101 protein-coding genes, 1 other RNA gene and 2 pseudogenes (2 of these 104 running past the window's edge) are annotated in these 115,343 nt (G+C 43.3%); 57 read left to right on the top strand and 47 right to left on the bottom strand.

Going from position 1 to position 115,343, the window contains the following annotated elements; translation table 11 throughout:
• On the top strand, positions 1–206 hold the end of the coding sequence (gene tsaE, locus H8S64_RS05830; protein WP_099292386.1) for a tRNA (adenosine(37)-N6)-threonylcarbamoyltransferase complex ATPase subunit type 1 TsaE. The gene continues 208 nt to the left of window position 1, outside the view; the window shows 206 of its 414 coding nt (coding positions 209–414); its start codon lies beyond the left edge, outside the window; its stop codon occupies positions 204–206.
• Between the two features lie 26 nt (positions 207–232).
• On the top strand, positions 233–1,453 hold the full coding sequence (locus tag H8S64_RS05835) for an alanine dehydrogenase (RefSeq protein ID WP_186975331.1): 1,221 nt from the start codon (positions 233–235) through the stop codon (positions 1,451–1,453).
• On the opposite strand, the gene H8S64_RS05840 is transcribed toward H8S64_RS05835, so the two are convergent.
• From H8S64_RS05840 to H8S64_RS05850, 3 genes are all read right to left on the bottom strand, one after another.
• A complete protein-coding gene (locus H8S64_RS05840) occupies positions 1,450–1,989 on the bottom strand; it encodes a D-glycero-alpha-D-manno-heptose-1,7-bisphosphate 7-phosphatase (protein ID WP_186975332.1) in 540 nt (179 codons plus the stop codon). The two genes, H8S64_RS05835 and H8S64_RS05840, sit on opposite strands and share 4 nt — an antisense overlap.
• A gap of 2 nt (positions 1,990–1,991) precedes the next feature.
• On the bottom strand, positions 1,992–3,002 hold the full coding sequence (holA, locus tag H8S64_RS05845; protein WP_186975333.1) for a DNA polymerase III subunit delta: 1,011 nt from the start codon (positions 3,000–3,002) through the stop codon (positions 1,992–1,994).
• A 180-nt stretch (positions 3,003–3,182) separates the two neighbouring features.
• The gene (locus tag H8S64_RS05850; protein ID WP_186975334.1) at positions 3,183–3,758 is read right to left on the bottom strand and encodes a DUF4294 domain-containing protein; all 576 of its coding nucleotides are present in this window, start codon (positions 3,756–3,758) and stop codon (positions 3,183–3,185) included.
• 72 nt (positions 3,759–3,830) lie between these two features.
• Between H8S64_RS05850 and H8S64_RS05855 the strand changes: the two genes are divergently transcribed.
• From H8S64_RS05855 to H8S64_RS05895, 9 genes are all read left to right on the top strand, one after another.
• A complete protein-coding gene (locus H8S64_RS05855; RefSeq protein WP_099292391.1) occupies positions 3,831–4,421 on the top strand; it encodes a YqgE/AlgH family protein in 591 nt (196 codons plus the stop codon).
• Between the two features lie 129 nt (positions 4,422–4,550).
• Positions 4,551–4,898, top strand: an RNA gene (gene rnpB / locus H8S64_RS05860) — RNase P RNA component class A.
• 124 nt (positions 4,899–5,022) lie between these two features.
• Entirely contained in the window at positions 5,023–6,231 is a 1,209-nt protein-coding gene (locus H8S64_RS05865) for an L-serine ammonia-lyase (protein ID WP_099292392.1), read from the top strand.
• A gap of 65 nt (positions 6,232–6,296) precedes the next feature.
• Positions 6,297–6,884, top strand: a complete 588-nt coding sequence (locus H8S64_RS05870; RefSeq protein WP_099292393.1) for a bifunctional nuclease family protein — start codon at positions 6,297–6,299, stop codon at positions 6,882–6,884.
• Between the two features lie 15 nt (positions 6,885–6,899).
• Positions 6,900–8,195 (top strand): glucose-6-phosphate isomerase, encoded by a 1,296-nt coding sequence (locus H8S64_RS05875; RefSeq protein WP_099292394.1) that lies wholly within the window; start codon positions 6,900–6,902, stop codon positions 8,193–8,195.
• Positions 8,196–8,354: 159 nt separating this feature from the next.
• Complete coding sequence (locus tag H8S64_RS05880; RefSeq protein WP_186975335.1) at positions 8,355–9,521, top strand: hypothetical protein; 1,167 nt, start codon at positions 8,355–8,357, stop codon at positions 9,519–9,521.
• A complete protein-coding gene (locus H8S64_RS05885) occupies positions 9,514–9,999 on the top strand; it encodes an RNA polymerase sigma factor (protein ID WP_099292396.1) in 486 nt (161 codons plus the stop codon). The genes H8S64_RS05880 and H8S64_RS05885 overlap by 8 nt, the downstream gene beginning before the upstream one ends.
• A 12-nt stretch (positions 10,000–10,011) precedes the next feature.
• The gene (locus tag H8S64_RS05890) at positions 10,012–10,926 is read left to right on the top strand and encodes a hypothetical protein (protein WP_186975336.1); all 915 of its coding nucleotides are present in this window, start codon (positions 10,012–10,014) and stop codon (positions 10,924–10,926) included.
• A gap of 57 nt (positions 10,927–10,983) precedes the next feature.
• The gene (locus tag H8S64_RS05895; RefSeq protein WP_186975337.1) at positions 10,984–11,880 is read left to right on the top strand and encodes an outer membrane beta-barrel protein; all 897 of its coding nucleotides are present in this window, start codon (positions 10,984–10,986) and stop codon (positions 11,878–11,880) included.
• 97 nt (positions 11,881–11,977) lie between these two features.
• Here H8S64_RS05895 and H8S64_RS05900 read toward each other — a convergent pair whose 3' ends face one another.
• A complete protein-coding gene (locus tag H8S64_RS05900) occupies positions 11,978–12,652 on the bottom strand; it encodes a hypothetical protein (protein ID WP_186975338.1) in 675 nt (224 codons plus the stop codon).
• 415 nt (positions 12,653–13,067) lie between these two features.
• Here H8S64_RS05900 and H8S64_RS05905 point away from each other — a divergent pair, with 415 nt between their 5' ends.
• A complete protein-coding gene (locus H8S64_RS05905; RefSeq protein ID WP_186975339.1) occupies positions 13,068–14,117 on the top strand; it encodes a hypothetical protein in 1,050 nt (349 codons plus the stop codon).
• 44 nt (positions 14,118–14,161) lie between these two features.
• Here the strand turns inward: H8S64_RS05905 and hydF are convergent, their stop codons facing one another.
• Together hydF and H8S64_RS05915 are read right to left on the bottom strand one after the other, a co-directional pair.
• Positions 14,162–15,358: a [FeFe] hydrogenase H-cluster maturation GTPase HydF gene (hydF, locus tag H8S64_RS05910; protein ID WP_186975340.1), complete on the bottom strand. Its 1,197-nt coding sequence runs from the start codon at positions 15,356–15,358 to the stop codon at positions 14,162–14,164.
• A gap of 181 nt (positions 15,359–15,539) precedes the next feature.
• The gene (locus H8S64_RS05915; protein WP_186975341.1) at positions 15,540–16,691 is read right to left on the bottom strand and encodes a sigma-54-dependent transcriptional regulator; all 1,152 of its coding nucleotides are present in this window, start codon (positions 16,689–16,691) and stop codon (positions 15,540–15,542) included.
• Positions 16,692–16,905: 214 nt separating this feature from the next.
• Here H8S64_RS05915 and H8S64_RS05920 point away from each other — a divergent pair, with 214 nt between their 5' ends.
• The 4 genes from H8S64_RS05920 to H8S64_RS05935 all read left to right on the top strand — a co-directional run bounded on the left by H8S64_RS05920 (position 16,906) and on the right by H8S64_RS05935 (position 23,243).
• Positions 16,906–19,095 carry a patatin-like phospholipase family protein gene (locus tag H8S64_RS05920; protein ID WP_186975342.1) on the top strand — a complete coding sequence of 730 codons (2,190 nt, stop codon included), beginning with the start codon at positions 16,906–16,908 and terminating at the stop codon, positions 19,093–19,095.
• A gap of 6 nt (positions 19,096–19,101) precedes the next feature.
• Positions 19,102–20,091 carry an FAD:protein FMN transferase gene (locus tag H8S64_RS05925; RefSeq protein WP_255469443.1) on the top strand — a complete coding sequence of 330 codons (990 nt, stop codon included), beginning with the start codon at positions 19,102–19,104 and terminating at the stop codon, positions 20,089–20,091.
• A gap of 18 nt (positions 20,092–20,109) precedes the next feature.
• Positions 20,110–22,008, top strand: coding sequence for a BamA/TamA family outer membrane protein (locus tag H8S64_RS05930; RefSeq protein WP_186975500.1), 1,899 nt, complete (start codon positions 20,110–20,112; stop codon positions 22,006–22,008).
• 101 nt (positions 22,009–22,109) lie between these two features.
• Positions 22,110–23,243 (top strand): cation:proton antiporter domain-containing protein, encoded by a 1,134-nt coding sequence (locus H8S64_RS05935; protein WP_099292405.1) that lies wholly within the window; start codon positions 22,110–22,112, stop codon positions 23,241–23,243.
• A 134-nt stretch (positions 23,244–23,377) separates the two neighbouring features.
• On the opposite strand, the gene H8S64_RS05940 is transcribed toward H8S64_RS05935, so the two are convergent.
• Together H8S64_RS05940 and H8S64_RS05945 are read right to left on the bottom strand one after the other, a co-directional pair.
• A complete protein-coding gene (locus tag H8S64_RS05940; protein ID WP_186975343.1) occupies positions 23,378–23,644 on the bottom strand; it encodes a hypothetical protein in 267 nt (88 codons plus the stop codon).
• Between the two features lie 6 nt (positions 23,645–23,650).
• Positions 23,651–26,008 (bottom strand): penicillin-binding protein 1A, encoded by a 2,358-nt coding sequence (locus H8S64_RS05945; RefSeq protein ID WP_186975344.1) that lies wholly within the window; start codon positions 26,006–26,008, stop codon positions 23,651–23,653.
• Positions 26,009–26,179: 171 nt separating this feature from the next.
• Between H8S64_RS05945 and H8S64_RS05950 the strand changes: the two genes are divergently transcribed.
• The gene (locus tag H8S64_RS05950; RefSeq protein WP_099292408.1) at positions 26,180–26,752 is read left to right on the top strand and encodes an adenylate kinase; all 573 of its coding nucleotides are present in this window, start codon (positions 26,180–26,182) and stop codon (positions 26,750–26,752) included.
• A 57-nt stretch (positions 26,753–26,809) separates the two neighbouring features.
• On the opposite strand, the gene H8S64_RS05955 is transcribed toward H8S64_RS05950, so the two are convergent.
• Positions 26,810–27,922, bottom strand: a complete 1,113-nt coding sequence (locus tag H8S64_RS05955) for an MFS transporter (protein ID WP_186975501.1) — start codon at positions 27,920–27,922, stop codon at positions 26,810–26,812.
• Between the two features lie 293 nt (positions 27,923–28,215).
• Here H8S64_RS05955 and H8S64_RS05960 point away from each other — a divergent pair, with 293 nt between their 5' ends.
• The 3 genes from H8S64_RS05960 (at position 28,216) to H8S64_RS05970 (ending at position 32,414) form a co-directional block, all read left to right on the top strand.
• A complete protein-coding gene (locus H8S64_RS05960) occupies positions 28,216–29,124 on the top strand; it encodes a bifunctional enoyl-CoA hydratase/phosphate acetyltransferase (protein ID WP_099292410.1) in 909 nt (302 codons plus the stop codon).
• 159 nt (positions 29,125–29,283) lie between these two features.
• A complete protein-coding gene (locus H8S64_RS05965; protein WP_176555067.1) occupies positions 29,284–29,859 on the top strand; it encodes an AraC family transcriptional regulator in 576 nt (191 codons plus the stop codon).
• 74 nt (positions 29,860–29,933) lie between these two features.
• Positions 29,934–32,414: a heavy metal translocating P-type ATPase gene (locus H8S64_RS05970; protein WP_186975345.1), complete on the top strand. Its 2,481-nt coding sequence runs from the start codon at positions 29,934–29,936 to the stop codon at positions 32,412–32,414.
• 61 nt (positions 32,415–32,475) lie between these two features.
• Here H8S64_RS05970 and H8S64_RS05975 read toward each other — a convergent pair whose 3' ends face one another.
• The 3 genes from H8S64_RS05975 to H8S64_RS05985 all read right to left on the bottom strand — a co-directional run bounded on the left by H8S64_RS05975 (position 32,476) and on the right by H8S64_RS05985 (position 34,186).
• Entirely contained in the window at positions 32,476–32,913 is a 438-nt protein-coding gene (locus tag H8S64_RS05975) for a peptidylprolyl isomerase (RefSeq protein ID WP_018336301.1), read from the bottom strand.
• Positions 32,914–33,167: 254 nt separating this feature from the next.
• On the bottom strand, positions 33,168–33,530 hold the full coding sequence (locus H8S64_RS05980; RefSeq protein WP_099292412.1) for a hypothetical protein: 363 nt from the start codon (positions 33,528–33,530) through the stop codon (positions 33,168–33,170).
• A gap of 5 nt (positions 33,531–33,535) precedes the next feature.
• Positions 33,536–34,186 (bottom strand): hypothetical protein, encoded by a 651-nt coding sequence (locus tag H8S64_RS05985; protein WP_186975346.1) that lies wholly within the window; start codon positions 34,184–34,186, stop codon positions 33,536–33,538.
• 191 nt (positions 34,187–34,377) lie between these two features.
• On the opposite strand from H8S64_RS05985, the gene H8S64_RS05990 reads away from it, so the two are divergent.
• The 3 genes from H8S64_RS05990 (at position 34,378) to thiE (ending at position 37,115) form a co-directional block, all read left to right on the top strand.
• Entirely contained in the window at positions 34,378–35,562 is a 1,185-nt protein-coding gene (locus tag H8S64_RS05990) for a carboxypeptidase-like regulatory domain-containing protein (RefSeq protein WP_099292414.1), read from the top strand.
• 142 nt (positions 35,563–35,704) lie between these two features.
• Positions 35,705–36,499 (top strand): hydroxyethylthiazole kinase, encoded by a 795-nt coding sequence (gene thiM / locus H8S64_RS05995; RefSeq protein ID WP_186975347.1) that lies wholly within the window; start codon positions 35,705–35,707, stop codon positions 36,497–36,499.
• A 1-nt stretch (position 36,500) separates the two neighbouring features.
• Entirely contained in the window at positions 36,501–37,115 is a 615-nt protein-coding gene (gene thiE / locus H8S64_RS06000; RefSeq protein WP_186975348.1) for a thiamine phosphate synthase, read from the top strand.
• Positions 37,116–37,227: 112 nt separating this feature from the next.
• On the opposite strand, the gene H8S64_RS06005 is transcribed toward thiE, so the two are convergent.
• Positions 37,228–38,574 carry a sodium-dependent transporter gene (locus H8S64_RS06005; protein ID WP_099292417.1) on the bottom strand — a complete coding sequence of 449 codons (1,347 nt, stop codon included), beginning with the start codon at positions 38,572–38,574 and terminating at the stop codon, positions 37,228–37,230.
• 106 nt (positions 38,575–38,680) lie between these two features.
• Between H8S64_RS06005 and guaA the strand changes: the two genes are divergently transcribed.
• The 9 genes and pseudogenes from guaA to H8S64_RS06050 form a co-directional block, all read left to right on the top strand.
• A complete protein-coding gene (gene guaA, locus H8S64_RS06010; protein WP_186975349.1) occupies positions 38,681–40,210 on the top strand; it encodes a glutamine-hydrolyzing GMP synthase in 1,530 nt (509 codons plus the stop codon).
• Positions 40,211–40,557: 347 nt separating this feature from the next.
• Entirely contained in the window at positions 40,558–41,730 is a 1,173-nt protein-coding gene (locus H8S64_RS06015; RefSeq protein WP_186975350.1) for a FecR family protein, read from the top strand.
• Between the two features lie 82 nt (positions 41,731–41,812).
• Positions 41,813–45,406, top strand: coding sequence for a SusC/RagA family TonB-linked outer membrane protein (locus H8S64_RS06020; protein WP_255469444.1), 3,594 nt, complete (start codon positions 41,813–41,815; stop codon positions 45,404–45,406).
• 12 nt (positions 45,407–45,418) lie between these two features.
• Positions 45,419–46,981 carry a RagB/SusD family nutrient uptake outer membrane protein gene (locus tag H8S64_RS06025; RefSeq protein WP_186975352.1) on the top strand — a complete coding sequence of 521 codons (1,563 nt, stop codon included), beginning with the start codon at positions 45,419–45,421 and terminating at the stop codon, positions 46,979–46,981.
• A gap of 28 nt (positions 46,982–47,009) precedes the next feature.
• Positions 47,010–48,038, top strand: coding sequence for a hypothetical protein (locus H8S64_RS06030; protein WP_186975353.1), 1,029 nt, complete (start codon positions 47,010–47,012; stop codon positions 48,036–48,038).
• Between the two features lie 12 nt (positions 48,039–48,050).
• The gene (locus H8S64_RS06035; protein WP_186975354.1) at positions 48,051–49,010 is read left to right on the top strand and encodes a fibrobacter succinogenes major paralogous domain-containing protein; all 960 of its coding nucleotides are present in this window, start codon (positions 48,051–48,053) and stop codon (positions 49,008–49,010) included.
• Positions 49,011–49,025: 15 nt separating this feature from the next.
• Positions 49,026–50,483, top strand: a complete 1,458-nt coding sequence (locus tag H8S64_RS06040) for a thioredoxin family protein (RefSeq protein ID WP_186975355.1) — start codon at positions 49,026–49,028, stop codon at positions 50,481–50,483.
• Between the two features lie 306 nt (positions 50,484–50,789).
• Positions 50,790–51,485: a hypothetical protein gene (locus tag H8S64_RS06045; protein ID WP_186975356.1), complete on the top strand. Its 696-nt coding sequence runs from the start codon at positions 50,790–50,792 to the stop codon at positions 51,483–51,485.
• Positions 51,486–51,596: 111 nt separating this feature from the next.
• Positions 51,597–51,764 (top strand): annotated as a pseudogene (locus H8S64_RS06050) (ATP-binding protein); the annotation flags it as partial.
• Between the two features lie 6 nt (positions 51,765–51,770).
• On the opposite strand, the gene H8S64_RS06055 reads toward H8S64_RS06050, so the two are convergent.
• A complete protein-coding gene (locus H8S64_RS06055; RefSeq protein ID WP_186975357.1) occupies positions 51,771–52,316 on the bottom strand; it encodes an RNA polymerase sigma factor in 546 nt (181 codons plus the stop codon).
• A gap of 435 nt (positions 52,317–52,751) precedes the next feature.
• Here H8S64_RS06055 and H8S64_RS06060 point away from each other — a divergent pair, with 435 nt between their 5' ends.
• From H8S64_RS06060 to H8S64_RS06090, 7 genes are all read left to right on the top strand, one after another.
• Positions 52,752–53,771 carry a DHH family phosphoesterase gene (locus H8S64_RS06060; protein ID WP_099292426.1) on the top strand — a complete coding sequence of 340 codons (1,020 nt, stop codon included), beginning with the start codon at positions 52,752–52,754 and terminating at the stop codon, positions 53,769–53,771.
• 122 nt (positions 53,772–53,893) lie between these two features.
• Positions 53,894–54,223, top strand: a complete 330-nt coding sequence (locus H8S64_RS06065) for a DUF1904 family protein (RefSeq protein WP_099292427.1) — start codon at positions 53,894–53,896, stop codon at positions 54,221–54,223.
• Between the two features lie 83 nt (positions 54,224–54,306).
• A complete protein-coding gene (locus tag H8S64_RS06070) occupies positions 54,307–54,723 on the top strand; it encodes a MarR family winged helix-turn-helix transcriptional regulator (RefSeq protein WP_099292428.1) in 417 nt (138 codons plus the stop codon).
• 89 nt (positions 54,724–54,812) lie between these two features.
• A complete protein-coding gene (locus tag H8S64_RS06075) occupies positions 54,813–56,264 on the top strand; it encodes an aminoacyl-histidine dipeptidase (RefSeq protein ID WP_186975358.1) in 1,452 nt (483 codons plus the stop codon).
• Positions 56,265–56,353: 89 nt separating this feature from the next.
• Positions 56,354–56,827 (top strand): GAF domain-containing protein, encoded by a 474-nt coding sequence (locus H8S64_RS06080; protein ID WP_099292430.1) that lies wholly within the window; start codon positions 56,354–56,356, stop codon positions 56,825–56,827.
• A 112-nt stretch (positions 56,828–56,939) separates the two neighbouring features.
• The gene (locus tag H8S64_RS06085; protein ID WP_186975359.1) at positions 56,940–57,707 is read left to right on the top strand and encodes a tetratricopeptide repeat protein; all 768 of its coding nucleotides are present in this window, start codon (positions 56,940–56,942) and stop codon (positions 57,705–57,707) included.
• Positions 57,708–57,819: 112 nt separating this feature from the next.
• Positions 57,820–58,965, top strand: a complete 1,146-nt coding sequence (locus H8S64_RS06090) for a hypothetical protein (protein ID WP_186975360.1) — start codon at positions 57,820–57,822, stop codon at positions 58,963–58,965.
• Here H8S64_RS06090 and H8S64_RS06095 read toward each other — a convergent pair.
• From H8S64_RS06095 to H8S64_RS06110, 4 genes are all read right to left on the bottom strand, one after another.
• On the bottom strand, positions 58,956–59,576 hold the full coding sequence (locus tag H8S64_RS06095) for a tetratricopeptide repeat protein (RefSeq protein WP_186975361.1): 621 nt from the start codon (positions 59,574–59,576) through the stop codon (positions 58,956–58,958). The two genes, H8S64_RS06090 and H8S64_RS06095, sit on opposite strands and share 10 nt — an antisense overlap.
• A gap of 142 nt (positions 59,577–59,718) precedes the next feature.
• The gene (locus tag H8S64_RS06100) at positions 59,719–61,554 is read right to left on the bottom strand and encodes a YgiQ family radical SAM protein (RefSeq protein WP_186975362.1); all 1,836 of its coding nucleotides are present in this window, start codon (positions 61,552–61,554) and stop codon (positions 59,719–59,721) included.
• Positions 61,555–61,654: 100 nt separating this feature from the next.
• Positions 61,655–62,323 carry an HAD family hydrolase gene (locus H8S64_RS06105; RefSeq protein ID WP_186975363.1) on the bottom strand — a complete coding sequence of 223 codons (669 nt, stop codon included), beginning with the start codon at positions 62,321–62,323 and terminating at the stop codon, positions 61,655–61,657.
• 82 nt (positions 62,324–62,405) lie between these two features.
• Positions 62,406–62,966 (bottom strand): Crp/Fnr family transcriptional regulator, encoded by a 561-nt coding sequence (locus tag H8S64_RS06110; protein ID WP_099292434.1) that lies wholly within the window; start codon positions 62,964–62,966, stop codon positions 62,406–62,408.
• Positions 62,967–63,084: 118 nt separating this feature from the next.
• Here H8S64_RS06110 and rimO point away from each other — a divergent pair, with 118 nt between their 5' ends.
• The 10 genes and pseudogenes from rimO to H8S64_RS06155 all read left to right on the top strand — a co-directional run bounded on the left by rimO (position 63,085) and on the right by H8S64_RS06155 (position 74,240).
• Positions 63,085–64,371 carry a 30S ribosomal protein S12 methylthiotransferase RimO gene (rimO, locus tag H8S64_RS06115; RefSeq protein ID WP_186975364.1) on the top strand — a complete coding sequence of 429 codons (1,287 nt, stop codon included), beginning with the start codon at positions 63,085–63,087 and terminating at the stop codon, positions 64,369–64,371.
• Positions 64,372–64,502: 131 nt separating this feature from the next.
• Complete coding sequence (locus H8S64_RS06120) at positions 64,503–66,686, top strand: sodium-translocating pyrophosphatase (RefSeq protein ID WP_099292436.1); 2,184 nt, start codon at positions 64,503–64,505, stop codon at positions 66,684–66,686.
• Between the two features lie 162 nt (positions 66,687–66,848).
• Positions 66,849–67,448, top strand: coding sequence for a nitroreductase family protein (locus H8S64_RS06125; RefSeq protein ID WP_099292437.1), 600 nt, complete (start codon positions 66,849–66,851; stop codon positions 67,446–67,448).
• Positions 67,449–67,570: 122 nt separating this feature from the next.
• Positions 67,571–69,952: a TonB-dependent receptor gene (locus H8S64_RS06130; protein WP_186975365.1), complete on the top strand. Its 2,382-nt coding sequence runs from the start codon at positions 67,571–67,573 to the stop codon at positions 69,950–69,952.
• A 34-nt stretch (positions 69,953–69,986) separates the two neighbouring features.
• Entirely contained in the window at positions 69,987–71,066 is a 1,080-nt protein-coding gene (locus H8S64_RS22750; RefSeq protein ID WP_222621146.1) for a sensor histidine kinase, read from the top strand.
• Positions 71,063–72,121: a sensor histidine kinase gene (locus H8S64_RS06140; protein ID WP_186975367.1), complete on the top strand. Its 1,059-nt coding sequence runs from the start codon at positions 71,063–71,065 to the stop codon at positions 72,119–72,121. Before H8S64_RS22750 ends, H8S64_RS06140 begins: the two co-directional genes overlap by 4 nt.
• Positions 72,118–72,825: a LytR/AlgR family response regulator transcription factor gene (locus H8S64_RS06145; protein ID WP_099292441.1), complete on the top strand. Its 708-nt coding sequence runs from the start codon at positions 72,118–72,120 to the stop codon at positions 72,823–72,825. The genes H8S64_RS06140 and H8S64_RS06145 overlap by 4 nt, the downstream gene beginning before the upstream one ends.
• A gap of 314 nt (positions 72,826–73,139) precedes the next feature.
• On the top strand, positions 73,140–73,454 hold the full coding sequence (locus H8S64_RS06150; protein WP_186975368.1) for an ArsR/SmtB family transcription factor: 315 nt from the start codon (positions 73,140–73,142) through the stop codon (positions 73,452–73,454).
• Positions 73,439–73,567, top strand: a pseudogene (locus tag H8S64_RS22890) (arsenical-resistance protein); the annotation flags it as partial. The gene H8S64_RS06150 and the pseudogene H8S64_RS22890, both read left to right, overlap by 16 nt.
• Positions 73,568–73,772: 205 nt before the next feature.
• A complete protein-coding gene (locus H8S64_RS06155) occupies positions 73,773–74,240 on the top strand; it encodes a thioredoxin family protein (protein WP_186975369.1) in 468 nt (155 codons plus the stop codon).
• A gap of 129 nt (positions 74,241–74,369) precedes the next feature.
• On the opposite strand, the gene ftcD is transcribed toward H8S64_RS06155, so the two are convergent.
• The 8 genes from ftcD to purH all read right to left on the bottom strand — a co-directional run bounded on the left by ftcD (position 74,370) and on the right by purH (position 84,735).
• Positions 74,370–76,070: a glutamate formimidoyltransferase gene (ftcD, locus tag H8S64_RS06160; protein WP_099292445.1), complete on the bottom strand. Its 1,701-nt coding sequence runs from the start codon at positions 76,068–76,070 to the stop codon at positions 74,370–74,372.
• Between the two features lie 148 nt (positions 76,071–76,218).
• A complete protein-coding gene (gene hutI, locus H8S64_RS06165; protein ID WP_186975370.1) occupies positions 76,219–77,472 on the bottom strand; it encodes an imidazolonepropionase in 1,254 nt (417 codons plus the stop codon).
• Positions 77,473–77,535: 63 nt separating this feature from the next.
• Positions 77,536–78,960, bottom strand: a complete 1,425-nt coding sequence (rodA, locus tag H8S64_RS06170) for a rod shape-determining protein RodA (RefSeq protein ID WP_099292447.1) — start codon at positions 78,958–78,960, stop codon at positions 77,536–77,538.
• Positions 78,953–80,794 (bottom strand): penicillin-binding protein 2, encoded by a 1,842-nt coding sequence (gene mrdA / locus H8S64_RS06175; RefSeq protein WP_186975371.1) that lies wholly within the window; start codon positions 80,792–80,794, stop codon positions 78,953–78,955. The genes rodA and mrdA overlap by 8 nt, the downstream gene beginning before the upstream one ends.
• 41 nt (positions 80,795–80,835) lie before the next feature.
• Positions 80,836–81,342 carry a rod shape-determining protein MreD gene (locus H8S64_RS06180; protein ID WP_099292449.1) on the bottom strand — a complete coding sequence of 169 codons (507 nt, stop codon included), beginning with the start codon at positions 81,340–81,342 and terminating at the stop codon, positions 80,836–80,838.
• Entirely contained in the window at positions 81,335–82,162 is an 828-nt protein-coding gene (mreC, locus tag H8S64_RS06185) for a rod shape-determining protein MreC (protein WP_186975372.1), read from the bottom strand. The genes H8S64_RS06180 and mreC overlap by 8 nt, the downstream gene beginning before the upstream one ends.
• Positions 82,163–82,166: 4 nt before the next feature.
• A complete protein-coding gene (locus H8S64_RS06190) occupies positions 82,167–83,189 on the bottom strand; it encodes a rod shape-determining protein (RefSeq protein WP_018336345.1) in 1,023 nt (340 codons plus the stop codon).
• 7 nt (positions 83,190–83,196) lie between these two features.
• Positions 83,197–84,735: a bifunctional phosphoribosylaminoimidazolecarboxamide formyltransferase/IMP cyclohydrolase gene (gene purH, locus H8S64_RS06195; RefSeq protein ID WP_186975373.1), complete on the bottom strand. Its 1,539-nt coding sequence runs from the start codon at positions 84,733–84,735 to the stop codon at positions 83,197–83,199.
• A 199-nt stretch (positions 84,736–84,934) separates the two neighbouring features.
• Here purH and H8S64_RS06200 point away from each other — a divergent pair, with 199 nt between their 5' ends.
• Entirely contained in the window at positions 84,935–85,420 is a 486-nt protein-coding gene (locus H8S64_RS06200; protein WP_186975374.1) for a hypothetical protein, read from the top strand.
• On the opposite strand, the gene H8S64_RS06205 is transcribed toward H8S64_RS06200, so the two are convergent.
• Positions 85,417–86,706, bottom strand: a complete 1,290-nt coding sequence (locus H8S64_RS06205; RefSeq protein ID WP_186975375.1) for a porin family protein — start codon at positions 86,704–86,706, stop codon at positions 85,417–85,419. The genes H8S64_RS06200 and H8S64_RS06205 overlap by 4 nt on opposite strands.
• Positions 86,699–87,232, bottom strand: a complete 534-nt coding sequence (locus H8S64_RS06210) for an RNA polymerase sigma factor (protein ID WP_099292454.1) — start codon at positions 87,230–87,232, stop codon at positions 86,699–86,701. Before H8S64_RS06210 ends, H8S64_RS06205 begins: the two co-directional genes overlap by 8 nt.
• Positions 87,233–87,424: 192 nt before the next feature.
• Between H8S64_RS06210 and H8S64_RS06215 the strand changes: the two genes are divergently transcribed.
• Complete coding sequence (locus H8S64_RS06215; protein ID WP_186975376.1) at positions 87,425–88,174, top strand: hypothetical protein; 750 nt, start codon at positions 87,425–87,427, stop codon at positions 88,172–88,174.
• 52 nt (positions 88,175–88,226) lie between these two features.
• Here the strand turns inward: H8S64_RS06215 and H8S64_RS06220 are convergent, their stop codons facing one another.
• Positions 88,227–90,005: an aminopeptidase P family protein gene (locus H8S64_RS06220; RefSeq protein ID WP_186975377.1), complete on the bottom strand. Its 1,779-nt coding sequence runs from the start codon at positions 90,003–90,005 to the stop codon at positions 88,227–88,229.
• A gap of 649 nt (positions 90,006–90,654) precedes the next feature.
• On the opposite strand from H8S64_RS06220, the gene H8S64_RS06225 reads away from it, so the two are divergent.
• Positions 90,655–91,077: a helix-turn-helix domain-containing protein gene (locus H8S64_RS06225; protein ID WP_099292457.1), complete on the top strand. Its 423-nt coding sequence runs from the start codon at positions 90,655–90,657 to the stop codon at positions 91,075–91,077.
• 56 nt (positions 91,078–91,133) lie between these two features.
• Here H8S64_RS06225 and H8S64_RS06230 read toward each other — a convergent pair whose 3' ends face one another.
• The 13 genes from H8S64_RS06230 to H8S64_RS06290 form a co-directional block, all read right to left on the bottom strand.
• Entirely contained in the window at positions 91,134–92,039 is a 906-nt protein-coding gene (locus H8S64_RS06230) for a dihydroorotate dehydrogenase (RefSeq protein WP_099292458.1), read from the bottom strand.
• Complete coding sequence (locus H8S64_RS06235) at positions 92,027–92,788, bottom strand: dihydroorotate dehydrogenase electron transfer subunit (protein ID WP_186975378.1); 762 nt, start codon at positions 92,786–92,788, stop codon at positions 92,027–92,029. Before H8S64_RS06235 ends, H8S64_RS06230 begins: the two co-directional genes overlap by 13 nt.
• A 34-nt stretch (positions 92,789–92,822) precedes the next feature.
• Complete coding sequence (gene uvrA / locus H8S64_RS06240) at positions 92,823–95,582, bottom strand: excinuclease ABC subunit UvrA (RefSeq protein ID WP_186975379.1); 2,760 nt, start codon at positions 95,580–95,582, stop codon at positions 92,823–92,825.
• A 128-nt stretch (positions 95,583–95,710) separates the two neighbouring features.
• A complete protein-coding gene (gene rplI, locus H8S64_RS06245; RefSeq protein WP_186975380.1) occupies positions 95,711–96,151 on the bottom strand; it encodes a 50S ribosomal protein L9 in 441 nt (146 codons plus the stop codon).
• A gap of 21 nt (positions 96,152–96,172) precedes the next feature.
• A complete protein-coding gene (gene rpsR / locus H8S64_RS06250; protein WP_018336357.1) occupies positions 96,173–96,442 on the bottom strand; it encodes a 30S ribosomal protein S18 in 270 nt (89 codons plus the stop codon).
• 3 nt (positions 96,443–96,445) lie between these two features.
• Positions 96,446–96,793, bottom strand: a complete 348-nt coding sequence (rpsF, locus tag H8S64_RS06255) for a 30S ribosomal protein S6 (RefSeq protein ID WP_199691956.1) — start codon at positions 96,791–96,793, stop codon at positions 96,446–96,448.
• Between the two features lie 111 nt (positions 96,794–96,904).
• A complete protein-coding gene (gene mltG / locus H8S64_RS06260; protein WP_186975381.1) occupies positions 96,905–97,939 on the bottom strand; it encodes an endolytic transglycosylase MltG in 1,035 nt (344 codons plus the stop codon).
• 2 nt (positions 97,940–97,941) lie between these two features.
• Positions 97,942–98,988, bottom strand: coding sequence for a nucleoid-associated protein (locus H8S64_RS06265; protein ID WP_186975382.1), 1,047 nt, complete (start codon positions 98,986–98,988; stop codon positions 97,942–97,944).
• A gap of 4 nt (positions 98,989–98,992) precedes the next feature.
• Positions 98,993–100,435, bottom strand: coding sequence for a DUF3078 domain-containing protein (locus tag H8S64_RS06270; protein ID WP_255469446.1), 1,443 nt, complete (start codon positions 100,433–100,435; stop codon positions 98,993–98,995).
• 195 nt (positions 100,436–100,630) lie between these two features.
• On the bottom strand, positions 100,631–101,440 hold the full coding sequence (locus H8S64_RS06275; RefSeq protein WP_186975383.1) for an SDR family oxidoreductase: 810 nt from the start codon (positions 101,438–101,440) through the stop codon (positions 100,631–100,633).
• Between the two features lie 188 nt (positions 101,441–101,628).
• Entirely contained in the window at positions 101,629–102,873 is a 1,245-nt protein-coding gene (locus H8S64_RS06280; protein WP_222621148.1) for a tetratricopeptide repeat protein, read from the bottom strand.
• A gap of 43 nt (positions 102,874–102,916) precedes the next feature.
• Positions 102,917–105,433: a DNA gyrase subunit A gene (gyrA, locus tag H8S64_RS06285; protein ID WP_186975384.1), complete on the bottom strand. Its 2,517-nt coding sequence runs from the start codon at positions 105,431–105,433 to the stop codon at positions 102,917–102,919.
• Positions 105,434–105,528: 95 nt separating this feature from the next.
• A complete protein-coding gene (locus tag H8S64_RS06290) occupies positions 105,529–106,290 on the bottom strand; it encodes an MBL fold metallo-hydrolase (protein ID WP_186975385.1) in 762 nt (253 codons plus the stop codon).
• A gap of 74 nt (positions 106,291–106,364) precedes the next feature.
• On the opposite strand from H8S64_RS06290, the gene H8S64_RS06295 reads away from it, so the two are divergent.
• Together H8S64_RS06295 and thiD are read left to right on the top strand one after the other, a co-directional pair.
• Positions 106,365–107,072, top strand: coding sequence for an SAM-dependent methyltransferase (locus tag H8S64_RS06295; protein ID WP_186975386.1), 708 nt, complete (start codon positions 106,365–106,367; stop codon positions 107,070–107,072).
• A gap of 14 nt (positions 107,073–107,086) precedes the next feature.
• A complete protein-coding gene (thiD, locus tag H8S64_RS06300) occupies positions 107,087–107,896 on the top strand; it encodes a bifunctional hydroxymethylpyrimidine kinase/phosphomethylpyrimidine kinase (protein ID WP_099292469.1) in 810 nt (269 codons plus the stop codon).
• A 47-nt stretch (positions 107,897–107,943) separates the two neighbouring features.
• Here thiD and H8S64_RS06305 read toward each other — a convergent pair whose 3' ends face one another.
• The 3 genes from H8S64_RS06305 to H8S64_RS06315 all read right to left on the bottom strand — a co-directional run bounded on the left by H8S64_RS06305 (position 107,944) and on the right by H8S64_RS06315 (position 109,736).
• Positions 107,944–108,528 carry an alpha/beta hydrolase gene (locus H8S64_RS06305; protein ID WP_099292470.1) on the bottom strand — a complete coding sequence of 195 codons (585 nt, stop codon included), beginning with the start codon at positions 108,526–108,528 and terminating at the stop codon, positions 107,944–107,946.
• A gap of 203 nt (positions 108,529–108,731) precedes the next feature.
• Positions 108,732–109,280: an NADH peroxidase gene (locus H8S64_RS06310; protein WP_027202454.1), complete on the bottom strand. Its 549-nt coding sequence runs from the start codon at positions 109,278–109,280 to the stop codon at positions 108,732–108,734.
• A 24-nt stretch (positions 109,281–109,304) separates the two neighbouring features.
• On the bottom strand, positions 109,305–109,736 hold the full coding sequence (locus tag H8S64_RS06315; RefSeq protein WP_099292471.1) for a Fur family transcriptional regulator: 432 nt from the start codon (positions 109,734–109,736) through the stop codon (positions 109,305–109,307).
• A gap of 807 nt (positions 109,737–110,543) precedes the next feature.
• Between H8S64_RS06315 and H8S64_RS06320 the strand changes: the two genes are divergently transcribed.
• The 3 genes from H8S64_RS06320 to H8S64_RS06330 all read left to right on the top strand — a co-directional run bounded on the left by H8S64_RS06320 (position 110,544) and on the right by H8S64_RS06330 (position 114,324).
• Positions 110,544–112,679, top strand: a complete 2,136-nt coding sequence (locus H8S64_RS06320) for a TonB-dependent receptor (RefSeq protein WP_255469447.1) — start codon at positions 110,544–110,546, stop codon at positions 112,677–112,679.
• Positions 112,680–112,705: 26 nt separating this feature from the next.
• The gene (locus tag H8S64_RS06325; RefSeq protein WP_141560962.1) at positions 112,706–113,395 is read left to right on the top strand and encodes a hypothetical protein; all 690 of its coding nucleotides are present in this window, start codon (positions 112,706–112,708) and stop codon (positions 113,393–113,395) included.
• A gap of 320 nt (positions 113,396–113,715) precedes the next feature.
• Positions 113,716–114,324 (top strand): superoxide dismutase, encoded by a 609-nt coding sequence (locus H8S64_RS06330; RefSeq protein WP_099294551.1) that lies wholly within the window; start codon positions 113,716–113,718, stop codon positions 114,322–114,324.
• A gap of 13 nt (positions 114,325–114,337) precedes the next feature.
• Here the strand turns inward: H8S64_RS06330 and H8S64_RS06335 are convergent, their stop codons facing one another.
• Both H8S64_RS06335 and H8S64_RS06340 read right to left on the bottom strand, forming a co-directional pair.
• Positions 114,338–114,937: a GNAT family N-acetyltransferase gene (locus H8S64_RS06335; RefSeq protein ID WP_186975387.1), complete on the bottom strand. Its 600-nt coding sequence runs from the start codon at positions 114,935–114,937 to the stop codon at positions 114,338–114,340.
• A gap of 207 nt (positions 114,938–115,144) precedes the next feature.
• Positions 115,145–115,343: the 3' end of a S46 family peptidase gene (locus H8S64_RS06340; protein WP_186975388.1), read on the bottom strand. It continues 1,961 nt past the right edge of the window; 199 of the gene's 2,160 nt are visible here — the last part of the coding sequence; the start codon falls outside the window, past its right edge; the stop codon is at positions 115,145–115,147.

The following is a 115,343-nucleotide window of genomic DNA, read 5'->3' on the forward strand; positions in this document are numbered from 1 at the left end:
GGGGGGATTCGGTTTTCCATTTTGACTTCTATCGGGTGAAGAACGTGGAGGAGGCGATGGATTTCGGGTACGAGGAGTATTTTTATAGCGGGAACCGTTGTTTTATCGAGTGGCCGGAGATGATTGAATCGTTATTGCCGGAGAACACGTTAATTTGCCGTTTTACCGAATTGGAAGACGGGCGGAGAGAATTGACGATAGATTAAAATTATAAATACTAAATCAGAATCGCATGGATAATTCGGGTAAAATGTTAGGTGCGCAGATAAACAGGGAATGGTTTTTGTACCAAGAGAAGGAAGTCTTCGGGGAACGCCGTCATAAGCGAATGACTATCGGGTTGCCGGATGAAACGGGGCGTCGGGAGAACCGGATTTGCCTGACACCCGAAGCCGTAGGAGTCTTGGTAGACTTCGGGCATTCTATTCTTATCCAGCGGGGTGCGGGGGAGCAGGCGCATTATCATGACAGGGACTACGCGGATGCCGGGGCGCAAATGGTAGATACCTGCGAGGAGGTTTACACGTCTGATGTTATTTTGAAACCGACACCCGTGATGCAAGAGGATGTGGAGGTGATGCGTGACCGTCAGGTGATTCTGTCCCCGATAGAACTGTTCGAGTTACGGAAAGAAGCTATCGTGGAGATGATGCAGAAGAAAGTTACCGCTATCGGTTTTGATATATTGAAAGGGGAGAACGGGACTTATCCGGTGGTGGAGATGATGAGCGAGATTTCGGGAAACTCGGCGATCATGATTGCCAGCGAGTACCTAAGTAATTCCCGCGAGGGGAAAGGTATCCTGTTGGGAGGGATTACCGGGGTGACGCCTGCCGAGGTGGTTATTCTTGGAGCCGGAACTCTTGGCGAGTACGCTGCTCGGACGGCTTTGGCTCTGGGGGCGGAGGTGAAAGTGTTCGATCATTCTCTGGATAGGTTGCGACGTCTGAATCATTGCTTGGGACAACGGGTGTACACCTCCGTGTTCCATACACCGGTGTTGGAACGGGCATTATTGTCTGCCGACGTGTTGATTGGGGCTTTGCGTTTCTTTGACGATGATTTGGGAATCACGGTTTCCGAGGAACAGGTAAAGTTGATGAAACAGGGGGCAGTGATCGTGGATATGTCCATCGAACATGGCGGATGTATAGAAACTTCCGGTCCCACGACTCACGATAATCCCACGTACATGTACAACGGCGTGATTCATTATTGTGTGCCGAACGTGCCTTCACGGGTTGCTCGGACGGCATCTATCGCTTACAGTAACTTGTTTATCCCGCTATTCGAGAAGATTGCCCGCGGTGGGGGATTCAATCCCGCTATCAAGAGTGATGCCGGGTTACGACACGGGGTATATATATATAACGGTGTACTGACCAAAAAGATTATTGCCGATAAATACGGTTTGGTTTCCAGAGATATAGATCTGTTGCTGGCGGCATTTTAGAGTGATTCTTTTAAAATATGATCGATTACGGGGGTTAAATCACTGTTTTTCTTGATCTTGATACCTCGTATTCCGGCAGCTTCCGCGGCTTCGATATCCCGTCCGCCATCGCCGATCAACAGGGAAGCGGATTTGTCGATATCAAATTCCCGTATGGCTTGCTCGATCATGCCGGGGGCGGGTTTTCGGCAGGAGCAGGGAGCCACGCTGTCATGGTGATGGCAATAGTATATTTTGTCGATACGTGCCCCGTGCTTTTTAAGTTCTGCGCACATGTAGGCGTGTACCGCCTCGACGTCTTCAATGGTATATTCTCCTTTGGCCACGCCGCCTTGGTTGGTTACTACGATAACCAGATAACCCGCTTCGTTCAATCGGCGGATGCCGTCTATGACACCGGGGTTGAAAACGAAATCTTCTTTTTTATAAATGTAATAGTGACCTTCATCGGAGTTTATCGTACCGTCTCGGTCTAGGAATATGGCCCGTGATTTATGTTCGCCTTTGGCGGGTTGCAGGGTTGTAATCTTTTCCATTCTCAATGCATTATTTTGAATATCAATTCTCTTAATAATTGACCGTCGGAGATGTTAGCGTTACCGACACCTTTGGATTTGAGGTCATATTCTCTTAGCCATGATATAATGTTGGCACATTTCATGGCGTTGTATCTTTTGGCGCCTTCCGTGTAATCTTTCATGAAGTAGGGGTTTATTCCCAGAATCTTTGCCATTTCCTGTGGGCTTGGAGTACTCTTCTTCTGGTAATGGTACGTGAGCAGGTTCAGAAAATAGCGGAACAGCATGGTGATCGTGAGAATCAAGGGATTGTTCTTGGGGTTTGCCTCGAAGTAGTTCACGATACGGTTGGCTTTCAGGTGATCCATGGCAACGATAGCTGCGGTGAGTTCGAACGTGTTGAACTCTTTGCTGATACCCGTGTGTTCTTCGACAAGGTTTTCCTTGATCTCTCCGCCGCCGGGAAGTAGCAGCATGAGTTTATCCAGTTCATTCGCTACTTTGCTAAGGTCATTGCCCAGACTATCCGCCAATATATTCGCAGCTTTCGGGGAGATCATGCATTTCTTCTCTTTGCAATATGACACGATCCAGTCGGGAATCTTGTTGTCGTAAAGTTTTGCCGAGTCAAAATAGACACAGTTGGGAGAAGAAGCCAATTTCTTGAACACCCCTTTGCGTTTGTCCGGCTTTTTGTTTTTATATAAAAATACCAGTATCGTGGTCGGTTGGAAATGGTCGACATAAGGAAGCAGATTCTCGAAATCCCGGATATTCTGGGCTTCCTTTACGATAACGACTTGTCTTTGTGCCATCATCGGGAAACGTCGGGCAGTATCGGTCACGGCGGTCATGGATACGTCATTCCCGTATAAAATAGTTTGGTTGAACGCCTTTTCATCTTCCGTGAGCGCACTCTTCTCTATTTTATTCGCTATTTCATCCAAGAAATAGGGCTCTTCGCCTGATAAAAAGTAAATTGGGAAATATTTCCCTTTCTTTATATCCGCAATAATCTCTTCGTATTTCATAAAGGCAAAGATACTATTTTAGTTTATAAAGTTTGTAAGGTTTATAAAGTTTATAAGGTTCATGTACTCTTGCGAGGCACTTTGTCCACGGTAGCATAGCTGCCGATAAATCTTGTCCGAAAGCCTCCCGTGACCTTATAGACTTTACAAACTTTATAAACCTTATGAACTTTATAAACTTTACAAACCCTTTTCTATCTGTCGTACCACCTCCTCTATCTCCTTGTCCCTTCCTTCCGGTTCGTAATCGGCTTTGAGGTTATTGCCGAAGAGGAGGGCAAGAGATTGCCAGAAATAGGCGTTCACGCTTCCCTTGTATTCCTTGATATGATGAAACGAAGAGTTATTTGTTTCCCGGTAGATCAGACGCACGAGTATTTTCCCTTGCGTGACGGTCAGGCTCATGAGAGGTTTTTTGAATGTCTTCATGAGTTGCTTGTATTCTTCTTTGATAATTCGCTCTTTTTCCCGTTTCGAGTGCGCTTGCGCGAGCAGTGCTTCAATCTCGTTAATCTTTGCGGCGGCTATTTTTGCGTAAGGGAGAGCCTTGCGGACGTTGTGTACCAGTCGATGATTGCGTTTTTGCTGGCGGGCGTATTTGCGTGCGTTGATCCTTTTCGCGAACACATTGACCTCATCCAGAGTGACATGAGGCAACGTATCCCTGCCGATAACGATGGAGGGTACGATACTTTGTGCCTTCGCGAAGGTGTTAATAAATAAAGATAGGAGTAATATGATGAATGTTTTGTACATTTTTTTATCTTTGCATTAACGCTTTATTGATACAAATTTAGTGATATATTTGACTTGTAAAAACGAAAACTAGTGGAAAAGGAATTTCAGGATCTGTTTCAGATACGTCATAATAATGACCGTGTTGAAGTTGGAAAGGTATTGATTGCCGAACCTTTTCTGGAGGGGAAGTATTTTAACCGTTCCGTGGTCTATATAGTGGAGCATGATGATTCGGGAAGCGTGGGGTTTGTTTTGAACAAGCCGTTACCTTACACGGCGTCCGAATTGGTGAAGGAATTGGACGGGGTGTATTTCCCGGTGTATATCGGGGGACCGGTAGAACGTAACCAATTGTATTACATTCACCGGAGAAACGATATCCCCGATTCGGTACGGATAGCGGACGGGATATACTGGGGCGGAGATTTTAAGGCAGTGACGGAGATGTTACAAGCCGGAAAGATATTGCAAGAGGAAATTCGTTTCTTTGCCGGTTATAGCGGCTGGACGGAAACGCAATTAGACAATGAACTGAAAGAAAACTCGTGGATGGTGGGTACGATTTCCGCGGACGTGTTGTTTACCGTTCCGAATAGCGGACTATGGGAACAGGTCATGAGTTCTTTGGGTGGCAAGCACAAATTGTGGGCGAATTTCCCGGAAGACCCGATTCTTAACTAATTGAAAATGGAGAATTGAAAATTGAAAATTGAAAATTGAAAATAAAAAAGGTTTGATGGTTAGATTTTTCGAGAGGGAGAGCACGAGCGGGGGAATCATAAATCTAAAATCATAAATCATAAATATAAAAAGGCAGTTCGTTCTATCGCTGTCCCGCGAGGGAGAGAGGAAAGTCCGGGCAACGAAGGGCATCGTGCTTCCTAACGGGAAGGTATTCGAAAGGATACAGTAGTGTAACAGAAAACAACCGTTCCGTTCGCGGAACAAGGGTGAAAAGGTGGGGTAAGAGCCCACCGGTATCCCGGGTGACCGGGATAGCCGTACGCCTCACGAGTTGCAAGACCATGTATACCGGCAATTAAGGTTTGCCCGATCGATGCCGGGGGGTAGGTCGCTAGAGCCGCGAAGTGATTCGCGGAGTAGATAAATGATAGAAACCGAAAGGTACAGAACCCGGCTTATAGAACTGCCTTTTTTTATTTAAAACTTATTAATTTACGATTTATGAATTACGATTTACGATTAAAAGAGCATAGGCATTTCGGTTAAATCATAAGTCATAAATCAAGAAATCATAAATCAAGAAATTAAAATAGAGGACGTGAAATCAATCAGAGAAATATTTAGAATAGGGTATGGACCTTCATCCAGCCATACAATGGGACCGGGACGTGCGGCACTTTTCTTCAAGGAGAGAAATCCCGACGCGGAGCGTTATCGGGTGACTTTATTCGGCAGCTTGGCTCTCACGGGCGTGGGGCATGGTACGGACGTGGCAATTCAGAAAATGATAGATCGTCCCGACGACACGGAAATCGTGTGGGAATCCGATAAGTCCTTGCCGCATCATCCGAACGGGATGCTGTTCGAGGCGTTGAACAACGGGGAGGTTGCGGATCGTTGGGAGGTATATAGTGTCGGGGGCGGAGCCTTATGGGATGAACAGGGGACTTTCAACTCGGACGACATATACCCGGACACGAAGATGACCGATATCTTGGATTGGTGCAAGTCCGAGGGGCGTTCTTTCGTGGAATACGTGGAATTGCACGAGGGACAGGAAATATTCGATTACCTCGAGGAAGTGTGGCGGGTAATGGTGGACAGTATCCACAACGGGTTGGAGAATGAGGGCGTGTTGCCCGGCAATTTGCGGTTAGCCCGCAAGGCTTGCTCGTATCACGTGCGGGCTCAACAATCCGCGGGAACCTTGCGCCACATGGGAATGGTGTTTGCTGCGGCTTTGGCAGTGGCGGAGGAGAACGCTGCCGGGGGCAAGATCGTGACGGCTCCCACTTGCGGTTCCGCGGGAGTGGTTCCGTCCGTGCTGTATTTCTTGAAACATGACCAGAACATAAGTGACAAACGAATCATAAAAGGATTGGCAACAGCCGGGTTGATCGGTAACATCGTGAAGACCAACGGTTCTATTTCCGGTGCGGAAGTAGGGTGTCAAGGCGAACTGGGAACGGCTTGCGCGATGGCGGCAGGTGCCGCCGCCCAGATTCTCGGCGGTTCCCCGATGCAGATAGAGTACGCGGCTGAAATGGGATTCGAGCATAACTTGGGATTGACCTGTGACCCGGTAGGCGGTTACGTGCAAATCCCTTGTATCGAGCGTAACGCGTTCATTTCCCAGAAAGCGCGGGAGTGTGCCATTTACTCGTTGTTCTCCGACGGGCGGCACAAAGTGTCGTTTGACGACGTTGTCGAAACGATGATGCAAACGGGCTGCGACATGCAGGCAAAATACAGGGAAACAAGCCTTGGAGGATTGGCACGTATATACAGGGCGCCGTTGAAGAAGTGATTTCGCGGGGGAAACCATGCCGGGTTTAAACTCGTAGATCAAGAATCTAAAATGATACAGGTTTTATGGATAGAATCAGATTAAAAGTTTTCGGGCTGTCATACCAGAGTATGTCGACCACGGGGGCATACGCGTTAGTACTCGCGGAAGAACACGACGCCTTCCGTATTCCCATTATTATCGGGATAGCAGAGGCGCAGTCGATCGCCATACAGTTGGAACACCTCGATTCGCAACGCCCCCTCACGCATGATCTGGTAAAGAATCTGGCAGATAGTCTGGGAGCTACCTTGGAAGAAGTTTCTATTTATCACTGGGAAGCGGGTATCTTTTATTCGGAATTGCGTTTCCGTCGCGGGGAGGAGATACTGAAGATAGATTCGAGGACTTCGGATGCCGTGGCCCTTGCGTTGCGCTACAATTGCCCGATTTACATCACGAGGGAGGTGATTATCCAAACGGCAATACCTATAGCCGACACGAGTATTATAAAAGAACACTTGGAAAAAGTACAGGCGGAGATAGCAAAAGTGAAAGAATCGGAATTAACAGAGGAAGATTTGCAACGTTTGTTGGAAGAAGCCGTAAAGAATGAAGATTACGAGAATGCGTCCCGGTACAGGGATTTGTTGAAATCTCGAAAAGGCGAATAATAAAATACAGAAACAATGAATCGCGTTAAACTTGACTACTCGAAAGTATTGCCGTTCGTGGGAGAGAAAGAGATCTCCGCGCGAAGGGAAAAAGCATCACAGGCATTGAAAGGCTTGGAAAACGGAACGTGTAAAGGAAGTGAATTTCTTGGATGGTTGGATCTTCCGGCACGGATCACGAGTGAAGAACTGGATCGGATAGAGGCGTGTGCCGCGCGACTGAGGGCAGAAACGGACGTGGTGGTCATTGTCGGCATCGGCGGCTCGTACTTAGGTGCCAAGGCGGTGATCGAGTCGATGGCGGGCAGTTTCGACGCCTTCTCCGGTACAAAGGTCGTTTTTGCCGGGCATAACGTCAGCGAGGATTACTTGTACGAGTTGCAGGAGTTTTTGAAAGACAAGAAATTCGGGATATGCGTCATATCCAAATCGGGAACCACCACCGAGCCGGCAGTTGCTTTCCGTTTGTTGAAAGAACAATTAATCGGGCAGGAAGGGGTGCAGGTTTCCCGTCAGCGTATCGTGGCGATCACGGACGAGCGGAAAGGGGCTTTGCGCGCTCTGGCGGACAAGGAAGGATACCAAACGTTTGTTATCCCGGATAATGTCGGGGGACGTTACTCCGTGCTGACTCCCGTGGGATTACTGCCTGTTGCCATTGCCGGGCATGATATCCGGGCGTTGGTGAAAGGTGCCGCCGACATGAGAACGTACGGCAAAGAGAACGGGGCTGAACTGTCCGCCACCTATGCCGCCGTGCGCAATGCTTTGTACGAGAAAGGGTACACGATTGAGATCACTGTCAACTTCAACCCGAAACTGCATTACGTGGCGGAATGGTGGAAACAGTTGTACGGGGAAAGCGAGGGAAAAGAACACAAAGGCATATTCCCCGCTAGCGTGGATTTCACGACAGACCTGCATTCCATGGGACAATATATTCAAGAAGGACGCCGGGATTTGTTTGAAACGGTGCTCTCTGTCGAGAAGACGAAACACCAGTTGCTGGTGCCTTGTGACGCCCACGATTTGGATAAATTGAACTATCTGGCGGGCAAACGCATCGACGAAGTGAACAAGATGGCGGAACTAGGAACCCAACTGGCTCACGTGGACGGGGGCGTGCCTAATATCCGTGTTGTGATACCCGAATTGACGGAATATTACTTGGGACAACTGTTCTACTTCTACGAGCTGGCTTGCGGCATATCCGGCGGCATCCTCGGCGTGAACACCTTCGACCAGCCGGGCGTGGAAGCGTACAAGAATAATATGTTCATGCTTCTGGGAAAACCGGGGTACGGGAAGTAATCACCTTCGGCGAGTTGAGAAACTACCACCCCTAGCCCCTCCTTACACCGAAGGGGCTAGGGGTGGTAGTTTTTCATTTTCAATTTTCCATTTTCAACTTTCAATTATTTTGTAACTTTTCACTATACTTGTTCGTCATATCGATAAACAAGATTCTGTATGTTGAAAAAGTTACTGATAGCGTGCGTCGTATTTTGTACCGGGGTGGCGGAAACCCGGGCACAGGCGAAGGATTACCGGATTCACGGGGAGATACATACCGTGATGAACACGACGGTAAGCGGTTATATTTACTGGGGAAGGAATTTATACTGGACGGATATATTCTCCGCGTCCAAGCCGGAAAATCCTTATACCCATTACGTGAACGAAGTTGTACCTGTCGCCCATCAGTTTGCCTGTCGCTTCGGGAACATCAAGCGGATTCGCGTGATCGGGGATAACCGGATCGAGTTGGAGATACGCGACGGGCATATCATCGAACTGGAGGATTGGTTGCCATCCGGCAACAGGGGCAGCTTGAGGATAGAGGCGGACAAGGAAACCGCTATCGCGTGGGATCTTATCAGCGAGATCGTTTTTAGCGCGGCCCCCGACACGGCGAGGGAACCCGCCGATACGCCTATCACGGGTACGGTGGAAACACCTCACGGGCGGTACACGGGCATCGTGCAATGGGACAGGGACGAAAATTCGTTGTCCCACGTGTTGGACGGGCGTTCGGGAACGAGCGGTATCACTATCGCTTTCAAGAATATACGAAGCATCGCGTCGTCGGGAAATTCATGTCAGGTGGTGTTGAACAGCGGACGGGAGTTCGTCCTGTGGGGCGAGAATGACGTGGACGAGAGAAACCGGGGAATCGTGGTGAATATGCCGTCCGTGGGGCAGGTCGTCGTGGGATGGGCGGATTTCAAGACGTTCAAAAGCATCCCGTTGAATCAGGTAAACCTGCTGAAGTATAGCGATTTCATGTCGCCCCGGCGGATACGGGGCACGGTGGAGCTGAAACGGGGCGAGGTACTGGAAGGCGTGCTGGCGTACGATCTGGACGAGGCGATGGATTTCGAGCTGTTGGACGGGCGGAACGGTAACGTGGCGTATCGTATTCCTTTCCGGAATATCCGGGTTATAGAGCCGAAGAATCACAAGTACACGTGGCTGCAACTCGGCAACGGCGGCGAGCTGGTGTTGGGTGAAGAGCGCGACGTGACCTTTGACAACGACGGCATACTCGTGTTCGACGCGAAAGGCGCAGCGAGGTACGTCCGTTGGCGCGACGTGAAGCGGGTTTCCTTGCCGGCAAAAGAGGAGGGTAATGAATAGGGTGGAATATAACCGGGCGGTGGATGCGTTCTCCGATGACGTGTATCGTTTTATACACAAGATGTGCAGGTCGAGGGAAATGGCGGAAGACATCGTGCAGGACAGTTACCTGAAACTGTGGGAGGAGGTCGCCCGCGTCGATTACGGGAAAGCCAAGGCTTTCCTCTTCAGCACGTCCTATCACCGGATGATCGATATCCTGCGGCGCGAGAACAAGTTCGGGGACATCGAGTCCGTCGGCGACCGGGTGGAGGACACCTCGCCCGCTTACACGGGATTGCGGGAGGTGCTGGAATCGGCTTTGGCGAAATTGCCGCCGGTACAGAAAACCGTCGTTCTGCTGCGGGATTACGAGGCGTATTCCTATCAAGAGATAGCGGAGATCACGGGACTGAACGAATCGCAAGTGAAAGTGTACATCTTTCGGGCGAGGGCATTTATGAAGGAGTTTATCCGTCGACCGGACGTGGTCGTTTAAGCGGGAGAAGATATGATAACGAGAGAGAATTACGAGATTTATTTCATGGATTACCTCGACGGTGTGCTGCCGGGGGAGTGCCGCGAGGAGTTGCGGGCGTTTCTGCTGGCGAATCCCGATCTGGAGGAGTTGTTGGACGGGATGGACGGCGTGCGCCTGCAACCGGAACGGGATGTGTTCGGGAAAAAGGAAGAATTGAAGCGGCACGCATCCGCGAGGGAACTTGCCTACCATGCCATAGCTGAGGCGGAAGGCGTGATAACCGAGGAAGAGCGGCAATGGGTACGCGATAACGCGGGGGAGGATGAATTCGGGAGGGAAGTGGCGGCGTACCGTGCGACACGGGTGCAACCTGACCGCGGGCAGGTGTTCGGGAGGAAAGACGCGACGCGTCGTTACCCGGCGGTGATCGTCTGGATGAAGCGTTACGCGGGAGTCGCCGCGGTTGCCATTTTTGCAGTGGTACTTGTTTTGTATATCACGAGGGAGCGGGAATTTTCCTCGGACAGCCTGCCGCGGCTTACGGCGCGAACCGAACCGGTTTCCTTGCCGGAACTCCCCGCGCGGGTGACGGAACCGGAGAAGATGGAACCCCGGCAAGAGGATAAGCCGCGAGTTGATATCGTTCCCGTCACGACGCCCACCGTGCCGACGGAACGGGTGGAACCCGTCAACTTGATCGAGAGTGCGAAAAACATCGTCGTTCACGCCGAGATACTGCCGCCGCGACCGAATGAAATGCTGGTTTCCCCCTACGAGGGCGTGCGGGTAAGGCTGGAAGTGAAGGAACAGCGTCCCCGCCCGCTCCGCGTCATCGCTCCCGATCTCGAGAGTTCGGACAATATTCTCAGCTCGATCGTCAACGCGGGAAGAAACGTGGTGAGCCGATTCAGGAACAGGGAGGAAAAAGATGAAGATCGCCTGTAACAATCGGGGGTGTTCAACCGTCATGTGATAAAAGAAAATAATCTAAAGAAAAAGAATATGAAAAAGGTGGTTGTATATGTAATGTTTATGGTGTGCGTGCTGCCCGTGTCGGCACGGAGAGATACTGTCGTTATCCGCGACAACTGGCGCGTGGACACGATCCGGCAGAAAAGCGAAAAGGTCGATACCGTCGTCCGGGAATCGGAAATGATTATCTGGGACAACACGGTGAGAGAGTCGGGGAGAAGACCGAGGCGCTATTCCGAGGTTCCCTTGAAAACGGTAAGGGAGGAGAACCGACGTGCTCTACGGCACCTCTTCCGGGGACACTGGAGCGGTTTCTATCTCGGGTTCGTGAATTTTGCCAACACGGACTATTCCAAGTACGGGGGGGACGATTTCATGGAATTGGACTGGGGAAATTCGTTCGCCATGCAGTTCAATCTCTTCTCCCACGGCATGGGGTTGAACGAGCGGCGGACTCTCGGCGTGGTGACGGGAATCGGGTTCGAGTATCAACGGCTTTGTTTCGACCGGGATATCACGATACGTAAAGACGAACACGGTATGCTGCGCCCTCTTCCCTTGGACGAACTGGGAATCGGCAACACAAAAAGAAGCACTTTCAAGACGCTCTACATGACGATACCGCTTCTCGTGGAATGGCAATTCCCCGCGTCCGTGCGCCGGAGAGCTTACCTGTCTACCGGGGTTGTCGGCGGCGTGCGGCTTCACTCGAAGACGAAAATCGTGTACAAGGACGAGAACGGCGACAAGCACCGGAAGAAAAACTCGGACAGCTACGGCATGATTCCCTTGAAAGCCGATTGGACGGTACATGTCGGGTATCACGGCGTGTGCCTCTGGGGAAACTACACGTTGACCAACATGTTTAAAAAGAGCAAATCCCCTGAATTGCACCCGTACACGATCGGGGTAGGGTTCACGTTTTAATTTATGATTTATGATTTACGATTTATGATTGAAGGATTGCCGAAGCGAAGTAGTACTCCAATCATAAATCAAGAAATCGTAAATCATAAATCGTGAATCACGGGATCACCAGATCGATAACTTCTGCTTTCACGTACCTGCTATCGGAGTACGCGCTCCAGTCGGGCGACGTGAAGAACGGGTAGAGATGCACGGTTTCCGTTTCCGGGTGGGCGGAGTCGGGGAGGGCGATTCGCGCGAAACATTCGCCGCGGGTGAAGGATGTCATGATGAATTGCGGCGAATCGGGGCGCGAGTCATAGAAAAATCCCAGTGCCAGAGAGTCATTCGGGTTCGCCCGCCCGTACTCGCGGGCGGGCGCGTTCCAGTAGAGAAAAAACGTCCACCCCTCGCGGTTCACCCGCGTATCCCTCGGCGGCACGAGATCGCCCTTGCAGAAGTGGAAATCGGGAAAGTAATCCACGCCCTGCAACTTCAAGTCGAGCACGGGATAATTGAGCTTCCTGAAAATATCCAAGTAGGTTAGGCTGAAACACTCCCCGTACATGTTCCACGCGAAGTAGAGCACCGGGGAGAGCCGGAAAAAGTTGACAGGAAACGTTCCCGTTATCTCCATGGCGTCCCTCGCCATTTGTTGTTTCTCCGTGGCGGGTCGCTCCACTTTCTCCCGCTTGGCTGGCATGGCGCATAGTTTATCGTTCCGGTAATAATATCTTATCCCGTTCAGGATAAAACTCTTGCGCGTCGGGTCGGATTGATTTTTTCTTCCCATGGCTATCGAATTAAACGGTTACACTAATCCCCTCTTTATCCCGTACCATGTAAAAATAAACAATTATTTTGAATTAACAAAGTACTTATCAGAAAATGTTATCAACTTGTTAATAAGTTCTGCATGAGTTCTGCATAAGTAAGCCACGCGGGATACGACTGGTTTTAGGCTGTATATTGTTGTACACGTGTTGTTTACATGGTGTTTGATATAGTCGTGTAAAAGAGTGGTATTAAGAATTAAAAAATATTAATATTTAACATCAAATTCCATTGGAAATGAAAATAATAGTTCTAACTTGTGATTGGAAAAGAACATAAATCTTCCCTGTAAATCGCGGAAAGATGCGCGTGCACTTCCTGTCCTGCCGGACGGTTAGTGCCGGACTTTTATTAACTGTTTAAAATTAAAAACTATGAGAAAGAGAATTGTAGGATGCTCAAGCGTGCGAGGCACGTTGCTTGACCAAGTACATTACCCCCACCCGTTTGAACCGGGTGTGACCGTGGTGCGCCTCTTGTCGAACAAGAAAGTGAAGCTGAACGAAACCGTGGCGAAGAACGATGCCGCCTTCGGCGGGTTGGGCAGGGAAGGCGGTTACCTGTTGCCGGGGGCGAAAGTGGGTTTCCCGTACACCGGGCGGGAGGCTTCCGGGCATTCCCGTTTCGTGGGCGTGAACGCCGTGACGGGCGTGTCAACGGCGGTAAAGATAGACCCGGAAACCCCGTACGATCCCGAGCAGAGCGTGTCGAAACAATACACTTACCTGATCGATTACCCGAACCTGATTCTTGCCGCGGGCAAAGTGCCGCCGATTGCCGTGACCGTGACGCTCGACAGGGAAGCGCGCAAAATTTCCTGCGTGCAGGCAGCGGACACGACGTTGGGAACAAACCGTAACCCGGACGACGTGGGGTATTGCGTGTTATACGACCCGACGAGCAAAACGTGCATCGTGCAGCGATTGCGCGCGCGGTCGGAGGAAGGATCGACCTCGACGGCAATTCCCGCGAACGTCAATCTCGACACGCTTTTCGCTTACGTTTTCACCGCTCGCGCCAACGGGAAACCGACGTCCGATTCCGAGTGCAAGCTGCAAGGTGATTCCAACCTCGTGGCAATCAATCGTATCGCTAAAGATATGAAGTTGAAGTTCCCGCTTGCCGGGGCGATTGATAAACTGAATGCCGCCGTCGACATGGAACTGGCAAGACGGGCAACCGAACGCGAGCGACTCCGGGAGGCGGAGGAAGAAAAACGAGAAGAGGAGAAAGCGAGAAGGATAGCGAGCGGGGAGAACGCGGCGGTTGCCGCGGAGGAAAGGGATGCGCTTCTTGATAGTATCCTCGACGACGTGTCCGGTGTCGAGGACGCCCCCGGCGAACACGCCCGGCAATTCGACGAGAGAATGCAGGTACTCGCCGACACGATCTTCACCTTGAAGAAAAAGCACGAGAGCGGTTGAAATGTAACTTTTCAAACGTGATAAAGGTATGCCCCGGCATACCTTTATTTCGTTTGGAAAACCTCCGTTGCCCGGTGGAATATCCCGTGCAGGTAGGCGATGGTCATTCCGTAGTTGCTGACGGGGATGCCGGCTTCGATGGCGGGTTGGAGGCGGTTTTTAAGTTGTTTGCCCGTGATCATGCAACCGCCGCACTGGATGACCATGGCGTAGTCGGTGATGGGGCGGGTGATGGCGTCCAGTCCCGCGATGAAATCGAATTGAAAGTTTTTGCCCGTGTAATCCTGTAACCAACGGGGGATTTTATGCCGCCCGATGTCCTCGCATGACACGTGGTGGGAGCAGGATTCGAGCATGAGCACGCGATCGCCCTCTTGCAGTCGTTCTATCCGGGGAGTACCTTTCATGTAAGCGTCGAAGTTCCCCTTGTGGCGTGCCAGCACGATGCTGAAACTTGTCAGCGGTATTTCGGGCGGAACGAGTGCCGCTACTTTTTTAAATACTTGACTATCCGTGATCGCGAGGCGGGGACGTATCCCGGTATTCGCGAGGAAACAGGTGATCTCTTCCGGTTGCAGGACGATGGCGGTGGCGTGGTTGTCGAGTATGTCGCGGAGCATTTGTACTTGTGGAAGGATCATGCGTCCGGCGGGAGCCTCGGAGTCGATCGGGGTGACGAGCAACACGATGTCACCCGGGGCAATCAAGTCGCCGACGAGCGATCGCGGGCTGTCGTTTTCCGCGTGCCACACGCTTTTCAAGGCATCCAGAACGGGAGTGGTATCCATGTCGCGGGTCGAGAAGTCGATGACCGGACAACTGTATTCCCGCGTGAGGCGTTCCTTCAATGCCGGCGAGAGGGGAGCTTCGTCCTTTTTGTTGTGAATGATAAGGAAGGGGAGTTCCTGTTTCTTGAAACGCCCGGCGAGTTGCCGCTCGTGTTCCTCGAATTGATTGCCCGCGATGACAAGGATGGCGATGTCGGCTAGCGAGATGGCGTCACGTGTTTTCGCTACGCGTGCTTCACCCAGCGCGCCGGAGTCGTCGACGCCTGCCGTGTCGATAAATATGACCGACGCGAAGCCGGGAATCTCGTAGCTTCTTTTCACGAGGTCGGTAGTCGTTCCGGCAACGTCCGAAACGATAGCTATATTCTGGCCTGTCAAGGTGTTGATCAAGGAACTTTTTCCACTGTTGCGGCGACCTAACAGGATGATGTGTAGTTTGTTGTCTTTGCCCATGAGAGGGGAGTTTATAAGGTTTGTAAAGTTTATAAAGTTTGTAAGGTTCATAAAGTTCATAAAGTAACGGGAGTTCTTCGGACAGTGTTTATCGGCAGCTCAAGCTGCCGTGGACAAAACGCCCCGCGGGGGTCTATAAACCTTATAAACTTTATGAACTTTATAAACTTTATGAACTGTTTTATCTGTACATTTTCACGTCTTCCCGGGTGATGGTGTTCCCGCCGAGAATGACCAAGCGTTCCACGACGTTGCGTAGTTCACGAATATTACCCGTCCATTCGCACTCTTTGAGGGCATCAATAGCGTCCGCGGTGATGTTTTTCGGGGCGATGCCCATTTCGGTGCAGATGTCTGTCAGGAAATGGGGAACCAGTATCTCGATATCTTCCAACCGTTGATTTAATGGCGGGACGTCGATGATGATGACGCTTAGGCGGTGGTAGAGGTCTTCCCGGAAATTACCCCGTTTGATTTCTTCTTTCAGGTTTTTGTTCGTGGCCGCGATTACGCGTACGTCAACGTTGATGTCCGCGTCACCGCCCACGCGGGTTATTTTCTGCTCCTGCAAGGCGCGTAACACTTTTGCTTGCGCGCTGAGGCTCATGTCGCCGATCTCGTCCAGAAAGAGGGTGCCGCCGGTGGCTAACTCGAACTTTCCTTTCTTTTGTTTGATGGCGGAGGTGAAAGAACCTTTCTCGTGCCCGAACAATTCGCTCTCGATCAGTTCGGAGGGGATAGCGGCACAGTTTACTTCCACGAAAGTGCTTTCTTTCCGGTGACTGAGCTCGTGCAGCTGGTGGGCTACCAGTTCTTTGCCGCAGCCGTTAGGTCCCGTGACAAGCACGCGGGCATCGGAGGCTGCCACTTTCTCGATTATGGAGCGCACGCGGTTGAGTGCGTCGGATTGACCGATCATCTCGTATCGCTTGCTGACTTTGTTTTTCAGTGTTTTGGTTTCGTGTATCAGCAAGTGTTTGTCTGTCGCATTCTTTATGGTGATCAACAGCCGGTTCAAGTCCAGCGGTTTCTCGATAAAGTCGTAGGCTCCTTTCTTAATGGCCTCGATTGCCGTGTCTATCGTTCCGTGTCCCGATATCATGATAACCGGGGTGTCGGCGGAAAACTCTTTGATACGTTCCAGTACTTCGATGCCCTCCATTTTGGGCATTTTTATATCGCAAAATACAATATCCGGTTTCTCCGATTTCACTGCCACGAGTCCTTCCATGCCGTTCTCGGCAAGCACGATTTCGTGTCCCTCGTACTGGAGAATATCTTTCATGGAATTGCGGATACTCCTCTCGTCGTCAATCACAAGTATTTTTGTCATAGTACATCTTTTTTGTCTCACGGCAAATTTAGTATTTATTTTTGGATATGGGAAGGGGTGAGATAAAAGTTGCAAGTTACATTCGCCTTCGGCGAGTTGCAGGTTACAACTAAAATAAAGTTTTACCCGCGGCGAAACTTTATTTTGATTATTCCCGGGAAATAAGTATTTTTGAGTGATTTTATAACTTGCCTTCGGCAAAACTTAATAAACTATGAAGCGGTCTTTGGTTTTTCTTCTTGTATTGTTTCTTGTATTGGATGTTCAGGCGCAGCGCAAAAAGGTGGGGTTGGTGTTAAGTGGCGGCGGGGCGAAAGGAGTGGCGCATATCGGTGTGTTGAAGGTGCTGGAAGAGGCGGGTATCCCGATAGATTATATCGCGGGCACGAGTATGGGGGCTCTCGTGGGGGCTTTGTACTCGATCGGTTATGACGCGCGCACGATGGATAGTCTGGTGAGGGCGCAGGACTGGATGTTTTTGTTGAGTGATAAAGTGTATCGTTATAACCTGCCTTTCTCGGAGAAAGAGGAAACGGAGAAATATCTTGTTTCCGTGCCGATTAAGAACAATCGCGAGCTGAAGATCCCGTCGGGGTTTATCAGCGGACAGAATATATTCAACCTGTTTTCCGATTTGACGATAGGGTATCACGATTCGCTTGATTTCCACCGGTTGCCGATCCCGTTCGCTTGCGTGGCAAGTAATCTGGTGGACGGCAAGGAGGTGGTGCAGGATCGCGGGACTTTGCCGCTTGCCATGCGTGCGAGTATGGCTATCCCGGGGGTGTTCGCCCCGGTGAGAAGGGACGGGATGGTGCTGGTAGACGGGGGAATATCGAATAATTTCCCGGTGGATATAGCGAAAGAAATGGGTGCTGATATTATCATCGGGGTGGACGTGCAGGCGGAATTGAAAGACGCTTCCGGTCTGGAGTCGGTGACGGGAATTATCGACCAGATGACCTCGTTTCTGGGAATCCAGAAGTACGAGGAAAACAAGAAGATGGTAAACGTGTATATAAAACCGGACGTGTACCCGTACTCTGCCGCCAGTTTCTCTACCCGGGCAGTCGATACGTTGATTATGCGGGGGGAAGAAGTTGCCCGTGCCCAATGGGACGAGTTGATGAAGCTGAAACGCGAGCTGGGAATACCGGAGGGTAAGAATGCCGCGGATACGGAGGATAAAGTGGTGCTTCTGAACGATACGCTCACGATAGATGAAGTACACTTGACGGGGATTGACGCGCGGGACGAGAAATGGTTGAGAAAGAAGATACGGATCAAGAATTATAGCCGCATCACGTTGAATGACCTGCATCACGCGATAGCCGAGTTGTACGGTATCGGGGCTTTCTCCAGCGTGAGCTACAAGTTGAGCGGGGGACCGGTGTATGACTTGGAACTGATTCTGAAACAGAAGCCCATGAGTTCGTTGAATCTCGGGTTCCGTTTCGACTCGGAGGAGATGGCGGCGATATTGTTGAACACGACGATATCGCACAAGGAGTTGCGGGGTTCCCGCCTTTCGCTGACCGGGCGATTGAGCATGAATCCTTACGTGAAGTTGAATTATTCCCTCGGGAATACTTTCCTACGGAGGTTCGAGCTGGGGTACACGTTCAAGTATAATAATCTGGATATTTACCACAAGGGGAAAAAGCAGGATAATATAGAGTACGCTTACCACAAGGTGGAGTTGGGCGGTTCGGATATTTATTTCCGGAATTTCAAGATGCAGATCGGGGCGCGTTACGAGTATTTCAATTACGAGTCGTTCCTGTTCTCGGATCGGGATCATAATATTAGGGTAAAACCGGAAGGGTTTTTCAGCTACTACGGGTTGGCGCATCTGGAAACATTCGACAAGCGTTATTACCCCACGAGAGGGATCTCGTTGAAAGTCGATTATTCGCTTTACACGGATAATTTCCTGACGTACAATGACGGCGCGCCATTTTCGGCGATAGGTTTGGATTTCGAGAGCGTGTTGTCCATTACCCGGCGCGTGAAGTTTATTCCCTCGATATACGGTCGGGTGCTGATCGGGAATAATATCCCCTATCCTTATTTGAATTGCATGGGAGGTGACGTTGCCGGACGGTATGTTGACCAGCAGTTGCCGTTCCTCGGTATCCAGCATCTGGAGATATTCGACAATTCGCTGGTGGTGGCTAAAATCATGTTGCGCTATAATCTCGGGCGGAATCATTATATATCTTTGTCCGGGAATTACGCCAAGCAGGATGCCAATTTCTTTGACGTGTTCGGGGGCGATGATATTATTGGCGGGGGCGTGGGATACTCGTACGATAGTTTCGTGGGACCGATTGACGTCACTTTCTCGCTGTCGGATTGGTCGAAGAAACTAGGGTTCTACTTTAATTTGGGATATTACTTTTAAGGTTTTATGAAGAGATTGGGGATTATTATTTGCATGTTAATAGCATGCGCGGGATGTCAACGGAACATGTACCGGTTTACCGAGGGAACGGTGTACGGTACTACCTATCATATATCTTACAAGAGTGACAAGGATTACGCGGCGGAGATACGCCGGGAGATGGAGCGCGTGAACGAATCGCTTTCCATGTTTAACAAGAAATCGACGATAGCCCGCTTGAACCGGGGGGTGACAGACCGGACGGATTCGCTGTTCGTGAGATTGTTCACGAAGGCGGCAGAGATACACGCGAAGACAGGGGGTGCGTTCGATATCACCGTGGCACCGCTGGTGAACGCATGGGGGTTCGGTTACAAGAACGAGCGGTTGCCGTCGGCGGAGAAAGTGGACTCGTTGCTGCAATACGTGGGGATGGAGAAGTTGAAAATAGAGGACGGCCGGCTTGTCAAGGCGGTCGAGGGAATCCAGATGGATGCCAGTTCGATAGCCAAAGGGTTGGGCGTGGATCTGGTAGCGGAATTTCTCGAGGGGCAGGGTGTACGGGATTACATGGTGGAGATTGGCGGGGAAGTTCGGGTGAAGGGACAAAGTAATAAATCCCGCCCGTGGCATATCGGTATCGACAAACCGATAGATGACGAGGCGGCTTCTCGTAGGGAGTTGCAATTCGTGCTGGAAATGGGAGAGGGTGCGTTGGCGACATCGGGTAATTATCGCAGGTTTTACGTTGTGGACGGGAAAAAATATTCCCACACGATAAACCCTAAGACGGGTTTTCCTGTCCAACAGGATATACTGGGGGCTTCCGTGTACGCTCCCACGTGTATGGAAGCGGATGCTTACGCCACGGCTTTTATGGTGCTGGGTATGGAGAAAGCGAAGGAAATAGTGGAGGCCAATCCTAGCGTGGAGGCTTGTTTTATATATCAAAATGAACAGGGAGAGCGTGAAGTGTGGGTGTCTGAAAAGTTGAAAACATTGATATTGAAAGATTAGTTCTGTCAGGTGAAAGTAATGATTCGTTTATTGATATTGGTTCTAGCATGGGTTTTACTCGTGGAAAGTCGCGCCGGAGCGAGACCTTTATCAGGAAACGCATGCTTGTCGCTATTGCGGGACACTGTGAAACAAAACAGTAAAATCTTCCTGCCCGATAGTCTGATTCAAGACACACTCCGGTACGAGTATTCCAAGATTAAAAAGGTGGCTTACCGTCGTAAATGGACGAAGGAGCTTTACAAGATGATATTCGTTAATCCCCGGAAATATAATATCGATATTGTTGAAACGGAGAATAGTGAAGACCGTTATAAGCCGTACCGGGGAAAAATGATCCGGGAGATTCGTGTCAAAGTGTTGCCTCCTTTCGGGACGAGCGTCAATGACACGATTACTTACGGGCAGGATAGCTTGCAGTGGATTCTTGCCCTCGCCAATTCCATTCACCAGAAGTCCGCCGAGCGGGTGATTAAAAAGCAAATGACGGTGAAGCCGGGGATGTATATCGATCCCTTCGAGTTGGTTCAGAACGAGCAATTGCTGAAGGAAATGTCCAATGTCGATGATGCCTTGATAGGGATCGAGCGAGTGGCGGGCGACACGACGATGGTCGATCTGGTGGTGGTGTGCAAGGACGAGTTCTCGTGGACGGGGGAAGTGTGGAGTAATTTCTTGAATTCCGTGGACATGGGTATCGAAACCAAGAACTTGTTCAAGTTGGGGCATATGGTACATTACGAGGCCAGTTACCGCGGGCGTAAAGACCAGAAGTGGGGAAATCTGATCGAGTACAAGGCGGCGAATGTCGTGGGAACGCACATGGATTTCTACGGGATGTACGAGAATACCTTTAATCAAGAAGTCTTGCGCGTGCAAATGGATAAACGATTCCTGACATACAAGACGAAATGGGCGGGGGGAGCTGCTTTTAGCCGGGTGTACTCGTCCAAAACGTTGGTGGACAGGGATATCACGAAGCCGATAGAGTCGTTTAATTACCAGTTATGGGATTTTTGGGGAGGGACATCTTTTTACTTGAACGAGAAATTCAGCTATAACCGGATATTTTACCTGACGGGACGTTACACGGGTACCAACTTCGTGGATCGTCCGCTGGTGACGAGTGATTCGAATCATTTTTATTACGACCGTAACCGGATCATGGGGGCTTTGACATTCACGAAAATAAAGTATTTTAAAGCGAATTTGATCTATGATTTCGGGCGCACGGAGGATATCCCTTCCGGTTTGTCCGGCACGTTGCTTTTCGGTTACGAGAAAAGTGATTTCACGGAGTACGGTTATCTCGGCACGGAATGGCATTACTCGTGGTTTGACAAATACAAGGATAACTTTTACTCGTGGTACGCGGCATTGGGTTCTTTCTGGAACGGCTACACGGCGGAAAGCGGCGTGTTTAAAGCCGGGGCGCAGTTTATCAGCCCGCTGTACGAGTTGTCCCGGTATCGGTTACGTTTTTACAGTAACATGGATTACGTGCTGGGATTCAAGCGGAATCCCGACGATTATATCTATTTCGAAGATGCGAATATACGGGGTTTCGATACCGACACTATACGGGGTAAACAACGTCTTTCCGGTTCCGTGTCGACAACACTTTTCCTACCGTATATCAAGCGGGGATTCCGGGCATCCGTGACTACTTTCGTGGATTGGGGGGTGCTTGCCAGAGAGGATAAATCGATATTTAAAAGTCAGTCGTACTGGGGGATAGGGTTCAGCCTGAATTTGCGTAATGATAATTTGATTCTAAAGAATTTAAGCATACGTTTCGCTTTTTACCCGAAGGTTCCACCCGACGCCCACTTGATCGAGGTGGATGCCTCGAGCCGACGGAAAACAGGGTTTTATGATTACCGAGTCTATAAACCGGACGCGATTAAATACGAGTAGCTCAACGGTATTTCGATACACTTTTTAACTAGATTCGTTTTAAATAGGCTTCCGAAATTCCCCGAGAAGTTGTATCTTTGCGGTAAATTAATTTGGAGAGGATGAAGAAGGTTTTTTTGTTTTCTATTTTTTTACTTTGCGGCTTATTTTTTTCTCAAATACTCCCGTCTGCCATGGGAGAAATGTACGGGAGTTTTTATAGTGTATGTAAATGGCTGATGTTTATCTGCCTCGCGTTTATCATGATAAATGTCGGACGGGAGTTCGAGTTGGATAAGACGAAATGGAGATCTTATACCACCGATTATTTTATCGCCATGGCGACTGCCGCCGTACCTTGGTTACTGATCGCTTTCTATTATATTTTCTTTTTGGACACGGGGCTTTCGTGGCAGAATAACTTGCTGATCAGCCGGTTTGCCGCCCCGACGTCAGCAGGGATATTGTTCACGATGCTGGCTGCCGCCGGACTGAAACGGGAGTGGATTTACAAGAAAACACAGGTACTTGCCATATTTGACGATTTGGATACGATTCTTTTGATGATTCCCTTGCAGATATTAATGATTGGTTTCAAGTGGCAGTTGTTCGTGATTATACTGGTCGTTTGCGTGCTTCTGATCTTCGGGTGGAAGCGTTTGAGTTCGCTGAATCTGCCACAGTCGTGGAGGGCTATTTTGCTTTATTCCGTGTGTATCGTGGCAGCGTTCGAGAGCGTGTACCTGATCACGAAATCGCTCATGGGACAGGACGGGGCAATTCATATCGAGGTGTTGTTGCCCGCTTTCGTGCTGGGGATGGTGATGAAGACGGTTCACAAGCATTCGCGCGAGGAAGAGAGGGCGTCCAGCTTTATTTCCTACTTGTTTATGTTCCTCGTGGGATTGAGTACGCCGATTTTTATCGGTCTGGAAACCGGAGGCGACAGTATGCCCGGGTGGGGCGTGCTTATCTTTCACGTGATTGTCGTGACGGTGCTTTCTAATCTGGGAAAGATGTTCCCGCTGTTTTTCTATCGTGACCGGAAGATACAGGAACGGTTGGCACTGTCAATCGGTATGTTTACCCGCGGTGAAGTGGGAGCGGGGATTATCGTGATTGCCATGGGTTACCAGTTGGGTGGTCCGGCATTGATTATCTCTATCCTTAGTCTGGTGCTGAATCTCGTGTTGACCGGATTCTTCGTGGTTGCCGTGAAACGTATCTCGCAGAGCGTGTATGGGGTTAAAGAATAGTTTTTGGATTTATGATTTTAGATTTCTTGATTGAAGATTTAGGAATTTAATGATTTGAACGGAAATCAATTAATAACTTATTTGTTATCAATTAGGTTAGAGTGTCAATCGTAAATCAAGAAATCATAAATCAATCAGTTGTTCTTTATTTTCTTGATTAAGGCGTACATTCTCCACCACAAGTAGGCGATAAGTAACACGGATATTGTGTAGATGATTCGGTTGTCGATGTCTATAAACCGTTTGAACATCAACGGTACCGCTCTTACTGTGTTCCACGGGGTTATTCCTTGCCACGAGAAGCGTACTTCGGTTGGGGACGCGATGATGGAAATGATACTGAATGCCGCGACAAGAGCGACGAGCGATATAATTAGAGAGGTTTTGTCTATATTTTTCATTTGCGTTTATTTTTTATCTTTTTTCTTGAACAGGTCGCCGATTTTCTTGAAGAAACCTTTCTTTTTCGGTTGCTCCGTTTCGGGGGCGACTTCTTCGTGGTGTTTCACTTTTTCAAGTTTCCGGTTAGTCAATCTATCCAGTATATTTATATTTTCTTTAAAGGTGGGGACTTCCAATTCTTTTTGAGTACTCATAGGCGGTACGGGGAACGAGAGTTTCGCCCAATAGCTGTACGTGCTGCTCTTCAAGCAATCCTGCATGAACAAACCGAAGATGGGGAGTGCCATGTTCGCACCTTGTCCCAAAGAGGTAGATTTAAAATGGACGCGGGAGTTGTTCGCCCCGACACGGATCCCCACGACGATGCGGGGGGTGTAACCGATAAACCAGCCGTCGGCTTGGTTCTGGGTGGTTCCGGTCTTTCCGGCGATAGCCATATTCAACCCGTAATTATTGATAAGGCGCTTGCCGGTTCCTTCTTGAATGACAGCCGTGAGCATGGATGACATCAAGTGAGCTTCTCCGGAGGGTAAAACCTGTTCTTTGCGGGGAGGTTCCGCCTCGTATATAATCCGTCCTTCCCGGTCTTTGATCGAAACCAAATAGTAAGGTTCCGTGAGAACCCCGTTATTTGCATAACATAAATAGGGGAGAACCATTTCTTTTAACGGAATATTCGCCGCACCCAAGGCTATGGAAGGAACAGCGGGCAGGTCGCTTTGTATTCCCAGACGGCGGGCATGTGCTATCGTGGTATCTATTCCCGTCTGGAGAAGTACTTCCACGGCTATCGTGTTGATAGATTGACTTAATGCCCCTTTCAGCGTGTAGAATCCCTCGTATCGGTTGTTCGAGTTCCGGGGAGTCCAGTTGTCATATTCCGGGTAGCTTTTTTGTTCATCCTTGTAATAGGCATCCACTCGGGCTCCATGCTCAACGGCGGCACTGTAAACGACAGGTTTAAAGACTGAACCCACTTGACGTGGCGCCAGTACTTGATCGTACTGGAAATACTTGAAGTCCAATCCGCCAATCCATACTTTTACTTTTCCGGTATGCGGCTCTATGGCGATCATGCCGGGGTGAAGTATTTTCAAGTAGTGCTTAATGGAGTCGATCGGGGACATTTGCATTTCCACCTCTCCTTGATAGGCGCTGTAAATAGTCATGCATTTCTTCTCGTTTAGAGCGGCAAGAATGGCTTTTTCACCCAATCCCTGTTGTTTCAGTGATTTGTAAGTTGTGCTTTCCCGGATGGCTTTATCGAGGATATCGGGTTCTTTATACCACGGGTCTTGTTTGTCCCAATGCGTGTAGAAAGAGTTTTGCAAAGATTTCATGTGGGTGTGCATGGCGTCTTCTGCGTAACGTTGCATCTCGGCATCAATCGTCGTGGTGAGAATCAGACCGTCCTTGTATAAATTGTAATTCGTGCTGTTTGCCTCGTTGTATTTGGCAATCAGCTTCATGGCATCCTGCCTGATTTGTTCCCGCAGGTAGGGGGCTAATCCCGAATAATGATTCAAGGGTTTGTAACGGAGTTCCAGCTTCTCCTTTTTCAGTTGCTCGGCCTCGGCTTCCGTGAGGTAATCGTATTTCTCCATTTGGGCAATCACCGTGTTGCGCCGCTGTAACATACGGTCGGGATGTACGCGGGGATTGTAGTAGGAGGGACCTTTTAATAAACCTATCAACGTGGCGGCTTCCGGAATTGTGAGTTGTGTTGCCGTCGTGGAGAAGTATTTTTGCGCGGCACTCTCGATGCCGAATGTTCCTTCCCCGAAGGATACGGTGTTCAAATATAAAGTGAGTATCTCGTCTTTCGAGTACAGTTTTTCCAACCGGTGGGCGGTGATGATTTCTTTGATTTTGATGACCGGAAGCATCAGACTGCTCCGGTATTCGCGGGGGAAAAGGTTCTTTGCCAACTGCTGGCTGATTGTGCTGCCGCCACCGGAACTCCTGTCACCGAGTAACAGTGTCTTGAAGAGAACGCGGAGCATGCTGATTTTGTCAAATCCCTTGTGTTCATAGAAGCGGACATCTTCGGTTGCAATCAGGGCATTAACTGCATTGCGGGAAATTTCGCCGAACGGGACATTCGTGCGGTTCTCCACGTAATATTTCCCAAGCAGTTCGCCGTCCGAACTGTACAGGGAGGAAGCCTCGAAATTCCGTATCTCCCTTAAATCCTGATAATCCGGGATTTTACCCCACATGCCGTAATAAACACAATACACGAACAGACCGACCAGAAAAACACATAGCAAAGCGGTTAAAAGCAAGGTTTTGACGACTCGCTTTAAGAAGCTCTTTTTCTGTTTCTTGGGTTTCCTTTTCTGTACTTTTTTTCTTTTTTCCATCACGTGTTTATTTGCGGTGTAAAAGTAGAAATATATTTTTATTTTACGGATGAAAAATTATTTCGATATTTCCTTTTTTCATAGGGATTTAAATATACCTTTGTGGCACAGTTTACAAAAACGAAATAAATAACAAATTAACTACGTAAAAAGAAACAAAAGTATATTGTCATGCTGAATATCGCGTTGTTTGGCCCTCCGGGAGCCGGAAAAGGAACTCAGGCAAAGAAGATTGTCGAGAAGTACAATTTGGCTCATCTGTCCACGGGGGACATGATTCGTAAAGAAATTGCCGAAGGTTCGGATTTTGGTAAAATGGCCGCCGGAATAATTAATAAAGGCGAGTTATTATCCGACGAGTTCGTGGTAGCGTTAATCGTGAATAGTATAGAACATCATAAGGATGTAAACGGATTTTTGTTCGACGGTTTCCCAAGAACTGTCAGACAAGCCGAGATTCTTGACGAAATGCTTGCAAAAACGGGACATCCGTTGAGTGCTTTAATTAGTATTGATGTTCCTCACGATGAGTTAATGCGCCGTATGTTAGAGCGTGCGAAGATAGAGGGACGTTCCGATGATAATGAAGAGGTTATCGAGAATCGTTTTCGGGAATACAAGGCGAAGACTTTGCCGGTTGCCGACCACTACAAGAACCAGAAAAAGCATCATACAGTAAATGGCTTTGCCACGGTAGAAGAGGTTTTCCAATCCATTGCGGGTATTTTGGAAGGGGTAAAGTAAAGCAAGTAAGATAAATAAAAAAGCGATTGAAATAACTGTGTTTCAATCGCTTTTTTATTATATTCCGGGTTCTTGCGGCTTATAATGCCACTGTAAGATAAGGAATAATAGTCCGGGAATAAAAATAATGACAGCCGTGGCTTGCAATGCCACGGAAAGGGAATACAGGTCATGTAGCCATCCCACGAGCGGAGCCATGGCTGCAAACATTAAACGGATAACGAAATTCCGGATAGAGAGAACCGTTGCCCGCATTTCGGAGAACGTGATCTGGTTGATATATCCTTTTAGAATGGGGGTGGCAAATCCTCTCACGATATAAAAAAAGAAAAGGAATACCAATCCCGTGTAAGATATGTTGAACGATACCGCCACGTATCCCCCTATGATAAAGAACAGGATAAACGCATACATCCTGTTGCTTCCCAGTTTTTGGTCCAGTCGGTCGGAGTAGAGTGCCGATATACCCACGGTCAGGTTCAATATCGTCCAGATGATGCCGAACCAAGAGGTCGGAGTATCCAGTTCTATCAGTAAGGGTTGTACAAACCACGCCATGGTCAGCGTGGCAGCCCCGATGACACCGGAAAACATGATATTATAACATAGTTCTTTGTTGGTGAAGAGGGAATATTGGATGATTTTCACGATATTGGCAAACGAGTTTTCTATTCTTGTCTTTGCCGCGTGTTCCGTGAGCATAAAGGCTGCCGGAATACCGATAAAGGCAATCCCGCTTTGCACGTAGAAAGGAAGACGTAGGGAATAGGTCGCCAACAGCCCGCTGAAAATACCGGCAAAGGCTTCCGAGAAATTACCGATCATGGTTACACGTCCCTCGTATTTCAAGTAACTTTCTTCTTTACGGTAATGAATCATCGTGTCGTAAAGCAGTGCCGAATCGGCGCCCGATACCAGACTCTGACCGAAACCGAGCAGGATTTCCGATATGAAGAACGCGACAAACGTGTCCGCGAGGGAGTAGTTGGTAAACCCGAAGAAGCAAAGGATACATCCGGCAATTAAGCAATTCCTTCTTCCCCAGACATCGGCAAGATATCCAGTGGGGATCTCCAAGGATACCATGGCAATGGAATAGACGCTCTTCAAGATGAAAATATCAGCCAAATCAAGCCCGCATTCCTTGTAAAACAAGACAATGATAGGCATCACCAAGGTAAACCATTTGGAAACCTTGATCAGGTAAAGGGCGATGATATTTTTTCTAAACGACACGCTATTTATTTTTTTATTTCAAGAGGCAAAAGTAACGAATTGAAACTTGAAAATGGAGAATTAAAATGAAATTTAATGATATTGACCGGAAACGTTAGCATCAAGCGACTGGTAAATTTAGAAATTAATATCAAAAAGCTGGTTTTTGTTTCTGTTTTATTCAAAAAGCGTTATTTTTGCTTCCAAATTAAAAACATAAATCACTAATTAGTAAAAATAAGTTTGTCATGGCAATACAAAAAATTGATGACATTTACGAGGCATTAAAAGCTAACTCAAAAAAGAAACGTCTGGTTGTGGCGTACGCGAATGACAGCCATTCTATCGAGGCTGTAAATAAGGCGGTTGAATTAGGTATCGTGGAAGCTACATTGTGTGGCGACGAGAATGAAATCAAGAAGGTATGTGCGGAACACGGTTTCGATATTTCTCGTTTCAAGATTGTGCATGAGCCTGTTGATACAAAAGCTGCTGCTAAAGCAGTACAAATGGTACGTGAGAAAGAGGCTGATTTTATCATGAAAGGATTGGTCAGCACGGACAAATATATGCGTGCGATTTTGAATAAAGATTGTGGTTTATTGCCCCCGAAAGCAACGTTGTCACACGTGGTAGTAATGGAATGTCCGAATTATCACAAATTGTTGGTATTCGGTGACGCTGCAATTATTCCCGCTCCCGATTTTTCACAGAAGATGGCTATCGTGAAATACGTTTCTCAAATTGCTAATGCTCTTGGAGTGCAACGTCCGAAAGTAGCTATGATCTCCGCTACGGAACAAGTATTACCTAAAGTGGAATCTACTACTGATGCTGCAATTCTGGCTAAAATGGGAGAAAGAGGTCAATTGGGCAATATTGATATCGACGGTCCGTTGGCATTGGATGTGGCTATCGACAAAGAGGCTGCCGAGATCAAGAAGATTAATTCTCCGGTTGCCGGTGATGCCGACTGTCTGGTATTCCCGAATATCGAGGCCGGTAATGTATTCTACAAGACCAATACCAAGCTGGCAAACGCTCGTCAAGGCGCTATTCTTGTTGGAGCTACAGCTCCGAGTGTATTGTCTTCCAGAGGTGACAGCGTGGATGCCAAGTTAAATTCAATAGCGTTGGCTGCTCTTTTCGCTAAATAATTTAAAACTAAAGAGTTCATAAGGTTTGTAAAGTTCATAAAGTTTATAAAGTATATTGACCCCGCAGGCACTTTGCTCACGGCAGCAATACTGCCGATAAACATTGTCCAAAGGACTCCCGTAACTTTATAAACCTTATGAACTTTATAAACTTATATCATGGAAGAACAAAAACACGTGATTTTTATCAAGAATATGGTTTGTAACCGTTGTATTTTGGTTATAAAACAGATTCTTAAAGATTTGCAGTTTACCCCGCTACAAGTGGATTTGGGCACGGCTGTCGTGAAAGAGGAATTGACATCGGATGATCGGGAAGTGATTAGGAAGGCACTTGAAGAGTATGGATTTGAATTGATAGACGATAAACGGCAACGTATCATCGAGCAGATACGGACTTCTATCATTCAGTTGGTGCATTATGAAGGTAATCTCTCCAAGCTGAAGTTGTCGGAGTATTTGAAGGAGAAATGCCATTATGACTACAGTTTTCTAAGTAAGCTGTTCACCGAAATGAACGGAATCAGCATAGAGAAATATTATATCGCTCAAAAGGTGGAACGGATTAAAGAATTACTGTTTTATGATGAACTCTCGATTAGTGAGATTGCCGATAAACTTCAATATTCGAGCGTGGCACACTTGAGCACTCAATTCCGCAATGTGACCGGAATGTCACCGAGCGAATTTAAACGTTTGAAGGAACACGGACGGGAACCTTTGGATAAAGTGTAAATTATATCCATAATTTTGTAACAATCCGGGGGATGATATGGTTTACCTTTGTATAAAGAAAAAAGGTAAAGCGTATGAAAACTAAAAAAATATTTCCGGTAGTAGGGATGAGTTGTGCATCTTGTGCGGCTCGGGTGGATAAGGTCTTGAACGCACAGCCCGGAGTGTATGAAGCGAATATAAACTACGCGACGGCTAGTGCGCAAGTGGTTTACAATCCCGATGAATGTTCCGTTTCATCTTTGAAAAACGCGGTACAAAATGCGGGATACGATTTGTTGGTATCTGAAAATCAATCTACCGACGAAGAGGTCGGGCAAGCACGCGAGAAAAAGTATCGGCAGTTGAAAATCCAAACGTGGAGTGCCGTGGTCTTGTCCGTTCCTATCATGTTAATCAGTATGTTCTTTATTGATTATCCTTACATGAAATATGTCTTGTGGATACTTTCCACGGTTGCCGTTTTAGGTTTGGGACGTAGGTTCTATATCAACGCGTGGAAGCAATTGCGTCATGGAACTTCAAATATGGATACTCTGGTTGCCATCAGCACGGGGATTGCCTATTTGTTTAGTGTCTTTAATCTGTTGTTTCCCGATTTCTGGCTGTCGAGAGGGGTAACACCTCACCTTTATTTCGAGGCGGCGAGTGTTATCATTGCTTTTATATTATTGGGGCGTTTACTGGAAGAGCGAGCGAAACAGAATACGTCGACGGCCATTAAGAAGTTGATGGGTTTACAACCGAAGACAATAACCATTGTCACGGAATCGGGAGAAAGAACAGTACCGATTGAGGAAGCACGCGTGGGTGATACCATCGCGGTAAAACCCGGTGAACGTATAGCCGTGGACGGGACTGTCCTTAGCGGAGAGTCATTCGTGGATGAAAGTATGCTTAGCGGTGAGCCTGTTCCTGTACGCAAGCGGTCGGGAGAGAAGGTCTATGCCGGAACGATTAACCAGAAAGGTGCTTTTCATTTTACCACGGACAAGACGGGTTCCGATACTATGTTGGCACAAATTATCCGTATGGTGCAGGATGCACAGGGGAGTAAAGCACCCGTGCAGAAAATGGTCGATAAGATAGCGGGTATTTTTGTACCCGTCATTATCGGTATCGCTGTACTGTCATTCGCCGCATGGTGGATATTTGCCCCGGCGGGCGGTTTTACTCACGGCTTATTGGCTATGGTTACCGTACTGATTATTGCTTGTCCGTGCGCCTTGGGATTAGCTACCCCGACGGCACTTATCGTGGGAATAGGCAAGGGGGCGGAGCATGGTATTTTGATAAAGGATGCCACGAGTTTGGAGGTTGCCCGGAAAGTAGACACGATCGTACTGGATAAAACGGGAACGATCACGGAAGGGCATCCTGTCGTTGTGAACGCTCAATGGAAGGAGGGAGCGGAAGACTCTTGCGAAGTATTGTATAGTCTGGAACGATTGTCGGAACACCCGCTAGCGGAAGCGATAGTCAATGAATTGGGGGATGAAATATCTGTTCCGGTCACGGGATTTGAAAGTATTCCGGGTAGAGGAATAAAAGGGCAATGGAATGATGAAACTTATTATGTCGGGACTCCCGAATTACTTCGGGATAACGGTGTGTCTGTCGATAAAGAGTTGGAACAAAAAGCGGAAAGCTGGCTTAAAGATGCTCAAACGGTCATTTGGTTCGGCAATTCAACCGAAGCCCTTGCCGTGATGGGGATAACAGACAAGATAAAAGATACATCATTACAAGCTATTTCCCAATTACATAAGATGGGGTTGACGGTCTATATGTTGACAGGAGATAATGCCGCGACAGCCAAAGAAATAGCACGGAAGACCGGTATCAAGCATTATAAATCGGGTATATTGCCACAAGAGAAAGCTATTTTCGTTAAACAGTTGCAACAAGAAGGTCGGAAAGTCGCTATGGTCGGGGACGGTATCAATGATAGCGCGGCATTGGCACAAGCGGATTTAAGTATTGCCATGGGAAAAGGCAGTGATATTGCCATGGAAACAGCCATGGTCACGATCCTTTCCTCCGATTTGATGAAGATCCCGGAAACCATCCGTTTGTCGCGATTGACCGTGAAGACCATCCGCGAGAACTTGTTTTGGGCGTTTATCTATAACTTGATAGGTGTCCCCATCGCGGCAGGTATTCTCTATCCGATAAACGGTTTCCTGCTTAACCCGATGATCGGGGGAGCGGCAATGGCATTCAGCAGCGTGAGCGTCGTGAGTAACAGTCTGCGTTTGAAACGGAAAAAAATAGGTATAACCGCGAATCGAAATAATAACAATGAATATATAAATGAAGTAGAACACGTAAAAGAAAAAGGTATGGAAAAGAAATTTAAGGTGGAGGGGATGATGTGCAATCATTGTCGTACTCATGTAGAAAATGCCCTTAATAGCATTGACGGAGTGAAAGCCGTTGTAACTCTGGAGCCGCCGGTAGCTACCGTTGAATTTACGAAAGGTGAACTATCGTTGGATGAATTGCAACAAGTTGTTACAAGCAAGGCTGGGGAGTACAAAATGTCTGAAATCTGAAAGGGAGCGTTTCACAACGCTCCCCTTCTCTGAATTATTTAAAAACAACTAAGAACACAGGCTACTCTTCAGTAATCACAATTTTTATGATTTTGTCCCCTTGGCGGATAGCATCAATCACTTCCAAACCTTCGTATACTTGACCGAAGCAAGTATGTCTTCTATCCAGATGGGCGGTATTTCTACGGTTGTGGCAGATAAAGAATTGCGAACCTCCGGTATCCCGCCCCGCATGAGCCATGGATAAAACTCCGCGGTCGTGATATTGATTTTCCCCGGTTAATTCACACTTGATCGTGTATCCCGGACCACCAGTTCCGTCCCCTTTGGGGCAACCTCCCTGTATCACGAAATCCGGAATCACCCGATGAAAGGTCAAGCCGTCGTAAAAACCTTCTTTGGCTAGTTTTACAAAATTGGCAACCGTGTTAGGCGCATCTTTTTCATAAAAAAGGACTTTCATGACACCTTTTTCAGTTTCTATTTCTGCTCTATACATTATGAATTTGCTTTAGAATTTTCATAAGCAAATGTAGGTCATAAAATGAATGGAAGCAAGGCGTCTAATGTTATTTAACGCATTTTATATAGTCGCCTTCGGCGAGTTGCAAGTTACAAGTTGCATTTGCCTTCGGCAAGTTGCAGGTTTACTGGCGTTAAGGATGGAGGAGTTCGTTGATTAGGTGATTGCAGATTTCGTGATTCTCTTGTGCGATGGTAAGCGGGTAAAATTGTTGAATCCGAAAAACGGATTCAACACAGTTCTTGTTTTAATACATCGGGTAATTCAAGGCCTCGTTTTTCGAGGCTGATAAACCAGTCTGACAGTTCTTCCGGCTGAATGGAATACAATACTTCACGGAATTGGTCTATTTGTTCATCGCTGTATCGGTCAGAGGGGATACCCCGGTATTGATCCAGTTCCTCATCATCAAAGTATTCTATTTTTTCATCCACTCTCTTTAGTCCTTTCTCGCAGATAGCGTGAGCGCCGCAACAGTCGGCGGGAGGGACAACAACCGGAGTGTCATCCGGCTTTTGTTTTGATTTGAAAAGGTATGTAAAAAGGGCAACTATTACTAGAAGCCCTACTATGCTGATGATAATATAAATCATTTCAATTACTTGGAAAGTTCTTTCTTCAACAGATTTACTTGATTCGTCAGTTTCTCTACTTCCTGAGTTTTCTTGGCTAATGTACTTTTAGCATCTGCCAATTGTTTTTTCACCCCGGCAATCTCTTTTTCCAATCGGGCAATTTCGCTGTCCTTGAACTTGATATTTGCCTTGAGTGTTTCTACTTCATTTTTTAGTTTCCGGTTATCCCAATCCACATTGGTTTTGTACTCTGCCAATTGTTTTTGAAGTAAGTCTCGTTCTTCAGTCGCTCTTTTCAACTGGAGTTGTAAACCGCTCAATTGTCCTTCATTATCCTTTACTTTTGACTTTACCTGTTCGGAAACGTCTTTCAATTCGGACTTTAAAGCGGACTCTTTACTTTGCAATGTCCGTAATTGGGTGTACAGATCGTCAATCTGTTTATCTTTGGCCGCGTTGTTCGCTGTCAGTTGGTAGCGGACGGCATTAAAATCATCCTTGAGTTTTTGCATTTCGGTTTCCAGAGTCTTCTTGTCGTTAGCAAGTGTTGCCACTTCCCGGTCTACGCTTCTCTTTGCTCTGGCTAATTCCTCGTATTTCTTTTTTGAAACGCAAGAGGAGAAAAGTAACGTGAATATTAAAATACCTGATATATAAAATAATCCTTTTCTCATATTGAAATGTTTAAATTGAACTTTATTCTTGTTGTGTGACAAAAGTAGTAAAATATTTGGGTATAACAAAGAACAATAGGGGCGGCAGAATCTTAATTTAATGTTAATGCTTCAAGACGTGATACGGAATTCGTGTGTCAAATACATATTTATTTATATATTTGCGTTGGAAAATTAATACAGAATATACTATGAATAAGAAAATCCTCTCGTTACTCGTTTTGTTTTTTGGAGTATTATTTGTCGCTCAAGCTCAGAATGACGGAAAGATACGAGTGAAGGGCGTTGTGTTGGATGAAGTTACGCGTCAACCGATTGAATTTGCCAATATCGGGATTCTAGGTACGGTTGCGGGTGTTGCCACGGATATGGACGGTCGGTTCGAATTGGTAGTTTCCGAAAGATTGGCTACTTATATGATGAGAGTTTCCGCGGTGGGGTATGCTTCAGACGAGATGAAGTTGTACGAGGCAAGGGATAAAGGAGAGGTACAGATATTTTTGAAACCGATGACCTACGGGATTCACGAGGTGGATGTAACGGCAGAATCGTTGGTCTTGAAAAGATTGTTACAGAACGTGGTGAATAATATCGGTCGGAATTATATTCCGCGTCCTTATAACTACGAGGGATATTTTGAATATGGCGTCCGGATTAATGACGGGGAGAAAAAGTCGAAAGAGGCGATCGTGGATATCTATGACAGCGAAGGTTACAGGCGTTCGAATGTCGAGGATGCGTTCAAGGCTTTGAATTATAACTTCTCGCAGGTGCGCCGCAGCGAGGAAATGACTTCCGCCACGGACGGGTTGATCTTCTTTGATGACATTATCACGGCAGATATCGTTCGTAATACCCGTAATATTCTGGATCTGGAGAATTACAGGGACTTTAAATTGAAAAGTAAAGGTAAATTCTTGTACGAGGGTGATTCCGTGCAAATTGTTACTTACGAGTGTCTGAAACCTTCCTTGTCGAATTCCGGTACGACCTTCGTTACAAAATACAGCGGAGAGATATACGTGGAATTGAAGAATTACGCCGTTATTAAAAACGTTATGCGCATCACTTCTTCCGCATTCAATCTTTTGGGAAGAAATTTGATTCTGGCAGGTAACAGTCCTCGGCACGAAGTAATGGCTACGATTACGACCAATTACAAGAAAGTGAGTTCTTATTACTTTTTGAGTGGAGTGAGTATGGTGTATACTTATCTGGACGGTTCCGATCGTGTGAAAGGAGAGATGCAATACCAAACAACAAAAGTTAGCGTGAACAATACCACTCCTATTGCCGGACGGGTATATTTTGAAGAGGTTCCGACAGACAGGAATTTCTGGGATCGTTACACGATATATTTGGAAGAAGAAGAATAAAAGTCCCCCGAAAAGGGACTTTTTATTTTAGATTTAATGATTTAAGATTTAAGATTGAGTCCGTTCGGACTTAAATATTGTAATCTCTTGTAATTTACTTGTTTCGTTATATCGTCATGAAGGTACTTTATAAACAGATCTTATGAAAGAACAAATTTGGAATAATATCGAACGAATGAGAGCGGAGGCTCCATTGGTACATAATATCACGAATGCCGTGGTAATGAATAATACGGCTAATGCGCTGTTGGCGGCAGGTGCTTCACCTATTATGGCACACGCGTCGGAAGAAATTGATGAAATGGTTGCGCTATGTGGGGCTACCGTGATTAATATCGGGACATTGGATCGTTTTACCGTGGAATCCATGAAAGCAGCTATCCGGAAAGCGAATGAAATCGGGCATCCGGTAGTACTCGATCCCGTGGGTGCGGGAGCCACGAGTTTTAGGAAGAAGGTTCTCCAAGATATATTAAACGCCGGTACTCCCCGGTATATACGCGGGAATGCCTCGGAAATCATGACAATGGCAGGGTTATCCACGAAATCTAAAGGCGTGGATAGTACCGAGTCTTCTCTGAATAGTCTGGAAGCTGCCCGCGAATTGAGTTCCCGTGTGGGGTGTATTGTCTGCGTGAGCGGGGAAACGGATCTCGTTGTGCAAGGCGAGAGAGTGATTTATTTGCATAATGGCTCCCCGATGATGGAGAGGGTGACCGGACTGGGGTGTACGGCTTCCGCTATCTTGGGTGCATTTGCTGCTGTCGCGGAAGATGAGTTTATGGCTGCCGTGAGTGCTACTTCTTTTATGGGTATATGCGGGGAGATTGCGGTCGGAATGGCACAAGGTCCTGGAACTCTGCAATTGTATTTGTATGACGTGATGTATAATCTGACACGCGAGCAGTTCATGCAATGCGTGCAAATTTCCGAATGATATGAATGCCCCGCTTTATTTAGTGACCGACGAAGGTTTGCTGCATGGAAAAGATCTTTACAGCACGGTTGAAGCTGCCGTGAAAGGAGGCGTGACCATGGTACAATTACGGGAAAAAGAATCCTCTACCCGGGATTTTATTGAACGGGCGATTCGGCTGAAAGCATTGTTGACACCTTATCATGTACCTTTGATTATTAACGATCGGGTAGACGTGGCACTGGCTGCCGATGCCGATGGGGTGCATGTCGGACAGAGTGATATGCCCTATTCGCGGGTGAAACGGCTACTGCCGAAAGGAAAAATAATCGGGTTATCCGTGGAAACGCGGGAACAGGTAATTGAAGCCAACGAGTGGGATGTAACTTATATCGCGGCAAGTCCTGTCTTTTCCACGACAACGAAAACAAATACGATTGTCGAGTGGGGATTGGACGGGTTGCAATGGATTCGTTCCGTGTCCCGTCATCCGTTAGTGGCTATCGGTGGCATTCATCCCGACAATGTAGCCTCAATCTTTCGGGCGGGAGCGGATAGCGTGGCTGTGATTTCCGCGATTATCGGAGCCGATGATCCGGGAAAAGCCGCACGAGAATTGATTCGTCTTATACCCTAAAGAAAGATATAACCTTTTACTACTGAAATCCTATCGTAATCCTACCCAAGAACTAGGGAAGACATACCGCACTGGCGATGCACGAACCGTTTGGCCCCGGTATTCTATAGGATTAGAATACCCCCAAAGAATGCAAAAGTATAACCAAGATAAACAAGGGCGCCACGTATTTCAGCACGAAAACCAGAGGTTTTATCAACCATAACTTCAATTGCCCGTCATTCGTCAACTCGGCAATCAACAAACGGCGATCGAATCGCCACCCCACGTAGATGGATATGAGTATGCCGCCGACGGGGAGCAGGATATTGGAACTGATAAAATCAAATATCCCGAATATAGAGCGACTCCCTATCTGAATGTCTTTTAAAGGACCGAATGATAGAGTACACAAGATGCCGAAAACAGTCACGATAACGGTTGAAATAATGGTTGCCTTACGCCTGCTGATGTGTTTCTCTTCCACGAAAAAAGCGACAATCACTTCGAGCAATGATATCGAGGACGTCAATGCAGCCATTGTCAGCAGCACGAAGAATAAAATAGCCCACAATTGCCCGAATGCCATACTCTGGAACACTTGGGGCAAGGTGAGGAACACGAGTCCCGGGCCGGAATTGGGTGCGATATTAAAGGCGAATACAGCAGGAAATATGGCAACGCCTGCCAGCACGGCGATTAGGGTATCGGCACAGATAACCTGTAACGATATCGAGGTTAGATTTTCACTTTTCTTGATGTATGAAGCGTAAGTCAATAGGACACCCATGCCGATTGACAAGGAGAAAAACGCTTGTCCCAGTGCAGAGAGTACCCCTTGAGAGGTGAGTTCCGAGAACTTGGGTAAAAACAGGAATTTTATTCCTTCCATGGCACCGTCCAGCGTGCATGCCCGGATACCTAAAATCACGATTAGTATGAAGAGTAAGGGCATCATGAGTTTCGTGTATCTTTCGATACCCTTTTTTACCCCTGCCAACACGATAAATCCGGTAAGTACCATGAATATAATTTGCCAGAATACTGGCTTGTACGGGTTGGAAATAAAGTCGTCGAACAAGTTATTCAAATCAATATCAGCGCTTGAATGGAACGAGAAAGAGAGGGATTTAACCACGTATTCCAACGTCCACCCGGCAACTGTGCCATAAAAAGAAAGGATCATCGTGGCGGCCAATAACACGAGGATTCCAAAATAACGCCAAGGTGTTTTCGGTTCCAACCGATCAAATGTTCCGAAAGCATTCCGACCGGAATATCTACCGAGCGCAAACTCCGAAAGCATGACCGGGAGTCCGATAGCAACGGTAAAAAATATGTACACGAGCAAAAAAGCCCCGCCACCGTTATTCCCGGCCTCATAGGGAAACTTCCATATATTACCTAATCCGACTGCCGAACCAGCTAGTGCGGCAATAGCCCCGAATTTGGAACCAAAACTATCTCTAGTGTTGTGCATGGTTAAATTATTTTGAGTTAACAAATATTACGAGTTTCCGGAGTGTAAGTTAGCATTTTGTATAGAAAAAAACTATCTTTGCGTCAAAATAAAATAAGCGATTCACATGCAAGAGAAGATTTTAATACTTGATTTCGGTTCTCAATACACGCAATTGATCGCGAGACGCGTGCGAGAATTGAATGTCTATTGCGAGATTTATCCTTTTAACCATTATCCGGCACTCGATGCTTCCGTGAAGGGAGTTATTCTTTCGGGAAGTCCTTTCTCCGTGCGTGACGAGAAGGCTCCGCGACCGGATTTGTCTTCCATCAAGGGGAAACTGCCGTTGCTGGGAGTGTGTTACGGGGCTCAATATCTGGCTCATTATTTCGGTGGGGAAGTACAAGCCTCCAACAAAAGAGAGTACGGTCGGGCAAATTTGTCTTACGTGGATAATGGTTGCCCGCTTTTCAAACATATCAGCCAACATTCACAGGTATGGATGTCGCACGGGGATACGATCGAGGTATTGCCGTCACATTACACGGTAGTGGCAAGCACGGTCGACGTGGAGAATGCCGCGTACCGGATAGAAGGTGAGGAAACGTACGGTATTCAGTTCCACCCGGAGGTGTATCATAGTACGGAAGGAACCGCGTTGCTGAAGAATTTCGTGGTTGATATCTGCGGTTGTAAACAAGACTGGACTCCGGATTCTTTTATCGAAACCACGGTAGCCGAATTGAAAGCAAAAATAGGCGAAGACCGGGTAATATTGGGTTTGTCGGGGGGAGTAGATTCCACGGTGGCAGCCATGTTATTACACCGGGCTATCGGTAAAAATCTTGTCTGCATATTTGTTGACAACGGATTGTTGCGGAAAAACGAGTTCTCGTCCGTGCTTGAAAATTACAAGGAATTAGGATTGAACGTTATTGGTGTGAATGTCGGTGATCTTTTCCTGTCCCGTCTGGCGGGAGTCGAGGATCCGGAAACGAAGCGTAAAATTATCGGTGCCACTTTCGTGGACGTGTTTGACGAGGAGTCACACAAGGTAGAAGATGCCAAATGGTTGGGACAAGGTACAATTTACCCGGACGTGATTGAATCATCGTCGGTGAATGGCCCGTCACAGACCATTAAATCTCATCATAACGTGGGAGGATTACCTGACTACATGAAACTTAAAGTGGTAGAACCCTTGCGTTTATTGTTTAAAGATGAAGTTCGCCGCGTGGGTAAAAGCCTCGGTTTAGCGGATAAATTTTTGAAACGCCATCCTTTCCCCGGTCCGGGACTTGCTATTCGTATTCTGGGTGAGATCACGAGAGAGAAGGTGACGTTATTGCAAGAAGCCGACCATATCTACATATCCATGCTTGAGGAAGCGGGATTATATGATAAAGTATGGCAAGCGGGTACTATTCTGTTACCGATCAAGAGTGTCGGGGTGATGGGGGACGAACGTACTTACGAGAGCGTGGTTGCCTTGCGTGCCGTGGAATCGACGGACGGAATGACTGCCGATTGGTGTCATTTGCCTTACGAGTTCTTGGCAAAGGTTTCCAACCGAATCATAAATAACGTGCGGGGTATCAACCGGGTTGTTTATGATATTAGTTCAAAACCACCAGCCACCATCGAGTGGGAATAATATACAAGCGCCTTTCGGGGCGCTTTTTTTATGCTTAGCTTAGTGATGTTTATATGTAATCCTAGGGTTATTTCACTGTAATACTACCTCTCGTCCGTTACAACAAACTTTTACATCCCTCTCATCACCCTTGGTGAATGGTGGTGTAAGGGACATAGGAGTAGCTTGTAAGAGAGTAGAAGTAGTATTACTGTGAGATAACCATGGAAATAGGGTAAAATTGTAAAAAAAATGCATAGGGTAACATGCTGCAAATAAGTAAGCTGTAAAATATTTTTGAAAAAAAGTCATATTTCATATTACACCAAACGGGTAGGTTTCCGTTTTAGGGGAAACAAGCAAAAAATATGACACAAAAAACACGAGAGTATATAGTTCAATTGATCGCCCGCTACGTGCAAGGCAACTTAAATAAGCGGGAAATGGAGGATTTGGATGCGTGGCGTATGGAATCTTCCAAGAACGAGGAGATTTTTCAACGGATGATTTCCCGTCGACATTTCGAGGAGAGCCTGACGGCTCATGAAATGACGGGAGAGGAGATGGATGCCGAGTGGAAACAAATTTACACGAGAACGATAGGGAGCCGTCGAATCGGGTTAAGAAGAGTTTTGCAATACGCCGCGATAGCCGTTATGTTATTGTCTGCCGGTGGAGTGCTATACTTTAGTAACGAGAAATATATTCCGGAAAAAGAGGTCGTGGTAGCTAAAAGGAATGCAATCCAAGAATTGGAGTCTAGGGCTATTTTGGTTTTGTCCGACGGGAGGGAGTTCAATTTAAAGAACGAGGAGGATTTGGAGGCATTGGCCAATCATAGGGTTGCTTTATCTGCCGATAGCGAGATGTTGACTTATTCATCAGGAAACGTGGATACGATAGTCGAATATCATACGTTGCGGATTCCCCGGGGAGGCGAATACGTGTTGGTTTTGTCCGATGGTTCGACAGTATATCTGAATGCCGAATCGGAATTATCTTATCCGGCGCATTTTACGGGGCAAGAGAGAAGAGTTCGTTTGAAAGGAGAGGCTTATTTTGAAGTACAAAAAGATACGACCAAACCCTTTATCGTGGATGTCGATCCCCTGCGGGTTCAAGTTATGGGTACAGAATTTGGGGTAAGGGCTTACAGTGATGAAGAATGTATCAAAACGACTTTAAAACAAGGGAAAGTGAGCGTGGAATCCGAGGAGCGCAGTGTTATCCTGACTCCGGACTTGCAGGCTACGTTCAATAGATCGGATGGACGGCTGGATGCGAAAGAGGTTAATGTCAATTTATATATCGGTTGGAAAGACGGACGTCTGATTTTTGATAATTACCCGTTGGAACGGGTTCTGAAGGATTTGGGACGGTGGTACGCTTTTAACGTGGTTTTCGAACGGGAAGAGTTGCGTGTGTTACCCTTCTCTTTGAATATCAAAAAACACGAGGTATTCGCAGAGGTGCTTGATTTGCTGGAAGAAACAGGATGCGTGAAATTTGAAATAGAGGATAATACCGTGATTGTAAAATAAAAAGTAGCGCTGGTAACGCTACTTAAAAACTACCTCTGATGCGAACAGGGGCAGAATGATTATTAAATTCAAATACAAATCTATGAAGAAAAATTTTAATGTTGTGAGGAAAAGGTGGTTTTTATTCCTGCTTTTCCTTGTTTTCACGACTCAATTAAGCCAACGAGCTTATTGTCAGGAGGTAAAAATGACCTTTAGTCTGAAAAATGCTACGTTTAAAGAGGTCATCAACGAGATTAAACGAATTTCGGCGTATGATTTCGTTTATAGCGATTCCTACTTATCCGCTTTTAAGCAGAGGGATGTTTCGTACAAGGATGCGACGATTGATGCAGTTCTCTCTGATTGTTTGAAGGGTACAGGATTGATTTATGCTATTAACGGGCAGACTATTGTCATTCGGCGAGAAGAGACAAAGGCGGAACAGACGAAAGTGGTTGCGGGAAAAGTTTCAGACATGAACGGAAGTCCCTTACCCGGGGTTACGATTTTAATCAAGGGGTTGACCGTCGGTACTGTTTCAGATGTGAATGGTAATTACAAACTTGGTGTCCCGACAACCGGGGAGGTTACATTGATGTTTTCTTTTATCGGTATGAAAACTCAATATATTACCGTGAAAGAGAAACTGAACATCAATGTTAAGATGGAGGAAGATGTCGCCGAGATGGATGAAGTGGTGATCACGGGTTATCAAACGATTGACAAGAAACATTTGACAAGTGCGATTACTACCGTGAACGCGGCAGACGTGTTGGTGCCGGGTATGACGAGTATTGATCAAGCGTTGGAAGGGAGAATACCGGAGTTATTGTTGATGACTAACTCGGGAGAGGTGGGGGCAACCCCGCGTATTCGCGTGAGAGGAACCTCCACGTTGTTGGGTAATCGTGAACCCCTGTGGGTTTTGGACGGTTTTATTTTGGATGATCCGGTAGATGTGAGCAATGATGATTTGAATAATCCTGATTATATCAATATTATCGGGAATGCTATCGCCGGGATTAATCCTCAGGATATTGAGCGTATTGACGTGTTGAAAGATGCTTCCGCAACAGCTCTTTACGGTACCCGTGCGGCGAATGGTGTGATTGTGGTGACAACAAAGAAGGGAAGAATCGGACCTGCACGTGTTTCTTATAATCATTCGTCAAAATACACACGCCGTCCCCGTTATTCTGACCGTAATATCAATTTGATGAATTCACAACAACGTGTGCAGTTCGGAAAGGATTTGACGGAATTGCATTATCCGTTCCCAAGTAATATGCCGATGGTGGGGTATGAAGGTGCCGCATATCGTCTTTACACGGGACAAACGAATTACGACGAGTTTTTAGATGAAGTGAAGAGATATGAAACAGTGAATACCGACTGGTTCGATATTTTGACACAAGATACTTATTCTCACGATCATACTTTGAGTGTTTCGGGAGGGACAGAGAGTGTACGTTACTATGCTTCCCTAGGGTATAATTATGAGGATGGAGTATCTAAAACGACATACACGGAAAGATACACGGCGAGAATAAATATGGATATGACTTTTTCAGAGAAAGTAAAAGCTAGTTTTTCTTTAGACGGGAACGTGCAAAAGAAAAATCATTTGATGCCGGAAATTGACGCAATGGACTATGCTTATAATACAACACGTGCGTTGCCTTGCTATAACCCGGATGGTACTTTGTATTATTACGAGAAATCGGCTTACAATGGGATGAATAGGTGGGCCAGTCTGTTTAGGTATAATATTTTGAACGAGATTGACAATAGTTCAAATTCCTATGATGGAAACACGCTAGGTGCTCGCTTGAATTTGAAATATTCACCGTGGAGGGAGTTGGATGTTACAGTAGCCGGAAATTATAATCGAAGTAGTACTTTGCAAGAACAGTGGTGGGGGGAAAAGTCACATTACGCAGCTCGTTGGAAAAATGCCGAATACGAGGAAGTTCCTATGCCGGGAGATGACGGGGAGTGTTATTTGCCTTACGGTGGTATCTTGAAAACCACCAACACGATAAACGAAAGTTATGTATTCCGTGTACAATACGATTTTCGTAAACCGTTCGGGAGTGATGATCAACACATGATTATGTCCACCGGAGGGTTCGAGATGAATGGCTCGACTTCACGGAGTATCAGTGATGAAAACCGGGGATATGTAAAAGATCGGGGAATGCAATTTATTGATGAGGTTGATCTTACCTTGTATACTCGCTATGCCAAATGGTTGAACGAAAATCACAGAACACTGAAACATGGAATCTCGCATCAAGTATCTGGATATTTGACTTTAAGTTATAGTTACGGTAATCATTTCACGCTGTATGCTAATGCGCGTTGTGATTTTTCTAATAAATTCGGTAGTCAAAGTAATGATAAATTCTTGCCTATTTGGGCAATTTCCGGAAGTTGGAACTTAAAAGAAAATATTTTAAGAAACTGGAATTTTGTAAATGAAGCAAGATTTAGGACTTCATACGGTTATCAGGGTAATATGTTGGATGATCAAAGTCCGAACTTGACGATTAAACAAGGAACGATAGACCCGATGTATAATGAAAATGTATCGGTTATCGCCCGTTACCCGAACCCGAATCTGAAGTGGGAGGAGACTCACTCTTTCGACCTCGGGTTGGATTTGTCATTTTTTAAATCTCGCGTGAATATAGAAGGTTCTCTTTATTTTAAAAAGACAGAAGATTGTTTCACTTCGGTAAGAGTATCAACAGTTAATGGACTTTCCAATTACACGATGAATAGCGGTGATTTAAAAAATGACGGTTATTCGATCGCTTTGCAAGTGAAACCTATAAAAACAAAAGATTTCCAGTGGTTGTTTTCTACTCAATATTCCGGAAATATGAATAAGGTGGAATCGGAAACAGTTGAGGTTTATACTATAGACGATTATTTGAACGGAACAGCTATTATTAACGGAACGGCGATAGGTTCTTTCTATTCGTATAAATTTTTAGGATTGAGTCCTGAAAATGGAACTCCGGTATTTGATGATTATGCTGATCGTCAACACCTTTTGAAATATAAATCGTTGGAAGAAACCGTTTTGATGATCATGGAAAAGAGTGGGCAGCGAGAACCGAAGTTCAGTGGAAATTTTGCCAATACTTTCACCTATAAGAATTTCACGTTGACGATGAATATGGCTTACGGGTTAGGTTCAAAGGTGCGTTTATTTGCTCTTTACGAGCCTATTGTATCCGGGGTGAGTGCGGAAGCTAATGTTAGAAAGGAGTTTTTAAATCGTTGGCAAGTTCCCGGTGACGAAACGAAAACAAATATTCCTGCTATATTGAGTCCGGCGGATGCTGATTACATGCACTATTATGCTCATTTTTCAAGTAGCCTGAATAATGCAACGCATATTCAGAAATTTGCCCGTAGCACGTGGGATATGTACGATAAATCCAACCTTCGGGTTGTAAGCGGTAATTATCTTAGATGTAATTCGATGTCTTTGCGCTACACGTTTGGTAAGGATATTTTGTCGTACACTCCTTTTGAGGCAATCCAAGTGAGTTTGAACGCGATGAACTTGTTTACCCTGTCGGCGAAAGAATTGAAAGGTCAAGATCCCTCGCAATCGGGATTTGCGAAACCGAATCTGTCTGTTCGACCGTCGTATACATTTCAATTTAATGTAACTTTTTAAATAGAAATTAAGATGAAATATTTTATATATAGTATTATCGTGGTGCTGTTTGCCGGATGTTCTGATTTTTTGGAAGATTATTCGCAAGATTTGGTTATACCCAAAACAGTGTCCGATTTAAACGAGGTAATTTTAGGAAGCGGATACTTACCAAGTAGCGAGGTGAAGGATTTAGCCCGAGGTACTGTCGGATGGTGGTTACATATTTTAGATGATGACGTTAATACTGTGATAATGCACACGGCTAACACGAGTAACGAATACGTGTATTTGAATACTACTTATTACGGTTACTATACTTGGCAATACGAGGTGGGAAGAGATTATGACCAAAAAAATTTATCCGGAGATAATGCCTTGTGGGATGAGTTATATAGTCGCATAAATACCACTAATATTATCTTGAACGAGTTGAAAAACGTGAGTCAGGCTTTACCACAAGAAAAATTGGATGCATTGACACTTCAAGGCGAATGTTTGTTTTTGCGTGCCCAATTCTATCTGGTACTGGTGAATGTGTATGCTAATGCCTATGATCCGGAAACTGCGGCATCCACCTTAGGAGTTCCCTTGAAGTTGACGCATTACGTGGAACATGATAAAGATAAAAACACGCAATTCGAAAGAGCGTCCGTCGCTGAGGTTTACGCGCAGATCGTGGATGACTTGAAGGTGTCCGTGAAGTGTTTTCAACAAAGTCCCCAGACTCGCTCTTTTTATCGGGCTTCTGAGGCAGCCGCACGTTTGTTGTTAAGTCGGGTGTACTTGTATATGCAAGATTGGAAAAATGCACGAGTAGCCGCCGAGGATTTTTTGAAGTTAAGACGTGACTTGTATAATTTTAATTCACTCACGGACCCGGAAGCGGTCGCAATATCTGAAAATAGTGTTGAAGTTCTATTTTCACAAGGCTCTTTGAGTTTACAGAATGATATCACGGGATTAGGGGGAAATTTTTGCGTGACTAAAGATTTGTACCGTTTATACGAGGAGGCTGATTGTCGACGTGATTTATATTTTTCTAATGCTTCGGAGATAGATAGTATAGGGTTGGGAAGAAAATACAAAAGAGGTGTTTATCGCTCGAATGTTTCTGATTTTTGGTTGTTAAGAACAGCGGAGGGGTATTTGAATATGGCAGAAGCGTGTGCCATGTCTGATGATCCCGGTACGGCTTCCGAATACTTGAATCGTTTGAGGAGAAATAGGATAGCTGAATATAGGGATATTGAATATTCTGCAGCAGATATAACGGAAGCCGTGAGAGAGGAAAGAAGAAAGGAGTTGTGTTTCGAGGGACACCGTTGGTTTGATTTACGCCGATATGCCGTATGCCGTAAAGCTCCTTTTAAAAAAGTCATAGAACATATGTTTTCTGTTTATGATTGGGATAATAGACGTGAGTTTAAACATGGGGAAGTTTATTCTCTGCAAGAAAACGATTTGGCATACACGTTTGCTATTCCAAAGTCCGTGTTGGAATTTGATATCGGTATGCAGGATAATCCAAGGGAGCAAAGGGGGTATTCTCATTTAATCTATAGGTCTGCTGGTGGAGCCGGTGATGAAAAATAAAATGAATAAAATAATTAACCACACGAGTATGAAGACAATATTGTACATTGTATTGATTATTTTTATGTTCGGTTGCTCGAAAGAAGGTGCTTTAACACAGAAAATCGAGTACGAGAATTTTTACGTGATTGAAGACGACCCGTCAGATCCCGTGAAACATCGGGTATACGAGATTTACAAGAAGTATAATGTTCCGGTTTACTTTAACGATACAATCAAGAAATCTTTCCTGAAGGAAGATATAAATGGAAATCCTATCTATCGATATGAAACCTTGGATTTGGCATGGAATTTTTCTTCTTATTCTCAATTTGCATATCGGTATGAATACCTTGTAGAACCGGAAGAACAATTAAAGGCTTTAAATATTATTGAGAATTATTTGGCCCTTGTTAATAAAGCACTTTACCCGTATAATTTTTTTGTAGTGAAATCTGTTAGAGCACAAGATAACTATGATAATATTCAAGTTTTGAGTGAAGGTGCGTATCAAATTTATTTACGAACACTTTTGATGACAGGTGATTGGAAAAGTGACGGGGTGATACGTGATTTGCCCACGGAGATGATGAAGGAAATGGTGAAGAGTAAAATATTGAATTACACAACGTTATTGGCACAATTTTACAGTTTTTCCAAGCCGGAATGGTTTGATACTCGTTTTTCTTCTTTGGATCCCGATTATTATGAATACTTGGTGTTTCCTAATGATTTTGGGTTTACCGGTAGTTGGAATTATATTCCGGGACAATCTTCTTTTGGGCCTCAGTGTTTTGATGATAATTGGGGGACTGCTCAATGGTTTACCCCTGAAGGTTTGGAAAACTTTCGAAAGTGTGTTCGGGAAAAGATAGGAGCATGGGGGTTTGTTTCTTGCGGGTTAGCTAATACTTGGACACCGCGAAAGAAAGAGGACGATTTAGTCGGGTATATCACGGAAATGTTGAGGTGGTCACCGGAAGAATTTGAAGAAAAATGGGGAGATTCTCCCTTAGTAATGCAGAAATATAATATTCTGTATGAAATTGTTGTCAATGAATTGGGTGTTGAATTATAAAGTAAACAGAAGATGAAAAAGATAATGATAATACTGTTGAGCGTGATTGTTTATTATGCATGTAATAATGATGATCACGTGGTAAAGCCGGAGGTTGCTTTTTCCGAATTCACGGACCCACGTGATATGAAAGTGTATAAATGCGTGACCATTGGCGAACAGACATGGATGGCAGAGAATTTGAAATATCGTTTGCCATTGGGAAGTATAGATGGGTGTTACACGTTTAAAGAAGGAGCTGTAAGGGAATATGATGCAAAGGTTAGTGTAGAACTTTTTACAGATTCTATGAATGCTGCCATGGAACGGGGAGAGTTATCCGAGCGATATAATGATAATTTTTCCGTGGGTGATTTATTAAAGGCGTATGTGGTAGATTATCAAATGCCTGTTTCTCAAGCAATAAGTATGGTAGAGAGAACGTGTGAAGTTACTTGTCCTAATGGAGTGAAGGCTATTAAAAGGATGTATAATAATCTTTTGCCGTTTGCTCTTGCAGAGCTTGTAGAAAATAATTTAAAGGATACGGAAGCTAAGAATGGGAATTATTCATCGGTAAACGGTTTTCTTTATTCTTATGATGGGGCAGTGAAAGCTGTGCCCGAGGGATGGCGATTGCCCACGGATGAGGATTGGAAAAAGTTAGAAGAGAATTTAGGAATGTCGCTTTCGGAACTTGATAAATTGGATGTTTGGAGAGGTGGAGAAGAGGGACGCCTGTTGAAAGCCGGAAAAGATGGATGTGGTTTTGATGCTTTATTTAGCGGAGCTCGGGTTTTCGGTACTTTTATGTATGGAACAAATTTCATTAATAAGGGAAGTCGGGCTTATTTCTGGTCGTCTTCAAAGGTTGTGGAGAATGATACGATTAATCACGGGATTATCCGGTTGCTTTCCATGGAAAATGATCAAATTATGCGTGGAACTTCCGATTTGACAGCAGCTTATAGTGTACGTTGTATTAAAGAATAATTAAAGTAAATTATGATGAAAAAGATTGTATTGTTTGTAAGTATGTTATTTATTGCTTTGGGCGTTTCTGCCCAAAGCATGTACGGGGATGAAGTGAAAGCAGATGTAAGGATGAAGTACGTTTATTCTTTTGAAGAGGCTTTGAAAAGGGCTAAAGAAGAGAAAAAACCAATCTTCTTTAATTGTTTTGCCGATTGGGCAGTACCTTGCCATGCCATGAATAAATTGGTGTTTAGTGATCAAAAGTTTGCCGATTGGATGGATAAGCATTTCGTGAATTTCTTTATTGACGTGACCACGAAAGAGGGAAAGCCTTTCGCAAAAAAATATGACGTGAAGTTTCAAGCCCATTATCTGGTATTGGATAGTAACGGTGAAATTCTTTATCGGATTGTCGGTGGTGTAAAATTACCTGAATTCCAGCAGTTATTGGCTCAAGCGTTGAACCCGAAAACGACTTTGCCGGAGATGAATAGAAGGTATGAAAGTGGTGAACGGGGAGTGAAGTTTTTAAGGGATTATGCCAAAGTATTGGATGTAGCGGATGAAAGGGAAAAAGCGAATTTGGTAACAGATGAATTTTTCACGAAATTGAAGAAATCCGAATGGTGTAAAGCTGAGAATTGGGATTTATACTGTAAAAAAGTACGTGGCTTGGATGATGAAATGTTCCGTTTCGTAGTGGAGCACAAGAAAGATTTCGTGAAGCAGAATGGTTTGAAATCAGTAAATGAATTAATAGAGAAGGGGTATATAGGTGAATTATATCCTTATACAACCGGAGAGAAGATTTACAATAGTGAGAAGTTATTAGATCTTTATATCTCTATGCAAAATAATGGTTTACCGGATACAAGCACGGTTTATACTGTGTACGATATCGTCAAAGCGCACACGGATCGGGAGCTGAATAAGATTTTGAATATTTTAAAACATAAATCTAGCGGTTTACATCCACAACTTGTTGTAAATGTTGATTTAGGTTTAGTGAATTTTCCAGATTTGTCCACAGCCGAGGAGGCGCTTATTATCGCTTATTTGAAGGAAAAAATGGACAAAATGAAGGGGACGGCTCGAGATTATTATCAAGGAGCTTTGAATAAACTCGTGAACAAGGAGGGAATGAAGTTCGAGAATTTGTCTTTTGCTGAAGTACTGAAAAAGGCAAAGCAGGAGAATAAGCTTGTGTTCTTGGATTGTTACACGACTTGGTGTGGTCCTTGCAAGAAAATGAGTAATCAAGTTTTCCCGCTTAAGGCTGTTGGGGATTTCATGAATGCACGTTTCGTGAACGTGAAAATTGATATGGAAACAGAGGAAGGGAGAGAGTTGGGCAAGAGATATGGGGTTAAATCGTTCCCGACTATGTTTTTATTGAATGCGGAAGGAGAGGTGCTTTCTCAAATCGTGGGAGCTCAATCTCCGGATGTTTTCGTGGAAAAAGTGAAACAAGGTTTGAAGCAGAGCGAGTGATTAAGTTGGTGCCTGAATGTGTTGTGTTTTAATTCATTCTCCTCATGTATTCTTGCTGAATCTTGAGGAGAATTTTTTACTAATTATTTTAATCCATTCACGGCTACGTTAGCAGAGATTGTGATACATATGTATTGGGATAAAGGAGGAAATGCCCCTTTGCACGTTGTTTGTGCAGAACAAACTATGATTAATATTATTAATATACTAAATGGAAAGGATAACGTGGCAAAGGATGACACACGTTCTAAAGAAGAACGTGCCCTTGATTGTTGGAGAGAAGCTTATTCTAAAATTCAATAAGTTATGAGAAAGCCAGATAAAGTTGAAAAAGTAATTTTTTACGTGGTAGGATTTATTGCTATTATAGTGGGAGTAAATCGGACGGTATCAAGTGGTTGGATGAAGTGGCTATTGCGAGAAAGATTAGAAGTCCCAAATCCAACGGAATATGTATTCAATTTTTCTAAAGAGGAAGTAAAGCAAGCTGTGATAGAAAGAATGGGAAAGTATCAATATAGAGATATGACTATCTATGGCTTTGGTTATGATGTATTTAGGAAAGATGAATCTCATTTTAGAGGAAATGTCGATTATTTTGTTTTTCGTGAACAATATGCATTTTCATTTTGTTATCGGAAACGAAACGGTGGACGTCTTTCTTGTTTAGAGATGCGACTTTATTTAGATTCTCTTGCGCCTCAACAGACAAGGGCACGAATGGAAGTAACTAAACTCGAGGTTTTTACCGGTTACGGGTTAGCTGTTGGAATTCACGGAATCGGTATTGGTCCGATATTAAAAGATATGCCAGCAACGACTGTTGAAGAATATCAGGTATTGTATAAAATTGGCAAACAGTTAGGTGTGGCAGATAAAATGCCTCGAATAAACTATCCTATAGGGTTGTCCAAAAAGGAATTAATGGATACGTATTATAACGAGGGATTTATACTATTTAAATACACGAATCGTTCATCATGGGATGAGTTTGATGAATGAAAATTGTATTATCCTGAAAAAAGTTTACCGAATAGAGTATTTAAAATTATCGAGGAGAGAATTTATTTTCTCCTCGATTAGGCTCAGACTTTTAGTATGGTAGTAGAGCTTTCCTCTGTAGCCGATTTTGTTATAGGTAAATATACTTTCGAGGTTGGTGGAAAAAATAAAACACAAAAACAAATAGAAGGGATCGAAAATGCCTATCTTGTGAAAGATGATATCGAATACGGGTATAAAAATATAATTCCTCTTTGGGCATTTGGATTGACTTATTAGCGGAATTCAAATATATAATAATATAGATAAAATGTGTTTTAATCTTTCACGCATATAATGATTGGCATTGTTCTTGTGCTTCTTTATGGTGTTTATCGAGATATCTAACAGTTGGGAGATCTGTTCATGGGATTTGCCGTTGAGGCTTAATAGATAAACTTCCTTGCAAGCGGGGGGAAGTTCGTTGAATACAGTTCGCAAAGCTTGAAATATTTCTGTTTCAAGTATATTGTCTAGAAAGGAATCTTCTTCATTTTCTGCTATGACGTGTTTCGTGTAATTTTGGGCTGCCTCGTGATGACGAATGAGGTCAATACAAGCATTTTGAACTACCCTATATAAAAATGCTTTGATAGTATTTTCATCTTGGAATTGAGATTTTTTTTCCCATAGCCGAACAAACGCGTCTTGTACGATATCTGCAACAGCCATTTTATCGTCAATGTATTTAGCGGCAAAATAACGCAATTGAACAACATATTTTTCATACAGGTAACGGAAAGATTTTTCTTGATCTTTTCCTAAAAGATTTATTATCAAATTATCTTGCATAATAATAGTGACGTTCACATATGGTTAATAGATTCTTTAGGTAAATGTATTATTTGTTGTATATTAGATATTTAATTGTTGTTTTATGTAATCATAAAAGGAACGTTTGATAATATTCAAAATTTAGGATTCTGAATATGTCCTTTTAAAGATTCATTTTTTTCATTTCATATTGAAAATGAAAAAATTAAACAGATGAAAAAAATCTTCGAGATTCCCAATAATTAGCCTATATTTGTAATATAATAAAACGTTGGTTTATTTAAATTCAAATGGACTATTTAATCCTCAAAATTCCATGTTTGGAATTGTCATTCACTTGATTTAGGGATAATTCAGTTGTAGAATAATCACTGTTTGTATTTTTATCTTTGAGATTACACGTTATAAATGTAGTTTTTTCCTATTTTTGCGAGAATTCGAAAATTAGATAGAATGTACGAAGAAATCATCGAGAAGATAAAAGAAAGACTGGCAGTCAAAAATTTGAATGTTGTTATTATACCTCATATTTCACCTGACGGGGATGCGGCGGGATCGTGTTCAGCCTTGTGGCAAGTGTTGGATAAAGTCGGGATCAACGCACAATTGATGACGTGTGATTATATACCGGATTATTTGAAGTGGTTGAAACGTATACCGGATGCCATTTCTTTCCAGAATAGACAGAAGGAATGTAAACAGTGGTTGAGAAAAGCGGATGTATTGTTTATGCTGGATCATAATACAATAGCGAGAGAAGGGGATTTGGAGCCTTTCGTGAGGGAATTCAAGGGGGAAACGATCATGATAGATCATCATCCCGATCCGGACGAGGTGACTTATCGGATTTCCGATACCAGTGTTTCTTCCACGTGCGAATTGTTGTATAACGTGATTTCCGGGATATGGGGAAAAGAGATCATTGATACGGATATTGCCAATGCCATATATGCCGGGATTTCAACGGATACGGGCGGTTTGAGTCATAATTCTTCTCATCCGGAAACCTACCGGGTAATTGCCGATTTATTAGCCTTGGGGCTGGACAAGGATTACGTGCATGAGCAACTTTACCAGCGTAACACGCTCTCTCGATTGAGATTGACGGGAAATTGTCTTTTGAATAAACTCACGATAGATGAACATTTTCCGGTTGCCGTTATTCCGATTACTTTGCAGGAATTGGATGTCTATAATTACAAGGACGGGGATTTGGAAGGTCTGGTGAATATCCCGCTGTCAATAGAAGAGATATTGGTTTCCGTGCAGATCACGGAACGTAAGGATAAAGTGAAATTATCATTCCGTTCAAAAGGAAATATACCCGTGAATTTGTGGGCGAAGGAATATTTTAACGGGGGAGGACACTTGAATGCCGCGGGGGGACAAATGCCGTTACCATTAAACGATGTAGTACAGAAAGTACGGGAAACATCTGAATGGTTTTTCAAACAATTGAAAATTGAAAATTGAAAGTGGAGAATTATTTCTTTACGGGAGATATAATGAAAATATTCCATTGAAGTTAAAATGTTTAATCTTGCAGGATAGAGGATCATTTTCAATTTTCAATTCTGCATTTTCAATTAATAGTTATGCCTTTTTTGAGATTTCATGCCATAGAAAAAGAGAAATTGGCTCGGGTAGGCGAGCGGTTGATTTCCGAGATTGTAAGTACCTTGGGATGTCCCCGGGAAACGGTTGTATTGGAGGTGGTGCATTCCTCTTTTGTGTCCGGGGATGAGCATTTGCAGGCGTATCCGTTCGTGAAGATCGAGTATTTCGAACGCCCGAAAGAACAACAGGATGCTTTAGCTAAGATCGTGTACCAGAGTTTACAAGAAGCCGGATATCCGGAGAGTGATGTCTATTTTTCTTTCTTGTCACCGGAGCGATATTACGAGAACGGGGAGGTTATCAAGTAATTTTCGAGAGAAATAATCTTGCTTGAAGTATTTATTTTCGGAAAAAATAATTAAGTTTGTGCATAGTATAAAATGCAACGACTATGACCGAACTAAGTGAACTGGTAGCCCTTTTGAGCAAGGCGGAAAGAGGTTACACGAAAATGCTGAATCGTAGTTTTCAAAATGCCGGTTATGATATCAGCCGGGAGCAATACGAGCTTTTGCAGGTGTTGTGGGCAAAAGATAACGTGAACCAACAAACCATTTCCAAACAACTTCAAAAGGACAAATATAATGTCACTAAATTGTTGAACACCTTACAGAAAAGAGGATACGTTCAACGAAAAATGTGCAAAGAGGACAAGCGGAATAATTTTATCGTTCTGACGGAAAAAGGAATTGATTCCCGTCACGCGTTGGAGCGGATAGAAGAGCAGGTGCACACGGACATGAGTTTCACCCTGTCTTCGCAAGAGTTGAAGTCTGCCATTTGGGTGTTGAAGAAACTGAATGTATAATATATTTATGATTTATGAATTACGATTTACGATTAAAAGAAATTACAAATCCAAATTCATAAATCTAAAATCTAAAATCTAAAATTACTATGGGTGTTTTTCAAGGATTAAAACCGGAAGCTGTTTGGGGATATTTTGAAGAAATTTGTCAAGTTCCCCGCCCTTCTAAAAAAGAAGAAAAGATTATTGCTTACATGTTGGATTGGGCAAGCAAGCATGGTTTAGAGGCAAAAAGAGATGATGCCGGAAACGTGTTGATCAAGAAGCCGGCAACAAAAGGACGGGAGAATGCCCCGACCGTGATATTGCAAGCACATATGGATATGGTATGCGAGAAAAATTCCGATACGATACATGATTTCGACAAAGATCCTATATTACCTTACGTGGATGGGGAGTGGGTACGCGCTAAAGGAACTACTTTGGGTGCGGACGACGGAATCGGTATGGCGGCGCAAATGGCCGTGTTGACCTCTACGGATATTGCTCATGGTCCTATCGAATGTTTGTTTACCGTGGATGAGGAAACCGGATTGACAGGTGCATTTGCTTTGCAACCGGGTTTCCTGAGTGGTAATATCCTTTTAAATCTTGATTCGGAAGATGAAGGAGAGATGTTCATCGGTTGCGCGGGAGGTATCGATACCGTTATTAATATGGGATACGAAACGGAAAAGACTCCGGCAAATTCTTTCGCCGTGAAAATACAGGTAAAAGGATTACAAGGAGGTCACTCCGGTGACGATATTAATAAAGGTAGAGGAAATGCCATTAAAATACTGAATCGGTTCGTGTGGGATCTGAACCGGAAGTATGGAGTACGGGTTTCTGTTCTCGAGGGAGGGAATTTGCGTAACGCTATCGCTCGCGAGGCTTCTGCCGTGATCACCTTTGAAGATCAATATCGTGAAAACGTGAGAGCGGATTTTAATGTTTACGCGGCGGAAATGGAAAACGTGTGGAAGATTACCGAGCCGGGTTTACAGTTGGCATTGGAATCTGAAGACGTTCCCGCGGAAGTGCTGACGGCAAAAAGCACTAACGCATTGCTTAATTCATTGTATGCATGTCCGCACGGGGTTTTCTCCATGAGTTATCGTATGCCGGGATTGGTGGAAACATCCACGAATCTGGCAGCAGTCCGGTTTAATGAACCGAACAACATTTTAATCACGACTTCCCAGCGCAGTGATGTAAATTCGGAGAAATTCAATATCGCGAATATGGTTGAGTCCGTATTCACGCTGGCAGGAGCCAAGGTCGAACATGGAGAAGGTTATCCCGGTTGGGCTCCGAATCCGGATTCTCCCGTGGTAAAAGTGGCAGTGGAGTCATACAAACGTTTGTTCGGCAAAGCACCTATCGTGCGTTCTATCCATGCCGGGTTGGAGTGTGGTTTGTTCCTCGAGAAATACCCGAACATGGATATGGTTTCTTTCGGACCGACTTTACGGGGCGTACACTCGCCGGACGAAAAGATAAATATCAAGACTGTGGAAATGTGGTGGCAGCATTTGGTTGATATTTTGGAAAAACTTTAATAACGCTCTAATTTACGATTTATGATTTCAGATTTGCGATGTAGCTCTCCGGAATCATAAATCGTAATTCGCAAATCAGAAATTAATATATGGATCAATCTAAGAAACTAGCCAAATACGATCGTTTGTACGAACAAATCAAGCAGTACATTCAGTCGACGGAAGATGTCTGGGCTCGACTGGCGACCATGGAGGCGGTGTTGCATCACAAGATGCAATCTTTTTTTTGGACGGGGGTGTACGTGTTGATAGACGGAGAATTGATCGTGCGTTCATACCAAGGTCCCGTGGCTTGTCAGAAATTGCGTAACGGGGGTGTTTGTTGGGCGGCTATTAATTCGGGAGAAACCGTTATCGTGGATAATGTGGAAGAGTTTCCCGGACATATCGCGTGTAATGCGGCTTCAAAAAGTGAAATTGTAATCCCGCTAAGAGATCAAAAAGGGGTTATTTTCGGTTGTTTAGACGTGGATAGCGATCATTTATCGGCATTTGACAAGGAAGACGAGATTGGGTTGAAGAAAATTTTGTCACTTCTTTATCAGTCAGATAGCGTAAAATGAACTCATAAATGTGAAAAATAAGTTAAGAGGCTTTTGATTTTTCTTAAGAGTGTGTTATCTTAGGGGCATGAATAATGAAATTTATCACGTAAAATACAAAACTCAGAGGATTATGAAAAAACTACTTTTATTTGTTCTAGTAAGCTTTTTTGTGGGAACACTTGCAGCACAAACGACGGAAGAAGAAGCAGGTAAATTAAAGAATGCGGGAAATGCCGCATGGAAAGCAAAAAATTACAAGGAAGCATTTACCAATTGGGAGAATTATTTAAAAGCAATAGATTTTAAAGATGACGCCAGTGTTTACAACGTGGCTGTTTGTGCTAATAAACTGAAAGATTACGTGGCTGCCGAGAAGTATTTCACGATGTCTATCGCGAATAAATACAAATTAAAAGATTCCTATGCCGGAAAAGCAGATGCCGAGAAGAACTTGAAGAAAACAGACCAGATGATTAAAACACTGGAAGAAGGTATCAAGGCGACTCCGGGACAGAATTCCGCTTTGATGAGAACATATGCCGTGTATTTCTTGAAAGAAGGGCAGAAATTCCAAAAGGCGAATAATATTGCCAAGGCTGCCGAGAATTACCAGAAAATAGCCAACATGAGTGACAAAGGTTTTAAAGCTCAAGGATTGGTTAGTTTAGGTACTTTGTATTTTAATAACGGTGCCGCTATTCTTCAAGAAGCGACTCCTTTCGCTAACAAGGAAAATGATAAATACGAAGCAGGAAAAGCAAAAGCAATGGCAGAGTTTAAAAAAGCCCAAGGTTTTTTGATTGAAGCCATGAGTGCTGACCCGAAGAACGTGGAAGCTCCTGAGGTTCTAAAGGAAGTAAAGGACGCCATGACAAAATTGACAACTCCTCAAAGTTAAAGATAGTCTTGCTAAAGAGGAAGAAGGCTAAGATTTACTTAGCCTTCTTTTTTTTATGCCGTTTTTTTTGTAATTTTGAACAAATTGGTGAGGAATTTTAAAATTCAATGATATGAAAACAGATTCTTTTAGCGGTAAGTTACCATGGGAGGGACGACCGCCTATTTTCGAGCATGTAAAAGCCCATTTGAAAGACAAGAATGAGAAGGATAGATATTTACCGGATGTTAGCGAGAATAACCTACATTGGAAGGATTATACCCCGGGGTATAATGATTACTCGTTGATAGATAGAGAGGACCCTAAGATAAACTCAAAGTTTATTGACCGGTTGATTTATTTATTCGATAATTATTCAAAACATGCGCGTCTTGAGGATAAGGTCGAGTTCTATAATATGGTGAAAGATCATCACATCATAGGGTACATGGATGAGTTTTTTGAAAAATTGTCTGATAGAAAGATAAGGATTGAATATAATGCTATAGAATTAATTTACTGGATGGTTCGAAAAGCACCGGACCGGGAAGTGGTGAAGCTGGGTATTCTTTTTGTGGGTATGCTTCGTAATAAGAAAGATTTGAATTTACTGACCACGCTCAGCCAGCATGAAGAATTCACATTCTATGTCGGGATAGCACTGTTTAATATGACACCTGAATGGGAGGTTACTCTTATCAAACTGATAGAACCGTTAAGTGGTCACGGGAAATTACTATGCTTGCGATATTTACTCTCGAATTCGGAACAAGAAGACACGATAGAATGGTGTATCAGATATGGATATCAAAGACTGGAAATGACCGAGTTGGGTGTGATGGACTGTATGCAATATTGCAATGTCCCGGATTATCTGCAAAAGGAAAAATGGGACGAGCCATTGACGAGGGGCGTCCAAGTGATGCTTTTGTTTTCTTTACAATATATTGAATACGAACCGGTGTTTGACAGGATAGGGAAGATACTCTATTTGTATTTGCGCCAAACACGCGGGAAAAGGAGAGGGATCATACAATATTTCATACTATTATGGGCAGACAATTTTTTTAAATCTTTCAAAGAGAATGAAGAGGTTGTAGAAATAGCCGATATTACAGAAGAAGAATTCGCTGATATGTGGATAGAAGTACTCCAAGAAAAGAAAAAGTCTTGGTATGCTGAATTTCATATGTGCTGGGACCTTGATCGGGACAAGCTGTGTAAACACGCTAACAAAGCATTTAGTGAATTACTGATGAAACGATACGATCAGTGGTAATATTGGGATATTACTTCTGCCGCCTTGGGATATCCGAGGCGTTTCGAGATTTCGAGATCTTCGAGGGCTTCTTTGTAATTATCAACGACCAGCTTGGATATAGCCCGGTTGTAATAGGCTTTCGCGTTCGAGGGGTCTATTTGTATGGAGCGGGTGTAACTTTCGATAGCGTTGCTTAATTGTCCTTTTTGGTGGAAGATAACCCCCCGGTTAAAGAACAAGGCGCTTGATTTTAAACCTAACGAGATCGCTTTCTCGTAATCTGCCAATGCGCCGTCCAAATCCTTCATCCCGTAACGTACAATCCCCCGGTAATGGTAAGCTTCCAGTAAATCGGGTTGCAGGTTAATGGCATGACTGTAATCCTGTATCGCTAAAGTAGCCTCGCCCAAATTCTCGTGAATAATTCCCCGGTTGTAATATGCCATGGCATGATTGGGTACGTTGGCAATCACGTAATTCATGTCTTTCAGCGCTTCTTTGGGTTGTTTCAGGTTTGCCAATGCAATAGCCCGGTTATAGTAAGCCGAAAAGAGATTCGGATCCAATGCGATGGCGTTATTGAATTCCTGTAAGGCCTTTCCGGGTTGTTCCCGGGTAATGTAATCCATACCCCGTCGATTACTCTTCACCGCTTGATGATGTGAGCACGAGGTGAGTATGAAAAATAACATTATCCAGATATAGTGGCGCATATTTGTTTTTATAATTACGTGATTCAAAGTTAATGATTAATCGTGAAATAATAAATAATTATCTATTTTTATTTGAATATAACCGTTTTACGATATCATTTCTTTTCAGTTTCGTCAAGATACCGATAATTTCATCCTTGAATTCCCTTTTATACCAGAAGAAGAAGATATTCTGACGTTTTTTCTCTGTTTCTGTCTTGGCAGACTGAATCTTACGCAAGGAGTAGGGGTGAAGTCCGGAATAATACATATCCGTGGCTAATGTCATGGGCGTGGGTGTAAAATCCTGCACCTGTTCCAAGCGGAAATCCAGCTCTTTCGTCTGGATGGCCAATTCTGCCATATCCACGAGACTGCATCCCGGGTGAGAAGATATAAAATAAGGTATGATTTGTTGCTTTAAATGCTCTTTTTTATTGATCGCATTGAAGCGGGCTGTCAATTCATGAAATAATTTGAACGAGGGCTTGCGCATCAGATGCAGCACGTTGTCGGAACTGTGCTCCGGTGCGACTTTAAAGCGCCCGGAAACATGGTGTTTAATGACCGTTTCGAGGTATTCCCGGTTTGTCGAGTCTACTTCTCTGTTACCCGTGCGGTGCATAACCAGATCATAGCGGATGCCCGAACCTATAAAACAGTGTTTCACTCGCGGTTCTTGCCGCACCTTATTATATAACTGTAACAGGTGCGAATGGTCGGTATTCAGATTTTTACACACGGTAGGGTGCAGACAGGAGGGACGTTTGCACAGTCCGCAAATGTTCAAGTCTTTGCCTCGCATCGCGTACATATTGGCAGAGGGTCCCCCCAAGTCGGATATGGTTCCCTTGAAATCCGGCATCTCGCACACGTGCTGTACTTCACGCAAGACGGATTGTTCGGAACGGGAAGCAATAAATTTTCCCTGATGAGCCGAGATCGTGCAAAAGGCACATCCCCCGAAACATCCGCGATGCAGGGTGATGGAATGTCGGATCATGTTGTATGCCGGTATTTCCTTGTCCTTGTATTTCGGGTGAGGCAATCGGGTGAACGGGAGATCGTAAACGGCATCTATCTCGTCCGTGGTCATGGGAGGATAGGGCGGGTTCACGATGATAAGTTTGTCCTCAATCGGTTGTATCAATTTGGCGGCGTGAATACTATTGGATTCTTCTTCGATATACCGGAAATTCGTGGCGTATTTCTTTTTATCCGTCAAGCATTCCTCGTGTGACGCTAAAGTAATGGTTTGCCATCTTTTATTCGTGGCGTATTTTTCTTCCTTATCCCGTAGCACGCAGGTTTGTGGGATATTTGTCAGACTGTGGAAAGGAATCCCTCTCCGTAACATTTGACAAAGCTCGGTAAGCGGTTTTTCTCCCATGCCATACACGAGCATATCTGCCTGACTTTCAAAAAGGATAGAGGGTTTAAGTGTATCTTTCCAATAATCGTAATGCGTGAAGCGACGCAATGATGCTTCAATTCCCCCGATAATGACGGGAGTATCCGGGAATAACTCTTTTAATATACGGGTATAAACGATGGTGGGCATATCGGGACGTGCCCCGCTACGATTACCGGGCGTGTAGGCGTCATCCGAACGGCGACGCTTGGCTGCCGTGTAATGATTGACCATGGAATCCATGCATCCCGGACTAATACCGAAAAACAAATTGGGTTTCCCTAATTTCTTGAAATCCCGTAAATCGTCTTGCCAGTTGGGTTGGGGAACGATAGCCACTTTCAAACCCAATGATTCCAACAGGCGTCCGATAACTGCTGCCCCAAAAGAGGGATGATCCACGTAAGCATCTCCGGAAAAGAGAATTACATCGATACTATTCCAACCCCGCTGTTCAACTTCTTTTTTGGTTGTCGGTAACCATTGCTGTATGTTGTAGTTCATAAGGTTCATAAAGTTTGTAAAGTTCATAAAGTTATTTCTTCACGAACTTTAGTCATTTGCTTGAAATTCGTTGCAAAGATACGGAAAGTCTCTGTAATAATTATATTTCGTTTGTTTCTTCTTGGTTGTCAAAATAAAAAATATCCGAAATCGTTTCTCCCTTCTTCAAGAGATGAGCCTGCCATCCGTTTGCCTTGGCTTGTTCTATATTGGCTTGATTATCATCAATGAATAATATTTCGCGAGGGGCTATTGCAAGTTCTTTCGTGATCCGCTCGTATGCTTTTGGATCGGGTTTCCGTAAATGTAATTCATCTGAATAGAAGTATTTGTCGAACAGGTCTTCAAAATCATACCCGAATTGCTCCCGGAACATGGCTTTATATGTTTTCCGGTGAGGATAGTTGGTATTACTGAAAATACAGGTTGTATAACGCTTTCTTATTGTTTTAATCAACTCTATTCTTTCTTTATTGTAGGGCTGAAGCATATTGTTCCAAGCCTTCCAAATATCCTCGTCCGATACGTTTTTTGATGCCAGAAAATTCACGTGAAATTCATCAATGAATTCGGCAGGAGTTATTAACCCGAGTTCGAGATCACGGAAAAACGACCCGTTCTCGGCTATAATGTCATTATAAGCGAGTCCGTCGATATTGAGTTCTTCAAAAGATTTAACTGTTTTATTAACATCGACATCCATAATGACACCACCGAAATCAAAGATAACAACATTACACGTGTCAGCAAATTTTCTTATTTCTTTCATACTCGTTACTTTTTATAGTTTATAAAAGCAAAAATAGGAACGAGAAACCGGAAAAAATTTGTGATAGATTAAAATCGTACCTTTATTCTCCTCGTATTCTACTTAGAGTGGGTAATGTAATACCGAGATAGGAGGAGATATAACCTAAATTAACCCTGTTGCACAAGCCGGGAAGATCCCGGAGTAGTTTTTCATACCGTTCTTTAGCGGGGAGTGTAAGCCTTTCGATACGTAAATCTTGTAATAGCAGAAATGCATCTTGATGAGAAACGCGAGCCCAATTAGCTAATTCGACATTGGTTCGGAACAACTCATTAAGTGTATCTATCGGAATGGAATATGCTATTGTTTCTTCAAGAGTCTGCACATACTCGAAACCAACCTTGTTCTTTAGAAAGTCCAACGATCCGTAAGTCCAGTCCCCCTCTTTGGAAAACCACGTGGTTATTTCTTTACCGTCAGACAGGATATAAGACCTCGTGAGCCCCGATTCTATAAAAAACACTTTCCGGTCGGGCTTGTCTGCCTTTATAATATGGGATTTACGGGGAAATAAGTGTTTTTCAAAACGGGAAGTCAATGCCTCTATCGTTTCATGGGATACAGGATACTTTTTTATAATGGATTCTATTATATTCTTCATGTCAGTTAGCTTTAAATTAGCTGGTGAATTTAACAAAGATACGGAAAGTCAATTAAAATACAGAATTAGAAATTGAAAATGAAAAATATTACCTTTGTCGGCAAATTTTGAAAGCAGAATGAAGAAAGTAAATATTATAAGTCTTGGGTGTTCCAAGAATCTCGTGGATACGGAGTTGTTGATGAAGCAATTGGAGAAAGTAGGGTATAGTGTTGAAGTTGATGTTGAGAATTCCAAGGCTAAGATTGTTGTAATCAATACTTGCGGGTTTATCGGGGACGCGAAAGAAGAATCGGTGAACACGATACTGGAACAGGTGGAGTTGAAGAAAGAGGGAAAGGTGGACAAGATATTTGTTATGGGATGTTTGTCCCAACGTTACGAGCCGGAATTACAGAAAGAGATCCCGGAAGTGGATGCTTATTTCGGGAAATTTGACTGGAAGGGTATTTTAGCGGAGCTTGGGAAAGAGTACGATGAAAAGCTTCGGAATGAACGCCATTTGACGACACCGCCGCATTACGCCTATTTAAAGATATCGGAAGGATGCAACCGTAAATGCTCTTATTGTGCCATTCCGATCATGACGGGAGAATACAAATCCCGTCCTTTCGAGGAAATTGTTGATGAAGCGGAACGTTTGGCTAAACAAGGAGTAAAGGAACTATTGGTGTTGGCACAGGATATTACTTATTACGGGATTGATAAGTACGGGAAAAATCGACTTGCCGAGTTGGTGGAGCGAATTGCAGATATCAAGGGAATCAAGTGGATAAAATTGCATTACGCTTATCCGGCGGGGTTCCCGATGGAGTTGCTGCCCGTGATGCGGGAGTGCGAAAATGTATGCAAATATCTGGATATTGCTTTGCAGCATTGTAGTGATCACATGCTGAAACAGATGCGAAGAGGTGTAACAAAACAACAGACCATAGACCTCATCAATAAAATTCGGGAAGAAGTACCCGGAATAGCCTTGCGAACCACGTTAATGGTGGGACACCCGGGAGAAACGGAAGAGGACTACCGGGAATTGATTGATTTCGTGGAAACGATGAAATTCGAACGTCTGGGGGTATTCCCGTACTCGCACGAGGATGATACTTATTGCGACAAGAATTATAAAGATGATGTTGCTGAAGAAATAAAAAATAAGCGGGCGGAAGAATTAATGGAAAGACAGTTGGAAGTGGCGGCGGCGTTGAATCAAAGTTGGATCGGGAAGAAACTTACCGTATTGATAGATAGGACGGAAGGCGAGTTTTTCGTGGGACGCACGCAATACGATTCGCCGGAAGTGGATCAGGAAGTATTTGTAACAACCGACCGTCCTTTACAAGTCGGAGAGTTCTATGAAGTGGAAATCACGAGTGCGGAACCGTTCGAACTATACGGCGTAATCTAAAAATTTTATAAAAAATATAGAAACGGAGAATAATTTTTCGTTTTTATTCGTACTTTTACTCATCGAGGTTCATTGAAATTTTGATGAGTATTTTTTTGTATGACTTTTTACTAACTACAAATATAAATACCATGTTGAATAATCTATTTTGGATAGTACCGGCATGTGCCGTTATCGCACTTCTGTTCGCGAGGATTTTCTTTAAAGGGATGATGAAAGAGTCGGAAGGAACCGACACGATGAAACGTATTGCCGGACATGTCCGCAGGGGAGCTATGGCTTATTTGCGACAACAATACCGGATCGTGGGTATGGTGTTCCTCGTGTTGTGTATTCTGTTTGCTTGGATGGCGTACGGTCCCGGGCTGCAAAACCCGTGGGTATGGTTTGCTTTTCTTACCGGAGGTTTCTTTTCCGGTCTGGCAGGCTATATCGGGATGAAAACCGCAACTTATGCTTCGGCGAGGACGGCAAATGCTGCACGCAGAAGTTTGAACGATGGATTGAAAGTTGCTTTTCGTTCGGGTGCGGTAATGGGATTAGTAGTGGTCGGCTTGGCTCTGCTTGATATTTCGTTATGGTGGTTATTGCTCGATTATTTCGTGGAAGAGGCTACATCCACGGAGAAAGCGATAGTGATCACGACAACCATGTTGACCTTTGGTATGGGGGCATCGACGCAGGCGCTGTTCGCCAGAGTGGGGGGAGGTATCTTCACGAAAGCGGCCGACGTGGGTGCTGATCTCGTGGGTAAGGTTGAAGCGGGTATTCCGGAAGATGATCCTCGTAATCCCGCGACCATCGCAGATAACGTGGGGGATAACGTGGGGGACGTTGCTGGTATGGGGGCAGACCTTTACGAATCGTATTGCGGTTCTATTCTTGCCACGGCTGCTTTAGGTGCCGCGGCGTTCCGACTGGAAGCGGATATGCAATTTAACGCCATACTGGCCCCGATGCTGATTGCCGCTTTTGGAGTTATCTTATCGTTGCTGGGTATATTTATGGTAAAAACAAAAGAGGGTGCTTCTCAACAACAATTACTGAGAGCGCTTGACCGGGGGATAAATGTAAGTTCAATTCTTATCGTGGGCGCCAGTTTCTTGGTGATCTATTTATTGGGATTGAGTTATTGGATTTGCGGATCCGTGATTGTCGGGTTGATAACGGGAATCATTATCGGTAAAGGAACAGAATATTATACTTCACATGCCTATAAACCGACGCAGGATATTGCCAAGAGTTCGGAAACCGGACCCGCAACCGTGATTATTAAAGGTATCGGTACGGGTATGATTTCGACGGCTATCCCGGTTTTCACGATCGTGGTGGGTATTGTACTTTCATTTTTGTTCGCGTCACAATTCGACTTCTCCAACATGTCCATGGGATTGTACGGAGTGGGTATTGCTGCTGTCGGAATGCTTTCTACCTTGGGTATCACGTTGGCAACGGATGCTTACGGACCGATAGCCGATAACGCGGGGGGGAATGCCGAAATGAGTCATTTGGGCGAGGAAGTTCGTCATCGTACGGATGCATTGGATGCTTTAGGCAATACAACCGCGGCGACAGGCAAAGGATTTGCTATCGGTTCCGCGGCTTTGACCGGATTAGCATTGATTGCCTCTTATATCGAGGAAATAAAAATTGGATTGTTACGTATGGGAGAGGAGATTCTGACAGTCGGGGAAAACACGGTAAGAACGGCCGATGCAACGTTACAGGATTTTATGATTCATTATGATGTTACTTTAATGAACCCGAACGTGTTGGCAGGTATTTTTATCGGTTCCATGATGGCATTTGTATTCTGTGGACTGACGATGAATGCCGTCGGACGGGCTGCACAAAAAATGGTAAACGAAGTACGTCGCCAATTCCGTGAAATCAAGGGTATCATGACCGGAGAAGCAGAACCGGATTACGCTAAATGCGTGGAGATTTCGACTAAAGGCGCCCAACATGAGATGATCTTCCCGTCATTGCTGGCTATCATTATTCCTGTGGCTATGGGACTTATCTTCGGTGTTGCAGGTGTAATCGGTTTGTTGGCCGGGGGCTTGGGAAGCGGATTCGTGCTCGCTATCTTTATGGCAAACTCCGGTGGTGCATGGGATAACGCTAAAAAGTATATTGAAGAAGGCAATCTAGGGGGTAAAGGTTCCGATAACCACAAGGCTACCGTGATCGGAGATACCGTGGGTGATCCGTTTAAGGATACTTCCGGACCGAGTTTGAATATTTTGATAAAATTGATGAGTATGGTCGCTATTGTTATGGCAGGAGTGACTTGTGCATATAGCCTTCTCTAAGTTCCGACTATCTATCCAAGTAGTTGGTGTTTGCCCAAGTATACGTGATGAATATACTTGGGCAATTTTTATGTCCGTTTACTTCAGATAAAAGATAAACCATGAAAGGCTTAACTTTTTTGAAAAATAATCGTATCTTGTAAAAAAATAAAAGAAAGAGATATGAGTACATTAAAAGAAGCTTTAGCACATAGAAGAAGTTATTACGCTATTACAAATAAATCATTAATTACTGATAGCGAGATAGAAGATATTGTAAAGTTTGCCGTGAAGAATATCCCTTCCGCGTTTAACTCCCAAACAACACGAGTTGTTTTATTATTAGGAGAACAGCACCTGAAATTATGGAATATCGTGAAAGATACATTGCGTAAAATCGTTTCAGAAGAAGCATTTAAGGCAACCGAGAAGAAAGTCGATACATCATTTGCCGCGGGATATGGTTCCGTGCTCTTTTTTGAAGACCGTACCGTGGTCGAGGGATTACAAAAAGCATTCCCGACCTATCATGAAAAATTCCCTATATGGTCGCAACATACTTCTGCCATGCATCAGTTAGCTATTTGGACAATGTTGGAGGATGCCGGCTTCGGTGCTTCGTTGCAACATTACAATCCTTTAATTGATGAAGCCGTTATCGCGGAATGGGGACTACCCGAGAATTGGGAATTAGTTGCACAGATGCCTTTCGGTATTCCGTTGCAAGAACCCGGGAAAAAAGAGTTTAATCCGTTGGAAGAAAGGGTTCGTATCTTTAAATAACAAATTTCAGAATCTATACAAAGTACCCCGGTTTGGTATACAAACCGGGGTACTTTGTATATTCTTCCGGAAAGACTTCTGTCTTGTATCTATTTTTGGAGCATAATTAATTAAAACCGATTATGGAAAAGACAGAAGTTATTACACGAGTTTCAAAATTAGTCATACTCTTTTTATTCGCGGTAACACCGGTAATGCTCAACGGGCAAGACAATCGAAAAGTCTTGATGCGGTCGATACGGGGAACCGTGGTGGACGCGGCTTCGGGTTATCCGATTGCTTACGCTTCGGTTGCTCTGCTGGGAAGACCGGGAACGGGAGCGATCACGGATAGTTCGGGACATTTTATTATAAAAAATGTACCTGTCGGGCGTCACGATATACAGGCATCGTTCGTGGGATATGAATCCGCTATTTTTAAAGAAATACTTGTCACTTCCTCTAAAGAAGTGTTTCTGAACATTCCGTTGAAAGAGGCTATACGGGAACTGGACGAAGTCACGGTACGTCCGAGTCTGAATAAAGAGCAACCGTTAAATAAAATGGCAACGACGGGAGCGAGGATGCTGAGCGTGGAAGAGGCAAGCCGATACGCGGGGGGAATGGACGATCCCGCGCGTCTGGTCAGTTCTTTTGCCGGGGTATCACCTGCCATGTCAACGAACGGGATTTCCATTCACGGGAATGCTCCTCACTTGTTGCAATGGAGATTGGAGGACGTGGAGATACCGAACCCGAATCATTTTGCCGATTTATCAATTCTCGGGGGAGGTATTCTTTCGGGGTTAAGCAGTCACGTGTTGGGAAATTCGGATTTCTTTTCCGGGGCTTTTCCCGCCGAATTTAGTAATGCCGTGTCCGGTGTTTTCGACATGAAATTGAGAAACGGGAATAACCGTCGAGTGGAGAACACGATACAAATCGGATTGCTCGGTATGGACTTTGCCTCGGAAGGCCCGTTGACAAAGAAACATAATTCCTCTTATATATTCAATTACCGCTATTCCACGACGGGGATACTCGAGAAAGCGGGTATTGTTGACTTCGGGGGTATACTGGATTATCAGGACTTGAATTTCAAATTTAACATTCCCACACGGAAAGCGGGAACCTTTTCAGTCTGGGGAACCGGACTGCTCGATAAATCCGAAAGTGAATTCGAGAAGAACCCCGAAGAATGGGAATATCTCGGCGAACAGATGGAGAGCGAAACAAGTCAGTACATGGTGGCGGGAGGCATCTCTCACAGCTATTTCTTCAACGATAACACGCGATTGAAAACCATTGTTGCCGCTACTTATTTCAGGCATAAAGGATTTGTTGACTTCTATGATTTCGATTTGAACAAGTACCCGAATCTGGATTTGGTACGTAATAACACGAACTTGATTTTCTCCGCCATATTGAACCGGAAATTCAGTGCAAAATTTACCAACAAAACGGGTTTTACTTTCACGAAGATGTACTACGACATGGAAATGAACCTGTGCCCGTACACGATGCAACCATTGGAATTGATATCCAAGGGTGACGGCAACACGAATCTGATCTCCGGGTACACGAGTTCATCCATCGGACTGAGCGACCGGGTAACCCTAAGCGTGGGACTTAATGCGCAGGTACTCACGCTGAATAATCATTGGACGGTAGAGCCTCGTGCCGGAATAAAATGGCAGGCTACCCCGAAAGCCTCGTTTGCCTTGGCTTACGGGCTTCATAGCCGGATGGAAAAAATGGATGTTTATTTCGTGCGTACCCGAAGCACGGGTACGGAACCCGTGAACAAGGATTTGGATTTTTCGAAGGCGCATCACGTGATGCTTTCGTATGGTTGCAGGTTATCCGATAACTTGAATTTAAAGATTGAACCTTACTTCCAACATCTATTTGATATTCCCGTGATTGCCGATAGTTCCTATTCCGTGCTGAACCGTGTGGACTTCTACGTGGAGGAAGCTTTGAAGAACAAGGGAAAGGGACGTAACTTCGGGGTAGACGTAACCTTGGAAAGATACTTGAATGACGGTGTTTACTACATGATATCCGGTTCGCTTTTCAGTTCCAAATACAAGGGAGGGGACGGCAAATGGCGGAACACGAAATATAACCGACAATTTATTATCAATTGTCTGAGCGGCAAAGAGTGGATGTTAGGACAAGACAAGCAGAATATACTGGGAATCAATCTGAAAATGACCATGCAGGGAGGGGATCGTTATAGTCCGGTTGACAGGGTGGCAACGCTTGACGATCCCGATAAAGTGGTACAACATGATGAAACGAAAGCATTCACGAAACAATTCTCGCCGATGTTTATCGTCAATTACACGATCAGTTACAAGATAAACAAGAAAAAAGTTTCTCATGAATTTGCCTTGAAAGGCTTGAATGCAACGGGTTGTAAAGAATATTACGGTCACGAGTATAACTTTAATACGGGAGAGATCAAGCCGTTGAGAAGTGCAACCGCTTTGCCGAACATTAGTTATAAGTTAGAATTTTAAAAATTTATAGAGATAAGGTATTACATTTGTACGCGTGGAAATAAACAAATATCGAATCATGAATTTGAACACGAAAGGGCAGAAGCTGCTGCATCATATATTGATAAACCCGAAGGCTAAGGTTTGGCGGCACGCTCTCCTGATCGTGGCTATCGCTTCGGTTTCTTTCAACCAGACGTATATAGTTTTTCAACACGGGATTCCCGTGTTGCGCGATAAACTATACCTGATAGCCTTGTTTGCAGCCTTATCGTATCTGGTCGTTGTCTATTACAATATTTACGTGCTGATTCCCAAGTATCTGATAAAAAAGAAATACACGTTGTACGGTATAGGAGTTGCTATCTCGGTGATATTGCTTCTGTGCGGGCAGAACTTGATCGAGGATATTACCCGTTCATACTTGGGAGAAGCGGGAATGAACTATCTCAGTCCGGTATCCTTGATAAACAATATATCTTCTTTTACCACCATCTCTCTCTGTTTGGTGGGTGGGTCTATCACCGTGCTGCTGAAATATTGGATGCTGGAAAACCAACACGTGAGCCGGTTGGAGAAGATGCATATTCAATCGGAAGTGGAGCAATTGAAAGAACAGGTGAACCCGCAATTATTGTTCAACATTCTGGATAAAACCGGACGTTTGGCAAACACGGAGCCGGAGGAATCTTCCCGTATGCTATTCAAATTGAGTCAACTCCTGAGATACCAGTTGTATGATTGTAGCCGCGGCACGGTATTGCTGGATGCTGAAATTCGTTTTCTAGGCAATTACCTGTCACTGGAGCAAATATATTCACGGCAATTCGAATACCGGATTTCATCGGAAGGAGAGGTCAGGCGGGTGTTTATCCCACCTTTATTATTTATCCCTTTCGTGCAGTGGTGCGTGATGCAAATATACAAAGGGAACCAACAGGGAGTGCTTCACTTGGATTTTAAAGCGGATAAGAAACAGGTTGAATTTGTTTGCGAACACGATCGCGAAACAATTCCCGGGGAAGGCGATCTTTCAAGAATAAAACAACGCTTGGCTTTCTTGTACAAAACCGATTATTCGTTAGCCCTCGCTGAAAATTCCATTCATTTAACGTTAAAACAGCCGGAATCATGATAAAAGACATAGACCGAAGTATACCTGATTTCCTGTCATCCCCCAAGTTCCGGGTACACAGGCATCTGTTATTGCAGTTGACACTTATCTGCATATCGTCGAGTGTTTTTGCCGACCTGTCGGGAGAGGTACTTGCCACGCGGGAACGGCTCTACTGTTTTATCGGGTTCTATCTCGTGCTTAATTTGGACGTGTATTGCAATCTTTATCTCCTTGCACCCCGTTTCCTTATGAGAGATCGTATTTCCAGCTATATATTATCCGTTGTCGGTATGATACTGTTTGCTATCCTGATTATATCCGTTTTGCAATCCAGTTTTTATAATCTCTATCAAACAGATCCCGTGTATAACCGGTATATCGTGTTGAATCTTGTTTCTTCAATGATATCAATCGGGCTGCTTACATTCGGTTCGTCAACCTTGCTACTTATAAAATACTGGATAGAATATAATCAGAGAGTGGATGAATTGGCTTCTTCCACTTTGCAGTCGGAACTGAAATTTCTGAAGAAACAAATCAACCCTCATTTCTTGTTCAATATGCTGAATAATGCCAACGTGCTGCTCCGCAAGAACCCGAAAGAGGCTTCCCGCGTACTGTTTCGTTTGAAAGACTTGCTGCGTTACCAGATAAATGACAGTACCAAAGAGAAAGTATCATTGAACTCGGAGATTCAATTCTTGAGTGATTTCCTGAATTTGGAGAAAGTGCGGCGGGATAATTTCGAATACCTGATTATGAAAGAGGGAAAAATGGAGCAGTTTTGGCTACCGCCATTGTTGTTTATCCCTTTCGTGGAAAATGCCGTGAAGCATAATCCGGACACGGAAAACAAGTCGTTTGTCTACCTTTCTTTTGAAGTGACGGACGATCGTTTGATATTCCGCTGCCAAAATTCGAAGCCTGCAATAGCACCGGAACGCGCTGAAGTGGGAGGGTTGGGATTGAAAAATATAAAACGTCGGTTGGAATTGTTATTCCCGGGTAACCATTCTTTGGAAATTCAAGAAGACGAAAAAACATACACTGTAAATTTACACCTGATATTATGAATTGTATTATTGTAGATGATGAACCGTTGGCAAGAGAAGCTATAGAATTATTGACAGGGGAGAACACGCGATTGAAATTGACGGGGACATTTAATAATGCATTGTCCGCTTCCCGGTTTATGGAGGACAACCCCGTTGATCTGGTATTTTTGGATATCCAAATGCCGGGCATCACGGGGATTGAATTTGCCCGGGCGATTCCCCGGAGGACTCTGGTCATTTTCACTACCGCGTACACGGAGTATGCCTTGGACAGCTACGAGGTGGATGCTATTGATTATCTGGTGAAACCCGTGGAGGCAGAACGTTTCCAAAAAGCCGTGGAAAAAGCGATGATATACCATGCACTCTTGTTGCAGGAAGAAAAAGAGAATATCGAACCGGTAGATAATGAATTTTTCTTCGTGAAGTCCGATCGCCGTTATTTCAAAGTGAATTTCAAAGATATACTTTTTATCGAGGGACTGAAAGATTACGTGATTATCCAACTGGCAGACCAGCGTATTATTACCCGGATGAACTTGAAAACGACATATGAACTCCTGCCTAAAAAAGACTTCCTACGGGTAAATAAATCATATATCGTGAACACGAATCATATTGACTCTTTCGACAATAACGACATCTTTATCGGGAATTACGAAATAGCGATAGGCAACACGTACCGGGATTCATTTTTCGATACGTTTATGAAGAGGGGATAAATTCAAGGTAAAAAACGTTTTCGTGCGTTTGTCCTAGAGTTATCCCGATAATATCGTGATGCAAACGGGCAACACTTGAGTTGTAATGTGGTTGCACGTTTGTTGTAAATACAGTGTAGAAACGCTTCGGGGTATATCTACAACGGCTCAACAATGGTAGAACATCGAATGAAGGAGCCTACTTGGGGAGAATGGTAACCTTTACACGTGAGATTTTCAGACTATCGTATATATACGATATTTATTATTTTGCGATTTTATTTGGAGTTTTCACGTATTGTTCGTAGATTTACGAATAACAAACAATCTAAAGAATGGAAAATAAGAAATACTCGGACGAACAAATACAGGTAGCCCGTTTTGCCAAGGCAATGGGGCATCCGGCAAGAATGGCGATTCTTGATTTCCTTGCAGGGCAGGAGAATTGCTATTTTGGAGATATTCACGAGGAATTACCTATCGCGAAAGCGACTGTTTCCCAGCACTTGAAAGAACTGAAAGAAGCGGGTTTAATACAAGGAGAAATTGAAACTCCCAAGGTGAAGTATTGTATCAACCGGGAGAATTGGGCTTTAGCAAGTAGATTATTCGCGAATTTCTTTTGCGAGTGTAATCGGGTGCGGCTTTAGTGACCGTTGTCGGCGTACTTGTCGAAGTTCCGGTTATGCTTGCTTTGGTACGAATGGCAAACCGAACTAAAAGGTGGTTCCCTGTGGTAGGGAGTAACACTATCAAGATATGAACAAAAGAGGAATATCATTAGCTTACCCGCACGCAAGCGGCGGGCTATGGTTTGTCCCGACTATCTTTAGAGTAGAAACACTGTTGAAACATACCATGAAGGCAAATCAGCGAAGATGCTTCGTTCATGCTACGTCTATGGTGTAGAGAAAGTATAGAGTAAAGGCAGAGCAATGTATGCCAAGTTCACATTAAATGAATCAATAATGAAATCACGTATTCAAAGTTATATATATATTATCAGCGTTCTCGTGTTATTGGGAAGTTTATTTCTTCTAAGGGGAAATATTAGTCGTTTTCTATCGGGGATACAAACGAAAAATAGTACGGATATAAAACATGAAGCGATAGCCGATACAATCATCAAACGATACAATTACAACCGGAATGACAATGATTATCAAGTCACTTTTTTAGAATTTGGGGCAACTACCTGTCATTCTTGCAAACTAATGGAGAAAGTCATGGAGGAAGTGCGGGAACGCTATTCAAGCAAAGTAAATACCGTGTTTATTAACGTGACTCTTCCCGCGAATAAAGATATCGTGAAATATTTTGGAATCGTAACTATTCCGGCTCAAATATTACTTGACAAAAATGGGAAAGAATATTATCGTCATGAAGGCTATATCTCGGCAGATGATTTGAGTAAACAATTTTTCATTCAGGAATAACGGACAATATCCTCGTCCCTTATTTCTTACCGAATACTTCGGGATTCTTTGGGTATTTCCCTGATAAGAGCATATAAAGATAGCTAGTTCATAACGAACTAGCTATCTTTATATGTTATTTACTTGAAATCAAATCTTGGAGTTCACGATATTCAGAATATCGGTTTCCATTTGTTTTGCCAGTTCGACCACTCTTTCACCTCTGGAAATGATGTCGTTAGCATACTCTTTATCATCCAATCCGGCAGCGTTGATCTTCACGTTGAGGAAGGCACCGATTACCCCGGAACGGGCAGCCAAAGCTCCAACCCCGGCATCTGTTACTGAATTAGGATTACCGATTTCAGCCATAGCTTTCACGACTTCCATGCACTCGAAGCAAAGCATCATCGTCTTGAAAGGAACTTCAGTAGCGAATTTGGTTGCGTCTTGGATAGCTTGATGGCGAGCGGCTTTTTCTTCTTCCGATTTTTTGGGTAATCCGAAGGCATCCATGATACGGTTGAAAGCGTTGGTATCCTCGTCAACCATTTTGATTAACTCAACTTGATAAGCCTTTCCTCTTTCTGCCCAATTGCTGAATTCTTCCCAACGTTCATCCCAACCGCGTTTGTGAGAGGAGAGGTTAGCCACCATGGTAGCCAATGAAGAAGCCAGAGCACCCATGTAAGCGGAAATAGAACCACCACCGGGAGCGGGAGATTCGGAAGCCGTTTCGTCAGCAAATTCACGAAGGTTCATATCAATCAGGAACTTCTTTCCTTGATTCATCTCGTCTTCCAGAATATATTCGATAATTTTCTTTCTCGGTTCGAAAGGATAAAGTTCATCCAACCCCAAAGACTTCACGGCAATCTTGATTAACTCCTTGTCGGAAACTCCGGTAGAGCGTTGTTGTTTGCGCAGGAAATAACGTCCGGCATCCAACATGGCTTTCAACGGAATTACACCTACCAACTCGGAACCCGTTACACGAATACCGCGATCTTGTGCTTTCCGGCATACTTCGTCAAATGCCTCGTGCACTGAAGTCACGGAAATATCGGTCAGGTTCATGGAAATTTGGGCGATACCGTATTCCTCGATAAACCAGCCGATGGCTTTCACGGATTTCAATGTTCCGGGAATCATCACATTTTTACCTTTCTCGTCTTTCACGATTTTCCCGGTGATAGGATTGCCTTCTCTCTTGGCACGTCCGCGTTCGCGCACGTCAAAAGCGATAGCGTTGGCACGACGGGTAGAAGTCGTGTTCAGGTTCACGTTGTAAGCAACTAGGAAATTACGTGCTCCCACGGCTGTTGCCCCAGTTTTTGCCGTCCATTCGTTCAATTCGCGGGGACCGAAATCAGGATGCCATTGCTCGCTGCTCAAACGTTCGCCCAAAGCCTCGTATTCCCCGGCACGGCAAGTAGCCAGATTTCTTCTTTCCGGGGTAAAAGCGGCGTTCTCGTAGCAATATACCGGAATATTCAATTCTTCCCCGATACGTTTTGCCAAAGCGCGAGCGTATTCCACGGTTTCTTCCATGGTAATATTGGACACGGGCACTAAAGGACACACGTCAGTTGCCCCGAAACGAGGATGCGCTCCTTTATGTTTTTTCATATCAATCAGTTCAGAGGCTTTCTTTACCGCGCGGAAAGCGGCTTCGCAAACTTCTTCCGGCGTACCTACCATGGTCACTACCGTGCGATTGGTTGCCTTACCGGGGTCCACGTCAATCAGACTAACACCTTCAACAGCCTTGATCTCTGCCGTAATCTGGTCAATAATGTGCATATCGTTCCCTTCACTGAAATTCGGAACGCATTCTATTAACTTTTTCATATCCTTGTTTAAATTGAAAATTACTATTTATAAAATATTCAGAATCACCTAATCACAAAATCGGAAATCATATAATCGACTACGGGTAACGTATCCTGTACGCTTTCCGAATCCATACTTTCTTGTAATGTGAATACGGCATAACGCGTCAGATTTGTTCCCCGTTCAAGAACACGGCTTCCACCAAGTCGCTTCCGTAAGCGTAGGGGAGATACTCGATTCCCGTGATCGGGGCAGTGATATAGAAATTGGCTTTTTTACCCACGGCGATACTGCCGAGTTCGTCTTCAACTCCCATGGCATAAGCCGAATTTATGGTTGTAGCGTTTATCACCTCTTCGGGAAGCATCTTGTAGTTGACACACCCGAGTGACATCACGAATTTCATGTTTCCGGAAGGAGAGGAGCCCGGGTTAAAATCAGAAGCCAAGGCTACCGGCAACCCTGCGTTTATCATCGCCCGAACGGGAGAGTAGGGCATATTCAAAAAGAACGCGGCACCCGGTAACACGGTCGGCATGGTTTCACTTCCTTTCAGCGCGGCTATTTCCTCTTCACCCACGTATTCGAGGTGATCGACTGAAAGGGCGTTATATTTTACCCCGACTTGGATACCACCCGAGTAGTCCAGTTCGTTAGCGTGTATCTTCGCCCGCATTCCGTACTTCATTCCGGCATTCAACATTCTGTCCGTGTCTTCCACGGTAAAGAATCCTTTGTCGCAGAACACGTCGATATAATCGGCCAAATCTTCTGCCGCCACTGCCGGAATCATTTCGTTAATAATCAAATCCACGTATTCGGTCTGTCGTCCTTTGTATTCCAACGGCACGGCATGAGCCCCCAAGAACGTGGATTTTATAGTTAAAGGAGTTTCTTCTTTCAGGCGTTTAATTACTCTCAACATCTTGAGTTCACTCTCGGTATCCAACCCGTAACCACTCTTGATTTCCACGGCTCCGGTTCCCAGTGAAGCGATTTCTTGCAAACGGGCGTAAGCGGAATCAAATAATTCCTGCTCGGAAGCTTTGCGGATACGCTCGGCAGAATTTAATATACCACCGCCTCTTTTAGCGATTTCCTCGTAAGAGAGTCCCTTGATTTTGTCGATATACTCGATCTCGCGACTTCCCGCGTACACGAGATGCGTGTGTGAATCGCAATAAGCGGGCAACACAAGACGACCGGTCGCGTCAACTTCCTGTACCGTGTCGGTATTCTCGTAAATAGCGTCTTGATTCAATTCGCTCATTTTCCCGAAAGCCTCGATGCGATCACCATCGATTAGAAGGTAGGCATCATCAATCATGCCTAATTTCGCCATATCGGCACCCGCAACCCATTTACGCGGTTCTTCCTCAACCTGAACGAGTTGCTTTATGTTGATAATTAATGTTTTCATCCTTTTCGTGTTTATATCATTTGGGAACGAAAGTATTAAAAACCTTGAATATCCGCAAGGTTTTTACCTGAATACTTGCAATCTGTTCGCGTCTAATCTTAAGAAGATGAAAATAAGTATGGTAAATGCCCATAAGGAGGAGCCCCCGTAACTGAAAAACGGGAGCGGAATCCCGATCACGGGTACCAGACCTATCGTCATTCCGATATTCACTGCGACATGGAAGAATAGGATAGAAGCTACCCCGTACCCGTATACGCGCGAAAAAGCAGAACGCTGTCGTTCTGCCAACTTTATCATTCGCAAAATGAACGCCATTAATAATAAAATCACGACGGAACTACCAAGGAATCCCCATTCCTCACCCACGGTACAGAAAATAAAGTCAGTACTTTGCTCCGGTACGAAATTGAATTTCGTCTGTGTTCCCTGCAAAAAACCTTTCCCGAAAAACCCGCCGGAGCCGATGGCTATTTTAGACTGAATCACGTTATAGCCCGAACCTTTGGGATCAACCTTTATACCCAGAAGTTCGTTTATACGATCTTGCTGGTGAGGTTGAAGATGGTCAAAAGCATAATCAACGGAAAGCGCAGCTCCCACGCATAGCCAAGATACAAGAAGCAACGCGATCATGTATTTCATCTTCCGCTGGTAAATCGGGAACAAGGCCGCGATTGTCGTTACAATGTACACGCTCAATAACATATAATAGAACGGGATAGACAGGTGGAACACCCAATCAACCAGAACGAATAACCCGAAACCACCCGCGATAAAAGCTACAATCTGTAATAATTCCCGCATATTATGCCTGTAATAATAGAAGGCTATCAACGTCCCGATAATGATAATTATCAAAACCGCGAAAGGAGAATAAAGCAAGGAGATGATAAATATAACGGGTACGATAAAGCAGAGCAACAGTATTGAGCCATGCAACCCTTCCCGGAACAGCACGAGAATAAAACTACTGTACACGAGTGCCGAACCCGTATCGTTCTGCAAAATAATCAATCCTGCCGGAATGGCAAGTATGACACCGATCGTGAGCAGGCTGGAAAAACGCATCATCTTGAAATTGTGACGACTCATAACATAAGCGATAGCCAGATTGGTGGCGAACTTGGCAAACTCTGCCGGTTGTATTCGTATATCCTTGATTTCAAACCATGAACGGGCTCCTTTTGCTTCCGTACCGAACAAAAGCACGGCGACCAACAAGAACACCATAAACCCGTATATCACGAGCGAGAAACTCGTGAAAAATTTACTGTCAGTCAATAGCACGAGGAAAGCCAACACGAAAGAAGCCCCGATCCATAGCAATTGCTTGCCGTACCTTTGGGTTATATCGAAAATACTACTATGTTCTTCGTCATAAACAGCCGCGTATATATTCAGCCAACCGATGAAGACGAGCAAGATGTACAGCAAAATAGACACCCAGTCAATATTCGCCAATAATTTATTAGACCTGCTATTCATCACTTTTCTCGTTGCTTTTAATGGTTAGGTTTTTGATAAGATTTCCCTCGAACATCTCTTTTTCCAGTGGTTTCTTCTTGTCCGATATCTTGCCTTTCAAGTATTTTTCTATCAATAAGCCGGCAATCGGGGCGGCATAACGCGAACCCCACACGCCATTTTCGACATACACGATTAACGCTATTTTGGGGTTCTCTACCGGGGCAAAAGCGATAAACACGGAATGGTCGTCACCTTCCGGGTTTTGTACCGTTCCCGTTTTCCCGGCTATCGTGACGGAATCCACTTGCGCCCGTCGTCCCGTGCCTTTAGTGATAACCATTTTCATCCCCTCGATAATGGGCTCGAAATGCTTTCGGTCTATCGGGATTTCGTGTTTTTCGATACGTCTGGCAACGTCATCCGTGGGACGCACGACATGGGGAGTCATGTAATATCCCCGGTTCGCCAGTATAGTTGCAAGGTTTGCCATTTGTATCGGAGTGATTAATAACTCACCTTGACCGATAGAAAGGGAGATAATGTATGATGGGAACCATTTTTGGGTTTTCAGCACTTTGTCATAGTAACCCTGTGTGGGAATGGAACCGGATACTTCATTGGTGAAGTCGGGGCATAGCTTACTCCCGAACCCGAAGGAAGTCACGTATTTTCGCCATTCATTGTAAGCGTTACGCACGTTCCCGTATTCCGGTAATTCCAGTATCTGTTTGAAAACGGTCACGTAATAAGGATTGCACGAGTTCTCTATCGATTGCACCAGATCGACGGGAGAGCTGTGGTTATGGCATTTCATAAACCGCCCGCCGACAATAGGAGCTCCGCCGTGGCATGAAACCCGCGTATTCGTCGTGATCGCCTTTGTTTGCAACCCGATAAGAGCTTGCACAGTTTTAAAAATAGAGCCGGGGGGATACTGCGCCATGGTCGTTCTGTCAAAGAGAGGTCTTAGCGGGTCTTGAATTAACTTCGAGTAATTGTTCCCCCGGTCTAGCCCGACCATTAATTGCGGATCATACCCCGGACTGGACATTTTTACCAGTATCTCGCCCGTGCCGGGTTCTATTGCCACGATACCGCCCTTTTTGTTTTGCATTAATTGATAAGCGTATTCTTGCAGGTCGATATCTAACGTGGTATGTAAATCTTCTCCCACGACAGCCTCGTGGTCGTATTCCCCGTCCGCGAAGGAACCTTTCACCCGGTTAAAACGGTCGACTAATAAAATCTTTTTCCCTTTGGTTCCTCTCAAATGTTTTTCATATGTATATTCCAACCCGTTCGCGCCGACATAGTCACCGCGGGAATAAGAAGTATCTTTACCGATTTGTTCTTTTGTAACCTCGCTGATGTACCCGAACACGTCAGCCGAGTGATTCACGTTATATTTGCGTAACGTTCTGGTCTGAATATAGAAACCCGGGTAACGGTATAGCTTTTCTTGAAGTACGGCATATTTAGGCCCCGTGATCTGAGAGATCAGGGGAGATGCTTTCCATGTTGAATAATCCTTACATTCTTGAATCTTTCGTTCTAAATATTCTCTGGATATACCTAAAATCGAAATCAGTTCCAATGTATCAAACTGTTTTACCTGCCGGGGAATAATCATCAAATCATAGGCGGCTTGGTTATCCACCAAAAGTTTACCGTTACGGTCATAAATCAACCCGCGCGCGGGATATTGAGTTTCCGTACGCTGCGAATTGTTGTCCGCCATGACTTTATAGGTGTCGTCTATCACTTGATAAGAAAACAAGCGAAACATATATATGGCGCATACCGCTATGATAATACCTGATATGATCCCTTTCCTGTATCCGAATTTATTCATATCAAAAGTCTGTTACTAAGTCAATTGAAACACACTATTCTCTATTGCTGTACTTTCTTGATTCCTATAAAATAGTAAAGCAGGATAAACAGCATGGAGATAAAGGTACTCAAAATAATCCGTATAAGCGTGATCGTGATGTCGTTAAACGTGAACGCTTCCGCGAAAATCAGGACTATATTGAAAAACAACGTGGATAAAAAAGAATATTTGAAAAACCACCTGAAGTCATCCAACCGTAGCGTCCCGTGGGCTTCATCCAATTCTTCCCGCGTGGAAGTCAGCAATAACAGCCGGGGGCGGAGATAGGCCAGAAAGGTGGAAGCCGCCGCATGAATACCAACAGTGTTATCTGCCAAGTCCATCAAAAAGCCCAAAAGGAACCCGAACAAAAGTAACGGTATACCTTTCACCTTGTAGGGCAGGATGAAAATGGCCAGAATATATATATTGATATAGAAATAGGAGCCAATATGGATATTATCCACGATCACGATCTGGAGAATGGCTAAAATCACGAAATGGATAAGATAATTTACATTACTCATGATAGTTTATGGCTTCTAACAGGTTTTGCTCGTTCTTCTTTTTGTTCTCGATCACGTACACGTGATTCAATCGCTTGAAATCAACCGCTAATCTGACTTTTATCTTCAAGAAATTAGCCGTTTCACGATCTACCGCTTCCACGTATCCCACGATAATACCTTCCGGAAAAATCTTGGAAAGTCCGGAGGTCACGATCGTGTCACCCTCTACAACATCAACATGATAGGGGATATCTTTCAAGTAAGAATAGCGATAATTGTCACCGTCCCATTGTAAAGAACCGTAATAATTATTCTTCTTTATCTTGGCTGAGATTCTGGTATCGATGTTAATCAAGGGAATAACGATAGAGTAGTTGTCACTCAAGTCTTGAATCAGACCTACAATTCCTTCCGGGGAGGCCACGCCCATCTCTTTCTCGATGAAGTTTTTACGCCCCCGGTCAATCGTGATGTAATTCTTCACCCGGTTGAAAGTCGCGTTCACAACCCTAGCCCCCGTGTAATCGTAAACGGGTATACTATCCTGTACAACTATTCCCCTGACAACCGTATCCCTCAATACCTCGAATCCTTCCAGACGTTTCTTTAATTGAATGTTCTCGTCTGCAAGAGCTTCATTAATCTCCTTTAACCGGAAATAATCTTTCACGTCAGTAGTCACCGACGAGATATTCCCGAATAGAGTAGAGGCGTGTTGAGAGAAAATTGCTCTCTGATACTCGTTATGACGAATAATCAGAGAGAAACTTACGATTTCCAGAAGTATAAAAATTATAGTAAAATGGTACTTTAATATAAGTTTTATAATCTCTTTCACATCACTATCTTATAAGGAATGAGAACCTATCTACATTCTTTAGCGCGATACCCGTACCTCGTGCCACGGCGCGAAGCGGATCCTCGGCAATATGGAACGGAATATTCAACTTGTCGGTCAAACGTTTGTCGAGCCCGCGAAGCAACGCTCCACCACCGGCGAGATAAATACCCTTGTTCACGATATCGGCATACAATTCCGGTGGCGTCTGTTCCAACGCTGCGAGAATAGCAATCTCGATCTTGGAAATGGATTTCTCGATACAGTGTGCTATTTCTTGATAAGACACGGGCACTTCAACCGGGAGCGAGGTCATTTGATTAGGACCTTGTACCACGAAATCGGCCGGCGGTTCGTCCAACTCGGAAAGCGCGGAGCCTACATGAATCTTGATTTCCTCGGCAGTACGCTCACCGATTTTGATATTGTGCTGATGCCTCATGTACTCTTGAATATCATCCGTCAAGTCATCACCGGCAATACGGATAGATTTGTTGGTCACGATACCCCCTAAAGAAATCACCGCGATCTCGGTGGTACCACCACCTATATCCACGATCATGTTTCCTTCCGGGGCTTCAACATCCAACCCTATACCCAAGGCGGCAGCCATCGGCTCGTAAATCATGTACACGTCACGTCCCCCGGCATGCTCGGCAGAGTCGCGAACGGCACGTAATTCCACTTCGGTACTTCCCGAAGGGATACATACCACGATACGCAGGGACGGGGAGAAGAACTTGCTTTTCCCGTTCGCCATTTTAATCATTCCCCGAATCATCTGTTCAGCGGCGTTAAAATCTGCAATCACACCATCGCGAAGAGGGCGAATGGTCTTGATATACTCGTGTGTCTTACCCTGCATCTGGCGTGCTCTCTCGCCGATAGCAATCACTTTTTCCGTCTTTTTGTCGATAGCCACGATGGAAGGCTCGTTTACAACCATCTTATCATTCATGATAATGATAGTGTTTGCCGTTCCCAAGTCTATCGCTATATCTTGTGTTAAAAAAGAAAACAAACCCATAATTCTATTAATGTTTGAAGTGTCTCATTCCTGTAAAAATCATCGCAATATCATACTTGTTTGCCGCGTCAATCGAATCTTGGTCATGGATAGACCCGCCCGGTTGAATAATAGCCGTGATACCGGCCTTGTGAGCGGCTTCCACGCAATCGGCAAACGGGAAGAAGGCATCGGATGCCATCACGCTACCCGGAATACGTTCGCCGCCTTGACGGATTGCATTCTCCAAAGCCCATATCCGGCTGACTTGTCCCGGACCGACCCCTGTCGTGCATTTATCTTTCGCGATAGCGATAGCGTTGGATTTCGTGTGTTTTACCACTTTCCACGCGAATAGCATATCTTCCAGTTCTTTTTCTGTCGGACGACGATTGGTCACGTATTGTAATTCACCGCCCAGAAGTTGCAAATCCATGTCTTGAATCAACAATCCCCCGAGCACAGTTTTCGCTTTCGAACACGTATAATCTCTCTTGGTAATATCGGATAATTGTAATAATCTTAAATTCTTTTTCTTCGCGAATATAGCACATGCTTCTTCCGAGAAGGAGGGTGCTACAACGACCTCAAGGAAAACGGGTGCCATAACTTCTGCCGTGGCCTTGTCTATTTCCCGGTTCGCGGCAACAATACCGCCGTAAATAGATACCGGATCCGCATCATACGCTTTTTTGAATGCCTCTGCTAATGTAGCGGCACTTCCGACCCCGCAGGGATTGGCATGTTTGGCTGCCACGATTGTCGGTTCGTCGAATTCTTTCAATGCTTCCAGCGCACCGTCGGTATCACCTATATTATTATAGGATAATTCTTTTCCTTGCAATTGAACGGCTCCCGGTAAAGTTCCCTCTGTTTCCTGCACTTGCGTGTAGAAAGTGGCAGCTTGATGGGGATTTTCCCCGTAACGAAGATCTTGTTTCTTCTCGTAAGTCAGAGTCAGTGTCTTCGGAGATTGGATATTCAATCTCTTTGAAAAATAGTTGGCTATTAGAGCATCATAATGAGATGTGTGAATAAACACTTTCGCTGCTAATAATTCCTTGGTTTCGACAGAAGTATCCCCGTTTGCTTGAATTTCTTCTATCACCTTACTATAATCTTCCGGATCAGTAATTACCGTCACGAAAGGATAATTCTTCGCGGCTGCCCGAATCATCGTCGGTCCGCCGATATCAATATTTTCAATAATTTCCTCGTGTGAAACTCCTGCTTTTAAAATGGTTTCCTTGAACGGATATAGATTACAAACGACCATATCAATAGGTTCAATCCCCAATTCGGTCATTTGCTGTTTATGCTTCTCGTTGTCCCTGATCGCTAAAATTCCTCCTTCTACATTCGGGTGAAGAGTTTTTACTCTACCGTCAAAACACTCTGGGAATCGGGTTATGTCGGAAATATCTTTCACGTTAATTCCTTCTTCCTTTAGCTTCTTGGATGTGCCTCCGGTAGAAATGATTTCCCAACCCATAGAATTTAGCGATTTAGCAAAATCAACAATCCCACTTTTGTCAAATACACTGATTAATGCTCTTTTCGTTCTCATCCGGATATTTTATTTTTTTGTATGAACGTAATATTACTTTGCCGACAAAGGTAAAAAAAAGAATAGTATTTCTTTAAATAAAAAATGGTTTCGTGTAATATTTTTCTCGATATCGTTTCCATGTGTTTGAAAAATACGTATATTTGATAAAATTTTAGGTTTCACGAAAGGCTTTTGAAGCCATTTATATATTGATATTATGAGTGATAGCGTACTTGATTTGATTATTTACTTGGCGTTGACTTTAGGGGCAGGAGCCGTGGGGTTAATAAAGTCTTCCAAAGAAAAGAAAGCCAAAAATGCACGTCCGGTTGTACAGCAGCCGGAAGAATTTTTTGATGAATCGGATGATGACACGGTAGTCATAACGCAGCAACCGGAAATTTTTAAACCCCAAGAAATATTTCAACCTGTATGGCAAGACGAGGAACTTTCCGAAAAACTGGAAAAAGAAAAAGAGGAAAGTATCACGGGTTTTGGGAGAACGGATGAAGAACGCTATGCCATGTTGGAAAGAATGCAACAAGAAGCCCGAAAAGTTCGAGGGAAACGAATCACGACTTTATTTAAAGAGGAAGAAGAGGAACCGTCTAATGAGCAACAAACGGAAATCCCAAATAAGCATTTTGAACTGGATATCCGTCAAGCCATCATCGCTAGTGAAATCTTGAACCGGAAATATTAGAAATTAATCCCGATACCGGTAGAGAAAGTGAAAGAATAAGGCTTGAAGTCAATATCACTATTCTTACTAAGCGATTGTAGATAATATTTGAATCCCGGCTCCAATTTAAGGCGAATGGATTTAGATAACGGGTATTCAATACCGAAACCGACATTCGTGCTGACATTAAATGTCCGAATATTTTCAGCTTCTCCCATTAATTCTTTTTTACCGCTATAATTCACGTAAGTATGATTACGCACGAGGAAACTCGCACCAAGACCACCCAATATACTGAAACGAATCTTGTTATCGTTCAAATGGAAACGGAATGCTAACGGGATCTCGATAGCATCAAATTGCTGCTCGATACTTCCTTCTTCATCTTGTTCTCCTTTTAAGGACAAATAATTCTCTGAATTGGAAACTGTCGCTTTTGCTTGATTCTTCACGTTACCAAGTGGAGTATAGGCATGTGTATTAGCAGTATAACTTACCATATCACCGCGAGGCACGAAAACCTGTGCATCTGATGTCTTTTGTCCCATTCTGGAATATCCCAATCCTGTTTCAATAGATATACGTTTGCTAGGTTTCACCGCAAAGGTCAACCCTCCACCTAAATTGAATATACCACTCATCGAACTGTTATCAAATTGAGCGGAACGAGCAGCTTGATTATTTACATGGTAATTTCCCGATGAATACCCGGGGGAGATATAACCTCCAACCATAAATATTTTCTCTTCCTTGGAAAGTTTTTTCTCTTTAGGAGTACTTGCAACAGGTGCTCGACTATCCAACAAAGCCATATACTCCTTTTGATTTTGCAGGGCATTCCCGTTTACCAACGGGATAAATTCCGCGCGAACACTTGTTTTTTTCAATTCACTCTCGGGCTGCTCCACTTCCAGACCGCTTGAAGATTGAATCGCGAGTTCCACGGGAGTGATTGTCCCCGAATCCATACCGGACTGTCTTGTTTCCCGTTTACGGGTAACTGCCGGAATTGAATGAGGAGTTGAAGTAAATGCTAGTATTCGGTTTTCATCCTGAGAGTTATCAATTGGTTGTATAGCGGCAATAGGAGTGGGAGAGTAGAGAGTGTCTTGTTGATTGGGAATAACAAAAGTGATGCACAGCAGTAAAATAACAGCAGCCGCAATTCCGCTATATGTATATATGCGTTTCAAGCGTCGTTGCTTCACCACGAAGTGGGAATCAATCCTTTCCCATATTCGTGCCGGAGGCTCGACGGAAACCTGTTCCATGGCATTTTTAAACAATTTCTCTAAATTCTCACTCATCTCTCAAATATGCATTTATCTTCTTTTTCAAAATATCTTTTGCCCGTGCCAGATTGGATTTTGACGTACCGTCAGAAATACCCAACATCGCGGCGATTTCCTTATGTTGCATGTTCTCCATGACATACAAGTTGAACACCAACCGATACTTTTCCGGTAATTGATTGACAAACTCGAACAACACGTCCGACGGAATGCTCAAATTATCATCAATATCGTCTTCATCCATTACTTCCGGGACTTCTTCGACAACTTGCAGAGAACGGTTTTTCCTGTATTTTTCCAACGCGGTATTAATAAATATACGTTTCATCCATCCCTCAAAGGAGCCTTTGCCCGTGTATTGCCTGATAGACTCCAGTATCTTTATAAAACCATCCTGTAAGTTATCTTCAGCCTCTTCGCGTGATTTGGAGTATTGAATGCATATAGCAAACATTTTAGCAGAGAACATATTATATAGTTGTTCTCCCGCTTTTCTGTCTCCTTTCTTGCATCGCTCTACTATTTTGTCCAAATTACACATTGATAACTTATTTCTTAGATGCGGTTTTGCGCAAATGGTTGCGTTCGTTACGCGAAAAAATAAAAAAAATTCATTACCAACTAAAAAGCTGCCGTTTTTTTTGCATCCTATCGTTTTTTTGCGAATATTCGCAGTGTAATTTCAAAAATCAAATGCGATTACGAATATTTTAAACTATAAAAAACAGCTAAAATGAAAACATTTTTAAATTTGAAACAATGCTTAATTTTATTCGCAGCGGTGTTCTCCTTAACATCCTGCTTGAAGAGTGACGATCCAGATTTTCAGATTGTAGCAGGAGGGTATCTACAACAAGTTGTAAATGAAACGAGTAATCCCGGTCAAGAGGGGGAAGAACCAACAATAACAGTAAGTTACGAGTTTACTCCTTATTGTTTAGTTCAATCTAGTGAGGCAATGACTGATTGCAAAGCAACAGGTTCTAGTGGAATCATGTCCATGCAACAAATCACTCCTTATGCATATCAAACTAGAAGTTCCACATCTACCCCTGACTATTCAAAAATATCATACTCTATCATAGCCTCTAACGCAAGTGGTGAATCAGCTTCAACAACAGTATCGTACCAAAGTTTAGATAAAGTAATGGAGAGTAAATTTGAAAGTACTATAAGTTTTGAAGGAGGAAAGGGATTGACTGTTGAATTTAATAAGGTGAAAAATGCGACGGCATATATGGTTTTAGCTAAAAAAACAACTTCCGAAACTCTATATGATGGAGCAACAATTGTTGCTGAGTTTACGGAATCAGATTTAACTAATACGAGAGAACTTACAATAAATGAAGCGACCTTTGCTAAAAACTTAGAAGCTGGAAGTTATATACTTGAAACAGCTGCTGTTATTAATGTATCCAGTTATGGTATATTAGGTATTGTCGTATATCAAAAAGGAAAATCTACGCCTTATACAAAAGAATAAACAAATATAATCTCAATAAAAAACGCCTTGAAAAAGGCGTTTTTTTTATCACTTAAATATTGTGAGTTTTTTCTTTCAACCATTCCTTTTCCTCATTCGTCAAATAAGGCGAAACCTCTTTATAAACCCGCTCATTATATTCATTTAGCCATTCGATTTCCTCTTTAGTCAACAATTCAACTAAAAGGGCGGATGTATCAAAATAGCAGAGTGTGATGGTTTCAAACTGATAAAATTCGCCAAATTCGTTCTCCGCTTTAGGTTGACAAACAATCAAATTCTCGTGGCGGATACCATGTAAACCTTCTCGATATAAACCCGGTTCATTGGAAGTAACCATCCCGGGAAGTATTTCTTGATTTTTAAGGTCAGGGCGTATGGATTGCGGTCCCTCGTGAACATTTAGGAAATACCCGACACCGTGTCCGGTTCCATGTCCGAAATTTCTTAAATTCATATATAAAGGCAACCTTGCAACTATGTCAATATTACATCCTTTTGAGCCTTTAGGGAAATATAGCCGACTAAGGTCAATCATTCCTTTCAAAACCAAGGTGTAATCTTCTTTCTCCAAACGAGTTAATTCACCTAACGGCATCGTTCTTGTAACATCCGTTGTACCGTGTATATATTGTGCCCCGGAATCCACCAGATATAACCCTTTCGGTTGTAATTCGGACTGTTGTTCCGGTGTAGCGGAATAATGCGGTAGAGCGGCGTTTTTTCCATACGCTGAAATACATCCGAAACTATCCGACATATAGCCCTCGTTCTCGGCCCTGAATTTACCTAATTGCTCCGCGGCTTCAAGTTCCGTAATCGTTCTCTTCGTCAAATTCTTTTCCAACCAGTAGAAGAATTTTGTCAATGCCACACCGTCTTTTTTACAAGCCAACCGGAAGCCTTCCAGTTCTGTTTCGTTTTTCACTGATTTCATTAACGGTACAGGTGATTCCACTTCCTTCGTTTCGAACCGTTTTGCTAAATGATAGTACACGGCATAATTACAAGTATTCGTGTCTACCAAATACTTCTTCTCTTTGTCCTGTTCATCCAGAAATAAGAATAAATGGTGATAATCATGCAATTCAATACCATCTGCCTGTAACTGTTGTTGAACTTCCGGGGTTACTTTATCCAATTTAATAAATAAATGGGCTTTTTCCTTCTCCACTATGGCATAGGCTATCGCCAGAGGATTGTAAGATATATCATTACAACGAATATTGTACATCCAAGCGATTTCGTCCAAACAGCTAAACAGCATGACATCACTGCCTTGAGCCGAAATAAATTGTCGTACACGTGCAACGCGTTCACTTGCCGATTCTCCGACATATTTCAAATCCAATCGCATTAATTCTCCCATAGGGAAAGCAGGACGGTCTAACCACATTTCTCCAAGTAAATCAATCTGTTCTTGTACAGTGATATTCTTGGGGGACAACACGTTCTTTAGATTGCGCACATCGCTAACAGACATACAAAATCCATCTATACCTACTTTAGAGTCAGCTTCCAACACTTCGGACAACCATTGCGGGTAATCCACGGCACCCGGTATCCGAAGTTTATGCAACGCGATACCGGAACCCGCTAATTCCTGTTCTGCTTGAATAAAATATCTGGTATCCGTCCACAATCCGGCAGCGTCGTTTGTTACCACTACGGTTCCGAACGAGCCGGTAAAACCGGATATCCATTTTCTTTGTTGCCAAGGAGCGGGAAGATATTCACTATTGTGAGGATCTGTACCGGATATAATATAAGCGGAAATATTCTCACGTCGCATAATCCTTCTTAATTCTGTAAGTTTCTCTTGTATCGTCATGACTTGATTTTTTATTTTTTCAAATGTAAAGATTTTAAAGCAGATAACAAAGCACACGAATGTTACATTTGTAAATAAAATATTATTGATACTTGTGATTACATTTGTAATGTCATCAAGTTCTAGGAAAAAACAGAATTTAATCATGTCAGAAAGATAGGAGATATGATCCATAAAGGCGAAATGATGTATTAACATCTATATACAATTGAATTTAATATACTGAAAACCAATATGTATATTCATCTATTCTATTGTGATAATTCAAGTGAAAACCTTTATTTTCTCTATCCCGATCCTTAAGTTCTTGTGAATAAATGTAAACAATATAAGTTATATATCTATTTACCAATATGTTATACTGTTTTTACGAAGTTTTACTCGAATATAAAAACAAGACATCTATTGTTATTAAGTAGTTGAATATTAATGATATATCAATTATTTGAAGTAGCGTTAAATCTGTAATGTTATAAATACAATCGAACTAATTGTTTATTAGAGTAATATAAATATAATCCAGTTATTACATTCTTACTCCTCATTCTATGTAATACATTTGTAAATACACTCCATTACAAATGTAATTTTGAAAACTCAACAAGAAGCATTACATTTGTAATGTGGAATTTTACAAAAGGAGGGAGTTATGCAAGAACGATTAAATCAAATTATAGAGCAAAGAGGATTAACCGCAACTAAATTTGCCGCTCTGATTGGAGTGAATGCCTCCACGATCTCTCATATTCTAGCCGGAAGAAATAAACCGGGATTTGATATTATCAATAATATTGCAAAAACTTTTCCGGATATAGATTTAGGTTGGTTGATAACCGGGAATGGCTCCATGTATACTTCCTCCTCTAAAAAAGAGAATAATCATTTTTCCGAGGAACCTACCTTATTTGATTTGGATGAGCCTAAAAAACAAACAGACACCCCGATTCAAGAAAAAGAAAAGAAAACAGAAATAGAAATTATCGGTAAAGCGATTGCCAAATCTCCGACAAAGAAAATTAAACGGATTGTTCTCTTTTTTGAAGACGGGAGTTTTGAAGATTACGAGAAATAAAGACTTCTCTTACATCTAAGCGTTACAGAAATCAACTCAGATGTAAGAGAGTCAAGTTAAATTAAACCGATAATATCTCTCAAGCATTTGAAACCGTTCTGGTCGAGGTATTCATTAATCCCATCAATCACTTTGATTGTCACAGTCGGGTCAATAAAATTCGCCGTTCCGATTTGTATTGCGGATGCTCCGGCAAGTAGAAATTCGATGGCATCGGTTGCACTACAAATTCCACCTAAACCTATCACCGGAATTTTAACAGCTTTGGCAACTTGCCATACCATCCGGAGTGCCACGGGTTTCACGCATGGTCCGCTTAATCCCCCGGTTATCGTACTCAAAACCGGTTTTCTCGTTTTGGCATTTATTGCCATCCCCATAAGCGTGTTGATCAAAGAAACGGAATCCGCTCCGGCGCTCTCCGCCGCGAGGGCAATTTCTTGAATACTAGTCACGTTGGGTGACAATTTCACCATCAAGTGTTTTTTATAAACCTTACGAACTTCCTTCACCACTTCGGATGCAGATGCACACGAGGTACCGAAAGCCATTCCGCCTTCTTTCACGTTCGGGCAGGAGATATTCAATTCTATCCCGGGAATATTTTCCAATTCATTGATTTTTTCTGCCGTCGCCACGTAATCGCTGACAGTAGAGCCGGAAACGTTAACAAGAATATTACTCTTGATATCTTTGATAGTCGGGTAAATATGTTCTATAAAATAATCGACACCTTTGTTTTGCAATCCCACGGCATTTAACATCCCGGAAGGAGTTTCCGCCATACGGGGATAAGGATTTCCTTCACGATGCTTGAGAGTTGTACCCTTCACGATAAATCCTCCCAAACGTTCAAGATCAATAAAATCTTGAAATTCTGTTCCGTAGCCGAAAGTCCCGGATGCCGTAAGCACGGGATTCTTTAAAGATAAACCGTTGATATTGATGCTTAAATCTGCCATTTCAAGTCTTTTATATTAAAAATAGGACCTTCCGTACACACGCATTTGTTGCCTTCTTTCGTGTCTGTCACACAACATAAACAAGCCCCGATGCCACATGCCATCGTGTTTTCCAAAGACACCTCACACTCTATATTTTTAGAATTAGCATAAGCGGCAACTGCTTTCATCATCACTTCGGGACCACAACAAAAGATACTGTCAAATGTTTCATTCAATATTGAATGTTGTGTCACGTATCCTTTTTCCCCGAAAGAACCATCCTCGGTCGTGTAATAAACCGTGGCGTATTTTTCAAATTCCTCCTTACGAAGAATATCTTTACTAGCGCGAGTCCCGATTAAAACTACCGGAGATAATCCCCGGGCTTTCATTTCCCGAGAAAGATGTAACATAGGAGCTACTCCACAACCGCCACCAATTAATAATGGTCTACCAGAAGAAGGTATAGTGAAGCTATTACCCAAAGGCAGTATAACATTCAACTTCTCTCCGGGTTGCAATTCTCCCATGGTTGAAGTGCCGCATCCCACGATCTTGATGAAAAGATAAAGTAATCCCTGCTCTTTATCTACATCATGTACGGATATCGGTCTTCTTAAAAAGGTTGACGGAGAATGGTCTACCCGGACATTGACAAATTGTCCCGGTTTTATCTCCGGGAGTTCCGGTGAATGTAATACCAATAAGATGGTATCATCGTTCAACCTTTGGTTTTCTTTGACCGTGAAATCTATAATCTTTTTCATTTACTCAATATTTCCCAGTAATTTTCATTTATAATCATTTCTCTTGTAATTTCTCTGCTAAATATTTACCCGTGTACGAATTTTGGCATTTCACCAATTCTTCGGGGGGGCCCTCGAACACGAGGTATCCGCCTTCACTTCCTCCCTCGGGACCAAGGTCAATAATGTTATCAGCGCATTTGATCACGTCCATGTTATGCTCGATAATCAGTACCGTGTGCCCCCTGTCTATCAAGGCATTCAACGAGTCCATCAGTTTGTGGATATCATGAAAGTGTAGACCTGTCGTGGGTTCGTCAAACACGAAAAGGGTAGGATCAGCATTCTCTTGGCTCAAGTGATAAGCTAATTTTACCCGCTGACTTTCTCCACCACTTAATGTACTGGAAGCTTGTCCCAACTTGATATACCCAAGCCCGACATCGACTAATTTTTGCAGTTTCGCCACGATACTCCGTTCGCTATGGCTTGTCCCGGAAGAGAAAAACTCGACAGCTTGGTTTACCGTCATTTCCAATATATCGTAGATGTTCTTGTCTTTGTACTTGATTTCCAACACTTCATCCTTGAAACGCTTCCCTTTGCAATGCTCGCATTCAAGGTAAACGTCCGCCATGAATTGCATTTCAACTTTAATAATACCTTCTCCTTGACACTCTTCACATCGTCCTCCCGGTACGTTAAAAGAAAAGTGTGCCGGTTTGAAACCGTTTAATTTTGAAAGTTTCTCGTCCGCGTATATTTTCCGGATATCATCCCATGCTTTCAAGTAAGTCACCGGATTGGAACGAGAGGATTTACCAATCGGATTTTGATCTATAAATTCAACCCCGCGTATCATATCAATATCACCGGATAATTTATTAAAACTCCCGGTACGATCGGAATAATCACCGTAGTATTTTTTCAGGGCGGGAACGAGGATCGTTTTAATCAATGTACTTTTCCCGGAACCACTTACTCCGGTTACCGCGGTCATCACGCCCAAAGGAATCGTGACATCAATATTCTTCAAGTTGTTTTCTGTTGCCCCAGTAAGTACAATTTTGCGCTCCGATTTCTTTCTGACGGCAGGCACAGGAATCGTTTTTTCCCCGTAAATATAGTCTGACGTTAATGTATTCGCTTTTTTTAGTTCCTTCAACGAACCTTGGAAAATAATTTCACCGCCTAAACGTCCGGCCAATGGTCCTACGTCAATAATTTCATCGGCAGATTTTATAATATCTTCATCATGCTCCACGACAACGACCGTGTTTCCCAAGTCCCGAAGACGATGCAACACGTTGATCAAGCGATCCGTGTCGCGAGAGTGAAGTCCGATACTCGGTTCGTCCAAAATATACAAAGAACCGACCAAGGCCGACCCTAGAGAGGTTGCCAAGTTAATCCGTTGTGACTCACCACCGGACAGAGAAGAAGATAACCTATTAAGAGTCAAGTATCCCAATCCGACATCCAGTAAGAAATTAATCCGGTTATGAATATCCGGAAGCACACGAGCGGCAATAACTTGATCGTGTTCGGAAAGTACCAACGTGTCAAAGAATGTTTTCAATTCCGTGATAGGCATATCTACAAGTTCCGTTATTGCCCTACCGTTTATTTTCACGTAAGTGGCTTCTTTTTTTAATCGGGTTCCATGACATACCGGGCATTTTGTTTTACCGGTATAACGTGCAATCATCACGCGGTTCTGTATTTTGAACTTTTTGGATTCAAGATACTCGAAGAACGCGTATATACCACTCTCGTTATTCCAAAGGGTATCTTTTTCTTTTTCCGTCAATTCATAATAGGGGGTATGCACGGGAAAATTTACCTTGTGCGCGTTTTTGATGAAATAGTGTTTCCACTCGCTCATTTTTTCTCCCCGCCAACACATGACGGCATCATCATATACACTTAAAGATTTATTAGGAACCACAAGATCTTCGTCAATTCCTAGAATCTTCCCGTATCCCTCGCATCTGGGACAAGCCCCGATAGGAGAATTGAAACTGAACGTGTTTATTGTCGGGATTTGGAACGTGATTCCGTCGGCTTCAAACTTATTCGAAAAAGACTTTATCTTTCCGTCTATTTCCACGTAACAAGTTCCGTTACCCTCGTATAAAGCGGTTTCTATAGAGTCTTTGATTCTTGAAACGGTATCTTTCTCATGGCTTATCCGAAGCCTGTCTATCACTAGAAAAATCTCTTTGCCGGGATCAAGTGATTCATTTTTATCAATCAAATCGGAAATACGGATAAATTCGTCCCCGTATTTAATTCTCGAAAATCCTTGACTGACCAAGAGAGGAAGTCCATCGTCCGTCATGTCTTTGGATTTTGCCATGATAATGACGGTCTGTTCCATGTCTTGATCCAGTATATACTGGCTTATATCATCCACGCTATGACGTTTTACTTCTTCACCGGAAACAGGTGAAAAGGTTTTCCCCATTCTGGCATACAGAAGTTTAATATAGTCATAAAGTTCCGTGGATGTTCCCACCGTTGAACGCGGGTTCGATGTGTTTACTTTCTGCTCGATGGCAACGGCAGGGGGGATACCTTTAATGTAATCGCATTCCGGTTTATTCAATCTTCCAAGAAATTGGCGCGCATACGAAGAAAGACTTTCCACGTAACGCCGCTGTCCTTCGGCATATAACGTATCAAAAGCCAGTGATGATTTACCGCTACCGGAAACCCCGGTAATAACCACCAACTGGTTCAATTTAATGTCAAGATCTATATTTTTCAGGTTATGCACCCGTATTCCTTTCAACTCTATTCTCTGCTTACTCATATCTGTCCTTCCAAAATATCTACAAAGATACGACTTTTCTCACAAAAAAAGCACCCTTTGAGGGGTGCTTTTAGCGTTTGGAATATGTTTGGAAATGCGTTTAAGTCTTGTTAATGACTTGTTTTAATTTATTCGGAAACTACTTCGAACTCTACATCAATTTTTACTTCTCTATGAAGTTTGATAAGAGCGGTGTAAGTTCCTATTTCTTTTACGTCTTTCAGTACGATTTTCTTCCGGTCGATATCGAATCCTTTCTCTTTCAGACTTTCAGAAATCATGATACTGTTTACAGAACCGAAAATCTTACCGGTAGAGCTGGTTTTAGCACCGATGGTAAGTTTTACTTCTGCTAATTGTGCTGCTAATTCTTCTGCTTCAGCTTTTAATTTAGCTTCTTTGTGAGCTCTTTGTCTCAAGTTTTCCGCTACAACTTTTCTTGCTGAAGGGGTTGCTAAAATAGCATAGCCTTGAGGGATAAGATAGTTACGACCGTAACCTTGCTTAACATCAACGATGTCATCCTTATGTCCCAAGTTTGCTATATCTGTCAATAAAATTATCTCCATTTGTGTCCTCCTTCCTTAAAATTATTTCATCAAGTCGGTTAAGTAGGGCAACAAAGCAAGATGTCTTGCTCTCTTCACTGCGGTTGCTACTTTCTTTTGGTACTTTACAGAAGTTCCGGTAATTCTTCTGGGAAGAATCTTGCCTTGTTCGTTCAAGAATTTCTTTAAAAATTCCGGATCCTTGTAGTCGATAAATTTGATTTTTGCTTTTTTGAATCGACAGTACTTTTTCTTTTTGATTTCAACCGTTGGGGGGGTTAAATATCTAATTTCACTTTCGTTCTGTGCCATGGCTTATTTCTCCTCTTGTTTTACTTGATTTTTTGCTCTTCTTTTCAATGCATACTCGTAAGCATACTTGTCTAATCTGAACGTCAAGAAACGAATCACTTTTTCGTCTCGTCTGTAAGAAGTCTCCAGTTTATCAACTAAAGTTCCTTCTCCTTCGAATTGAAACAAGTGATAAAAACCTGTCGTCTTCTTTTGGATTGGATAAGCCAGCTTGCGTAGACCCCAAGCCTCCTCGTGCTCGATATTACCTCCATTTTCGGTAATAACAGCCTTGAATTTTTCTACCGCTTCCTTTACCTGTATTTCAGATAAAACGGGAGTTGTGATGAAAACGGTTTCGTAATGATTCAACATAACTGATTGTTTATTAATACATTAATCTAATAAAAATTATTTTATCGCTCGCAAAGTTAGCACTTTTGTTTGGATTTACAAAGAAATCCTCAATTTTAGATTTTCTTTCTACTTCCATATCTTGCGTTTATTCAACTCTCGATGGTACTCCCGGGCATAGGCATTGTGTTGCCGAAGTGTACGGGAAAAATTATGGTAGCCGGAAAAATCACTTTTCGCGCAAAAGAATAAATAATCGTGTTTCTGATAATTCAGAACACTATCTATAACTTTTATTGAAGCCATACGAATAGGGCCGGGGGGCAGTCCGGCATACATATAAGTATTATAAGGAGAATCTATTTGCATATGACGGTCCAGAATACGGCTGATCGTGAAATCACCGAGCACGAATTTCAACGTGGGACAAGCATCTAATTTTATTCCTTTGTTTAATCTGTTCATGTAAACTCCGGCGATGACAGGGTATTCTTCTGCCTTTACAGTCTCTTCTTCTATAATTGAAGCTAACGTGATCACCTCTTCGGGACTTAATCCTATTTCTCTGGCTTTTGCCATACGGTTTTCATTCCAGAAGCGGGCATATTCTTTTTTCATCCGTTTTAGCAAATCCATGGCCGGGATATTCCAATAAATCTCGTACGTATTTGGAATAAACATCGCCAAAATGGTATTCGAATTGAACCCTAATTCTGCGAGAACGTCCGAATCTGTCAGTAAAGCCATTAATTCATCTTTGGAAACAGCCAATTCTTCTTGAGCTTCATCGGCAAACTCTTCAATAGTCCGCATATTATTAAAGGTAAAATGAACCGGAACTTGATTTCCCACCCGAAACATATTAACCAGTTCGTTGTTGTTCATTCCATCACGGATTTTATATTTTCCGGATTTTACAGAAGAAGAAAACTTCTTCAGTTTCGCCACGCTACTGAGGGTGTTGGGATTCTTGATGTATCCCCGGCTTCGCAGTGTTTTAAACACTTGAGCGACAGAATTACTATCCCGGATATAAAGAATTCCATCATCTGTCACGACAGTATTAGGGGAGAACACGTAATAATAACCGATTCCACCCATGACAGCCACTAACGCCATGATTATTATAACAAATACAAGAATTCTTTTTACTATCTTACTCATAATTAATTTTCTTCCCTGAAATATAATTTATAGTAATTCATATCACGGGCGGAATCATATCCTTTTTCAATATATTTCTTTTGCCCGTGTATATACACGTGAAAATTCTTATCCAATTTCAATATATGCTTGAAGAATCTCTTTTCATCTTTAACCGCACTGTTGGAAACATCGAACTGGTCTTTTAAAGACAATTCGTTCTTTTCCTCGTAATAATTTTTGAAATCTTCGAAAGCATTGATTATCTGTGGATCATTGACAACTTCATCCTTGAAAAGGTTCTCGTTAAACACGTCCGCCTTTTTAAAATAATCTATCGAGCGATTCAACATATCAATCTGGTCTGCTTTCGGGATATCATTTTCTTGATTATAAACCTCTTGCACGAAATCTTTGCAAAGTTTCAAGTAGTTGGATGTCTGGAAATAGTTATCATCACACTGTTCCAACCCCAAGAAATCCGTTGTCCAATAAACAGCTTCCGAGGAGTTCGTTTTATCGAGAATGCTTACCCGATAACCGTTTTCCCCGTCAACATTGAATACCAGACAAGCTTTATCCAATTTCTTGATATTAATACCTCGTTCACTTTCAAGCTGGTAACTATTCTCATTAAGAATAATTTTCAAGAAAGTATCTTTTGTTTCGGACTTGAAGATACCAACGGCATCACAAGGACCTTCTTCCAACACACAGTTTTTGAAATGCACCATATAGAGTTCTCCCGCCTTGATATTCGGATGATTGGATTGGTCAAACAAATGTTGCGCGATATTCACGGAAGCCTCGTATAGATTGGATTCATCTTCAAAAACAGAACTTACAGTACTATATACCAAGTTATTATACAAATCGTCCTCCACGGGTGCAAAACGATAATAAGCGTCTTTCTTGAAAGGGGAGAGGAAATAACTTTTCAATAGGTTGTGTACGTCCGCATCATCCGGCAGAAAACATGACTCGGAAAGGCGTATTTGACCATCCTCGTATTTATTACCGATATCGTGAATCACGATATTATTTATCTCACAAGTATCAAAGTTCATCATAATGCTAAAATCTAAAATGTACTCCTAAATTCAATGTTTCTTTAAACTGTATTTTTTTCGAATCGTTTTGATTATACACCGCGTTGGCGTATATCGAAGTCTGCATGAAATAATTTATCTTGAATTTCAATGTCAGACGCCAGTCAACCGTCAGTTTTTCCGGCTGCTCGTAATAACTTGAGAATAACATCAAGTGATTGTCTATGTCAAGAAAATAGAAGAGAGAATGTTTGTTCTTCAATTCTATCTTGGCACCGGCATCACTTTTATATCTTTTCCCGGCTTCAATACCATACCGGGTTACATCCACTTTATTTGTATCCCGTACATATACCCATTGTCCGGCAATAGGAGAGAGATACAATGAAATATTATCCTTGGGTTTAAAGTCCAAACCCAAAGATAACGTAAAATTACAAGGTGACAAAAAATTGGCAATCACGGTTTCCCGATCCGAAGCATTGTAAGAATTAAACAGAACAGTATTCAGATCAAACTGCGTGGCATAATTCCAATGTCTGAAAGCTTTTACACCGACTTTTGATTGTATCTCTAATTTATCTTCATTTTTACTCAATTCCTCGCTTCCGCTTTTCAGCGCCCCCAAACGATAACGGAATGAATTTTCCCATGTCGTGGTTTTCTTTTTATAATTAATAAAATACTTTAAATCAGAGAGAATAGAAAGAGAACTTTCACCTCCACTTGCCCAGTTGTCACTAATAAAACCTTGTCCGAAAGACAACGTGACATCGGAATAATAAGTCCAATGCCGTCTTTCGAGTGTCCCGATCTTCATCTCGGCGAGAACAAAATAAATCGAATCGGATGCCACGAGTAACGGTTCCTCGCGCGGTTCTTGCAATATGGCAAATTTCTTGGTTTGATAAACATCTCCATCCAAAAAGAACTTCATCTGTTTACCATCAGGTAGGGTTTTTATCCAACCGCTAATCGTATCCCCACGGAAATTTTCTGTCATTAAACGATGATACTCCGTACGTCCCGTGTTCAACCAAATATTTTTAGAACGATTGGATACACCCAACACGGAAACCAGAACAGAATCACGACTTCTCTCTTTCATCCATTGGTAGTTTTCATCCTGTTCCATAAATGCTACAAGCGCTTCCAAATTCGGGTTTAGAAATATATCATACCGGGCTGAGTCCAACAAGCGTAATGAATCCAAGTCCGGATGTTGTTTGTAAAAATCAATACTATCTTTCGATATGCGTTCCTGTATTCTTTTGATAGCTTCTTCCTTTGCCTGTACTGTTTTGAAATAACTCCTCACGTAATCGAGCATATATTTAATATGCTCGTTTTCTGCATAATCTCTCAACGTATTAATTGCCCGGTTGAGTTCATAGTACTTTAATCGCTCTTTCTTTAGATTCTCCAGAGCGTATCGAGCCGCAGGATTGCCTATATGAGTGTTTTTCAATTGTTTATACGCGTATCTTATCTGAGGTTTTGTGTGATAAAGAGAGTCTGATCGAGTATGTTTGACCGGTAAAATATACGATGGACGTACCGTTATAACCCGAGAGTCCGTCTTTTCCTGTGCAAAAAGTGTATTCTGGGATAGGGCAAAAATAATAATTACAACAACAACAAACCTCATGAGATAATTAACTTGTTATTTGAATGGAGAATTCGGCTCCTTTGCCATATGACCATAAGCAAGTTTATCCAGCAAGCTAGGGAACCATTTACTCAAAAACACGGATATTTTTCCTTCAACCAATGTCATAATAATTTCACGTTTCCGCTTAACAACTCCATTTACAATGATTTGAGCGCATCGTTCAGCACTCATCATTTTACTTTCGGCTCTTGGACTGTCACCTTGTTGACTACCGTCAGCAACTAAAGCGGTTTTACGAATATTGGATGCCGTAAATCCCGGGGCGGCAACAAGTACGTGCAAACCTTTTTTCAAGTTCTCGACACGCAATGTATTCAAGAATCCGCGGACTGCAAATTTACTGGCTGAATATCCGGTTCTTCCCGGTAAACCGAGGAAGCCTGCCACAGAGATAATACCGACCAAACTACCTTTTGCCTGTAATAAATAAGGTAATGCATATTTCGTACAATACACGGTTCCCCAAAAATTGACATCCATTAAACGACGTATAACATCTATTTCCAAATCTTCAAATAGAGCACGCATGGAAATTCCCGCGTTATTCACAAGGACATCAATTCTGCCAAAACGCTCGTGAGTTTTCTCTATCAGATTTTTACAATCCGTTTCACGGGTGACGTCCGTCTGTACGGAAAGTATTTCCGTTCCACAGGCTTTCAAGTCATCCTCAATCTTTTTCAATTCGTCTATATTTCTGGCACCCATGGAAATTTTGGCTCCGCGTTTGGCAAATTCATAAACCAACGCTTTACCAATACCGGAAGATGCACCTGTAATAATCACCACTTTGTTTTGCATGAATCTTGTTTCTTAGATATTTAGAATTTCCTCGTTTTAACTTACAAATATAATAACAAGTTTAAAAGAATAAACAATCTCTATAAGAAAAAAGATTGTTATATAAATGTTTTATAATTCATATTATGATAAGTTGAATATATAAAAAAGAAAAGGGATGTTTTTCCCTTTTCTTTTAAATAAATGTATTACAGGTTATTAATCTTAGACATTGTATCATTGTACTTGCTTTCATATTGCTTTTTACTAGCTTGCAAACGATAATACAATTCTTTCAAAGTAACCAAAGTATTTTTGTCGTTCGGTTGTAATTCTAAAGCTCTTTCAAAATAAGGAACGACAGCCTCGTATTGGTCCATAATTTTGGCAAGTTCTGCGTTATATTCCTTAACATCAACGATATCCATAACAATCTTGTGCGCTTCAATTACGCGGTTCAACTGTATATTTCCCAAGTTATACTGTGCAAAGAAATCATCCGGTTTCAATTCCAACGTCTTGATATACATTTGTTCTGCTTTATCAGGTTGGTTTATTTTCTCGTATAATTGACCTTTGGCACGGTAATAATCAGGTTTATTCGGCTCTAATCTGATTGCCGCATCCAAGAATTCTTCAGCTTTCGCTGGGGTATCTCCCATCAGATAATAGTTGATAAGCTCTATCAACATGTATTCGTCATTCGGGAATAATTTGTGCCCCTCTTGCAAATACTTAACTGCCTCTTCTTGAATTGCTTTAGCGGTAATTGAATCCCCGGCTTCTTTGGCTTCGCGGCTTCTGCCTAAATAGATACTGGCTAACATGGCATAAATTCTGTTTGCCTCGTAACCCAATTCCATAGACTTTTTGTAATACTCGATAGCTTCATCCACGTTACCGGCTTTATGAGCGGCAACACCCGCGTTATAGATCACGGCAGTATCCACTTTCTGTGTTCCATAAGGAGAAACATTGAGATCCAAAGTCTTTTTGAAATTATCGAAGGCTGCTTGGAAATAACTTTTAGCCGCTTCAGCTCCTTGTGCTTCTTCCACTTTGGTACCTTCGTTATAACATATGATACCTTGATTAGTGAAGTCAACAACAAGATTGGCAAATTGAGCCTTCAAGTCTTTTTCAAATTTCTTCTTATCATCCAATTGTATTACCTTTTGGAAAGATTCCCAAACAATCGGAAGCGGGTCTTTAGATAATTTCTTGTAGTTTTCATCTTGGCTCTCGAAGATACCTTGATAGATCTGTCCTCTCACGAAGTGTGCTTTCGGGTTGTTTACACATTTCTCATGTCCGATAGCTTCATCGATTAGCTCTTTTGCTTTATCTAGCTTTCCCTGCGTGTAAAAGCTAACAGCAGATGTCACTTTTCCCATTTGCGCGAAAGACACATTCACGCAAAGCAGAAGGGCAATGATAAAAGTTAGTTTTCTCATACGTTTAAAATTTGTGTTCCAATTAGATATTATTTGTAAATAATTATTCCTCATTGTTTTCTCCGGCTTCCTCTACATTCGTACTCTCCTGCCCTTCTTCCTGTCCCTCTTCTTCTTTTGAAGCTGAAACCTTAGCGACAGCGGCTATAGCGTCATCGTTCCGCAAATTAATCAATCTCACTCCTTGAGTGTTACGTCCCATAACTCGCAGCGTACTCACGTCAAGTCGGATAGTCAAGCCGGATTTATTAATGATCATCAAGTTATCTTCATCCGTAACATCCAATAGTGCGATTAATTCTCCCGTTTTATCTGTCATGTTAATGGTTTTCACACCCTTGCCACCTCGATTCGTGATTCGATAGTCTTCTATGCTAGAGCGTTTTCCATATCCGTTTTCTGAAACAACCAACACGTCTGCTTTGTCAGGTTCAACACAAATCATGCCAATCACTTCATCTTTTTCACTATCCAGAGTGATACCTCTTACCCCGGATGCCGTTCTACCCATGGGACGCACTTTTGCTTCCGGGAAACGAATCGCTTTACCAGATTTCACGGCTATCATGATATCATTTTCACCGTTAGTCAACTTGGCATCTAATAGTTGATCCCCGTCTTTAATCGTGATCGCATTCACACCGTTTGCTCTCGGACGAGAATAGGCTTCCAGCGTGGTTTTCTTGACAATACCCTGCTTGGAGCATAACACGATGTAATTGCTGTTTATATAATCGCTTTCTTTTAAATCCAGCGTATTGATATATGCTTTTACTTTATCGTCCGGCTCTATATTCAACAGATTCTGTATTGCCCGACCTTTCGATTGTTTCGAGCCTTCCGGGATTTCCCAAACTTTCAGCCAGAAACACTTTCCTTTTTCGGTAAAGAACAACATGGTATTATGCATTGTCGCCATAATCATGTGTTCAAGGAAATCCTCGTCACGAGTCGCGGAGCCTTTGGACCCTACCCCTCCTCTATTTTGTACCTTGTACTCGGAAAGCGGGGTACGCTTGATATATCCCATGTGAGAAATCGTGATGACCACTGCTTCATCTGCATAGAAATCTTCCGGGTTAAACTCCTCGGACGCGTACACGATATCGGTTCTACGCTCGTCATTATACTGAGCCTTTACTTGTAAAAGTTCATCTTTAATGATTTGCATTCTCAGTTCCACGCTAGCCAAAATTTCCTTCAAGTGCTCGATTAACTTGAGTAAATCATTATATTCCGCTCTCAGTTTGTCTTGCTCAAGCCCCGTTAATTGACGCAATCTCATTTCCACTATGGCCCGTGCCTGAATCTCCGTTAAAGAGAAAGTTTCCATTAAAGTATTTCTCGCTTCATCCGGCGTTTTGGATGCGCGAATAATACGGATAACTTCATCTATATGGTCACTGGCTATAATTAATCCTTCCAGAATATGAGCCCGGTCTTCCGCTTGTTTCAATTCAAATTGCGTACGGCGAATTACCACTTCATGGCGATGCTCCACGAACAAGCGTATCAAATCTTTCAAGTTCAATAACCGGGGGCGTCCTCCAACCAGAGCAATATTATTTACCCCGAAAGAAGTTTGAAGAGCTGTATGTTTTAATAAGGTATTCAATACCACGTTGGCTATCGCGTCTTTTTTCAAGTCAATCACGATACGCATACCACTCCGGTCAGATTCGTCGTTGATATTCGAGATACCGTCAATCTTCTTTTCATTTACCAAATCGGCAATACGGGAAATCAATTCGGCTTTATTCACCATGTAAGGGATTTCATGCACGATGATTTTTTCCCGCCCGTGGGGAGTCGTTTCTATGGATGTTTTGGAGCGCACGATAATACGTCCTCTTCCCGTGTGGTAGGACTCCCGCACCCCATTATACCCGTAAATTGTTCCACCCGTGGGGAAATCCGGGGCTTTGATAATCCGTATCAGGTCATCAATTTCGATATCGTTATCATCTATATAAGCACAAATAGCGTCTACCGTGTCACCCACGTTATGGGGTGCCATATTCGTTGCCATACCCACCGCGATACCGGAAGCTCCGTTCACTAATAATAAAGGTATCTTGGTCGGCATAACACTCGGTTCTTTCAACGATTCGTCAAAGTTCGGTATCATGTTTACCGTATCCTTATCCAAATCAGCCAGAATATCTTCAGAAATCTTCATTAAGCGAGCCTCCGTGTAACGCATGGCAGCAGGACTATCCCCGTCCACAGACCCGAAGTTACCTTGCCCGTCTACTAACGGGTAACGCAAAGACCATCTTTGAGCCATACGCACCATTGCCATGTACACCGAGCTATCCCCGTGAGGATGATACTTTCCGAGTACCTCTCCCACGATTCTCGCTGACTTTTTGAATGGCTTACCGGATGTTACACCTAATTCGCTCATTCCAAACAATACCCTTCTCTGTACCGGTTTCAAACCGTCCCTAACATCAGGCAATGCACGCGACACAATCACCGACATTGAATAGTCAATGTACGAAGATTTCATCTCCTCCTCGATGTTGATCTTAATAATTTTTTCTCCGACGTTTTCCATTTATAATATTAAATTACTCTTTTAATTCATTCTTCCCAAAATCCCACAAATGTAATAAAAACGATGAATTAAAGGAAATTTTTCCCCCGCAATATTCACAATTCAAAAACTAACATATCGTGTGCCAGCTTCACGTTATCCGGTAATTCACCCAAAACTTCACCGTGTAACCCCATTTGATGCCCGATATGCGTGATGTATGCCTGCTTCACATTCAGTCGTTTCACCACCTCCAAAGCCTGTCCCAAGGTAAAATGCGATAGATGCGGCTCTTTCCGCAGGGCGTTGATTACAAGATATTCTACCCCTTCCAGTTTCTTCATGCTTTCCTCCGGGATATAATTGGCATCGGTAACATACGCGAAGTTAGCGATACGAAACGCCGTGACCGGCAATTTGTAATGCATGACCGTGATCGGAATAACCTCGATATCGTCAATCAGAAAAGGCGCCTCGTCCACCACGTGTATATTCATTTCCGGGACTCCCGGGTACTTGAATTTAGCGAAAGCGTAATCGTAATCTTTATGAATAGCTTTCATTGTCAAATGATTGCAATATACATCAACCCCACCTTGTTTTACCCAGTTGAATGCCCGTATATCATCCAATCCCCCGATATGATCCTTGTGTTCATGTGTCAGCAGTAATGCCCTCACGTTCTTCACTTGCGCTTGCAGCATTTGGGTCCGGAAATCGGGTCCGGCATCAATGATTAATTTCTTGTCCTCTATATCAATCATCACGGAACTCCGCAATCGTTTATCGTGTTCGTCGGTCGAGCGACAAACATCACATTCGCAAGCGATAACAGGCACGCCCTGCGAAGTTCCACTTCCTAGTATCGTAACTTTCATCCGTTCACAACTATTTATCGCGAAATTAATAAGATTCGGAATAATCCCGTATATTTGCCACAAACATTTTATTTATGGGAAAATTATATTTGCTTCCTAATTTGCTAGGGGAAACAACAGTCGAGGGGGTTATTCCCCGTGATGTGATCGACACGATCAAAAGTATCCGGATTTTTGCCACGGAAAATGTCAAAAACACCCGTCGATACTTGAAAAAAATAGACAAAACAATTCACATCGATGAACTGACTTTTTTGGATCTGAACGAACATTCGGACATCAAGGATATTGAGGCGTATATACCTTATTTGAAAGACAACGACGTGGGTATTATATCAGAGGCCGGATGTCCCGGTATCGCTGATCCGGGGGCAGAACTGGTAGCGCTGGCACATCGCCACAACTATCAAGTGGTGCCGCTTGTCGGTCCCTCCTCCATCCTGCTCGCGCTTATTGCTTCCGGGTGCAACGGTCAGAATTTTTCTTTCAACGGCTATCTTCCCGTCAATCGTTCGGAACGAGTAAAAAGTCTGAAAACTTACGAGAAGCAATCCGCGGCAGAAAACCGTACCCAGATATTTATTGAAACACCCTATCGCAACCTGCAACTATTCGAGGATATCGTGTCTTCTCTCTCTCCCGTGACACGCCTCACAGTAGCTTGTGATATCACGACAGAAAACGAGTATATAAAAACAATGCAAATCAAGGACTGGAAACATGTTAAACCGGACATCAACAAGCGTCCGACTATCTTTATCCTGTACGCCAGACCATTCTAATTATTCAAATTACGATGAAGACTTATAAAAGAGTTTTATCCATAGCCGGTTCGGATAGCGGAGGCGGAGCCGGAATTCAAGCCGACTTGAAAGCGATCTCCGCTTGTGGTTGTTTTGCCATGACTGCCATAACTGCCGTAACCGCTCAAAATACCGTGGGAGTGAAAGCCATAGAGCCTCTCCCCGTTCATGTTATTGAAGCACAGATACGGGCTTGTCTGGATGATATCGGTGCTGATGCCGTGAAAATCGGTATGTTACATTCTGTTGATGTCATTCGCGCGATAGTAAAAGTATTGCAGGATTATCCTGTAAAACATATCGTGGTTGATCCGGTTATGGTAGCAACTTCCGGTGATCTTCTCGTTCAGCGAGAGGCCATCGCGGTGCTTCAACAGGAACTTTTCCCGCTTGCCTCCGTGATTACCCCGAACACGTTCGAGATTGAAATACTGTCCGGAATGAAGATTAACACGCAGGAAGACCTGTACGCTTCCATCCCTAAAATGAAGAATATCGGAGCCAGCAATATTCTCTTGAAAGCAGGACATCTGGAATGCGAGGAAATAACCGATGTGCTGGTTGATTACAAGAACGATCGGGAATACCGGTACACCATGAAAAAAATCAATACGGTGAACACGCATGGTACGGGATGTTCACTATCATCCGCCGTTGCCGCGTATCTCGCTCACGATTACTCCATGGAAGAGGCCGTGCAAGCTGCTATTAATTACTTGCATGGGGCAATAGAAGCTGCCGCGAATTACCGGATCGGGCATGGACACGGGGCTGTTCATCATTTTTACAAGTGGTGGGAATGAAATCGAGGGGCCGCAATTGCAGCCCCTCGAAATATATAGTGTGGTTGTCAATGTGTTTTAAACCAACGGAATACATTACGTACTGTTTTATCCAGCACGAGCGGGTCATCAAAATATTGGGCATGAGTCACAGAACCTTCCCAAATCGCTAACTTCTCTTCCGCTCGAATCGTGTCATACACGCGTTGAGCCGCTTGATATTCTTTCTCGTTTTCACCGCCATGAATAACAATGGTAGGTATTTTTACTTTGGAAGCCTCTTTCCGCTTGTAACAACCGGACACGAGGGCTATCGCTTTTAATCGTTTATCCGCTTCCGTACCTGCCAACACCTCGTTGGTACCGTTACAAATACCGATAGCGTATAATTTATCCGGATCAACCTCGTCCTTTAAACTCAAGTAATCAATAGCGGCTCTCACGTTTTGAGTTTCTTCCAACCCCAATACAACGTAACCGTAATTTGCCAGTCTAGTGGCATATTGTAATGATACCGGGGTATTTGACGTATTTTTGGGTCCTAAAACAATGATTGCCGGTTTTCTCCCTTTTTCTTGTGGGTTACACAACCATCCTTTGCTGTCTATGCCTTTATCTGTTAAAGTGACGTCTTCGCATCTATAAGTTCTCATACAATTTCCATGTTAAGTGAATTTGCTCTTTAATACGGAAAGTGAATAAGCAAAGTTACACTAGCAAAGTATAAAAAAACAAAAATCTATTCGAGTTACCAAATAGATTTTTGTTATGAATTACAAATCAACAAATTAAAAGTTTTATAAAACAACTTGTAACTCGTGAACCTGTAACCTGCAACATCAAGGCTTTGCCTTGATTATTTAAAATACCGGTTGTAAAGTCCTTCAAACCCTTTCCCGTGGCGTGCCTCGTCTTTGCACATCTCGTGAACAGTATCGTGGATTGCGTCCAAATCCAACTTTTTAGCTAAAGTAGCGATCCGTTTTTTATCCTCGCAGGCTCCTGCCTCTGCTTCCATACGTTTTTTCAAGTTCGTTTTGGTATCCCACACGCATTCTCCCAGCAACTCGGCAAATTTGGCAGCATGTTCCGCTTCTTCCCACGCGTAACGTTTGAATGCTTCAGCGATCTCCGGGTAACCTTCACGATCTGCTTGACGACTCATTGCCAAGTACATCCCGACTTCAGAACATTCCCCGTTAAAATGAGCTCTTAATCCTTCCAAAACTTCCGGGTCAACGCCTTTGGCAACGCCTAAACGATGCTCGTCAACAAAAGTCAACGCTCCCTCGGTTTCTACCAATTCTTTAAATTTGCTCTTCGGTTGTTTACATTGAGGACAAAATTCCGGAGCTTCATCTCCCTCGTGAACATAGCCACATACTGTACAAATAAATTTTTTCATAACGCACTTTGTTTTAATTATTAATTATATGATTTTTCCTTTTTCTTCCGCGCATTTTTTGCAATACCCTTTATAATAAAGGTGTGTTTCCGTGATGAGCAATTCTCCTACCCCGTCCAACACGATTGCTTCTCGGTTCTCGATCGGGATGTCGTACACGCACCCGCATCCTAAACACATGAAATGAGCATGATCGCTCGTGTCTACGTCAAACCGAACATTCTTTTCATCAATCACGAGAGCTTTTATCGCACCTTGCTCCATGAACAACCGCATAGTATTGTACACGGTCGTTTTCGACAAAGTAGGCATCGTCGGGTACAAAGCCCCGTATATCTCGTCAGCCGTGGGATGCACCCTATTCTTCATGAGATATTCCATGATAGCCATTCGTTGTACGGACGGTTTAATATCATATTGTAGCATGTACTCTCTCGTATCTTGAATTGTACTCATTGCTAATTTGTAATTGTTACAAAATTATATCGAGTGCAAATATCGTTATCTTTTTTATAATCGCAACATCTTCTTGTTGATTTTACTATAATTTAGAACCATTCCAATTTTAACGTTTCACGCTTCTGTTCAACAGAGATAAATAAGTATATTGCTTACCAATGGATTATCCAACTTTAATCTAGGGTTATCCCCGGGTAATAAAACCTCACACCCTTTACGAAACACTTATACCCCGCTTACAACATCACTAAACGGGATACTTGTAAGAGGGTTAAAACTGATTTGTAAGTAAGTTGAGCAAAGATAACCCCGAAATAACCCTTGATTAACACTAGAAACAATACTTATTACGAATACATTGAAATATTCAACTTTTTGTATTACACTTGAAATATTTTTATAGATTTGCATCATGTTTTTCATAGGACCATCGGTTAATATATTTGTCTACTTGCTTGTTTCGGCTTTTTTCGTGGTATGTTTCTACCCGAAAGAACAAACAAAGCTCCCGGAAGCGCTTCCGGGGAATACGGTTCATTTTTATAATTTAACCGGTAATCACGTACTCCATTATGAGGAAGTACATGAAAAACAAACAAAAACTGAAGTCAAGAAAATATTTATCCCGCGTATTGATAGTCCGGAGCGACTATATTATACTCCCCCCGCGGAATCCAAGGCTCCGTGTCTAACCTTGAAAACGTTAAGGGCACCCCCGACGTGTCTGTATTTTATAGTGTCCGTTATGTATTTAACTTAGGACAAATGATTGACACATCAAACAATTTAATCATTGATAAAAATATGCGAAAATTATATAGCTCTTTGCTATTTATGACAATTTGCGGTTCTTTATCAGCCCAACGTTCACAGGTAATGCAGTCGGATGATACCACTTTTAGCGCTATCAAACAATTGCAGGAAGTGACTATCACCGCCGAGAAAAGAGAATTGTCTATCAGCGAAATTCCTGTCGCACTTAGTGTTATTTCGGGAAAAAATCTGCTGAATGAAAATACACCGGATTTGCGTAATCTGTCGGGTATGATTCCCAATTTTTACATGCAGGAAGGTGGGTTAAAACTCTCCACCCCGCTTTACGTGCGCGGAATAGGAACCGTTTCGGGAACGCCGCCCGTGGGCTTATACGTGGATGGAGTTCCGGTCTTTGACAAGAACGCCTTTATTTTCGATCTATATGATATTAAACAGATCGAGGTACTGAGAGGTCCGCAAACCACTCTGTACGGGAGAAATAGTATTATCGGGTTGATAAATATCAGAACCAATCCCCCCGCCTCGAAACTTACCCTACAGGCAAAAGCCGGGGTTTCGAGTTATAACTCCCAGAACTACATGGTAACGGCAAATCTGCCCGTCCGGAATGTAGTATACAATAAATTGTCTTTTTCTTACAACCGAACAGACGGGTATTTCAAGAACGATTTCACGGGAGGAAAAACCAATAAATCCGATTCTTACAACTTGCGCTATCAAGGACAATTATACACGAATGATACTTGGCAAGTGGCTTTAGGCATAAATTATAATCATAGTTTTGATGACGGATACGCCTATCATGCTATTGATTCACTGAAAGTACATCGCTACCGGGTGAATTATGATGCCGATGCTTCTTACAAACGGGACTTGGCTTCCGCCCACGTGAACGCACGGAAAACTTTTGACCGAACGACATTAAGCTGGATTACCTCCTATTCATGGACAAAAGACAAGCAGGAATTGGATGCCGATTTTACATTTCATGACGTGTTCCGAAACGGGAAAAAATCAAAGCAGAACTTGGTTACACAAGAGATCAATTACCAGTCCACCGAGAGTGAAAAATTGGATTGGACTGTCGGGACATTCGGTTTCTACAAAAATTTGACGAACGATTATCTGGCTACTTTCGGGACTGAACGCCATTTATTGCTCCCCTTGGATTTGGATAAGACGTTGTATTACAATAACACGAGTACGTGGGGTATCGCAGGTTACGGGCAAGTCACTCTAAAAAATCTGCTTCCCGGTGTATTTGTCACCGTGGGATTACGATATGATTACGAGAAGGCATCACTCGATTACAAGGATAGCTTGTTATTCCACAAGGCAAACAGCTTTTCTGGGTTCCATGATTGGGAGGAAGATAACTCGTACAGCGCTTGGCTGCCGAAATTCTCCGTGTTGAAAAAGTGGAACGGGCAACTATCGGCTTATGCCAGCATAGCCAAGGGATACAAAGCGGGAGGCTATAATATCATAGCGAATGATATGACCTCGCAGGTCGTAAAATTGGAGTATGATAAGGAAACCCTTTGGAATTACGAGATCGGGACAAAGTATTTCAGCCAAAACGGACGTTTCAACGTGAATGCCGCTATTTTTTATATTGATTGGAAAGATCAGCAAATCTTCGTGATGGAGATGATGGGACCGATCATAAAGAACGCCGGAGATGCACGTAGTTTCGGTGCGGAAATGGATCTGACATGGGAATGCATGCCTCACCTCACCTATTTTCTTTCATCAGGGTACAGTAATTCCGAGTACTATCACCATTTGACTAAAGCATACGAGGGTAATAAAATCGTGATGGCTCCGGAATTTACGTTGAACACGGGATTCTCTTACCAAAAGAAAGTGAAAACACCTTTATTTCAGTCTTTCATGGCAACGACTTCCGTGACAGGTTTTGGCAAACAATATTTCGACGAAGCAAATACCTTGAAACAAAATCCTTATTTCTTGTGGAATATGAATTTTGGCGTTTCAGGGAAATACATAGACTTTCACGTGTGGGGGAAAAATATCTTGAATAAAGCCTTTTTCTGCTACATGTTCAACAGTCCGGTAGGCAAAAACTTACCCGAATACCTGAATTCCGGTCAATCCGGAGCTCCATCACGATTCGGGGCATCGATAACCATTAAAATTTAAATGACAAATCTTTTAATTAATCTAGTATGAAAAACAAATTAATGTATTTAGTAGCTGTGTTATTTGCAGCATTCGTGTGCTTCTCGTGTAGCGATGATGACAAAAATGATGGTGATGAAGAACTCACTGGAGTTTGGAATTATGGTTCAAAAGGTGATGTATATTTAGAATTAGAATATGCGGAAAATAAAATTGATATAAGCGATTTCCTTAGTATACTACCTGCTGAAATAAAAGCTGCAATTGCTGTTTTATATCCGGATGGAAAAATTCCAGTAGCTGATGTAAAAAAACTTTTAGCACCTTATGCTAAGCAACAAATGCAAGAGTATTTCAGAGGGATCAATTTTTTATCTGATAGTGAATTAGAAATCCTAATCACTAAAGACAAGAAAGATCAAAAGATTAAAACCACTTACGAGATACAGGGAACTGTACTTAAAATCAGCACTCAAAGTGAGGATTTCAAAACGATAACCAATAATATGATTCCCGAAGCAGTAGCGTCTATTGATTTGAATTATTTCTTCAAAGATGGAAAATTAACTCTTTATGTGAATACAACATATGCAAAAACTATTATTAGTATGATTCCCCGTATACTAGTAGCAGCAGAAGTTATTCCCGAAGAAGTTTTACCCGGTGTTACAACTGCAGTACAGAACATTTCCAACAAAATCACTAAATTAGAATTTGGTCCCGTCCTTGTTCGCTAATTCATACTTTTCCCCGGCCACTAACATGCCGGGGAAAATTTTAAAATTCCAAACGCTTCATAGCATTTTTATATATTCCTAAGCATTTCTCCTAAATTATTTGTTTTTAAGTATTTTCGTCGGATACCCCTCTATATTATTGGTTTCTTTCCATTTTTATCTTCATATTCTCTAAAAATATCTTCCGATTAATGAAACTTTTTTTATAACTTATCGTTTCTATCCATTAGAATTACTAAATTTAAAGACAGTTTAATTTAAAACATAAGGATATGAAACCAGAAGAATTTAAAGATTTAGACGTGTTGATATCATCTGATATGATCAACAAAAGAGGTGCAGACAATAAATTTCAATTACCTGCTCTCCCCTACAAGGAAAATGCATTAGAACCCTATATTAGCGAGAGAACGATTCAATACCACTATGGTAAACACCTTGCTACCTATATCACGAACATGAACAACCTGATTGCCGGAACCGAGTTTGAAAAAATGTGTCTGGAAGGTATCGTGATCAAATCAGAGGGCGGAATATTCAATAATGCCGCACAAACTTACAACCATATTTTCTATTTCGAAACATTCCAACCGCATAATGCAGCAAAGGTTGCTCCTACCGGAAAAATAAAAGAATTGATAGATAAATCGTTCGGGAACTTTGATGCTTTCAAAGAAGCGTTTGCCAAAGCAGCCACTACCTTATTTGGTTCGGGTTGGGGCTGGTTGGTTGTCGACAAAGACGGGAAATTGGAAATCATGCAAACAAGCAACGCCGACACCCCATTGAAACATGGCAAGAAACCGATATTAACCATCGACGTTTGGGAGCACGCTTATTATTTGGACACTCAGAACGCTCGCCCGAAATACATCGAGAATTATTGGAATATTATCAATTGGGACGTTGTAAACAAACGACTGGCATAAAAGATAATCTATACTACACTTTTAACCTAGTCATGAGCGGAAGAATTTTTCTTCCGCTCATGACTTTTATAGCCTCTCCGGAATCTCTTTCGATAACTATTTTTCTATAATCTCCATCATTCTTTTTATAAAACCCATTACTTAACAAAGCCTTTATCGAGAACGTGTTTTCTTCAGAAGGGTCTGCCGATATTTCACGCCCACCAATTTCAATGATTTTTTCTTCCAACTTCTGAATAACTATTTTGCCGATACCTTTATTCAGGTACTCTTCTTCACCAATCAAATAACCAATTTCATAAGTGTGGTTCTCTTCGACAACGTCTCTATACAAGCTCTCAAAATCATGGCCTTCTTCCTCTAAATCTTTCAGAAAGAAGCAATCTGCATAAAGGCAATACCCTATTTTCCTATCCTTATAGTGAATAATAAAATGTTTTATAAAATCATACTTACCATTTCTATTATTTACTTCATCCAACCAAGCCTCTCTTTGTTCTTCTCCATTCGGGCACAACCATTTGTAGATATATTCCTTGTTCAGCCAACTATTAAACAAGGGTATATCTTCATTAAACAGAGGTTGTAATATGATTTCGTTTTTATATATCATAAACTAAAGATCTTTTTCAGTACAACTCTTGTCTGCCAATAAACACAAAGGAATTATTGATTAGTACCATAAGACGATATTTATACTCAATACGCAAAGATAATTATTGTCTTATAATAATTATAGCCGATTACATAAAACTATAAAGTCCGTAAAATCAAAATATACTGATTTTACAGACTTTATAAGCAAGTATATTGCAAACCTCTACCGAATGATCTCCATCTCCTCGATCAGATGTTTTGCCCCGGCGTACTTGTCAATGATGAAAAGCACGAAGCGAATGTCAACCGCAATATTCCGACAGATTTCCGGACTGTATTGCATATCCGACATCACACCTTCCCATGCACGGTCAAAATTCAAACCGATTAGGTTACCCTCGGCATCCAATACCGGGCTACCG

Origin of the sequence: Butyricimonas hominis, assembly GCF_014287455.1 — a bacterium.
GTDB classification, from domain to species: domain Bacteria; phylum Bacteroidota; class Bacteroidia; order Bacteroidales; family Marinifilaceae; genus Butyricimonas; species Butyricimonas muris.

Excerpts from the sequence above, each read along its gene's own strand:
- H8S64_RS05835 (WP_186975331.1), top strand. The coding sequence starts at position 233 with ATGGATAATTCGGGTAAAATGTTAGGTGCGCAGATAAACAGGGAATGG.
- H8S64_RS05840 (WP_186975332.1), bottom strand. The coding sequence starts at position 1,989 with ATGGAAAAGATTACAACCCTGCAACCCGCCAAAGGCGAACATAAATCA.
- holA (WP_186975333.1), bottom strand. The coding sequence starts at position 3,002 with ATGAAATACGAAGAGATTATTGCGGATATAAAGAAAGGGAAATATTTC.
- H8S64_RS05850 (WP_186975334.1), bottom strand. The coding sequence starts at position 3,758 with ATGTACAAAACATTCATCATATTACTCCTATCTTTATTTATTAACACC.
- H8S64_RS05870 (WP_099292393.1), top strand. The coding sequence starts at position 6,297 with ATGGATAGAATCAGATTAAAAGTTTTCGGGCTGTCATACCAGAGTATG.
- H8S64_RS05875 (WP_099292394.1), top strand. The coding sequence starts at position 6,900 with ATGAATCGCGTTAAACTTGACTACTCGAAAGTATTGCCGTTCGTGGGA.
- H8S64_RS05880 (WP_186975335.1), top strand. The coding sequence starts at position 8,355 with ATGTTGAAAAAGTTACTGATAGCGTGCGTCGTATTTTGTACCGGGGTG.
- H8S64_RS05885 (WP_099292396.1), top strand. The coding sequence starts at position 9,514 with ATGAATAGGGTGGAATATAACCGGGCGGTGGATGCGTTCTCCGATGAC.
- H8S64_RS05890 (WP_186975336.1), top strand. The coding sequence starts at position 10,012 with ATGATAACGAGAGAGAATTACGAGATTTATTTCATGGATTACCTCGAC.
- H8S64_RS05895 (WP_186975337.1), top strand. The coding sequence starts at position 10,984 with ATGAAAAAGGTGGTTGTATATGTAATGTTTATGGTGTGCGTGCTGCCC.
- H8S64_RS05900 (WP_186975338.1), bottom strand. The coding sequence starts at position 12,652 with ATGGGAAGAAAAAATCAATCCGACCCGACGCGCAAGAGTTTTATCCTG.
- H8S64_RS05905 (WP_186975339.1), top strand. The coding sequence starts at position 13,068 with ATGAGAAAGAGAATTGTAGGATGCTCAAGCGTGCGAGGCACGTTGCTT.
- hydF (WP_186975340.1), bottom strand. The coding sequence starts at position 15,358 with ATGGGCAAAGACAACAAACTACACATCATCCTGTTAGGTCGCCGCAAC.
- H8S64_RS05915 (WP_186975341.1), bottom strand. The coding sequence starts at position 16,691 with ATGACAAAAATACTTGTGATTGACGACGAGAGGAGTATCCGCAATTCC.
- H8S64_RS05920 (WP_186975342.1), top strand. The coding sequence starts at position 16,906 with ATGAAGCGGTCTTTGGTTTTTCTTCTTGTATTGTTTCTTGTATTGGAT.
- H8S64_RS05925 (WP_255469443.1), top strand. The coding sequence starts at position 19,102 with ATGAAGAGATTGGGGATTATTATTTGCATGTTAATAGCATGCGCGGGA.
- H8S64_RS05930 (WP_186975500.1), top strand. The coding sequence starts at position 20,110 with ATGATTCGTTTATTGATATTGGTTCTAGCATGGGTTTTACTCGTGGAA.
- H8S64_RS05935 (WP_099292405.1), top strand. The coding sequence starts at position 22,110 with ATGAAGAAGGTTTTTTTGTTTTCTATTTTTTTACTTTGCGGCTTATTT.
- H8S64_RS05940 (WP_186975343.1), bottom strand. The coding sequence starts at position 23,644 with ATGAAAAATATAGACAAAACCTCTCTAATTATATCGCTCGTCGCTCTT.
- H8S64_RS05945 (WP_186975344.1), bottom strand. The coding sequence starts at position 26,008 with ATGGAAAAAAGAAAAAAAGTACAGAAAAGGAAACCCAAGAAACAGAAA.
- H8S64_RS05950 (WP_099292408.1), top strand. The coding sequence starts at position 26,180 with ATGCTGAATATCGCGTTGTTTGGCCCTCCGGGAGCCGGAAAAGGAACT.
- H8S64_RS05955 (WP_186975501.1), bottom strand. The coding sequence starts at position 27,922 with ATGCCTATCATTGTCTTGTTTTACAAGGAATGCGGGCTTGATTTGGCT.
- H8S64_RS05960 (WP_099292410.1), top strand. The coding sequence starts at position 28,216 with ATGGCAATACAAAAAATTGATGACATTTACGAGGCATTAAAAGCTAAC.
- H8S64_RS05965 (WP_176555067.1), top strand. The coding sequence starts at position 29,284 with ATGGAAGAACAAAAACACGTGATTTTTATCAAGAATATGGTTTGTAAC.
- H8S64_RS05970 (WP_186975345.1), top strand. The coding sequence starts at position 29,934 with ATGAAAACTAAAAAAATATTTCCGGTAGTAGGGATGAGTTGTGCATCT.
- H8S64_RS05975 (WP_018336301.1), bottom strand. The coding sequence starts at position 32,913 with ATGTATAGAGCAGAAATAGAAACTGAAAAAGGTGTCATGAAAGTCCTT.
- H8S64_RS05980 (WP_099292412.1), bottom strand. The coding sequence starts at position 33,530 with ATGATTTATATTATCATCAGCATAGTAGGGCTTCTAGTAATAGTTGCC.
- H8S64_RS05985 (WP_186975346.1), bottom strand. The coding sequence starts at position 34,186 with ATGAGAAAAGGATTATTTTATATATCAGGTATTTTAATATTCACGTTA.
- H8S64_RS05990 (WP_099292414.1), top strand. The coding sequence starts at position 34,378 with ATGAATAAGAAAATCCTCTCGTTACTCGTTTTGTTTTTTGGAGTATTA.
- thiM (WP_186975347.1), top strand. The coding sequence starts at position 35,705 with ATGAAAGAACAAATTTGGAATAATATCGAACGAATGAGAGCGGAGGCT.
- thiE (WP_186975348.1), top strand. The coding sequence starts at position 36,501 with ATGAATGCCCCGCTTTATTTAGTGACCGACGAAGGTTTGCTGCATGGA.
- H8S64_RS06005 (WP_099292417.1), bottom strand. The coding sequence starts at position 38,574 with ATGCACAACACTAGAGATAGTTTTGGTTCCAAATTCGGGGCTATTGCC.
- guaA (WP_186975349.1), top strand. The coding sequence starts at position 38,681 with ATGCAAGAGAAGATTTTAATACTTGATTTCGGTTCTCAATACACGCAA.
- H8S64_RS06015 (WP_186975350.1), top strand. The coding sequence starts at position 40,558 with ATGACACAAAAAACACGAGAGTATATAGTTCAATTGATCGCCCGCTAC.
- H8S64_RS06020 (WP_255469444.1), top strand. The coding sequence starts at position 41,813 with ATGAAGAAAAATTTTAATGTTGTGAGGAAAAGGTGGTTTTTATTCCTG.
- H8S64_RS06025 (WP_186975352.1), top strand. The coding sequence starts at position 45,419 with ATGAAATATTTTATATATAGTATTATCGTGGTGCTGTTTGCCGGATGT.
- H8S64_RS06030 (WP_186975353.1), top strand. The coding sequence starts at position 47,010 with ATGAAGACAATATTGTACATTGTATTGATTATTTTTATGTTCGGTTGC.
- H8S64_RS06035 (WP_186975354.1), top strand. The coding sequence starts at position 48,051 with ATGAAAAAGATAATGATAATACTGTTGAGCGTGATTGTTTATTATGCA.
- H8S64_RS06040 (WP_186975355.1), top strand. The coding sequence starts at position 49,026 with ATGAAAAAGATTGTATTGTTTGTAAGTATGTTATTTATTGCTTTGGGC.
- H8S64_RS06045 (WP_186975356.1), top strand. The coding sequence starts at position 50,790 with ATGAGAAAGCCAGATAAAGTTGAAAAAGTAATTTTTTACGTGGTAGGA.
- H8S64_RS06055 (WP_186975357.1), bottom strand. The coding sequence starts at position 52,316 with ATGCAAGATAATTTGATAATAAATCTTTTAGGAAAAGATCAAGAAAAA.
- H8S64_RS06060 (WP_099292426.1), top strand. The coding sequence starts at position 52,752 with ATGTACGAAGAAATCATCGAGAAGATAAAAGAAAGACTGGCAGTCAAA.
- H8S64_RS06065 (WP_099292427.1), top strand. The coding sequence starts at position 53,894 with ATGCCTTTTTTGAGATTTCATGCCATAGAAAAAGAGAAATTGGCTCGG.
- H8S64_RS06070 (WP_099292428.1), top strand. The coding sequence starts at position 54,307 with ATGACCGAACTAAGTGAACTGGTAGCCCTTTTGAGCAAGGCGGAAAGA.
- H8S64_RS06075 (WP_186975358.1), top strand. The coding sequence starts at position 54,813 with ATGGGTGTTTTTCAAGGATTAAAACCGGAAGCTGTTTGGGGATATTTT.
- H8S64_RS06080 (WP_099292430.1), top strand. The coding sequence starts at position 56,354 with ATGGATCAATCTAAGAAACTAGCCAAATACGATCGTTTGTACGAACAA.
- H8S64_RS06085 (WP_186975359.1), top strand. The coding sequence starts at position 56,940 with ATGAAAAAACTACTTTTATTTGTTCTAGTAAGCTTTTTTGTGGGAACA.
- H8S64_RS06090 (WP_186975360.1), top strand. The coding sequence starts at position 57,820 with ATGAAAACAGATTCTTTTAGCGGTAAGTTACCATGGGAGGGACGACCG.
- H8S64_RS06095 (WP_186975361.1), bottom strand. The coding sequence starts at position 59,576 with ATGGATTACATTACCCGGGAACAACCCGGAAAGGCCTTACAGGAATTC.
- H8S64_RS06100 (WP_186975362.1), bottom strand. The coding sequence starts at position 61,554 with ATGAACTACAACATACAGCAATGGTTACCGACAACCAAAAAAGAAGTT.
- H8S64_RS06105 (WP_186975363.1), bottom strand. The coding sequence starts at position 62,323 with ATGAAAGAAATAAGAAAATTTGCTGACACGTGTAATGTTGTTATCTTT.
- H8S64_RS06110 (WP_099292434.1), bottom strand. The coding sequence starts at position 62,966 with ATGAAGAATATAATAGAATCCATTATAAAAAAGTATCCTGTATCCCAT.
- rimO (WP_186975364.1), top strand. The coding sequence starts at position 63,085 with ATGAAGAAAGTAAATATTATAAGTCTTGGGTGTTCCAAGAATCTCGTG.
- H8S64_RS06120 (WP_099292436.1), top strand. The coding sequence starts at position 64,503 with ATGTTGAATAATCTATTTTGGATAGTACCGGCATGTGCCGTTATCGCA.
- H8S64_RS06125 (WP_099292437.1), top strand. The coding sequence starts at position 66,849 with ATGAGTACATTAAAAGAAGCTTTAGCACATAGAAGAAGTTATTACGCT.
- H8S64_RS06130 (WP_186975365.1), top strand. The coding sequence starts at position 67,571 with ATGGAAAAGACAGAAGTTATTACACGAGTTTCAAAATTAGTCATACTC.
- H8S64_RS06140 (WP_186975367.1), top strand. The coding sequence starts at position 71,063 with ATGATAAAAGACATAGACCGAAGTATACCTGATTTCCTGTCATCCCCC.
- H8S64_RS06145 (WP_099292441.1), top strand. The coding sequence starts at position 72,118 with ATGAATTGTATTATTGTAGATGATGAACCGTTGGCAAGAGAAGCTATA.
- H8S64_RS06150 (WP_186975368.1), top strand. The coding sequence starts at position 73,140 with ATGGAAAATAAGAAATACTCGGACGAACAAATACAGGTAGCCCGTTTT.
- H8S64_RS06155 (WP_186975369.1), top strand. The coding sequence starts at position 73,773 with ATGAAATCACGTATTCAAAGTTATATATATATTATCAGCGTTCTCGTG.
- ftcD (WP_099292445.1), bottom strand. The coding sequence starts at position 76,070 with ATGAAAAAGTTAATAGAATGCGTTCCGAATTTCAGTGAAGGGAACGAT.
- hutI (WP_186975370.1), bottom strand. The coding sequence starts at position 77,472 with ATGAAAACATTAATTATCAACATAAAGCAACTCGTTCAGGTTGAGGAA.
- rodA (WP_099292447.1), bottom strand. The coding sequence starts at position 78,960 with ATGAATAGCAGGTCTAATAAATTATTGGCGAATATTGACTGGGTGTCT.
- mrdA (WP_186975371.1), bottom strand. The coding sequence starts at position 80,794 with ATGAATAAATTCGGATACAGGAAAGGGATCATATCAGGTATTATCATA.
- H8S64_RS06180 (WP_099292449.1), bottom strand. The coding sequence starts at position 81,342 with ATGAGTAATGTAAATTATCTTATCCATTTCGTGATTTTAGCCATTCTC.
- H8S64_RS06190 (WP_018336345.1), bottom strand. The coding sequence starts at position 83,189 with ATGGGTTTGTTTTCTTTTTTAACACAAGATATAGCGATAGACTTGGGA.
- purH (WP_186975373.1), bottom strand. The coding sequence starts at position 84,735 with ATGAGAACGAAAAGAGCATTAATCAGTGTATTTGACAAAAGTGGGATT.
- H8S64_RS06200 (WP_186975374.1), top strand. The coding sequence starts at position 84,935 with ATGAGTGATAGCGTACTTGATTTGATTATTTACTTGGCGTTGACTTTA.
- H8S64_RS06205 (WP_186975375.1), bottom strand. The coding sequence starts at position 86,706 with ATGAGTGAGAATTTAGAGAAATTGTTTAAAAATGCCATGGAACAGGTT.
- H8S64_RS06210 (WP_099292454.1), bottom strand. The coding sequence starts at position 87,232 with ATGTGTAATTTGGACAAAATAGTAGAGCGATGCAAGAAAGGAGACAGA.
- H8S64_RS06215 (WP_186975376.1), top strand. The coding sequence starts at position 87,425 with ATGAAAACATTTTTAAATTTGAAACAATGCTTAATTTTATTCGCAGCG.
- H8S64_RS06220 (WP_186975377.1), bottom strand. The coding sequence starts at position 90,005 with ATGACGATACAAGAGAAACTTACAGAATTAAGAAGGATTATGCGACGT.
- H8S64_RS06225 (WP_099292457.1), top strand. The coding sequence starts at position 90,655 with ATGCAAGAACGATTAAATCAAATTATAGAGCAAAGAGGATTAACCGCA.
- H8S64_RS06230 (WP_099292458.1), bottom strand. The coding sequence starts at position 92,039 with ATGGCAGATTTAAGCATCAATATCAACGGTTTATCTTTAAAGAATCCC.
- H8S64_RS06235 (WP_186975378.1), bottom strand. The coding sequence starts at position 92,788 with ATGAAAAAGATTATAGATTTCACGGTCAAAGAAAACCAAAGGTTGAAC.
- uvrA (WP_186975379.1), bottom strand. The coding sequence starts at position 95,582 with ATGAGTAAGCAGAGAATAGAGTTGAAAGGAATACGGGTGCATAACCTG.
- rplI (WP_186975380.1), bottom strand. The coding sequence starts at position 96,151 with ATGGAGATAATTTTATTGACAGATATAGCAAACTTGGGACATAAGGAT.
- rpsR (WP_018336357.1), bottom strand. The coding sequence starts at position 96,442 with ATGGCACAGAACGAAAGTGAAATTAGATATTTAACCCCCCCAACGGTT.
- mltG (WP_186975381.1), bottom strand. The coding sequence starts at position 97,939 with ATGAGTAAGATAGTAAAAAGAATTCTTGTATTTGTTATAATAATCATG.
- H8S64_RS06265 (WP_186975382.1), bottom strand. The coding sequence starts at position 98,988 with ATGATGAACTTTGATACTTGTGAGATAAATAATATCGTGATTCACGAT.
- H8S64_RS06275 (WP_186975383.1), bottom strand. The coding sequence starts at position 101,440 with ATGCAAAACAAAGTGGTGATTATTACAGGTGCATCTTCCGGTATTGGT.
- H8S64_RS06280 (WP_222621148.1), bottom strand. The coding sequence starts at position 102,873 with ATGAGAAAACTAACTTTTATCATTGCCCTTCTGCTTTGCGTGAATGTG.
- gyrA (WP_186975384.1), bottom strand. The coding sequence starts at position 105,433 with ATGGAAAACGTCGGAGAAAAAATTATTAAGATCAACATCGAGGAGGAG.
- H8S64_RS06290 (WP_186975385.1), bottom strand. The coding sequence starts at position 106,290 with ATGAAAGTTACGATACTAGGAAGTGGAACTTCGCAGGGCGTGCCTGTT.
- H8S64_RS06295 (WP_186975386.1), top strand. The coding sequence starts at position 106,365 with ATGGGAAAATTATATTTGCTTCCTAATTTGCTAGGGGAAACAACAGTC.
- thiD (WP_099292469.1), top strand. The coding sequence starts at position 107,087 with ATGAAGACTTATAAAAGAGTTTTATCCATAGCCGGTTCGGATAGCGGA.
- H8S64_RS06305 (WP_099292470.1), bottom strand. The coding sequence starts at position 108,528 with ATGAGAACTTATAGATGCGAAGACGTCACTTTAACAGATAAAGGCATA.
- H8S64_RS06310 (WP_027202454.1), bottom strand. The coding sequence starts at position 109,280 with ATGAAAAAATTTATTTGTACAGTATGTGGCTATGTTCACGAGGGAGAT.
- H8S64_RS06315 (WP_099292471.1), bottom strand. The coding sequence starts at position 109,736 with ATGAGTACAATTCAAGATACGAGAGAGTACATGCTACAATATGATATT.
- H8S64_RS06320 (WP_255469447.1), top strand. The coding sequence starts at position 110,544 with ATGCGAAAATTATATAGCTCTTTGCTATTTATGACAATTTGCGGTTCT.
- H8S64_RS06325 (WP_141560962.1), top strand. The coding sequence starts at position 112,706 with ATGAAAAACAAATTAATGTATTTAGTAGCTGTGTTATTTGCAGCATTC.
- H8S64_RS06330 (WP_099294551.1), top strand. The coding sequence starts at position 113,716 with ATGATCAACAAAAGAGGTGCAGACAATAAATTTCAATTACCTGCTCTC.
- H8S64_RS06335 (WP_186975387.1), bottom strand. The coding sequence starts at position 114,937 with ATGATATATAAAAACGAAATCATATTACAACCTCTGTTTAATGAAGAT.